The organism is Marinobacter adhaerens HP15 (assembly GCF_000166295.1).
Classification (GTDB): Bacteria; Pseudomonadota; Gammaproteobacteria; order Pseudomonadales; family Oleiphilaceae; genus Marinobacter; species Marinobacter adhaerens.
The window spans coordinates 169,545-282,708 of sequence record NC_017506.1; the positions used below are offsets into that span (position 1 = coordinate 169,545).

Genomic DNA, 113,164 nt, shown 5'->3' on the forward strand with positions numbered 1-113,164 from the left:
GCCGGTACCAATGGCAATGAGCGTAAACATGTTCAAGTTACGGCTAACCACGGATTTCCAACCCCGGACGAAGAAGGGCCAACCGCACCAGAGCACCACAGGCGTTGCCAACACCAGTTGAATCCAATTAGACATTTGCGGGGCAATGATGTGATCAAGCCCGGTAAGGTGCCCACCCATTTCCAGCACCAGCACCGGCAGAGCCAACACCAGGCCGATCCAGAATCGGCGGGTCATGTCTTTGAGTTCTTCCGAAGGCCCGTCGTCCAGGCTTACCTGCTCGGGCTCCAGGGCCATGCCGCAAATGGGGCAATCTCCGGGGCCTTGCTGGCGAATTTCCGGATGCATCGGACAGGTGTACATTGTGCCCGGAGCCACGGTTTCTTCCGGCTTCTGTTCTCCACTGAGGTAGTGTTCCGGATCCTCGTCAAACCTTGACTGGCAGCGTGAAGAGCAGAAGTACCAGGTTTTGCCGCCATGCTGGCTGCGGTGTTCCGCGGTATGCGGATCCACTGCCATGCCGCAAACTGGATCCTTGGCGGTGTGCTCGCCAGGTTCTTTATCGGTGTGGTGATCATGGGCGTGATGGTGCTCAGCCATTGCGATCTCCTGTTTTGTCGGAGGGCCAGTCTGCAAATGCGATGAAGTAGAGTAGAACAAGGTTGACGATGGGGATGAGTATCAACCCGCCCAACCACCCCGGGTAACCTGTTCGCTGGCAGATACGCCAAGCCGGAATCACCACCACAATGGCGATCACCAGCATCCACAACCAGTGCCCGGCCCACATGGTGTTTCCAAACATGTCATTGTTCATCATGGTAGTGCTCTCCCTGTCGAATTCTGGTATTCAGTGATGATGAGCATGAGATTCCTCCTGCCCTAGCTGCCCAGCATTGGCGGCCCTTTTAAGAAAAACCTGTTCAGCCACGGCAATCACAGCCATGGTGACAACCGCTACGCCGATCACAAACGGGTCAGTATTCAGTTTGACCCAAACGAAGCCACCAAGAGCGAGCAAATCCAGAACAATTGCCATCGTAGGCACCCACACACTGGCCTTCACATCCTTCCGCAAATAGCGCAGAACGCCCCAATGGATAGCAATGTCCATGATCAGGTAAAAAATGATGCCCAGCGCTGCAATTCGGGATAGGTCGAAGAAGGCCGTGAGGATAAGACCAAGCACCACGGTATAAACCAGCGTGTGCTTCTGGATGCTTCCCGGCATGCCGAAATGGCTGTGGGGGACCAGCTTCATTTCAGTCAGCATGGCCAACATGCGTGAGACGGCGAAAATACTGGCCAGAATGCCTCCGGCGGTGGCCATCATCGCAATGGCAACGGTAAACCAGACGCCATACTCGCCCAATGCGGGGCGCGCAGCGGCCGCGAGGGAGTAGTCCTGCGTCTTGATGATTTCCGCCAGGGACAGATTGCTGGCAACGGCAAAACCGACCAGGGTGTAGATCACCACGCAGGCTGCGATGGAAATAATGATAGCTCGCCCTACATTCCGCTTGGGGTCGATGACTTCCGAGCCGCTGTTCGTAATGGTGGTAAAGCCCTTGAACGCCAAGATGCCCAGTGCGGTCGCACCGAGAAAATTACCAATCGTTCCTGTTTCTCCCGGATCGGAAAAATCAACCGAGATCGAGTCAGCAATCCAGACCCCGACCAAACCGAAAATCAATATGCCGCCGATTTTCAGGATCCCTATAAAGGAAGCCACCCCCTGAATCATCCGATTGCCCAGCAGGTTGATCAGAAAGGCCGCCAGAATGAGCCCCACGCCGAGAATAGGCACCATGCGGCCACTGTCATCCCCGCCGAAAAGTTGCATGGTGTAGGAACCGAAGGTGCGCGCAAGAAAGCTCTGGGCGATCACCATCGAAAAATACATCAGCAAAGCATTAAACGCGGTCGGTAGCCGGTTGCCATAAGCTTTGTGCAGGTACATGCCAATGCCCCCGGCTGATGGGTAGGCATTGGAGATTTTGATGTACGAGTAAGCGCTGAAGCCGACGATCACCGCGGCAGCGAGAAACGCCAATGGGAAAAGAACTCCGGTCATCTGCGCCATCTGCCCGGTCAAAGCGAAGATACCGGCGCCAATCATGACGCCGGTACCCAGCATAACGGTTCCCGGGAGAGTAAGACTGCCTTCCTGGTAACGAGTGGTTCGGTCTTGTTCCCGACTCATTCAACCTCCTGTCATTTTTTCATGGGTGGAATTTTCGAGCAGCAGAATGGCTCATGCTTGGCATTAGCTCGGACGTTGTCGTCGGTAAACCGGTACCAGGCCAGTTTGTGCCGGGACCACCACCCCATTTTCAATCGGCCACCGTAAGCCTTGATTAGTTCCAATAATTCATCGACGGACCAGTGGGTTCCATCGTAATTGACGTGTAATTTGCCATTCGGCTTACGCTCGGCGATATCAACGCAGGGGTGGTGATTAAGATCGTATATGAGACCGTCCCATTGATCTTCTCCAAGCCCCTCGACAGCCATTCTCCGGCGCAACAAAAACTGCTCCTGATTGGTTGCTTTGTGTGCTTTGGTCATGGGGTGACACCTCTCTTCCTGATGACTTCTCCCTGTATCAAAACACTTCAACCTGAACTGCTACTGAAAACGAATACAGGTTTAAGGTGGATTTGAGCTACATCAATTCATAGAAGAAAAAGGGCCATGGGTTTCCCCATGGCCCTTCAGCATCAGAATGCGATTCGAGCGCCGATTACGGCAAACCAATCTTCTGTGCCACCGCCGCCCGCCTCGGCCAGGTCGGCGCTATCGCCATACTTACGTTCGTGCACCACACCCACGTAGGGTGAGAACGCACGGTCAATCAGGTCGTAGCTGAGCCGGAGGCCGGTTTCGGTGGAAACCAATCCCTTGCCTACGCCTATCTCTTCATCCTCACTGAACGCTACTGAGGCATCCAGCGTTGCCGCCAGAATCCAGTAGTTGGTGAACAGCAATTCGTACTCAGCGTCCAGTTCGGCTGACGTATCGCCATCCTTACTGACATACAGATTTGCGTCGATCTCGAACCATTGAGGTGCCAGCCCCGCGACGCCGAGAACAGCGTATGTGCGGTCCGGCCCCTCCGGAGTATCGAAACGCACGCCCGCTTTGGCGTCGAAGAACTTGGAGATGGGGATCTGGCCGACCAACTGGTTTTCCAGTGTTTCGTAGGCCTGCTCCTGTATTTCGTATTCACCGGTTGTGAGCAGCCGGATTTTAAAATCATCGGTGCCATAGAAGGCATCCGCATTCCAGACGCCCAGCTCCTCGTCATCGTCGCTGTAGCGGTATTCAAACTCTTCAAATTGAACACCCCAGGTTGTGAGTGGCTGTTTACGAGCGGTCGTGTCGGAGATCATTTCCTGAGCGGTCACCGCCGTCGAGAATCCGATAGAGGCAAGGAAACTGACCGCAACAAGTGATCGAATACAACTCATGCCTCACCTCCTTCTTCAGCCGCCACGTCTGTTTTGGCCTGCGTTGACTCTGGCCCACCTTCAACAATCACCTTGCGGAACATGCCAGCGGCCGCGTGATAAGAAAGGTGGCAGTGGAACGCCCACTGGCCAGGCTCGTCGACTTCGGTTTCCATATAAACGGTGGTGCCGGGCTGCACACTGACCGTGTGCTTGATCGGATTCCACTGGCCTGCGCCAACATCAAGAATTGACCACATACCGTGCAGATGCATGGGGTGAGTCATCATGGTTTCGTTAACAAACTTGAAACGGACCCGCTCACCGTATTTGAGGCGAATCGGATCGGCGTCTTCGTACTTAACGCCATTTATGCTCCAGGTATACCGCTCCATGTTGCCGGTCAAACGAAGCTCAATTTCCCGGGTCGGCTCGCGAACTTCATACAGCGGATCCTGAGCCTTCAGGTCAGCGTAGGACAGGAACTTACCGCCATTGGCTGCCGTGGGTACGAGGCCACTACCCTTGGCATAGAAGGGATCACTTGGACCTTCTTTTTTACCCATCGCCATGGAACCGTGATCCATGCCTTCCATGTTAGAATGATCCATTCCTTTCATATTTGAGTGGTCCATTCCTTTCATCGAAGAATGATCCATTCCGCCCATCCCTTCTGAGCTGCTCATATCCATGTCGCCATGATCCATACCGGCCATGCTGCCATGGTCCATGCCATGCATACCGCTCATGTCGGCCATAGTCAGGCGGGCCGGTTCACGCAGTTGCGGTACAGCCGCTTCCATACCCTCTTCTGGGGCCAGTGTTGCTCTGGCATAGCCCGAACGCCCCATGGATTCGGCGAATATGGTGTAGGCCTGCTCATCTTTCGGACGCACGATTACATCGTAGGTTTCCGCCACACCAATCCGGAATTCGTCTACATTAACCGGCTGAACATTGTTGCCATCAGCCTGGACAACCGTCATATCCAAACCCGGAATCCGGATGTCAAAGTAGGTCATCGCGGAAGAGTTGATGAATCGCAGCCGAATGCGTTCGCCCGGCTCAAAGAGTCCCGTCCAGTTCTGGTCCGGACCTTTGCCGTTGATCAGGCCCGTAAAGCCCTGCACGTCTTCAACGTCTGCCTTCATCATCCGCATGCCACCCCAGGCCATACGGTCACTGACGGTGTTCATCAGGCCATTTTTTGACACGTCCGAGAAAAACTCGCCGACGGTTTGCTGCTCGCGGTTGTAGTAATCCGGCATCATTTTCAGGTTGCGCATGATGCGGTCACCGGAATGGGGGTGCTTATCAGTCAACTGCACCACGTATTCACGATCGTAGCGGAATGGCTCACGGCCCTCGGGCTCGATGACAATGGCACCATAGGCGCCGTCCGGCTCCTGGAATCCAGAGTGGCTGTGGAACCAGTAAGTGCCCGCTTGCTGGATAGGAAATTCATAGGTGAAGGTTTCACCCGGCTTGATGCCCGGGAAGCTGATACCGGGCACACCGTCCTGGTTAAAAGGAAGGATCAGGCCGTGCCAGTGAATAGACGTCATCTCATCCAGGTTATTGGTCACATTGATCTTGACGTTTTCGCCTTCCTTGAAGCGCATAACCGGCCCCGGGGATGCGCCGTTGTATCCGATGCCTTCCTTCACAAAATCGCCGGTATCAATTTTTACCCGGTCGACCGTAAGGTCGTACTCACCGGCCATAACCAAGGCTGGCATCAGCAGGCTCAAAAGCCCTGTCAAAAAGCGTGTTTTCATCTGTTTTACTCCAAACTACACGTCATTGAAGCCGGGCCAAGAAACGTGTCTCAGCCCCGCTGATCGCGGACTTCCGCCAAGCGATTTACTCGAAATTGACCTCACCGTACATACCGGCCTGATAGTGGCCTGGCACGTTGCAGGCGAATTCGATATTGCTTTTATCAGAAAACTTCCAAATTATTTCTTTGCTTTGGCCGGGTTCCAGCAACACGCTGTTCGGGTCGTCATGCTTCATGGAATGGCCATTGCCCATATCCATATTCATCATGTCGTGGTTCAGCTTGCCGCCCTGGATCACGCCATGCTCAACCATCATCATCATTTCCTCTTGGTGAGCGTCGTGCATGTCGGGAGTGCCCACATTGAATTCATGCACGAGGTTTCCTTTGTTCTCCACCACGAAGCGAACGGTTTCGCCAGGCTTTACACTGATTTCTTCGGGCTCGTAGTAGTTGTCGTACATTTCCACTGTGATAGTGCGAGAGGCCTCCGAGGCTTTACCCGGTTCGCCGCTGCTGGCGCCATGACCACCGCCATGAGCACCGGCGGCGAGGGTCACTGCGGACATCGACATGGCCGCGGCTGCAACAATCAACTTGGATGCATTCATCTTGTCTTCTCCATTGATAAAGTGGCCGGAAATCCCGGCGTCGGTTGGCTCTGAACAAAGAGCGATGCCAGAATACGATTCACACCATCGCGCATTAACCTGAATTCTTGCTGAAAATATTGAACTAATTTGCCATTCAGGCTGAATTCAGGTTGATCAGCGACACTCCAAAGCTATTACTTGGCTCAGAGAAGGAATGTCCGATGCGATTACTGCTCGTTGAAGATGACCGTTTGCTGGCTGACGGATTAAGTGGTCAGCTTGAAAAGGCAGGGTTCAGCGTTGATACGACCTACACCGCCAAAGAGGCTGCGATTCTGGGCGAGCAGGAGGACTATCGAGCCGTTATTCTTGATCTTGGCCTACCCGATGGCAACGGGTTAGACGTTTTGAGGAAATGGAGAACCCATCAGATAGGCTGCCCGGTTCTTATTCTGACCGCCAGAGGCGACTGGCACGACAAGGTGGAAGGCCTTAAAGCTGGAGCGGATGACTACCTTGCAAAACCCTTTCAGACCGAAGAACTCATCGCCCGGCTCAACGCCATTGTGCGTCGAAGCGAAGGCCGTATTCATTCAATGGTAAAAGCCGGACGCTTCGAATTAGATGAAAATCGTCAAAGCCTGAAATCGGAAGATGGCACGGAGCACAGCCTCACCGGCACGGAATTTCGCCTACTGCGCTGCCTGATGAGCCGTCCCGGCCATGTGTTCTCGAAAGAGCAGCTAATGGAGCAGTTGTACAACCTGAACGATACCCCTAACGAAAACGTGATTGAAGCTTACATTCGCCGATTGCGGAAACTGGTCGGCAACGACACCATTGCAACTCGTCGCGGTCAGGGATATCTCTTCAATGACGCTGTTTAGCAAGCCCAAATCCGTCAAAGGCACCTTACTTTTATTGCTACTGCCAGCCGGCATTGCGTTAATGGGGCTTGCATGGCTGGTTCACGGCCTCTTACTGGACCGGATGTCCCGGGAATTCGTCGAGACACGTCTGAAAGATGAGGTCGCATTTCTGGAACACCAGATTCTTGATTCTGGCGGTCAATTGGACAGCCTCCAGACCGGTGACTACTTTCAGGAAGTCTTTCACCACGCCTTCGCCATACATTCTCCGTCCAGAACGATCATTTCCCCGGATTCCTGGGCACCGGTGTTAACGTCGTTGATTGAATCAGCAAAGGATGGAACCGTTCGTGTTCGGGATGCGGATACAGTCGAGGGCCCAAAGAACATTCTTGCGTATCGAAAGTCGTTCCAGATCGGCGATACGCCGATTGTTGTGATCGTGTCCGAGGATCTTGGCGCACTGAAACGCAGCCAGGCAGAGCTGCACGCGTGGACAGCCATCGTCTCTATTTTACTGATTCTGCTGTTGGTCGTTGTGATCTGGTTCGGTATCAATCTGTCCATGCGCCCTGTCGTCGAGCTGAAGGCCACGCTTAAGCGACTTCAGGATGGCAAGGTTTCCCGGATTCACGTCCAGGCACCTGAGGAATTTCGACCGCTGGTTCAACAGCTCAACCAATTACTCGACTCGCTGGATCAACGCCTGGAACGATCAAGGGATGCGCTGGCGAATCTGTCTCACAGCGTCAAGACCCCCATTGCGGCGGTCCGGCAGATACTTGAAGACACTAGTCGTCCGCTTTCCAACGATCTCCGCCTTCAGATGACCGCGAGACTCAATGACATCGACAAACAGCTTGAAGCCGAGATGCGCCGAAGTCGCTTTGCAGGACCACAGGTTGGGAAAAGCGCTTACCCGCTGAAACAGGCGCGGGATCTACTCTGGATGCTGGGGCGGCTCTACCCGGAAAAGTCCTTTGAACTGTCGAGTTCTCTGCCGGAGGACGCCCGCTGGCCGATCGAGGAACACGACCTAAATGAAATTATGGGCAATCTCCTGGACAACGCCGGCAAATGGTCAGATCACTGTGTGGAACTGTCACTCGTTCAACGCTCCGGAACACTGCAAATGGGTGTCATAGACGATGGCCCCGGCGTCGCAGACGCTGAAATCAGCAAGCTGGGTCAACGGGGATTGCGGCTAGACGAGCAGACGCCGGGCCATGGCCTTGGGCTGGCAATTGTTCGGGAAATTGTCGAGCGTTATGGTGGAACACTGCGTTTTCCCACGATCCCGGAGCGCGGCTTTTCGGTGGTGGTCAACCTCCCAAAGTCAGCATCAGTGATCAGTCATTGAACCGCCCATTTGGGATGCAAGCTATCAGAGAGCTGGGCAAAGTTTTGCGCTCATGTATTCGATGTTCGCGATCATTTACCATGTTTAATGCCTATCACCCTTGGGAGGGGTGGTATTCTCTGTCCTCAATGAAATCCAACCACAGACTCTTCCCATTAGATTTATGATTTCAGCCATCCACCAGAGAAAACTGCTTCCGACACTCGTCATGCTGTTTGCATTGGCGGGCCTATCAATGTCGGTGATTGGCGAGTCTTTCTCTCACGGTGTGGCTGAGCTGGCAGGCGATTGGGAATCGCAGTCTGACGGCCAAACGGACAGTCATGGTGCGCATGGACACACCCACGATTTTGACGAAGAGCCAGAGACATCATCAGTGCATCATGATGCTGGCAATCATACCCACGAGACCATGGACCACCTCAGGGTTCCGTTTGTTTCCCAAAGCCTGACCGTTCTCCGGCAGCCCGTACCCTTTGCCGGAGGTTCGCCCCGCAGTTTGCGCTATCGGCTTGAACGCCCTCCAAAAGTTCTCCTTTCCTCTTGATTCTTGCCGCTTAGGCGGCCCGAGAAAACACATTCGATTGGAGTCTTTATGTTGTCAAACTTGCCTGGCCGATGCCGTGGTGTGTCCTCAACGGGCACAGGCAATCGTCTACTCTGGATATTTCTAACTTTGGGCTTGCTGGGTCTGAGTACCGATGTACTCGCTCATGCCGTCGCCCAGGGCGACAAGGGGTACATCCAGGAAATTACCGGGATAAACCTTATTTCGTTCATCTATCTGGGGGCCAAACACATGGTCACCGGATATGACCACCTGCTGTTCCTGCTGGGTGTCATTTTCTTCCTCTACCAGATGAAGCACATCGCGATCTACGTGAGCCTGTTTGCCTTGGGGCATTCCACCACGATGCTGCTGGGGGTTTACTTCAACGTGGGCATCAATAGTTACATCATTGATGCGATTATCGGTCTGTCCATCGTCTACAAGGCACTGGACAACATCGGTGCCTATCAGCGGTGGTTTGGTTTCCAGCCCAACACCAAAGCCGCCACGTTGATTTTCGGGTTCTTCCATGGCTTTGGTCTGTCCACCAAGATCATCGAATACGACATCTCACAGGACGGCCTGATTCCGAACCTCCTCGCCTTCAATGTGGGCGTGGAAATCGGACAATTGATCGCCCTGGCCATGATCCTGATTGTCATCAGCTTCTGGCGAAAAACCGACGGATTTTTCCGCCATGCCTACACCGCCAACGTGGCCATGATGAGTGCAGGTTTTCTGCTCTTTGGCTATCAGCTCACCGGTTACTTCGTCGCCTGATTCTGGAGATTTTTTATGTACAACACCGATATTCCCAACCGTGAAGAACTGCCCAGCACTGCCAAGCTGGTTCGATCAACCATCATTGCGGCAATTGTGGCGTTGGTTCTGCTTGTAACCGTGGTCATGCCCGCCGAATACGCCCTGGACCCAACCGGCGCAGGTCGCCTTTTGGGCCTGACTGAAATGGGTGAGATCAAGGAGCAGCTCGCCGAAGAGGCTGCTGCTGACGAAGCTGCTCAGATGGTTGCTGTTCAATCCTCAACTGAGCGAGAGGCCCCGGAAGTCAAAGAACCTGTCGTGGCTGAAGCCGTTAAGGAACCAGCTCCCTCGCCTGAAGCAGAAGTTGCACCTGCCGAGCCAGAACCTGCGCCTGCACCAGAAGTTGTGGAACCGCAGTGGCAGGATGAAGTGCGCGTGGTTCTCACACCGGGAGAAGGCACAGAGTTCAAACTTACTATGGAGGAAGGCGCTACAGCCCGATTCTCCTGGGTATCAGAGGGTGGCCCGATCAACTTCGATACCCATGGTGATGGAAGTGGTCAGTCAATTTCCTACGAAAAAGGCCGGGGCGTGCTTGAAGACGAGGGCGAGTTGGAAGCAGCCTTTACCGGCAATCACGGCTGGTTTTTCAGAAACCGGAACGACAACGACATCACTCTGGTACTACGTACTGGGGGAGACTACGGACAGTTAAAGAAGATGTTGTGATTAACATTAGACAAATGTAACGACTTCCGGTCCCGTGTACTCACGGGGCCGGATCCTTTTGAGCAGCTAAATAGTGCTTGCCGGCTCATCTTTCGGTGTAACTTTCAAGCTTGTACCGAGCGACATGCGAGACTCAGAACCTGGTCGCAATAAAGTGCGCCTGAATGTTCGCTTCGCGACCCTCCACCACCTCGATTTCCTAAACAAAAGCAGACCTTCGGTGGGCGGCAAAGACGCCGTCTAGTTTTTCGCTTCGATAATGTAGCCCCAAAGGGAGAGGAAACGATACGGCATTGGGAATTGGGAGAAGGTCACAGAAGTGAACCCTGCTTTTTGAAGTGCCTCTTCAAGTTCTTGCTTGCTATAAAGGTTTGCTTGCCACCATCGGCCGATAAGCGGACGTGTGAGCCAGTTCCTGCGGGTGATAAAGAGAACGAATTTTCCATCTGGCTTTAGTCGTAAACGAAGCGCTCGAAATCCTTCGCTCAAACGTTCTGTTGGAAGGTACTCGAACATCGATGCCGCAACGATTAGATCGTAATTGCCCCATTCAGCCGGCAAGCCCTGAGAGTCGAGCACATCTGCCTGTGCAATGTCGACGTTGTGGATAGCACGCTTTTGAAGCTTGGAACGAAAGCGATCAAGCATCGCCGGCGTCAGATCGAAGGCCTGAAGCGAACCAGGCACTATGCCCTTGCTAAGCAACGCGTCTCTAAGAGCGAGCGTTGCGATTCCAGAACCGCACCCGGCATCAAGCACACGAAGGCCTGACCGAAGGTGTGGCGAGCGACGGAAGTACGCGCGGATACCCTGGGGGTAGCACACAAGATTCACAAACCTAGCGTAAGTACTCACGCGACTGGTATACAAGCGAACGGGGTCCATAAAACAAAGGGTACCTTCACAAATGACTCTCGCATAGATGGTCTGTTTATGTGTATCGGGATAAGTCCACAAGAGGTTGATTGGTTCTGAAGCTAACCCTTTTGGCCTCTTGTCCCAATACCTCCCTCATGTAACGAAGCAATGAGCGGGCACGCGATGCTGTCCGGCTGTGCGTGGCATTGACTGACCATATCGCTCAGAGCCATCTCAATTTTGACCAGCCTTTCGATCTTTTCACGCACATCCTTCAGCTTGTGCTCGGCGAGCGCACTGGCTTCCTCACAGTGGGTGCCATCTTCCAGCCGTAGGAGGTCGCTTATCTCATCGAGACTGAAACCCAGGTGCTGCGCCGTTTTCACAAAGGTCAACCGATCAATATCGGCGAAACCGTAGCGTCGAATGCCACCCGGAGGCCGCTTGGGTTCCGATAACAGACCACGTCGCTGGTAATAGCGGATCGTCTCTACATTTACGTTGGCCGCCCTGGCCAAGCCGCCAATAGTCAGTGAATTAGCTTTATCCAACATGATGCTTGACTCCGTACTTGACTACGGAAGTAACCTTATCTCATCAAGTCCATGGGCAACAGGTGTAAACGTCATGTCGAAATTCAAATCTAAATCCGGAGGTGCTTCTCTCGCTGTCGGGGGGATGGCTGGAATTCTCGCCTCGGCTTGCTGTCTCGGGCCATTGGTACTTATCACTCTGGGCGTTTCCGGTGCCTGGATCGGCAATCTGACAGCTTTGGAGCCCTATCGACCGCTGTTCATTGGCGCGGCCATCGTCGCCATGTACCTCGCCTGGCGACGAATCTATCGCCCTGTAGAGCAATGCTCACCCGGTGAAACGTGTGCGATCCCTCAAGTCCGAAAGACCTATAAGATGATCTTTTGGGTAGTTACGGCTCTGGTACTGGTCGCTTTAGTGTTCCCTTACATTTTGCCCCTATTCTACTAAACGGAGATTTTCCTCATGCGTAAACAGCTTGTACTTGCCATGTTCCTCACTTTGCTCAGCATGTCCACCTGGGCTGCGTCTCAAACAGTGACGCTCTCGGTGCCTGACATGACCTGTTCCGCCTGTCCGATCACCGTCAAGCTGGCCTTAAGTAAGGTGGAAGGGGTGTCGCAAGTTTCCGTGAGCTACCCTGATCGAGAAGCCGTCGTCACCTTTGACGATGCGCTCACTTCCATAGAGGCGCTCACCGAGGCCACGAGCGACGCTGGTTACCCCTCCACTCCCACGGCCTCAGAGGCGACCCCGGAGGGGCAATGAAGAATCCGAAGAACCTGCTCAGAGTTGGCATAGTAGGCACTATTCTGGTTGCACTATGCTGCTTCACACCGATTCTGGTCATTCTTATGTCCACCGTGGGACTGGCCGCCCTGACGGGCTATCTCGACTATGTGCTTCTTCCGGCACTGGCGGTATTCATCGGCCTTACGGTCTATGCGTTCTGGCGGAAAAAACACTATGACGCCAGCTACGAGAGCAATTCCAAAGCTCCAAGGAGTTTCCCGAGTGAAAAATGACCAAAAACTGCATATTGCTGTAATCGGCAGTGGCGGAGCCGCCATGGCGGCTGCCTTGAAGGCAACAGAGCGCGGTGCCCGCGTCACCCTGATTGAACGTGGGACCGTCGGCGGCACCTGCGTAAATGTTGGCTGCGTGCCCTCGAAGATTATGATTCGTGCAGCACATATCGCGCATCTTCGAAAAGAAAGCCCTTTTGACGCGGGCATCAGTGCTGCGGCTCCTGAGGTAGACCGAGCGAAACTGCTTCAGCAACAGCTTGCACGAGTGGAGGAGCTGCGTGACACCAAGTACGAAAAGATACTTCGAGAACACAAGGACATCACAGTCCTGAACGGTGAGGCCCGGTTTCTCGACACCAATAGCCTGTTAGTCACGTTGGCTGAGGGTGGTGAAAAACCGGTTCATTTTGATCGCGCCTTTATTGGAACCGGAGCCAGACCGGCAGAACCGCCAATAACGGGGCTGGCAGACACTCCTTACCTGACATCAACCAGTGCCTTGACGCTGGATACCGGCCCCAAACGGCTGATCGTAATTGGTGCCGGTTTCGTTGCCTTGGAATTGGCTCAGGCGTTCGCCAGACTCGGTAGCAAGGTTACCGTTTTGGCCCGGAGCCGTGTGTTGTCCAGTGAAGATCCCGCGATCGGAGAGGCCATAGCGGGAGCGTTTAATCGGGAAGGTATTGAGGTGCTTAGCCAGACCCTGCCCAGCAACGTGGACTATAGCGACAACGAGTTCATCGTCGAGACGCCTGCCGGCACCTTACGAGCCGATCAGCTGCTGGTGGCGACCGGTCGAACTCCCAATACCGAGGCCCTGAACCTGGCGAGCATTGGCGTGGAAACCTCACGCGACGCAATTCAGGTGGATGAGCATCTGCAAACCACGGTCCCCGGAATATACGCTGCCGGAGACTGCACCAATCAACCGCAGTTTGTCTATGTCGCCGCTGCCGGAGGCAGTCGGGCCGCCATCAACATGACGGAAGGCGAGGCCAAACTCGACTTCAGTGCCATGCCTGGGGTCATGTTTACCGATCCTCAAGTCGCCACCGTTGGCCTCTCTGAAGCCGAAGCAGTTGCTCGGGGTTATAGCGTGGACACCAGGCTGCTCGACTTGGAAAACGTGCCGCGTGCGCTAGTAAACTTTGACACCCAAGGATTTATTAAGATGGTGGCAGAGCGCAACTCAGGCCGTTTGCTTGGGGTGCAGATTGTCGCAGCGGAAGGCGGTGAAATTATCCAAACGGCAGTGATGGCGTTACGAGCAGGTTTGACCGTTCAGGAAATCGGCGATGACTTGTTCCCTTATCTGACCATGGTTGAAGGATTCAAGCTCTGTGCGCAAACGTTCACCAAGGACGTAAAACAGTTGTCCTGCTGTGCCGGTTAATCGCTCCGGCTCTGGTCAACGCTAGCATTGTCCATAATTTGAACGTTCGCTTTGCGAGCCAGGCTAGCGAGCGGAAAATCCTTTTCTGAATCATAATTAAAGGCCTGGCAAGCCCCGATACCATAAACGCCCGATAGCATTACACGGAATTACGCGGGAAACTACAGAGAAAAAATCTATCCCGGTTTTCGGATATCGGTCATGATCACTCTGCCTATGACTGTTTACTGATTTGAACAATCAGGGCAGATTGGAAGCAATCAAGCATCACATAACGCGCAGGAAGCAAGTGAGATGGCTAAAGGCAATGGAACCAGAAAATATTCAGCACTGGCCTTGAGCGCGTTGATGTTATCCGGATGCATGGATGGTCACAACAGTCGCTACAGCGTCGACAACTGGCCAGCCAGTTTCAGCAGCGAAGGGGAACGCCTCTATTTCACTGGCGTTTCCAGCTCCGGTGAGAGGATCCGCCCGGTTGGCGGAAACCATCATATGCAGATGCACGGGGGCGGTTGTGCCACCTGCCATGGTTCTGAAAAGGAAGGCGGCGCCATCATGTGGCCGCGTTTCTGGGTGATGGCTCCGGCTTTAACCGACGCGGCGCTGCAGAGCGAACACGATGACGGCCACAACCATGCCTCTTATGACGAGTCATCGCTAAAAAAGGCCATCGTGAACGGTATTGGCCCCGATGGTGAGCCATTGCACGCTACGATGCCACGATGGAAAATTTCGGAGGAAAGCTTGAACGCGCTGGTTCACTATCTGATGGGTGAGCATTCGCATTGAAGCGTGGTTTGAGCGTGCTCAGTTTTTTATTTGCCCCCCTCGCCAAGCATGACACTTCCGGGCCTCAAACGGAGCCCTTTTTCATTGCCTTCGTCGGCCATTTTGAATGTTCGCTTTGCGACCGAAGCGAATATTCACGCTGAGTCCTGCCGGTCCTGACCCCACCTAAGGAGAAAGCTGTCTGGCTAAAGGCGAGCAGGTCAGAATGACAAATACTGTCAGAGGCGGTTGTAGCTCTTAGAGCCATATTTCCAGCCATGAATTGCTCCCACGGACGAGTGGTCTCGTTCGGCAATTTCTGTGTCCAGTAAGCAAAATGACGCGTTCAGGGCAAAGGTCAGAATTTTTGCGCTCAGAAAAATACCCGCAAAAGTCTGGACACACCGTGGACACAGTTTGGACACAGACCCAATTTCATGTGCCAAACAGGACAATTTCATAAGCAGTGCAGGGGTCGTTGCCTGATTCGACGCTTGAGCGTCTGCAGTTTCAGTATACGAGGATGAAAAGGAAGATTGCGCGGTGTAACTTGTTGAATTGCCATTGAAATGGCCCGCCCGTCAGGATTCGAACCTGAGACCTTCGCCTCCGGAGGGCGACGCTCTATCCAGCTGAGCTACGGGCGGATTTCAACAAGTTTGGCATGTTTGACCGTTGCCTTCGGTTCCGGATTTTTCTCTGACCCTTGCCTCCGGAGGGCAACGCTCTATCCAGCTGAGCTACGGGCGCTTCGAGCTCGACGATGACTCGCCGATTTCGAGTGCGCAATCTTACGTGCGTAGCGGGTGTCTGTCCAGCCCCCGGCGGCAAGTCCTGACCTCAGTTCTGGGGTAGTCGCTGCTCGGGGGTAATCGATACCAGATTGTTGTCATTGCTGAAGGTGACCTCGCCATCCTGGATGGTCACCTGGAAGCTCATGGACCGGTCCGCGAGCGCTGCCAGGGCCTCAGTGCTGTCGCCGGGTAGGTGAACAATGGTGAGGTTGTCGAAACGTTCCAGCTTGCCGTGATGTTTGTCCCACCAGACTGGGAATGCGCGATCGCCATAGGTGTAGAGGATCACTTTCCCGGCGCGGTTGCAGGCCTTCCTTATTCGGTCTTCTTCTGGCAGGCCAAGCTCGATCCATAATTCAATTTCGCCGGTCAGGTCTTTCTGCCACAGCTCTGGCTCATCATCGGTGCTCAGGCCTTTGGTAAATTCGAGGGTGTCGCTGGCGTTCAGGGCAAAGGCAAGCAGCCGGATCATCACGCGCAGGTCCGTTTCCGACGGATGCTGGGCGATGGTCAATTGATGATCCGAGTAGTAGTGACGGTCCATGTCGGCGATGTTGAGCGTCGCCTTGAGGATGGTTGCTTTGAGCGCCATGGGCTTCCTGCATTGGTATCGGGATAGGGGTTTGGGCTAGTGTAATGCAATTCTTTCCCGGGTGAGTGTAAGCGCATGCCGATGTTGCGTGGTTTTCTGGTTCTGGTGCTGTTTTTTATTCTTGGCGAGTCTGTGCGCCTGCTGCTGGCGTTGCCGGTGAGTGGCGGCGTGCTGGGGATGGTGGTCATTACCTTCACGCTGATGCTTAAAGGCAACGTGAGTGATGATCTTGCTCGGGCCAGCCAGGGGCTTATATCGGTGCTGGTGCTCTTGATCATGCCGGGGGTGGTGGGTGTGTTTTTCACGGCGAACCAGTTCTCCGGGCAGTGGCTGGCGGTTGCGGCGGCATTGCTGGTGGGCACCTTTCTCAGTGTGCTGACTACCTTGTTGTTGATGAAGGCGGTGACGAAAAGAGGCGTTAGCGATGGTGAGTGAGCTCCTTGCGCGCTTCCAGGCCCTGCCGGAGTCGCTTGCCGCCACCCCGATTCTTGCGATCGGTTTGACCCTCGGTGCCTTTTTTGCCGGCAACTGGCTGTTCTCCCGCATTGGCCGGCCTATCTGGCTGCCGCCGGTTGTTTTGTCTGCGTGTCTTTTATCTGGCTTCATCGCGTTGGCGGTGGATTACCAGGATTACCAACAGGGCGCGCGCTGGCTGACGGTGTTGCTGGGGCCTGCCACCGTCGCACTCGGGATTCCCTTGTACCAGCAGATGCACCATATCCGTGCCATGTGGCGCCCGATTGTGGTCACGCTGCCGATTGCCGCCACCATGGCGGCGGTTTACGCCGTGGTGATTGGCTGGGCTCTGGGGGCCACACCGGAGGTCCTGGCATCGCTGGCGCCCAAGTCGGTTACTGCGCCTATCGCCATCGGTATTACCGAGCAGTTGGGCGGTTCGGTGCCCCTGATGATGGGCGGGCTCCTGATCACGGGCGTGGTGGCAACCCTCTTCGTTGACCTGCTCGCGCGGCTTTTGCCTGTTGAGGACGAACGGATTCTGGGCTTTGCCCTGGGGCTGAATGGCCATGCCATCGGAACCGCGAGGGCGTTTGAAATCAGCCATAGCGCCGGCGCGTTTGCGTCTCTGGGAATGGGACTTACCGGTGTGTTTACTGCCCTGATCCTGCCTCTGGTTTTCCGGCTGTAAGTCTGCGCCAAATCAGGTCATTCACCTGGCGTATAGCCCCATGTCGCAATTTCGATTGCCCTAAGTGTTTTCCGAGACTAGCTTGTTGGCCAGGCATTCGGCGCCGTTCTGCGCCGATGTTCCGTGAAAATTCCTAAAACAGCGACGGAAAACGCGATGAAAAAACTGATTGCAGCATTTGTCGGTTCCATGGCCCTGGCGGCGGCGCCGGTAGCCCTGTCTGCCGAGGCGACCAAGGAACTGAAGATGGCGTACGACGCCGACCCCGTGACCCTCGACATTCATGAGCAGCTGTCTGGTGGCATTCTCCAGCTGTCCCATATGACCTTTGATCCGCTGTTGCGCTGGACCAAGGATCTTGGTTTCGAGCCGCGCCTGGCAGAGAGCTGGACCCGGGTTGATGAAAACACCATGCGCTTCAAACTCCGTGAGGGCGTGAAGTTCCATTCCGGCAACGAGCTGACGACCGCGGATGTGAAGTTCACTTTCGACCGCCTGAAGCAGAGCCAGGATTTCAAGGCCATCTTCAAGCCCTTCAGCGGCATCAACATCATCGATGATTACACCTTCGAGCTGGTCACCAGTGAGCCCTATCCGCTGCTGCTGAACACCGCCACCTATATCTTCCCGTTCGACAGCGAGTTCTACAGCGGCCAGACCGAAGACGGCAAAGACAAGAGCGCCATCCTCAAACATGGCAACTCCTTCGCATCCGAGAATCTGTCGGGCACCGGCCCTTACACCGTGACCGAACGCAAGCAGGGTGTCCGGGTCGAGTTCGAGCGCTTCGACGACTACTGGGATACCGAGTCCCCGGGTAACGTCGGCAAGATCGTGCTGACTCCGATCAAAGAGAACAACACCCGGGTTTCTGCGCTGCTGTCCGGTGGTGTCGACTTTATCGCCCCGGTTCCGCCCAATGATCTGGAGCGGATCCGCAACGACAAGAGCGCCAACCTGGTCACCATGAGTGGCACCCGCATCATCCTGTTCCACATGAACCAGAAGCGAGTGGAAGCCTTCAAGAACCCGAAGGTTCGCCAGGCGATTGCCTACGCCATCAACCAGGAAGGCATTGCCGCCAAGATCATGAAAGGCTTCGCCACCCCTGCCGCCCAGATGTCGCCTGAAGGCTACCAGGGCTATAACGAGTCCCTGACACCGCGCTTCGATGTGGCCAAGGCCCAGGAGCTGATGAAGGAGGCCGGTTACGAGGACGGCTTCACCATCACCATGATGGCGCCGAACAACCGCTACGTGAACGACGACAAGATCGCTCAGGCAGTGGCTGCCATGCTGGCACGCATCAACATCAAGGTGGATCTGAAAACCCTGCCAAAGGCCCAGTACTGGCCGGAGTATGACAACCGCGCCGCGGACATGATGATGATCGGCTGGCACGCGGATACCGAAGACTCCGCCAACTTCTACGAGTTCCTGACCTTCTGCCCGGATGCCGACACTGGCGCTGGCCAGTACAACGCCGGTAACTACTGCAACCCGGAAATCGACGCCCTGGTTCAGAAGGCCAACGTCGAAACTGACCTGGACAAGCGTGCCGCCATGCTGCAGGAAGTGGAACAGCGTCTGTACGACGATGCCGCCTTTGTTCCGCTGCACTGGCAGGATCTGGCCTGGGCCTCCAAGAAGAACGTGAACATTGAGCCGGTGCTCAATGTCATGAACTTCCCGTACCTGGGTGATCTGGTTGTTGAGTAACTGCCTTTGATGGCCGGCCGGCGCTGGAGTGATCCGGCGCCGGCCTTTTGTTTGCAAGCCTTATCCGGAAGCTTTCCATGTTAGCGTTTTTGGTTCAGCGGATTTCCCAGGCGTTTCTGGTCATGTTTGTGATCAGCGTGATTGCCTTTGCCATTCAGGATGGCCTCGGGGACCCGCTTCAGGAAATGGTGGGGATGTCCGTCTCCGAAGAGGAGAGGGAAGCCATTCGAGAGGAGCTTGGCCTGAACGACCCGATGGTGGTGCAGTACCTGCGGTTTGCAGGCAATGCGCTCCAGGGCGACCTGGGCAACTCCTATTTCTACAGCAAGCCGACCCTGGAAGTGATCGCCGAACACCTGCCGGCGACTCTGGAGCTGGTCATCGGTGCCAGTCTGATTATTGTGTTTCTTTCCGTGCCGATTGGTGTCTATGCCGCTATCCGGCCCCAGGCATGGTTATCCAAATTCTTTATGGGCGTCAGTACCGTGGGTATTTCCATACCGGTGTTCCTGACGGCCATTGTGCTGATTCAGCTGTTCTCCATTGGTGTGACGGTGAACTGGTTCCCGTCGGATACCGGCTGGGGTCAGTGGCTCAACGATTTCTTCAGCACCGAAGGCGGGCTGCCTTCCTACGGCCGTGGTGATGAGCTGACTCACCTTTTCGGCACCTGGGAGTCCGGTTTCTTCACCGGTACCGGGCTGATGCATCTGGTCCTGCCGTCCGTGTCGCTGGCCTCGATCATGCTGCCTTTGTTCATCCGACTGATCCGGGCCGAGATGATGGAAGTGCTGCAGAGCGACTATGTGCGTTACGCCCGGGCCAAGGGCCTGAGCGCCGGCCGCATTAACTTCCTGCACGCGCTCAAGAACACCATGCTTCCGGTGATCACCGTGGGTGGCGTGCAGATCGGCATTATGGTGGCGTACACCATCCTCACGGAAACCGTGTTCCAGTGGCCGGGCGTGGGCCTGATGTTCCTGGAGGCGATTACCCGCAGTGACATTCCGCTTATCGTGGCCTACCTGATGGTGGTGGGCCTGATTTTCGTGGTTACCAATACCCTGGTGGATCTGATCTACGGTCTGGTGAATCCCACCGTCAAACTGACAGGAAAGAAAGCATGACAACGGCAACGGTTTCCCGCTGGGACCGCTTCCGCGAGTCCTTCTTCTGGTACAGCTTCAAGCGCGACAAGGTGGCGATTGTCAGCTTTGCCGTGCTGCTGCTGATGGTGCTGGCGGCGGTGTTCGCGCCCCTCCTGGCGCCCGCCGATCCCTACGATCTGGCGCAGATCAACATTATGAATTCCGAGCTGCCCCCGGTGGGCATGAGCGGGGCTGATCCGGCATTCCCCCTGGGCACCGACGCCCAGGGCCGGGATCTGCTGTCCACCATTCTTTACGGTACCCGGGTGTCCCTGATGATCGGTTTCGGGGCGGTGGTCCTGCAGGCGTTTCTGGGCATTCTGTTCGGTCTCCTCGCCGGCTACCTGGGTGGCAAGGTGGATGCGGTGCTGATGCGCATTGCCGATGTTCAGCTATCGTTCTCCACCCTGATGGTTGCCATCATCGTGGGCGCAGTGTTCAAGGCCAGCTTCGGTAACCTGATGTTTGGCGAGATCGCCATTTACATGCTGATCTTCATCATCGGTGTCGCCGAGTGGCCCCAGATTGCCCGGACGGTTCGTGCTTCGGTGCTGGCGGAGAAAAAGAAGGAATACGTCGACGCCGCCAAAGTGATGGGCTTCGGGACCCGACGGATCATGTTCCGGCATATCTTGCCCAACACCCTGTCGCCGATTTTCGTTATCGCCACGGTCCAGATTGCCAACGCCATTATTTCCGAGGCGGCGCTGTCGTTCCTGGGGCTCGGTATGCCGGAGACCCAGCCGTCGCTGGGGTCGCTGATCAAATCCGGCTTTGACTACATCCAGAGCGGTTCCTGGTGGATCACCCTGATCCCGGGCCTGGTGCTGGTGGTGCTCGTGCTGGTCATCAACCTGTTGGGTGACTGGTTGCGGGATGTGATGAACCCACGGCTGTACAAGGGGTAACACCATGGCACTGTTGGAAGTAAAAGATCTTGATGTACGTTTTGCCGTGCGTGGTGGCGACCTGACAGCGCTGCGCGGCATCAGCTTCAGCCTGGACAAGGGCGAGCGCCTGGGCCTGGTGGGGGAGTCCGGTGCCGGCAAGTCGGTGGCTGCCTTTTCCATCCTGAACCTGATTGCCAAGCCGGGCTACATCGCCGGCGGACAGATCCTGTTCGAGGGCAGGGACCTCGCCGCCATGAGCGAGCGGGAGCTGCGCCGAATCCGTGGTAACCGTATCGCCATGATCTTCCAGGATCCGATGATGACCCTGAACCCGGTCCTCACCATCGGAACCCAGATGGTGGAGGCTATCCTTGCCCATCGGAAAATCAGTAAAAAAGAAGCCCGTGCCATTGCTCTGGACCGGCTGCAGAAGGTGCAGATTCCTTCTCCGGAGAAGCGTCTCGATCAATACCCCCATGAGCTGTCCGGGGGCATGCGCCAGCGGGTGATCATTGCCATCGCCCTGCTGCTGGACCCGGAAATCATCATCGCGGATGAGCCCACGACGGCTCTGGATGTCACTATTCAGGCGGAAATCATGGATCTGCTGCTGAACCTGTGCGAACAGGAGAACGTGGCGTTGATGCTGATTACCCACGATCTGGGCGTGGTTTCCCAGGTGACCCAGCGAATGCTGGTCATGTACTCCGGCCGGATTATCGAGCAGGGGCCGACCCGGGAAATTATCAACGATGCCCAGCACCCCTACACCCAGGGGCTGATCAATGCGCTGCCCCAGATGGGCGAGCCCGGCGAGCGGCTGTTCCAGATTCCTGGCTCCATGCCATCGTTGAAAAACGTGCCCTCGGGCTGTCCGTTCCATCCCCGCTGCAACTTCGCCACCGAGCAGTGCAAGCAGGCCATGCCGGAGTATGTGCGCTCGGGCAATGTGAATGTGGCCTGTTACGAAGTTGCCAACCTGATTGAACAGGAGAAACGCATGCAGGAGGCCGAATCATGACCTCCCCTCTGGTAAGTATCCGCGGTCTCGAGAAACGTTTTGACCTGTCCGGCAGCCTGCTGGAGCAGATCACCTTCGAAGGGGGGCGTTTCCGCCGCAAACAGGAGGCAGTCCATGCCATCAACGGCGTGGACCTGGAAGTGCAGAAGGGCGAGGCCCTGTGCGTGGTGGGCGAATCCGGCTGTGGCAAGTCGACCGTGGCCCGAACCGTGATGGGGTTGCTGTCGCCCAGCGCCGGCGAGATCCACTACGACGGCCAGCGCATCGACAATCTGGAGCGCAAGGATTCGCTGCCGTACCGGCGCAAGATGCAGATGATCTTCCAGAACCCCTATGCGTCCCTGAACCCGCGCATGACCATCCAGCAGACCCTGGAGGAGCCGATCCGGTTCCATCATCCGGACTGGTCCCCGGTGCAGGTGCGGGACAAGATCCATGAGGTGATGCATTCGGTCGGCATCGATCAGGACTGGGGCAACCGTTTCGGCCACGAATTCTCCGGTGGCCAGCGCCAGCGGATCGCCATTGCCCGGGCCCTGGCAGTCGATCCGGAGTTCATCGTGGCCGACGAGCCGATCTCGGCCCTGGACGTGTCGATCCAGGCCCAGGTGCTGAATCTGCTGATGGACGCCCAGGAAAGCCGGGGCTTGACCTACCTGTTTATTACCCACGATCTGGCGGTGGTGGAGCATTTCGGCACCCGGGTTGCCGTCATGTACCTTGGGCGGGTTTGTGAGCTGGCGGATACAAAAACGCTGTTTTCCGCGCCCCGCCATCCCTACACCCAGGCGCTGTTGTCGGCTATTCCGAAACTGGAGGACGACCGCCCCAACCACATCCGCCTGAAAGGAGAGGTGCCCACGCCGGTGAACCTGCCGTCGGGCTGCGTATTCCATGGGCGGTGCCCTTATGCCAACGAGCGATGCCGGCAGGAATTGCCCCAGCTGATCACCACGGATGGCGGAACCCAGGTTGCGTGCCACGCGGTGGAAGAGGGCAGGTTGTAACGGCGCCGCTGCGATAGGCTATGATGCCAGCAGCAGAACTCGCATCGATACAACGACATACCCTCAGGGGACTCCATGGAAGTACGCTGGTTGGAAGATTTTCTGGCGCTGGCCCGAACGCGCCATTTCTCACGTGCTGCCGAGTTGCAGCACGTGAGCCAGCCCACGTTCAGCCGCCGGATCAAATTATTGGAAGAAGCCATGGGCAGCACGCTGGTCAACCGCCAGACGCTGCCGCTCTCGCTGACGCCCGCTGGCGAGATATTCCGGGAGCTGTGCGAGCGGATCACCCGGGATGTCCGGGATACCCGTGATCGAATCAGCGCCCTTGAAGCCGAGGTGTCTGCCAGGATCAGTGTGGGTTCCACGCAGGGTCTGTTTTCGCATTTTTACCAGGGCTGGGCGAAAGACGCGGGCATTGCCGAGCGTTTGCAGCTCAATCTGAATGCCACCAGTTGGGTGGGGGAGCAGTTTCTGGAGGCGCTGGACAGTGGCGAGTGTGATCTGGTGCTGTGCTATTGGCATCCCGATCTGCCCTGGGGCGGGAGGCTGACTGCCGATAGTTACGACTGGCTGGTGCTGGCTCGCGAATCCCTGGTTCCGGTCAGTGTTGCTGACGATCAGGGGCATCCGCGGTTTGCCTTGCCCGGCAGCCCGGAACAGCCGGTTCCGCTGATCGCTTATCACAGTCGTGGTTTCCTGCAATCGGCGATTGAAGGCCACCTTGCCCGCAACAGGTTGACGGCCAATCTTTTACCCCTGAATGAGAATACCCAGTCCGCCAGCATCAAGGCGCTGGTGAAGCAGGGGTTCGGCATGGGGTGGTTGCCCCGGCGCATGACAGAAAAAAGCGAACAGTTCGGCAGTCTGGTGCGAGCCGGTGACGAAGGCTGGGATGTCCCCCTGGAAATTCGCCTGATCCGTCTCCGTGACACCCGGTCGGACGATCTTTTAACGCTCTGGAAAACACTGGAAGATGGCCATGCCTGATGATGCGCTGTTGTCGCTGCAGACCGATCACCTGAAAGAACTGCAGGCCCGATACGAATCGGCCCTGGCAGAGCATGGCTACGACAGCCTGCTCATTGCTTCCGGCGCCGCGCCTTACCGTTATGGAGATGACCAGGCCTGGCATTTCCAGGGTTATGGTCCGTTTCTGCACTGGACCGGGCTGGCCGGTCGCGAACACTGCTGGCTCTGGATCCGGGCCGGGCACAAGCCCGTGCTCTGGCTGTTCGAACCGGTCGACTTCTGGCACGCCAATTCGCCACTGGCGGAAGAGCCCTGGCGGCAATTCATCGAGGTTCGCAGCAGTGCCTCACCCGAGGCCCCGTTGCTCGATGATCCGGAAAGCCTTGCGGTGATCGGGGATCCTGCCCTGATATCGAATATTCCGGGTGAGAAAAACCCGGAGGCTCTTTTGAGGGATCTGGACGAGACCCGCGTGTGCAAAACGCCCTACGAAATCGAGTGTCTCGCACAGGCCAACAGACTGGCTCTGGCAGGCCATGCGGCGGCCCGGGAGGCGTTCCTGGTCGGTGAGAGCGAGTTTGGCATCAACCTGGCCTACCAGCAGGCAACTGGTCAGCGGGAAGCCGAAGCGCCTTATCACAGCATTATTGGTCTGAACGAGCACGCCGGGACGTTGCACTACCAGTATTACGATACGCAGCCGCCGGGGCAGACCCGCAGCCTGCTGATCGATGCCGGGGTCCGTTTTCGGGGCTACTGCTCCGATATCACCCGTACCACGGCAGGTCCAGAAGAGTCGCACTTCGCAGCGCTGATCCACGGTCTCGACCGGCTTCAGGTCAGGCTCTGCGACATGGTCGCGCCCGGGGTGGACTACATCGACATCCATCGCAAGGCCCATCAGGGGCTTGCCGCCCTGCTGTCGGCCACCGGTCTGGTTACCGGCCTGGATGACGAGGGCATCGTCGAAAAGGGCATCACCCGTGTGTTCTTCCCCCATGGCATCGGTCACTTCCTGGGCGTCCAGGTTCACGACGTGGCTGGAAAACCAACGCCGCCTCCGGACGACGCGCCGTTTCTCCGTCTCACCCGCCGGCTTGAACCCGGTATGGTGGTAACCATTGAGCCGGGTCTCTATTTCATTCCGTCGCTGCTGGATCCACTGCTGGAAGGCGAGCTGGGACAATATTTAAACCGGGAGCTGATAGGCCGGCTGAGAGGCTGCGGCGGAATCCGTATCGAGGACAACGTGGTGGTTACCGACGCAGGTTCGCGGAATCTGACCGGGGGTTGTGAGTCTCGCAACACAAAAGTTGCACAAATTTAAGCCAGAAGGCTTGCATTTCGAGATGCCAATGACAATAATTATCACTAACTTTTATTGTCATGGGTGAGTCATTGCTATGTACGTTTGCCTTTGCCACGGCGTAACCGACCGGGAAATTCGCGAAGCTGCCGATAACGGCGTGTCATCCATGCGCCAGCTTGGCAAAGAGCTGGGTGTGGGCACCCAGTGTGGACGCTGTGCCTGCACCGCCCGCGAAATCCTGCGCGAGAGCCGCACGCCCGATTACCTGGCCATGGCCAACATGCTCGCCCAGCCTGCCTGACCGGCACGATTGGCCGGTTCTGTTTTTCTCCTGCGCCATAAGGGGCTATCCTAAGACACTGATTCATTCGGCCATCAGGGAGCCCGACCATGAAAGGCGATAAAAAGGTCATCCAGCACTTGAACAAGGTCCTCGGCAACGAGCTGACCGCGATCAACCAGTACTTTCTCCATTCCCGCATGTACAAGGATTGGGGTATTACCAAGCTGGCCGCCAAGGAATACGAAGAATCCATCGACGAGATGAAGCATGCAGACCAGCTTATCGAGCGGATCCTGTTCCTCGAAGGGCTGCCCAATCTCCAGGATCTGAACAAATTGCTGATCGGCGAAAACGTCGAGGAAATGATCTCGTGCGATCTCAAACTGGAAGAAATTGCCCACACCGACCTGAAAGAAGCGATCCTCTACTGCGAGGAAGTGCAGGATTTCACCAGCCGTGAACTGTTCCGCAGCATTCTCGATAGTGAAGAAGAGCACATCGACTGGCTGGAAACCCAGCTGGAAATGATTTCCCAGATGGGCATCCAGAACTACATCCAGCTTCAGTCATCCGCCGCGGAGTAATTTCAGACAATGGACTTGTCCTGTTTTAAAGCCTACGACCTGCGAGGCCGGGTGCCGGATCAACTGAATCCGGTCCTGGCCGAAAAAATCGGGCGCGCCTACGTGGAAATTACCGGCGCGAAAAAAGTCATCGTGGGCTACGACATCCGGCTGTCCAGTCCCGACATTGCCGAGGCACTCAGCTCCGGTCTCATGGCCGCCGGCGCGGATGTGTTTGATATCGGCCTGTGCGGCACCGAGCAGGTGTATTTTGCCACCAGCCATTACAAAATGGACGGCGGCATTATGGTGACTGCCAGCCACAATCCCAAAGATCACAACGGCATGAAAATGGTCGGTCCTGAGTCCCGGCCTATCAGCTCCGACAACGGTCTGAACGAGATCCGCGACCGGGTGCTGGAGCCATTCGGTGATGCGCCTCAGCAGGGTCGCTACGAACCGCTTGAGGTGATGAGCGCCTACGTGGACCATCTCCTGGGGTATATCGATGCCGGTTCGCTCAGCCCGCTGACCATTGTCTGCAACGCCGGTAACGGCGGCGCCGGCCTGGTGATCGATGAACTCGAACAGCACCTGCCCTTTGAATTCGTGAAAGTGCACCACCAGCCAGACGGCCATTTTCCCAACGGCGTACCGAACCCGATCCTCCCGGAAAACCGGGCGGCGACGGCCGACGCCGTTATCGCGGAAGGCGCTGCCATGGGCATCGCCTGGGATGGCGACTACGACCGCTGCTTCTTCTTCGACGAAAACGGTCGTTTCATCGAGGGGTACTACATTGTTGGTTTGCTCGCCGACCAGTTCCTGCGCAAAACCGGCGGCGGCAAAGTCATCCACGACCCCCGTCTGACCTGGAACACCATGGACCTGGTGAAAGCCGCCGGTGGCGAAGCTATCGAGAGCAAGACCGGCCACGCCTTCATCAAACAGAGAATGCGTGACGAAGATGCCGTGTACGGTGGCGAAATGAGCGCCCACCACTACTTCCGCGACTTCGCCTATTGCGACAGCGGCATGATCCCCTGGCTGCTGGTTGCCGAACGCCTCTGCCAGTCCGGCCAGACCCTGTCGTCGCTCATCGATGCCCGAATCGAAGCCTACCCCGCCAGCGGCGAAATCAACCGCACCATCGATGATCCCCCCAAGGTCATCGCTGCGATTGAAGCCAAATACAGCGTTGGCGCCAAAAGCGTCAGCCACGTGGACGGCGTAAGCATCGAATTCGACGACTGGCGCTTCAACCTACGAATGTCCAACACCGAGCCGGTTGTACGGTTGAACGTAGAATCGCGGGCGGATATTCCGTTGATGGAAGAGAAGACGGAAGAATTGCTGGCAGAAATGCAGAGATTGAACGAGGAGAGGTAACTCCTTTTTTTGGGGCCGAGTGGGACGCTTGTCCTCATGAAACTGTGCGGAGCCAGGGATGGCGGAGCCCAAGCGTCACAGGGATGTGCCGCTAGGAGCGTGTTTCAGGAGGACAAGCGTTCCAGTCGGTCTTGCACCTGAAATCAGAGCCAGTCGTTCAGCATAATCCCGATACCGAACCGCTGAATCCGGTGGTTATAGTCGATCAGACTCTCCCCATATCCGTTGTAGTACTGGAAGAACCCCTTAACTGTATCCCCCATTGGGAAACTGTACCCGAACTCCACCGACGTTTTGTTATCATCCGACCGCAGGTTATTCATCAGCCGCAACGAAAACGTCCGATCCTCGGTCAGCTTGTATACCGCATGGTAATTGGCATACCCCAGGTAGCGCTGGATGTCCACATTATCATCGTCATTGTTCTCCGGAATCCGATACCAGGGCTGGACCATAAAGAGCCAGCGATCATAACTGTACGCGGCTGAGCCCATGATGCGATTCCAGCTCCGGGACCTCGGTTCTGACTGCCCGTTGGACTGGTGATTAAATCCGAGGGTTACGCCATTGAGTCGGCCCGGTCCGATATCCCAGTCGGTCTGGTATCGGGCGAATATCTCCGGCTCGTAGTTGGTTTCCCGGAAAGGCGCGGAGTCGTCCTGGTTGTACACCTGCCAGAACGAGGTCTGGGTATAGCCAAACCAGAGTGTTGTGCGGTCATCCAGAATTCCCGTCAGCAGTGGCACCTTGAAGCTGATCTGGTACTTGGCTTCTTCCCGTTCCAGGTCGTAGTCATAACCGATAGACCCGAGCCGGGGGCTCGATGGGGATTCGTTCGGGTCTTTTACCCAGCTCACCGGCAGGATGTAGGTGGGCCGGTGCCCCACAAAACTGCCGGAGAAGGAAAACACGGCTTTCTCGGCGGCCACATAGCGGTCCACCAAGGCAGACATAACGCCTGCGTCGGAATCGCCTTCCAGGGCACTGCCGGCAACGGCATCGAGATCTTTACCATTGGGCGCCAGTTGCTCCGCGCTCTTCTCGGCCTGTTCCTTGGCGCTTTCCGATGCCTGGGCCTGGCTCTCTGTGGGTTTGTAGAGGCTGTCAAAACAGGCCAGTCGCTTGATGCCATCGTCAATCAGGGCGCACTGTTCGGGTGAATCAATGGAGGGCGCTTCCTCAGTCTGTGCCGACACGTTTACAGGCACCGACAGCATCAACGAGAGGGTAGTGATGGCCGTGGGCGGCGCCAACAGGTGTGGGGATGTCATCAGATGCTCTCCTAGCTGGCGGTCAGACTGAACCAGGTGTTGGCAATGCCATAGATCCAGACGCCGATCAGGGTGACGGCCAGAAGTGAGAAAATAACCTTGTGCTTGAACCGGTTGCCACTTTCCGCCGAGGCTACCCAGCGCAGGTACATGAGGCCGATAAAACTGATGAAGACCCCGAGGCTGGCGAAGGCTGGAATCAGCAGCCAGCCAGCGCTGATGGTCTGACCGTCGCTGGTCTGGCTGGAAAACCACCCCATGGAAGCCAGCAAAACGGCAAGCGCTGTAAATTCGGCAATCAGCAGCGGTTTGCGCAACGGGTGGGGTGAAGTCGGTTCCGAATTGGTCATGGAAACAGGTCCTGAATGATGAAACGTCGGCGAACACCATGGTAACCGGATTGTTCGCGAAACACCCTCTGACTTACGAAATCGCAATTAAAATGGTTGAAATCAATTTATGATTTTGCTGTTTGGTTTTTTTGCCAGGTTTCAGTCGCTATAATGCGGCGACCGAAGATTATAACGCTCAAATGCGAGGTGCATTGTGAAGATGAAGAGAGTCCTGGCTGCTGTATTGGTCGTTGCAGGCCTGACAGCTAGCGCCGTAATGGCAAGCGTCGAAGATGAAATCCGTGCACGTATCCAGCCGGTTGGCGAAGTGTGCCTGCAGGGTGACGAATGTGGCAGTGCCGCCGCTCCGACCGAGACCGCCAGCTCTGGCCCTCGTTCAGGCAGTGAGGTTTATGACGCCGTGTGTATGGCATGCCACACCACGGGCGCTGCTGGCGCACCCAAGATTGGCGATACCGCTGCCTGGGCTCCCCGTATCGACAAGGGTCTCGAGACGCTGGTCAGCCATGCGATCAATGGCTTTAACGCCATGCCTGCCAAAGGCGGCTGCGCAAACTGCCCGGATGAAGAGATCCAGGCCGGCGTTGAGTATCTTGTAGAGCAAAGCCAGTAAGCCGAAGGTTTTGCTTGGTGAAAAAAGCCCCACAATGGGGCTTTTTTTGTAGCTGCACGATCAGCTAAAGGCCAAGGTCTCCTAGCAGGGCGCTGAGCGTGGCCTTTCCTTTCTTCTGATTGGCTTCCACATCCAGGTCGCCAGTCCCTTCCCATTTCAGGTCTTCCTCGGGCAGCTCATCCAGGAAACGGCTGGGGATGGTTTCGAGTTTCTCGCCGTACTGTTTTCGGGTGGCCGCATAGGTCAGGGTCAGCGTTTCCCGGGCGCGGGTAATACCCACGTACATCAGTCGCCGTTCTTCCTCGATATTACCTTCTTCAATACTGCTGCGGTGGGGCAGGATTTCTTCCTCAAGCCCCATGATGAACACGTGGGGAAACTCCAGGCCCTTCGACGCGTGCAGGGTGAGCAGCTGAACCTTGTCGCTGTCGTCGTCCTCCTCCCTCTGTTCCATCATGTCCCGAAGGATCAGTTTGGTGATGGCATCCTCGATGCCGAGCTCATCGGCCGTGCCCTTGCCATCGTCGAGCATGCGCTGGATGGACTCCACCAGGTACCAGATGTTCTCCATCCGCCGCTCGGCCTGTTTGGGGGTGCCGGAGTGCTGGTGCAGCCACTCCTCGTATTCGATGTCCGTGAACAGCTGTTTGATCACGGGTATCGGGTTCTCGCTGTGCAACCGCTCGCAGGTGGCATCCACCCAGTGGGCAAAACGCCGCAGGCGATCCAGCCCCTTCTCGGTCACGTGGGTCTCTGCGCCCATGTCACCCAGGGCCTTGAACAGGCTGACGTTGCGGGACCGGGCGTAGTGACTGAGCTGCTCCAGCGTGCGCGGACCGATCTCCCGGCGTGGCACATTGACCACCCGCAGAAACGCGGCGTCGTCGTCCGGATTGATCAACAGCCGCAGGTAGGACATGGCGTCCTTGATCTCGTTCTTCGAGAAAAACGACTGGCCGCCCGAGATGCGGTAGGGAATCTGGTAGGCCTGCAGTTTCATTTCCAGCAGTCGTGCCTGGTGGTTACCCCGATACAGCACGGCAAAGTCCCGGAAATCGAGCCCTTTTTTAAGCTTCTGGTCGAGGATCTCGGTGGCAACGCGGTCGGTTTCCGCGTCTTCGTTGCGGCATCGGACAATCCGGATTTCCTCGCCGATGGTGTGATCACTCCACAGCGCCTTCTCGAACACGTGGGGATTATTGGCAATCACTGTGTTGGCACTGCGCAGGATCCGGGCAGTGGACCGGTAATTCTGTTCAAGCTTGACGATTTTCAGGCTAGGGAAGTCTTCCTTTAGCTGGGCCAGGTTTTCGGGCCGGGCACCGCGCCAGGCATAGATGGACTGGTCGTCGTCTCCAACCACGGTAAACGCAGCCCGTTCGGCCACCAGCTGCTTGACCAGTTCGTACTGGCACACGTTGGTGTCCTGGTATTCATCCACCAGCATGTAGCGAATCTTCCGCCGCCATTTCGCGAGCACGTCCGGATTCGAGCGGAAGAGCATCACGGGCAGCAGGATCAAATCATCAAAATCGACTGCGTTGTAGGCTTTCAGATACTCGTTGTATTTCTTGTAGATGATGGCAATGCGCTGTTCGCGCTCATCGGCAGCCTTGCTCAGGGCCTCGGCCGGCCCCCGCATGGCGTTTTTCCAGGAGGAGATGGTCATCTGGATGTCGTTGAGTTCGTCCCCGGCCTCGGCGCTGGCTTCCCGGAGCATCAGATCCTGTAACAGGGCCTTGGCATCCTCGGCATCAAAGATCGAGAAGCCGGGGTGGTAGCCAAGATGCGTGTGCTCCTCACGGATCATATTGAGGCCAAGATTGTGAAAAGTAGATACAATCAGGCCCCGGGTCAGCTTCCGGTCAACGATCCTGCCAACCCGCTCCTTCATTTCACGGGCAGCCTTGTTGGTGAAGGTGACTGCGGCAATATGACGCCCCGGTATTCCGAGTTGCTCGATCAGGTAGGCAATCTTGCGGGTAATCACGCTGGTCTTGCCACTGCCTGCCCCGGCAAGCACCAGCATCGGGCCATCGGCATAGCGGACTGCTTCGCTTTGTCTCGGGTTGAGCTTGTTCACAAATAAATAGCCAGAATGGAACGAAATGGGGATAACGGACGTGGGCTTATTCTACACCAGACAGAGTTACTGTACCTTGGGGATCTATAGACTATGATTAACAGAACGGACTCGGTTGTTCACGCATAAATGGATCCTGCTTGATGACACTGCCACTGGAAACCATGAGGCCCGGACAGTTGCGCCTTTTGGTTCTTACACCAGACTACGCTGATTTTCTCTGGCTGAATGCTCTTCTGGCGGGTGACGTCGACATCAGTGCGGACGCGACCTGGTGCCCGGATCTGGTGGATTGTGATGATCTGATCCGTAACGCCAGTTTTGATGTCATCGTCTGGGACTGCGTGTTCCATGGTGGCTCAGAGGCGTCTTTCCTGCAATATCTGGCGGTCGCCAGCAATGAAAAACCCGTTCTGGCCCTCAGTGCCGAGCCGCCGATGGAGCGCGCGCCAGAGTTGCTGGCTGCCGGAGCTGCCGATTACCTTTGTCGTCAAACCCTGGACCACTGGACGTTCCGTCGGGCCGTGAAGTGCCTGTGGTATCGGGACCAGTTGTCCGAGTCCGCCCATGGTCAGCTGGGCCGCGAAGTCGCCACCGGTTTTATCAACCGTGACCTTTTCTTCGATCGTCTCCAGCAGGCCTTGCTGCGGGCTGAGCGTGCAGGCCATCGGCTGGCCTTGTTGCACCTTAATATCGATGACTTCCGCAGCATTAATGAATCTTTCGGTTACCAGAAAAGCGACCAGTTGATGATGAAGCTGGCAGAGCGTCTTCGTCATTCTCTTCGTCGCGTCGATTCGCTGATGCGTATCGGGGGTGACGAACTGGCCATTATTGTTGAAAAGGTCGAGGACTCCCTCGATATCACCCAGATTATCCGCAAGGTGGTCAACGCCCTTGATGAGCCGGTTACGATCGATGGCCAGACGGTCGTGGTCAGTGCCAGTCTCGGTGTCGCAACCTACCCGGAAGCCGGAGACAGTGCCGAGAATCTGTTGCGCCGGGCCAACCGCGCCATGTTCGAAGCAAAACGGGATCCGGGCACCAGCTACCGTTTCTACGACCGCCAGCTGCACATTTCCGCCGGTTACCAGCTTCGTCTGGAGGCAGACCTCCGCAACGCTCTTCGAGGCAAGGAACTGGAGCTTTACTATCAGCCCCGGATTGATCTGGCCACGGAAGAGGTACGGGGTGTCGAATGCCTGTTGCGCTGGAATCACCCGGAGCGCGGGCTGGTGGGGCCGGACGAATTCATTCCGGTTGCCGAGCGCAGCGGGTTGATCGTGCCTATTGGTTACTGGGTCATCGAGCAGGCCTGCAAACGCCTGCAGGAATCCGCCGAGCTCGGTTTCCCCGGGCTGGTGTTCGCGGTCAACCTGTCGTTCAGGCAGTTTCACGATCGCAAGATGACTGAAACCATTTTCCGCATCATCTTTAACGCCAACGTGGATACCAGTCTGCTGGAGCTGGAGCTGACCGAGAGTGCCATGATGCACGACCCGGAGTATGCCCAGCGCTGCCTGCGGGAATTGAACCAGCTGGGTATCAGTTTTGCCCTGGACGATTTCGGCACCGGCTTTTCATCGTTGAGCAATCTCCAGCATCTGCCCATCTCGCTGGTGAAGATCGACAAGTCGTTTGTGCAGGAGTTGGGTAATTCGGCAGACGCCGAACACATTATCCGGGCCATAATCAGTCTGGCCCACAGCCTGCAGATCAGCGTCGTCGCCGAAGGCGTGGAAACCGAAGGGCAACTGGAGTTTCTGCGCCAGCAGCATTGCGATGAAATCCAGGGCTATTACTACGCCCGGCCCATGCCCTGGGCGGATCTTGTGCAATTCCTGAACAAGCGGGGCCAGGCCGCTTGCCTGCAGCAGTAAGCCGCTGTACCTTTGCTGGTTTATTGGCAAAGCATCAGACAGAGGTTGCATGAACAGTATCTCCAGGCGTATCGCCGAGGAACTCGGTGTCCGCGAGCAACAGGTTAATGCCACCGTCGAACTGCTCGACGAAGGCGCGACCGTTCCGTTTATCGCCCGCTACCGGAAAGAGATCACAGGCTCACTGGATGACAGCCAGCTGAGGAACCTGGAAGAACGTCTGCGCTATTTGCGGGAACTGGAAGACCGTCGTGCCACTATCCTCAAGAGCATTGAGGAGCAGGGCAAGCTGACCGACGAGCTCAAGGCCACCATCCAGGACGCCGACACCAAGAACCGTCTGGAAGATCTTTACCTGCCCTACAAGCCCAAGCGCCGGACCAAGGCCCAGATTGCCCGCGAGGCGGGTCTGGAACCGCTGGCTGACGCCCTCTATGATGATCCGACTCTCGATCCTGAAATCACTGCCCAGGGCTACCTGAACAAAGAAGCCGGCGTGGAAGATACCAAGGCTGCCCTTGATGGCGCCCGCTACATTCTGATGGAGCGTTTTGCCGAGGATGCCGAGCTGCTGGGCAGCCTGCGGGACTTTATCTGGCAGGAAGGCCAGCTGAAAGTCACCGTGGTGGAAGGCAAGGAGAACGAGGGGGCCAAATTCCGGGATTATTTCGACCACGTCGAGCCCCTGAAGAAAGTTCCGTCCCACCGTGCCCTGGCCATCCTGCGGGGCAGGAACGAGGGCGTTCTTGGCTACACGATAGTTGTTGGTGATGCCGAGGATGACCGCCGTGCGCCCCACCCGGCCGAGCAGCGCATCGCCGCTCGCTGGAATATCCGGGACAATGGTCGTGCCGCCGACAAATGGCTCTCGGAGGTGGTTCGCTGGACCTGGCGGGTGAAACTCTCCACCCAGATTGAAACCGATCTCATGGCACAGGTCCGCGAAGCGGCAGAAACCGAAGCCATCAACGTGTTCGCCGCCAACCTCAAGGACCTTCTGCTGCTTGCGCCGGCCGGTCCACGTCCGACCCTGGGCCTGGATCCAGGGCTACGCACCGGGGTGAAAGTGGCTGTTATCGATGGCACTGGCCAGGTGGCCGGCCACGGTGCCATCTTCCCCCATGCGCCGCAAAACCAATGGGACCGTTCCATCGAGCAGCTGGCGGCCTGGTGTCGGGAGTACAAGATTGAACTGGTGGCCATCGGCAATGGCACCGCTTCCCGGGAAACGGAGAAGCTGGTCGGCGACCTCAGCAAGCGTTACCCCGAATTGAAGCTGGCCCGGATCGTGGTCAGTGAGTCCGGTGCTTCGGTCTATTCAGCCTCCGAGTTCGCCTCGAAAGAACTGCCCGATCTGGATGTCACCATTCGCGGCGCGGTGTCCATTGCCCGCCGGTTGCAGGATCCGCTGGCCGAACTGGTGAAAATCGAGCCGAAATCCATCGGGGTAGGACAGTACCAGCACGACGTTTCCCAGGTGCAACTGTCACGAAGCCTCGATGCCGTGGTGGAAGACTGCGTAAACGGCGTGGGTGTGGATCTGAACACAGCGTCAGCGCCACTGCTGGCAAGGGTCTCGGGCCTGAACCAGACCATCGCCCAGAACATCATTGAGTTCCGCAACCAGAACGGCATGTTCCGCAACCGGAAACAGCTGCTCAAGGTCACCCGTCTCGGGGACCGCACGTTCGAGCAGGCGGCGGGTTTTCTGCGTATTGCCGGCGGCGAGAACCCCCTGGACCGGTCCTCCGTGCACCCGGAAGCCTATGGCGTGGTCGAGGCCATCGCCCGGAAAAATAATCGCGAAGTGGGCGATATCATCGGCGATTCCTCGTTCCTGCGTGGTCTGAATCCCCAGGATTACGTAACAGAACAGTTCGGTTTGCCGACTATCAAGGACATCATCTCGGAACTGGAGAAACCGGGGCGGGATCCGCGACCGGAATTCAGGTTCGCAAGTTTTGAGGAAGGGGTCGAAACCCTGAGCGATCTCAAACCCGGCATGGTGCTGGAAGGGTCGGTGACCAACGTGACCAACTTTGGCGCGTTTGTGGATATTGGTGTGCATCAGGATGGCCTGGTGCACATTTCCGCGCTGTCCCACACCTTCGTCAAGGATCCCCGAGAAGTGGTCAAAGCCGGGGATATCGTCAAGGTCAAGGTGATGGACGTGGATATCCCGCGCAAGCGAATTGCCCTGACCATGCGTATGGACGATCAGCCTGGCGAGAAAAACGAAGGCAAGCCAATGGCTGCGAACCGCTCCGGAGCCAGCCGGAAGGGCGGAAACCGGAATGCCGGTAATGGCGGTTCCGGTCAGAAATCCCCACAGGGCGCCATGGCTGGTGCGCTGGCCCAGGCACTTGCCTCGGCGCGCAAGGACAGCTGACGGGTTTACAATCTTTTCACCGGCCGGTTATGCAAAAGAGCAAGCCGGCCGCAGCAGGAGTCGACCATGGCTGAATCCCGCCATTCCGTATTTCGTCAGTTCGCTGCAAGCGACTGGGATGGTTTCCTCAAGGGTGTCGAAAAAGAAGGGCTGCGGGTGGATCGCAACGGCTTCATCGCCCAGACTCCGCACCCCGAAGCCCTGGGGTCGGCGCTGACCCATCCGAGGATTACCACCGACTATTCAGAGGCCTTGCTGGAGCTGATCACGCCGGTGTTCGACAGCACGGAAGGCATGCTGAAATCGCTGCGGGATATCCACACGTTTGTGCAGCAGAACCTGGGTGACGAAGTGTTCTGGGCGACAAGCATGCCCTGTGAGCTGGATGGTGACCCGAGTATCCCCATCGCCGAGTATGGCAGCTCCAATATTGGCCAACTCAAGCATGTTTACCGGCAGGGACTGGCCGTGCGCTACGGCCGTATGATGCAGAGCATCGCGGGCGCCCACTACAATCTGTCCCTGCCCGACAGTTTCTGGCACAAGTGGCAGGAATTGCTGGGCAACGAGCAAAGCCTGAAAGACTTCAAGTCGGACCAGTATTTCTGGCTGATTCGCAATTTCCGCCGCCGCAGCTGGCTGCTGATGTTGTTGTTCGGTGCTTCGCCCGCCCTGGATGCCAGCTTTGTAGCCGGCGTGAACCATGATCTCTCGCGATTTGATGAACGCACCTGGTTCGGTGAGTACGCAACCTCGTTGCGGATGGGCGATCTTGGGTACCACAACAACGCACAGGCATCCCTGAACATCTGTTTCAACGAGCTGAGCACCTACACCCAGACTCTGGATCGGGCCATTCACACCACCTGGCCGGCATATGAGTCGATCGGCACCCGCCGGGGCGACAAGTTTATCCAGATCAACACCAGCGTACTGCAGATCGAGAACGAGTATTACAGCGCGGTGCGCCCCAAACGCACGACGCAGCGTGAGGAAAAGCCCATCCAGGCCCTCGAAGCCCGGGGTGTGGAGTACATTGAGGTGCGATGTCTGGATCTTGATCCCTTCTCGCCGGTTGGTGTGAACGAGGCCCAGATCGATTTTCTGGATCTGTTCCTGCTGGACTGCCTGTTAGCAGACTCTCCCCGAATTGGCGATGCCGAGTGTGAACGCCTGGATGACAACTACAAGGATGTGGTCGCCAATGGGCGTTATCGAGAGTTGGCGCTTTGCCGTGGTGGGCATCGCACCCCGGTATCCGACGCTGCGAACGACATTCTGTCGCAGCTGGAGCCCCTTGCGGAACTGCTCGATAGCTGGCGGGGTGATGACACCTACCGCAACGCCCTTGCCGCCCAGCGCGAAGTGTTGACCGGTGAATGGACCGTGCCGTCTGCCCGGGTTCTCGATGCCATGCGCTCCTCTGGCCTGGGTCACCGGGAGTGGGGCATGGAAATGGCGCGGCAGCATCAGCAGAGCCTGCGGCAGGAAGGTCTTGGTGATGATGTGCGCCGCGCTTTTGAGGCTATGACGTCAGAATCCCTGACCGAGCAGACCGACATGGAAAGCGCTGATACCCTGTCGTTCAGCGAGTTTCTGGAACAGTACCTGCGCTCTTGAGCGTTGGGTTCGGGAGGCGTCGCAGGAGTCTGCGGACCTGACGCACAGAAACCGAACAAAGATTTGTCTCCCTCCGGTCCGGCTGTTAATTTTTGTAACATCAGGATCGGGAGGGGATTGCGATGGCAAGGGATATCAAACTCGGCTGGGACGTGGAAGCCCTGAACAAGGCTTACCGTCAGGGCTATATGGCGGCCAACATGGGCATGGACAAATCCCGCTGCCCCTATCGTGGTGACGTCGTTATTGCGGCCTGGGAAGCTGGTTGGGATGATGCCGATCAGGTGGCCCGTGATGACCGCGACCAGTCAGATGATCTGTTCTCGCGGATCGCCTGAACCACTGGCCGGTTCCAGCTTCACTTCTGCACGACAAACTCCGTAAACAGCACGCCGGCTATGCTTTCGCCGGTCTGCTGCTCTTCCAGAACCGCATTGATTCGCTGTTTGGCTTCTTCGCGCAGCGCCTCCTGGCCTTCCATTGAGGTGAGGCGATCGGTATCCGTTTGCTCACCAAACAGCATGACCAGTTCGTGTCGCAATCGGGGCATGTGGGCATCCACGGCAGGCCGTGCGCTCGCGCTGTTTGCCCGCAGACTGACCGCGGCTTTCAGATAGGTTGGCTTGTTGCCGGGCGTACCCACGTGGGTCACGAACGGTGGATCCATGCTGATGTAGTCGGTAAAGCTGTTTTCTTCTTCGGCCACCTCCTCTTCGGCATTTTCCTCTTCCTGGGAAACGGCCGGCAAAGAGATCGTTGCAAACAATAGAAAAAGAAGCGTCAGAACAGATTTTGGCTGGCGTGTCATAGGCTTGAAGTTGATCGTGGTTTAGGGTTAAGTGACGAGAATAGCAGGCCCTGTGGCCGCTTGCAGTTTCAATTCACGATTCGAGGTGTTCTTTTGACCAGCAGATGGGTTTTCGGGCTTATTTTCCTTGTATGTGCCGCACTCCTAGGTGTGGCCTTTTATATGGAGCATGTGATGGGGCTTGAGCCCTGCCCGCTTTGCTGGTTACAGCGCTTCGGTTTCATGGGTGCCGGTCTGGTCAGTTTCCTGGCCTTTCTCCATGGCCCTACCGGATTCGGCGTTCGGATCTATGGGTTCCTGCTGGTGCTGACCGCCGGAGCAGGGCTGGGTGTCGCCGGGCGGCAGTTGTGGCTGCAGAGCCTGCCGGCGGACCAGGTGCCGGCATGCGGGCCTTCGGTGGACTACATGCTGGACGTTCTGCCGTGGTTCGAGGTTCTGTCTACCGCGCTCCAGGGCACCGGGGACTGCGCTGAAGTGGTCTGGCGATTCCTGGGTTTGAGCATTCCAGGCTGGACTGCTGTCTTTTCTCGCTGCTTGTCATCACCGGTCTGGTTTTGATGTTTCGCCGGCAAAAACCCCGGGAATGGATTCGAGGCTGAAACGGTTGCGGGGAACCGCAGCCATGGGGTAACTTGATCCAAACCTAATAAAAATCAAAACCGAAACAGAAGTAGTCAAGACAAGCGGAGAACAGGCGTCATGTTGGAAAATTGCCGAAATGCCAGGGAGCGCTGGGGCGGCGTCAGCGAGCTGATTGATCGCTGGCTCAAGGAGCGTCAGGAGCTTCTGGTGCATTACTGCGACCTGTCCGGAGAAAGCGACTTCTCGCAGACCGAAGCATTGAGAGAAAAATTCGTACGCCTGTGTGAAGTTCTGGTGGATTACGTGTCTACCGGTCATTTCGAGATCTACGAGCAGTTGGTGCGAGAGGCCCGGGAATTTAACGATGGCGGGCTGGAGCTGGCTGCCAAGGTTTATCCCCGTATTGAGCAAACCACCGAGGTTGCCCTTAACTTCAATGACCGGCTGGATGGCCGGGATTTGTCCGAAGAGGATGTCAAAGAACTGTTCGGTGAATTGTCGAAGCTGGGTGAAACTCTGGAGACCCGGTTCGAGATGGAGGATTTCCTGATCGAGCATCTGCACAATGCCCATGCCGGCAAAGTAGCCTCTGCCTGAGAAATCCCTGAATCAAAAAAAGCCCCAGTCCGGCATCGCCGGCTGGGGCTTTTTCGTGTGGCAGCCTCAGAACTGACAGCTGCCTGTTCTGGCGCTTAGTCTCCGGAGCCAGGGTTGATCTCGAGTAGCTCGACATCAAACACGAGGGTCTCGTTGGGGCCGATCGCCCTGTTGCCGCCGGGGCCGTAGGCCAGATCGGACGGAATGTAGAGCTTGTAACGGGCACCCTCGCTCATCAGCTGCAGGCCCTCGGTCCAGCCGGGAATCACCTGGTTCAGGGCGAAGGTAACCGGCTCACCGCGCTCGCGGGAGCTGTCAAATACTTCACCGGACAGCAGTTCACCGGTGTAATGCACCTGAACGGTGTCTGTTGCTGCCGGCTTTTCGCCGTCACCCTGCTCAAGTACTTCGTATTGCAGGCCGGATTCAGTGGTTTCCACACCTTCACGCTCTGCGTTCTCGGCAAGGAAGGCTTCGCCGGCATCCAGGTTCTTCTGGGCCAATTCTTCCATCTGCTTGCCCTGCTCTTCCTGCAGCTGCTGCTGGTAGGTCATCAGAGCCTGCTGGATTTCCTCGCGGCTCATGCGCTTGGCTTCTTCATCGCCGGCGTGGCCGTGCTGGATGCCCTGGAGGAACTGGTCCATCTGCAGATTCGGCAGGTCGTTACCCATGCGCTCACCGAGAACCAGGCCCATGCCATAGCTCACTTTCTGATCGGTGGAATCCAGTTTCGGTTGTTCCGGGGCTTCGGGGGGTGTGGAACAGCCGGCCACGAGGCCGGTCACTGCCAGTGCAAGGAGCGTTTTCTTCATTGCATTATCCTTTAACGTCGGTGCTTGGGGCAGGGCCCCGCGTTGTGTTTGTCAGAACGCAGATGGTAACGGGTTCCGGCATCAGATGCCACTGAACATGTGTTAAGAAACCGGACGTGTCAGCTCAGCTGCCGTTGGTACCGGCAGCGGAGGGACCCAGGGAGAAAGGTGCGCTGTAGGGAGATTGCCAGTCTGTTTCCGGCTCCTGCGGCTGAATCCGGGGGAAGGCCTTGTCACGCCGCTCGATAGCGAGAGTATTCCAGCGGCCCTGTTCGGGCGGCTGGTCAGCGTAGTGCCAGTTGCCGTCGGTATCCTGCCATTTGAACACGATTTCGGGGCCCTCGGTGGGGATCGGGGACGGAACCAGTCCTTCAAACGCGGGAATCTCGGGCTGCTCGTGCTCTGCCACAGGTTCGGAGACCTGCTCCGGGTCGTTCAGACCGAAGAAAATCAGCAACAGCAATAACCCGAGAGCCGGGAACGAGAGCCGTATGAGCCATTTCATCATCATGGCTGATGGTCTCCGTTGGGAAAGTGGGCCAGAGTATCGGCCAGTGTATTCAGCAAGGGCCTTGCATCGTCCTCAACGGGTAAGGTCGGTGCTGCCGCAAACAGATTGTTGATGATCAGTGCGTCGCGTCCCTGCATGTCTGCGTGTTCCGGGTTAATGGTCATTAGCGTTCGCCAGCTCAGGGCCAGTTCAATCTGTTCGGCTTCAAGCTCCAGGCCGGCGATGCCGGTGCGAAGCTTCTGACAGTTGTCGGCGCTGCCGGGCAGCGATTTCCGCGCGCTCCGGAGGGCAACGGTTACACGGTCGCGCCACTCTGTTACCGTAGCGTCCTCGACCCCGGCGAAGACCCTGCCAGAGAGTGCAAGCCAGGCCGCACCGAGAATCCGCGTTACGCTCCAGCCCTGATTCTGAAGCGCCAGGCAGCTGTTCTGGACATCCGGACGTTTCCAGAACGCCAGGGCAAAACGCCAGAGCGGGTTGTCCGGTTCCAGATCTGCCGGAAGTTCCAGCGGCGGTGTCGAAAAATCCGGGGTGGTCGCCGAGCGGACCGACATAGGCGCTGTGCCTTCCCTGAACACTTTACGTTGATAAAATGAAAGCATGTTAACGATAACCGATCTCAGTTTACAACGGGGCGGCGTCTGGTTGCTAGAATCCGTCAGCCTGACGGTGCAACCCGGCCAGCGTGTCGCGATCGTCGGTGCCAATGGTGCCGGCAAATCCAGTCTTTTCCAGCTCTTGCTGGGCCAGTTGGCACCAGAGCAGGGCGCGGTCTCTCTGCCGGGTGGTTGCCGAATTGCCCACATGGCGCAGGAGGTCGAAGCCACCGAGCGCAGCGCGAGGGATTTTGTTCTTGATGGCGACCTGGATTTGCGCCGCCTGGAAGGTGAGCTTGCCAGGGCCGAGGCCGCAGGTGACGATCATGCCATTGCCCGCATACACGGCGAGCTGGATGTGCACGAGGCGTGGTCTGCCGGCCGCAGGGCCGAGGCCTTGCTGCGCGGGCTGGGATTCTCGGACGAGGACGCGAACCGGCCGGTATCGGCGTTTTCCGGTGGTTGGCGAATCCGCCTGAACCTGGCCCAGGCCCTGATGCGACCGTCCGATCTGCTGCTTCTGGACGAGCCCACCAACCACCTGGATCTGGATGCCTGTCTGTGGCTTGAGAATTGGCTGCGGCGCTATCCCGGGACCCTGCTGTTTATCTCCCACGACCGCGATTTCATGGATCGGGTCGCTACCCATGTCGTGCATTTCGATCGCCGTAACCTGGAACTGTATACGGGTAATTACTCAGCCTTTGAGGGCCAGCGCAGTGAGCGTCTGGCCCAGCAGCAGGCCGGTTTTGAACGCCAGCAGGCCAGGATCGCCGAAATCCAGCGGTTCATCGATCGGTTCAAGGCCAAGGCCACGAAGGCCCGTCAGGCCCAGAGCCGCGTCAAGGCTCTGGAGCGGATGGAGCGCATTGCCCCGGCCCATATTGATTCGCCGTTCAGCTTCGAGTTTCCGGTGGCCGAGAAGGTTTCCAATCCGCTGTTGTCGATACGCAATGGCAAGGCCGGGCACGGCAGTACTGCAATCCTGAACGGCATTAACCTGACCCTGTTGCCGGGCAGCAGGGTCGGGCTGCTGGGTCCCAATGGTGCGGGCAAGTCCACCCTGATGGATGCACTCCGGGGTGAGGGCACGTTGATGTCTGGTGATCGTACCTGTGGCGAGCATCTGGCCATCGGCTACTTTGCCCAGCATCAGCTGGAATCCCTGGATCTGGATGCCAGCCCTTTCCTGCATCTTCAGCGGCTTTCCCCGAAGGCGTCAGAGCAGAGTATACGGAATTTCCTTGGTGGCTTTGATTTTCATGGCGATGAAGCCCTGAGTGCCATCCGGTCGTTTTCCGGTGGCGAAAAGGCCCGCGTGGCGCTGGCCGTGATCGCATGGCAGAGACCTAATCTGCTCCTGCTGGACGAGCCCACGAACCACCTGGATCTGGAAATGCGCCAGGCTCTGACCATGGCGCTGCAGAACTTTGACGGCGCTATCGTGGTGGTTTCTCACGACCGGCACTTGCTCAGGAACACCGTGGACGAGTTCTGGCTGGTCAATGATGGTCGGGTAACGGAGTACCAGGGCGATCTGGAAGACTACGAGCGTTGGCTGGCGGACCGCCGGAAAGACGAAACCGAGGCACCTAGAAGAGTGCCGGTCGGCCAGGAGGGGGCGCCCGAGGCCGCTGAGGCGGTGGGCGAGAGTGCCGAAGATCGGAAGGCGCGCAAGCGGGCAGAGGCGGCTCTTCGCCAGAAACTCAGCCCCTACCGTAAAAAACAGAGTGCGCTGGAAAAGGAAATGGACCAGCTTCAGCAGAAGCTGTCAGCTCTGGAAGAGCAGCTATCCGACCCTGACCTCTACGACGACAGCGGCAAGACCCGTCTGAAAGAGTTGTTGGCGGAGCAGGCCACCGCAACCGCCCGCCTGGAAGAGGTGGAGGCGCAGTGGCTTGAAGTTAGCGAAGAGGTGGAGTCCCTGGAGGCCGAGTTGGCTGGCTGAGTGCTCTCAGCCGCCGTTCAGTTCCAGAACAAAGTCCTGTTTGGCGAGATAGTCCCGTTCGTTTTCCAGGTCAGCCAGGGTCAGTGGCCTGTCATCCAGCCAACCTGACGGAAACTCCAGCACCAGCTTGTCCTTGTGTGCCGTCAGGGTGAAGGCCGGAGGCGGCTCCATGTTGCGTGGGTGTTGAATCAGAACCGCCAGGCGCACCAGCACGCAGAGGTAACGCAGCCTGGCAATGTCTTCCGGGTCCAGGCCCTCGAAGATTGCCGAGGCGAATTTTCTCCGGTGGCCGCGCACCAGGGTGGCCAGGTCGCGCTGGAACTGCTGGGTGAAGCCGGGCAGATCCGAGTAGCGCAACAGGTAGGCGCCGTGTTTATGGTACTGGCTATGGGAAATGGTCAGGCCGATCTCATGCAGTCGGCAGGCCCAGCGCAGTACTTCTTCATCTGCCGGGGTGTTCAGGGCCCAGGCGTCGGCAACCTGACGCCATGCTGCCACGGCAGTCTCCTCAACGGCAGCGCCATGTTCCTGGTCAACGTGGTAACGTTCCTGAAGTGCAGAAATGGTTCGCTCGCGGACATCCTCGTGCTGGATTCGTCCGACGATGTCGTAAAGCAGACCTTCCCGCAGAGCACCATCGGCGAACGCCATGTCCTTGATACCAAGGGACTGGAATGCCCCCATCAGGATGGCAAATCCGGCCGGGAAGATGCTCTGGCGGTCCGAACGTACGCCCAGATCTCCCAGTTTTTCTGTTTTACCCATGTCCACCAGCCGCTTGCGAAGCTCCTGCATGGCGGCGAGGGTAATGGTGCCGTCGGTGATCTTCAGGGTTGCCAATACGCTGGCGATGGCTTTGATCGAGCCGGATGAGCCCACCGCACTTTGCCATCCCACGGAGCGGTAATGCTGGCGGATGTTGAGCAGTTCCTGTTCTGCGTGGGTCACTGCCTTGTCCATCTGCCGCCTGGTTATCTTGCCGTCCGGGAAATACCGGTTGCGGAACGACACGCAGCCCATGTGGAGGCTTTCAAGCTCCTGGGGTTCAAACCGCTGGCCGATGATGAATTCGGTGCTGCCACCGCCAATATCAATAACCAGTCGACGCCCGATATCGTCGGAGAGGGTATGGGAAACCCCCAGATAGATCAGGCGTGCTTCCTCGCGGCCGGCAATAATCTCTACCGGATAGCCCAGCGCTTCTTCGGCCCGGGCCATGAACTGATGGGCATTGCGGGCCACGCGAAGCGCGTTGGTGCCGACAATCTGCACCGCCTCTGGCGGCATGCCCTTGAGCCGTTGAGCGAAGCGTCCCAGGCAGGCGAGGGCCCGCTCCTGGGCGTCTTCAGTGAGCCGGTTGTATTGGTCCAGCCCGGCGCCGAGCTGAACCTTTTCTCCCATCTTCTCGAGGGTCCGGATTTCCCCATGCACTAGTCGGGCAACCACCATGTGGAAGCTGTTCGAGCCCATGTCGATGGCTGCGAGTACCTCGGATGAGGCGGCAGCGTTTTCGGCGGTGGATGCGGCCGTCACGTGGTCGGAATCCTTTTGAGATGAACGTGCGGGGTACTATAAGCGAAATCCCTCAGGCCTGTCAGTAACCGGAAAATCGCGCATTTGACGAGGGTCAGGCCTGGATCGGTTCTTACCGCTTCACATCCGGCTGATCAATCGCGTAAAGTATGTCTTACCGTGATTTGGGTGAAAGGTTGTCCGTATAACCCGGACAGCCTTCAGCGACAGTCAACCGCACCTGTGCCCGGCAGGTTATTCCCTTAAAGGGACATGCCGATGTGCAGCAGTAGTGCATGAATCAGGAAAAGGTAATGAGCGGAAATATCGTAAATGTAACCGACGCTTCTTTTGAGCAGGATGTACTGCAGTCCGACGTCCCCGTTCTGGTGGACTACTGGGCAGAGTGGTGCGGCCCCTGCAAGATGATTGCCCCGGTGCTTGAAGAGATTGCCGACGAATACGACGGCAAACTGAAAGTCTGCAAGCTCAACATTGACGAGAACGAGCAGACCCCGCCGAAGTTCAACATCCGCGGTATCCCCACCCTGATGCTGTTCAAGAACGGCAACGTGGACGCCACGAAAGTCGGCGCACTCTCCAAATCCCAGCTGGCAGCCTTCCTGGACAGCAATCTCTGATTGCAGGCAGGTCACCAGAAACCGCCCCTGAGCCCAGGCTCACGGGCGGTTTTTTTATGGCCAGTTACTTCCAGTCCTCGGAGCGCGCCCGATCGGATTCTTTCTGTTCCACCCAGTGCTCCCCGTCTGAGGTGATTTCCTTTTTCCAGAACGGAGCGGATGTCTTCAAGGCGTCCATGATGAACTCGCAGGCCGCGAACGCGTCCCCACGGTGGGCGCTGCACACCCCGACGAAGACAATCTGGTCGCACAGCGCCAGCCTGCCCACCCGGTGAATCACCCGGGCCTTGCGCACATCCCAGCGCTTCGAGGCGTCATCAATGAGCCCCTGGATCACCTGTTCGGTCATTCCGGGGTAGTGTTCCAGGTAAAGCCCGGTAACGCCCTGCAAGTCACCGCTGTCCCGCACCAGGCCGGTAAACGTTGCAATGGCGCCGGTGCCGGCGCCACTGTCACGCAGCGCCGCGTACTCAGCGGCCACATCAAAATCGTCAGACTGGACCGAAATCATCTCAACCTCCGGTGACCGGCGGGAAAAAGGCAAGCTCGTCGCCGGCTTTCACCTCAGAGCCCGGTTTCGCCATGGCCTGGTTGATCGCAATCATAACCGGCTGGTCGCCCTGCAACTGATCCCAGGGGCCGCCCTGGCTGGCTAGCTCCGCAAGTACATCGCCCGCTGTGAGGCCAGGCCTGGCGTCGATAGCCAGCTGATCGGTTTTCAGGTCTTCGCGCAGACGGGCGAAGAAGCGCACTGTAATCGTGTTATCACTCATGGTCAGCTCAACAGTTCCGCAAACGAGTAGTAGGTTAGCAGGTCGCCGGGGCTGACGGTGCTGTTTTCAGGCACCACGGCCAGGCCTTCGGCCCAACAGGTAGAGCTCAGGATGCCGGAGCTCTGGTTGGGATATGCGGCCACCACCGGCCCGGATCCCCGGGATTCCTTGCGGGCCCGGACGAACTCCCGGCGTATCGACGGCGAGTCAATGGTAAAGTCTGCCGGTATCCGCTCGCCCGAGAGAGGTTTCGGGTTGCGCCCCTGGCGTTTCCGGATATAGGGCACGCCCACCATCAGGAAAGTGACCAGCACAGACCCCGGGTTGCCGGGCAGTCCCAGCACCGGGGTCCCCCCGATGGCACCAAAAGCCACCGGTTTCCCGGGCTTGATGGCCATCTTCCAGAGCGACAGACTGCCTGACTCCTCCAGCACTGCACGCACGTGGTCCTCTTCGCCCACGGATACGCCACCGCTGGTGATAACCAGGTCAGCGGCCTCGGCCGCACGCCGCAGTGTTTCGCGGGTCGCCTCGCGCTTGTCCCTGAGTGTTTCGCACAGAACGACCTCGCAACCGGCTTCGGTGAGCAACCCCATCAGGGTGAAGCGGTTGCTGTTGTAGATCTGGCCCGGGCCGAGCGGCAAGCCAGGGTCCACCAGCTCATCTCCCGTTGACAGGATCGCGACTTTCAACCGCGCCAGGACGGCGACCCTGGCAACGCCCATGGAGGCCAGCAGTCCCATTTCATTAGGACGTACCTGTGTACCTTTTGCCAGAGCAAGATCGCCCCGGGTGAGATCCTGCCCCCGGCGGCGAATGTTCTGCCCTTCGTCTACTTCAGCCTGTACAAGAATGCCGGATTCCGTCACCTCAATCCGCTCCTGCATGACCACCGAGTCGGCGCCCTCGGGAATCTCTGAGCCGGTAAAGATGCGCGCAGCGGTGCCGGGTTCCAGGGGCTTCGGCGCTTCACCGGCCGGAATCCGGGCCGAGACCGGTATTGGCCGGTCTCCATGCAGATCCTGTTTGCGCAGGGCGTATCCGTCCACCGCACTGTTGTCAGCCGGCGGCACGTCGGCCGGCACATAGTGGTTTTCGGCAAGTACCCGGCCCAGGGAGTCGGCCAGTGCGACGGTTTCAATCTGCGCAACCACCGGTGCTTCCGACAACAAGTGGTCCAGGGCATCTTCCAGGGGCGTGAGGTTTGGCTTGGCCATCAAGTCTTAACTCCGATCGGGATGTCTTCTGCCTCAGCGCTTGGCGCGCTGTCCAATGACTTCGTTGAGCCGCGACATTGGCTTCTCGGGTTTGCGCAAGACCAGCCCCGCGAAATTGCATGGTGTGTGACGGCTGTCCAGCTGACTGAGGAGAATGCCTTCCCAGCCGGTGCGGCAGGCGCCGGTCGAGCCGGGCAGGCAGAAGATCACCGTGTGGTTTGCCATTCCCGCCATCGCCCGTGACTGCACGGTTGATGATCCGATTTCGGCGGCTGACAGGCGGCGGAATTCCTCACCAAAGCCTTCGATGGTTTTGTCGAGCAAAGGCCTTACCGCCTCCGGTGTGCTATCTCGTTCAAGCAGGCCGGTGCCACCGGTAATGATCACTGCGTGCACCTGTGAATCGGCAATCCAGCCGGACAACAAGGCCCGCACCAGATAGACGTCGTCCGGCAGGATCCGGCGGGCGACCAGGTTGTGGCCGGCTTCGACCACGCTGTCCTCCAGAAATTGCCCGGACGTGTCCTGTTCAGGCCCACGGGTATCGGAGACGGTCAGCAGGGCAACGTTCAGGGGTTTCATTTCGGTACTGGGTACACTGCTCATGGATGGGCTCCATAATCGTTGAAAAGTTGTTATACGCCAGTATCGCCATCACGGGCTTTTAATGGAAGGGAGTAACCCATCAGGGGGAGGCGCCAGCGGCCGGTTGTGGCCGGTTTGGCGTGAAATTGCTGTTAATTTGTGCAGTGCACTTGACATTCGCCAGTCAGGTGGCCGATGATCGCTCTTGCCCGGCGAACGGTTGTTCCCACTCTCTGGCTTCAGTACCTTAAATCCGGACTCCATCTACACCGGTTGCTCCAACTGGCCAGCACCAAGTTCAGCGTTTTTTTACGATCAATACGTTCAGGGGCACCCCTGTCATTCCAATACTCGTTTACTTCCATTCCTGAAAATCCAACAAACTATGAATCTTACTGAACTCAAGCAGAAATCCGTGCCCGAATTGCTCGATATTGCGCAAGAGATGGGCCTCGATAACCTGGCTCGTTCGCGCAAACAGGATGTGATCTTCACAATCCTGAAGAAGCACGCAAAAAGCGGCGAAGACATCTACGGCGACGGCGTACTGGAAATTCTGCAGGACGGCTTCGGCTTCCTCCGTTCCGCTGACGCCTCCTACCTGGCAGGGCCTGACGACATCTATGTCTCTCCGAGTCAGATCCGCCGGTTTAACCTGCGCACGGGCGACACGGTCGCAGGCAAGATTCGCCCGCCCAAAGATGGTGAGCGCTACTTTGCCTTGTTGAAGGTCAGCGAGATCAATTTCGACAAGCCGGATAACGCCCGAAACAAGATTCTCTTCGAGAACCTCACGCCGCTGTTCCCGGACGAGCGCCTGATGCTCGAGGCCGGTAACGGCAGTACCGAGGATCTCTCCTCCCGGGTCCTGGACTTGGTTGCGCCCATCGGTAAAGGCCAGCGCGGGCTTATCGTTTCCCCGCCCAAGGCCGGTAAGACACTGCTGATGCAGAGCATCGCCCAGTCCATCACCCGCAACAATCCAGAGTGCCATGTCATGGTACTGCTGATTGACGAGCGGCCAGAGGAAGTGACCGAGATGCAGCGCACCGTGCGCGGCGAGGTCATCGCCTCCACGTTTGACGAGCCGCCGGCCCGCCACGTGCAGGTTGCTGAAATGGTGATCGAAAAGGCCAAGCGTCTGGTCGAGCACAAGAAGGACGTGGTTATCCTGCTGGATTCCATCACCCGTCTGGCTCGCGCCTACAACACGGTGATTCCGTCCTCCGGCAAGGTCCTGACCGGTGGTGTTGATGCCCATGCCCTGGAAAAACCCAAGCGCTTCTTCGGCGCAGCCCGTAACGTGGAAGAAGGTGGAAGCCTGACCATCCTTGCCACGGCGCTGGTCAACACCGGTTCCAAGATGGACGAGGTTATCTACGAGGAGTTCAAGGGCACCGGCAACATGGAAATCCACCTGGATCGCAAGATTGCCGAGAAGCGTACATACCCGGCCATCAACATCCGCAGCTCCGGTACGCGCCGCGAAGATCTGCTGATGAGCGAGGCGGATATCCAGCGGGTCTGGATCCTGCGCAAGCTCCTGCACTCCATGGACGACGATACCGCCGCCATCGAGTTCCTGCTGGACAAGCTCAAGGACACCAAGACCAACGACGAGTTCTTCCAGTCCATGAAGCGTCGTTGATCTCTTCCTAGCTAGGACTAGCGCCTCTGGTTTTGGGGCGGGCAGAGCCGGGGAGAACCTCCCCGGACACGCCGTGAACCCATCCCTGGGGGCTCGGCATTGCCATCCCTGGCAATGCACGGTCCGGGGAGGTTCTCCCGGGATCCGCCGTTCATGCCACGTGCGCGCAGCTTGTTCCAACTGCTTTAAAGCAGTCCAGCGACCACCGATCTCCGTAGTACTGGCATATCTGAACGGAGTAACCGATGAAATACAACGACCTGCGAGACTTCATTGACCAGCTGGAGAAGCTGGGTGAGCTGAAACGCATCAGCGTTGAAGTCGACCCTCATCTGGAAATGACCGAAATCTGCGACCGTACATTGCGGGCAGGTGGTCCTGCGTTGTTGTTTGAAAACCCCAAGGGCTATGACATGCCAGTGCTGGCCAACCTGTTCGGGACACCGAAGCGGGTAGCGTTGGGCATGGGGCAGGATAACGTCACGGCGCTTCGGGACATCGGTAAGCTTCTCGCGTTTCTCAAGGAACCGGATCCCCCCAAGGGTTTCCGCGATGCCATCGAAAAACTGCCGCTGTTCCGGCAGGTGATGCGCATGAGCCCCAAGGTACTGCGTTCCGCGCCCTGCCAGGATGTCGTGATCGAAAAGGATCAGGTGGACCTGTATCAGATTCCGGTGCAGCATTGCTGGCCTGGCGATGCCGGGCCGCTGGTGACCTGGCCACTGGTGATTACCCGTGGGCCCCATAAAGAACGCCAGAACCTGGGCATCTACCGGCAGCAGGTCATCGGTCGCAACCGTCTGATCATGCGCTGGCTGAGTCATCGCGGTGGTGCCCTGGATTTCCAGGAGTTCCAGAAGAGCAATCCCGGCCAACCCTATCCGGTGGCTGTGGCCCTCGGTGCCGATCCGGCGACCATTCTGGGGGCGGTGACGCCGGTGCCGGATACGCTGTCGGAATACGCCTTTGCCGGGCTGCTTCGCGGCAGCCGGACCGAGCTGGTCAAGGCGGGGCTGAGCGATCTGCAGGTGCCGGCAAGCGCCGAAATCGTGCTGGAAGGTTTCATCTACCCGGATGACATGGCGCCGGAAGGACCGTTCGGTGATCACACCGGTTACTACAACGAAGTGGACCACTTCCCGGTATTCACCGTAGAACGGGTCACTCATCGCCGGGATCCGATCTATCACAGTACCTATACCGGTCGCCCGCCTGATGAGCCGGCGATTCTCGGGGTGGCCCTGAACGAGGTCTTTATTCCGATTCTGCAGAAGCAGTTCCCGGAGATCGTGGATTTTTACCTGCCACCGGAAGGCTGTTCCTATCGCCTTGCAGTGGTGACCATGAAGAAACAGTACCCCGGCCATGCCAAACGGGTGATGATGGGGGTATGGTCGTTTCTTCGGCAGTTCATGTACACCAAGTTTGTGATTGTCACGGATGACGACGTGAATGCCCGTAACTGGGAAGACGTGATCTGGGCGATCACTACCCGGATGGATCCAACCCGGGATACCACGCTGGTGGAGAATACGCCCATCGATTACCTGGACTTCGCCTCGCCGGTATCCGGCCTGGGTTCCAAAATGGGGATGGATGCCACCAACAAGTGGCCGGGCGAGACTACCCGGGAGTGGGGTGAGCCGATCGCCATGACCGAAGAGGTGAAAAAACGCGTCGACGAGCTGTGGGATGCCCTGGGCATTGAAAGTCCGGCATCGCGCCCCGACTGATATGGGCAGTGAACATCGGGCGGTGCGGCTTTGGCCCTCTGGTATCGCCTTCAATGCGGCGTCGCAGGCAGACTTGCTAGGCGCTGCTGCGCGGGCTGGCGTAGCGGTACCGGCAGCCTGCCGCAACGGGGTATGTGAAATCTGCGAGGCCCGGTTACTGAAGGGCGCCGCGCTTAATACCCGAAACCAACAGACTATAAAGATCGGTGAGCGCTTGATGATGTGCCGAAGCATCGCGCTCACGGATCTGGAACTGGAGATATCCGCCGTTATGGCAGCTGGAAACAATCAGCCTGGCAAGTTTCAGGCAAAGGTCGTGGACGTAAGGTCGATCAGTCACGATGTCTATCGCGTTGAGCTGCAGCTTCCGCGGCGTCGGGAGCTGTCGTTTCATGCCGGGCAATATCTGTCGGTCAATCTGCCTGATGCTGACCCCTGTTACTTTTCCATCGCCAGCAGTCCATCGGACCAGAATATCGAGCTGCATATCCAGGCGACCCCCGAGTGGGTGTCAGCGCAGAAGGTGATTGATGCCCTGACGTCCGGTGGCGACGTAACCGTGGAGCTGCCCCATGGCAAGGCCTGCCTGGCGTCAGTGCCGACCAGGCCGCTGTTGCTGGTGGCTGCCGGTACCGGCTTTGCCCAGATGAAGAGCCTGGTGGATTACCTCCGGGAAACGTCCTACGACCAACCGGTCAAGCTGTACTGGGGAGTTCGTCGGCACGAGGACATGTATCTTCGCGCCCTGGCACAGCAATGGCAGGACGAGTGGCCCCGCTTCACGTTCCTGTCGGTGGTGGGAGATGACGAGGATAATGACTGGGCTGGCCATCACGACCAGCTAGTTCGCGCGGTTCTGGCATCCGGTATGGACTGGAAGAATGTGGAGGTCCATGCCAGCGGTTCGCCCACCATGGTGTACACACTAATGGATGCTCTGGTAGATGCGGGCCTGCCCGAAGAGGCGTTCTTTTCTGACGTGCTGGAGTACGCCCCCCGTTCGTGAAGCAGCCTGTGTAGTCGAATAAAAAAAGGGCCAGATGAGACGTTCATCTGGCCCTTTTTCATTACACCCTGGCGCTAAGCCCTCGGCATTGGCAGTTCCGGCAGCCCGTTATCCTTGGCCAGCCCCTGCATCAGCAATTTGACGCTGGCTTCTTCCTCGCCCATGTGGGCATTCAGGCGGCTTAGCTCCGCCAGTGCCTCCCGGCTCCGCTTCAGCCGCAGGCTGGTCTCGAAATATTCACGTGCCTTGCCCCAGAGTTCGTTGCGAAGGCTCAGCCGTCCCAGGGCCAGCAGAAGCTCGGGGTTGTTGGGCCGGTCTTTCAGCCATTGTTCGGCCAGCAACAACTGTTCATCCGGTTTCTGGCCCTTCACCCGCCCGTACAGATTGATCAGCTCATCGCTCCAGTGGTTGCGCAGCACCTTGCGCAACAGGGTTTCGGTCTGTACCTCGTCGCCAAGGCTGGCAAGCAGGCGGGCGTAGTCCCTTATGGTGTATTCGTCGCGACGCAGGAAGCCCGGCAATTCGTCCCAGAGCCTGGTCAGCGGTTCCAGGGATGCCTCGGGATCCTGTTTCTGCTGGCGCCGGCAATCTTCCGCGGCACGCTCCAGCAGGTTATGCCAGACCTGGCGTTCCAGATCATTGAGTTCCGCTTCCGAGAGCACGCTGCGTTTGCGAAGTTCAGGCAATAACCTGGACAGTTCGCGCCAGTCTTCCAGGCGCAGATAGGTGTTTTTGAGCAATTTCAGCACAAAGGGGTGATGGGGCGACTGTTTGCGAAGGCGAACCAGCGTGGCCAGGGCCTGTTCAAGGCGGTTGCCTGCCAGTTGCAGCTGGGCCTGGGTAATACCGACGGCCATGTCAGAGCCGGGGGTGCTGTCGAAGGCCTTGCGAAGCAGATCATCCACGGCCTCGTGATCACCGGTCTCGAACGATGCCTGGGCGGCGGCAAGATAATTGATCAGGGGCGTGTCGGCATGGCTTGCGGAGGATGTCAGCAGTTTGCGGGCCCTGGGCCAGTTGCCTTCGGCCAGCGCCAGCAAACCCTGGGTGGTCCGGCGTCGGGCCCGGCGTTCATTTCCGCGGGCAATCCAGCCCGCCACCAGGCCGGTGCTGGTTCTGAGTCGGCGGATAAGGTTGATGGTCAGGACGGTCAGCACGATCAGGGCCACGATCAGGCCCAGCCCCACCCAGAAGTTGGTTTCGATCAGGTAATGGCCAAGGCTGATCCGGATGTAGCCCAGATCATATTGCAATCCGAGGGACAGGCCGGTGCCAATCAGCAGCGCCAGCAGAACGATCAGTAACAGGCGAATCATGAATCACCGCCTCCATTACCATCGTCGGCGTTGTCCTCGCCATTACCGTTGTTGGCATTGAGGCGTCCGGCCAGCCGCTCCTTGAGCAGGTCCAGGGACTGACTGATATCCGGCAGCTCCGGGTCCACGTTCTTGCCGGCCAGCTCAGCCAGGGTTTCACTCAGGGCGGTGACCCGGGGATTGCTTGCGTTGTACCAGTCGTCAATGGTGGTTCGGGCCTTGGTAAGGGCGCGCTCATACAGCGGCTGGTTGCCCCGCAATACCGCCATCTCTGCCTCTTCCAGCATCAGCTGTAGGTTCAGTCGGGCATAGGCGCTCTGGTCGGGAGAGAGCAGTGGCTTGACCGGCTCGTCCATGCGGCGCACAACCACCACCTGCATCAGTGTTGCTTTCACCTTGTTCCAGGCTTGTACCACGGCGCCGGGTTCTTCGCCGGTTCCAGCGCTTTCCCCTTCTGCAGCGCTGACGACAAAGCCGGGCGCGTTCTCACTGATCAGGGCCTGGTCGGTAAGCTGGTGAATGCTGTCGATGGCCGCTTCCAGTGTCAGGTAGAGTCCGGTGCGATCAACGCCGGTCAGGCCCTTGAGTGCGAGGATTTCGCGAGCCAGTTGCTGGCGAACCGGGTAGACACCGATGTCGTCGGATTCAGTCAGCACTTCGTCGGCCGCTTCCAGGGCCGACATGGCTCCGCGGATGTCTTTTTCGATCATCAACCGCTGATTGGCAATGCGCAGAAGGTATTCCGCCTCGGCCAGCAGCCAGTCCGTGCGTGTGCGGTTTCCGGCTTCCAACAGTTCACGGGCATTGTGGTCGATCTGGCGCTGCTGGGTGGCAATCAGGTCTCGCTGGCTTGCCAGTTTCTCTTCGAGGGACTGCAGGCGCTGGCTTTGCTGGCTGCCGCGGTCGCCATAGAGATCTTCAAGCTGGGCGGTGTCCTGCTTCAGGCTCTCGATTGTCTGCATGACAGCCTGGTGGTTGTTCCACTGTTGCCAGCTCCAGAGCGCCAGGGCGATTGCGATGATCAGGGCGAGAATGGCAATCAGCCATACCGGCCAGAGTTTCTGGCGAGCAGGCGGTTCCTTGGAAACGGTTGCGGGCAGTTGATTCGTTGTCTCTGTCACGGGCGTCCTTACTTGGCTTTTCCGGAGCCACCGTCCCGGCCGGCAAGTTGCGCTGCAACCGTGGCCACGATGTCGTTATCGGCAAGGCTTCCTGGTATACACGGATTTAGGAATCCCGCTGCCCGGGCCTGTTCGGCAACCCGATCTGCGGGAACAATCAATAACCTATCGTATAGATTATGGCCGCTATTCGCACATAGTGCGATGAGATTGTTCAAGGTTTCGCCCGACAGGGCGACGATGGCCTCCGGAGCAAAGGTATCGAGGGTGGCCCGGATCCGCTCCGGCGCGTGGTCAGGGCGAAAGCGGCGGTACAGGGGCAGCAGGGTCACGCGGGCGCCCCTGGCTTCAAGGGTTTCGCGGATCAGTTCGCGTCCGGTTTCCCCGCGAGCGAGCAGAACCCGCTCATGCTGGAGGTTTTGCAGTGACGGCAATGCCAGTAGTGCCTCGCTGGTCCAGCCCTCGGGCGGCCGCCGCGGGCTGAGACCGTGTTCCGCAAGCACGGCTGCGGTGCCGGCACCAACGCCATACCAGCGGATGCCCATGGGCACCTGGGGCCACCAGGTGTCCACCTCTTCCAGCAGCAGCCGGGCGGCAAACGGGCTGACTGCGATCACATGGGAAAATTCATCCAGGCTCAGAATGAGTGTGCGGCGCTCGGGCGTTTCCGGCAGAGGTTCCCGGTCAATCAGTGGCAGGATATGTACATCGGCACCGGCTGCACGAAACCGGCTGGCCAGGCGCGAAGCCTCGGGCTCGGGCCGGCAGATCAGAATCCGCCGGCCGTTCAGGTCGGGCTCAGGTTGGTGTGTGGCCATAGATTTCAGCCAGCACCTTGTCGGCTCCGAGAGCCAGCAGATCCTCGGCCAGTTCCCGGCCCAGACGTTCGCCTTCGGCCCGTGGCGCGCGGCCTTCGACCCGGAAAATCTGGGTGCCATCAACAGCGCCCACCAGGCCCCGCAGCCAGATTGTATCGTCGTCTTCAAGAAGCGCGTACGCCGCGATTGGCACCTGACAACCACCTTCCAGCCGACGGTTCAGAGCCCGTTCGGCGGTGACGCGATCCCAGGTGTCTTTGTGCTTCAGGGGTTCGAGCATGGCCAGCAGATCCTGGTCATCGACCCGGCATTCAATGCCCAGGGCGCCTTGGCCGACCGCCGGCAGCGACAACGTGTCGGGCAGGCAGTAGCGGATGCGCTCGTGAAAGCCCAGACGCTTAAGCCCGGAGCTGGCCAGTACAATCGCTTCGTATTCGCCGGCATCAAGCTTGGCCAGCCGGGTGTTGACGTTGCCCCGCAGTACGCGAATCTCCAGGTCCGGGCGGTAGGCCCGCAGCTGGGCCTCCCGGCGCAGGCTCGCAGTGCCAACCACGGCGCCGTGGGGCAGGGCGTCAACGTTGTCATAGTGGTTGCTGACGAAGGCATCGGTCGGGTCTTCCCGTTCGCAGATCGCCACCAGCCCCAGTCCTTCCGGGAATTCCATGGGCACGTCTTTCATGGAGTGGACGGCCAGGTCTGCGCGGCCGTCCAGCATGGCTTCTTCCAGTTCCTTGACGAACAGGCCCTTGCCGCCGATTTTGGCCAGAGGCACGTCCAGGATCTTGTCGCCCTGGGTCTTTATCTTGACCAGTTCCACGGTGATGTTGTCGTGCAGCCTTTCCAGCTCGGCCTTAATGAATTCCGCCTGCCACAGCGCAAGGGCGCTGCTGCGGGTTGCAATGCGAAGGGTACGTTTGGACATGACACTCACTGTCGGTTCGGAAAAATGTCCGCCAAGGTTACCTTGTAGCGGCAGAAAAGTCCCGCAGCTCCCGCCTCAGGCGCGCTGCTGATTCAGCCCGGCTGATGTTCCTGAAGCCACTGGCGGACATTGCTGGCATGGCGGCGACTGACCGGCAGTTCGCCCCGGCCTTCCCTCAGGGCGACCAGGTTGTGGCCATCCGGCGTCCGTCTCAGTGCCTGGATAAAGCGAACCCCCACCAGGGTGTTCCGGTGGATCCTGAGCAGGGTGCTCGGGTAGCTGTTTTCCAGTTCCTTCAGCGTGTAGTCACACACGGTTTCGCCCCGGGCGTGATGGATGGTGACGTATTTTTGATCTGCCTCGCAGTAGAGGATTTCCGACAGATCGATCAGCTCGGTGCCGCGGTGAGTGCGCACCGCCAACTGTTCCTGGCTGTGGGCAGCCTGGCCGTTGAGTGCCTGCAACTGTACCCGGTTGACCCTGCCGGCCCGGGCCAGGGCCTCCGCCAAGGCCTCTTTGCGAACCGGTTTGAGCAGGTAGGCGATGGCCTGCACGTCGAATGCCTGGATAGCGTAGTGGTCGTAGGCCGTGCAGAAGATCAGCGCCGGTGGATTGGCCAGCTGGCTAAGTCTGCTGGCGGCCTCCATGCCGTCCATGCCCGGCATCCGGATATCCAGCAACAGTATGTCTGGCTCCAGTTCCGCCACCTGTTTCAAGCAACTGTCGCCGTCTGCAGCTTCGCCACAGACCCGATACCCCGGAACCGCCTCCACCAACCGGCGGATGCGTTCCCGTGCCAGGGGTTCGTCATCGGCGATCAGGACGCTGCGGGTATCAGTCATGTCTTGTCTCGGTTCCGTTGGTCAGGGGTTTATTGTTTTCGGGCGCTCTGCTCGCCGGCCTTCCGTCGCGGCAGTCGCAGGGTAACCGTGTACACATCGTGCTGGTGGCTGTGTTTGAGCACCGCCGGCTCACCGAAAAGCGCCCGTAGCCGTGACTGAATGTTGGCCAGCGCCATTCGGTTGCCGTCATGTTGCTGGTTATTCTGGTCCGGCTTTGGATTCTGTACCAGCAGGTAGACAAATTCGCCTTTGGCCTGGGCTTCAATCCTGACGGTGCCACCGTCCGGGCGCGGCTGGATACCATGGTAGATGGCGTTTTCCACCAGGGGCTGCAGTGTGAGCGGGGGAATGGCCTGGTGCTCCAGGCCTTCTTCAATCTGCCATTCCAGTTTCAGGCGGTCGCCCAGGCGCAGTGCTTCGATGGCCAGGTAACGCTGGCACAACGCCAGTTCCCTGGATAGCGGGATCAGCTGGTCGCCGGTGCGAAGGCTGGCGCGAAACAGTTCCGAAAGATCCAGAACGGCTTCTTCGGCCCGCTCCGGATTGATGGCAATCAGGCTGGCAATGGTGTTCATGCTGTTGAACAGGAAGTGCGGCTGAATGCGGGCCTGGAGTGATGCCAGATGCGCCTGCATCTCCGCTTCCCGCTGCTGTTGCCACTGGTGCTGCAGGTAAAAATAACGCAGCACCATGAGGACGATCAGCAGTGCCAGCAACATTTTCTTGGCCACGCCCTGCCAGACAGCCACGCCGTCCTGGGGGTGGAGGACGCTGTCTGCAAACAGGCTGAAGGCGAGCACATCCAGCAGCACAATGGCGACGATGGTGGTTGTCGCACCGGAGACGGACATCCGTGCAAGCCGGGAGCGCAAAAGGCAGATCAGGGCGGCACTGGTGAGGGTGGTCCACTGCACGAACAGCGACAACAGCCCGAAGTAATTCCAGTCGATCCAGCCCCGCTCCGCCTGCACGATGGCGAGCACCAGAACCAGCAGTTCACTGGTGACCAGCAACAGGAACACGGCCCGTACCCGGCACAGGTCCGGAACGAAGAACTCGCTCTCTGTCACACCTTTGTCCCCGTTACGGGGTGTCTCCTTTACCCGGGTCAGAATGGTATACTCCCGCCACGTTCAATGTACCCAGCTCCCGCCAGATGATGCCGGGCTGTCAGCAGGAAAGATAGACCATGACGGATCAGAAAAAGTCTGACCAGACCACAAGCTCTGAAAAACCCTGGGGCGGGCGCTTCAGTGAACCCACCGATGCCTTTGTTGAAAAATTTACTGCATCTGTGGGATTTGACCAGCGCCTGTACCATCACGACATCACCGGTTCCATTGCCCATGCCACCATGCTGGCCGAGGTTGGCGTGCTTACCACCGACGAGCGGGACCAGATCATTGAGGGCCTGAAAGGCGTCAAGGCAGACATCGAGGCCGGCAACTTCCAGTGGTCGGTCAGCCTTGAAGACGTTCACATGAACATTGAAGCACGCCTCACCGACCGTATCGGTATTACGGGCAAGAAGCTGCACACCGGCCGAAGCCGCAACGATCAGGTGGCAACGGATATCCGTCTGTACCTGCGGGACGAAATCGACGTGATTGCCGAAGAACTGAAACGCCTGCAAACGGGTCTGCTGGACCTGGCCGAGCGTGAGGCGGATACCATCATGCCCGGTTTTACCCATCTGCAGACTGCCCAGCCGGTCACCTTCGGGCACCACTTGCTGGCCTGGTACGAAATGCTGGTCCGCGACGCTGAACGTCTGCAGGATTGCCGCAAGCGGGTGAACGTGATGCCCCTGGGCGCGGCTGCGCTGGCCGGCACTACCTATCCCATTGATCGGGCAATGACCGCCCGACTGCTGGGCTTCGACCGGCCCACCGAGAACAGCCTGGACTCTGTCAGCGACCGGGACTTTGCCATCGAGTTCTGCAGCTTTGCGGCACTGCTGATGACGCATCTTTCCAGGTTCAGCGAGGAGCTTGTGCTCTGGACCTCCGCCCAGTTCGACTTCATTGATCTGCCGGACCGGTTCTGCACCGGCTCGTCCATCATGCCCCAGAAAAAGAATCCGGATGTGCCAGAACTGGTCCGGGGCAAGACCGGTCGTGTCAATGGCCACCTGATCAGCCTGCTGACCCTGATGAAAAGCCAGCCGCTGGCCTACAACAAGGACAACCAGGAAGACAAGGAACCACTGTTCGACACGGTTGATACCATCAAGGGCTGTCTGAAGGCCTATGCCGACATGATTCCGGCCATTCGCTCCAAAGCGGACAACATGAGAGTGGCAGCCAAGCGCGGTTTCTCAACCGCTACCGATCTGGCGGATTACCTGGTCAAGAAAGGCGTGCCTTTCCGGGACGCCCACGAGATCGTGGGCAAGTCCGTGGCGTTCGGTGTGGCTGAAGGTCGTGACCTGTCTGATATGACCCTCGAAGAGCTGCAGCAGTTCTCCGATCATATCGGCGCCGATGTTTTCCATGTGCTGACCCTGGAAGGTTCGGTCCAGGCCCGTGATCATCTCGGCGGCACGGCGCCGGATCAGGTGCGTGCGGCGGTCGGTCGGGCCCGCAACCAGCTGGGCTGAGCCGGCGCGCTCAGCGGGGCGAAACGGTTAACCGCCAATTCGCCCCGTAGCGAGGTCTACCGCCGCCGGCGTGAGTTCGTCCAGTGGCTCAGGTCTGCATAGCCGGTAGCCCTGTCCGTAGTGAATGCCCAGAGTCCGGACCTTGCGAAGGGCATCGTCGCTTTCGATAAACGTGGCCACCGTCACTTTGCCGGCGGCCTCGGCAATCCGGTGCAGTGCTTCCAGCATCACCTGCTGCACCGGGTCCTCCTCCAGCTGCTGAACCATTCTCCGGTCCAGTTTGATGATATCCACGGGTAATCTCGCCGCCAGGCTGTAGCTTTCCACCGATGCGCCGGCACCGTCCAGGGCGACGCGGAAGCCTGCCCGATGCAGGGCATCGCACAGCACGGCCACGTCGTCGGGATACTGGGTGGCGTGGGCCTCACGGATTTCCAGGCAGAAACAGTCCGGGGCAAACGGGGATTGGTTCAGGGCATCGGCCATGAAGTCGGAGAAGGTGTCATCCAGCACAGTTGCCAGTGACAGGTTAAATCCACAGTACTTCAATCGGGGTTCCAGCAAGGGCTGGTTACCGAGCCATTCCAGGGTTTGCCGGATCACCTGGCGATCCAGGCGCTTTGCCAGGTCAAACCGTTCCGCAATGGGGAGGAAATCGTCGGGCAGGAGTATCGCCTCATCATCCGACGTTGTTGGAATCCGGCAGAGGATTTCGATGTGATCGCCCCAGGTGGGGCTGGCCACCGGCCTCATGGCCTGGTATTCGAGAATCAGCGACTGTTTGTCCAGCGCTTCGCGGATCTGCTCGACCCGTTTGCTGGCGACTGAATCGTCCGTCTGGTTGGCAACGGCCTTGGCTGCGTGAACCCGGTTGCGTCCGGAGGTTTTGGCGGTGTGGCACAGGTCCGCAGCCTGGCCCAGAAGCTGCTCCGGATCCGCGGGGACGTCGTTGTCCAGAATCAACAGGCCGCCCGATGCGGTGGTCTGGAGGCTGTGACCCTGCCAGTCGAAGACAAAGTCGCCGATCAGATCAAGGGTTTCCTGGGCAATCTTGCGGGCCCGCGCTTCCGGGCAGTTCTCGATCAGAAGGGCGAAGGTGTCGCCAGCGAGGCGGGCGAGGGCGTCACGCTGCCGGACGCGCACGCCGAGGTTGCCGGCCAGCTCCCTGAGGTAGCGATCACAGGTGCCGCTGCCAGCAAGATCGTTAAAGCGTTCGAATTCATCCAGATCCAGGTAGAGCAGGCTGTCGCAGGATTCCCGACGGGTTTTCTGCTCCAGGGTTCTTAATACCCGAGCGATGAATGCCTTTCTGTTCATCAGGCCGGTAACTGGATCGTGACGTATCCGGTATTCCTCACTGGAGGCGTGATTCAGCCTGGGCTCAATGCGACGGGCGACGTGCACCGCGCCGGTGATTTCGCCCTGGTCGTTGGTCAGGCGCTGGTAATGGAATTCATGCACTGGTAGCTGGCGCGACTGCTGGGCCATGGGCATCTCGACCACGAAGTTGTCACGTTCGAAGGCCCGGTGCCAGAGCCGTTCCATCAGCCTGCGTTCGTTCGGGAACTCCTGAAGCAGGTCGCTCAGGTTGTCGCCTGCCTCCGGGCGCCCGCCAAAGGTTTCGGCAAACTGTCTGGCCCAGGCGTCATTGAAGTGGAGCAGGTTGAACGAGAGATCGACTGCCACAACCAGATCGGAGGTGGCGCTGGTGACCGCTGCGAGCATGGTGTTTGCGTGCTGGCGAGCCCTGTCGAGTTTCATATCGGCGGTCCGGTCTACCAGGGTGCCGCCGAGTCCGGTAATCCGGCCGCCCTGTTTCAGAGCCCGACAACTGAGGGTCACCCGCCGATGGTTCTGTTGCGAGGTAACAATATCGAGATTGAGGGAAAATGCGTCTCCGGTTCGGAGGCAGCGGCGGAACATGGCCCGAACCCTGGCCTGGCCGGTCTGGCAGTAGAAAAGCGCCTGTTCGGGCGTGATTTCGGCGCCCGGTCTCAGCTCGAGAAGCTGGAACATTCCCTCGGTCCAGGTCATTTCATTCGTGCGGGTGTCCAGTTCCCAGATCCCGAAACCGGCACTGCTCTCCGCTGCTCGCAACAGACGGGAATCCCTGCTTGAGCTGTCGCACAGGGCAATCGTGGCACTCGCCGCCTTGTCGGAATCCCGAACGTCGAGTCGCAGGCTCAGGCAGGCGGTGTAGAAGAAACCTTCCTTGTGCCGGAAGGTCACCAGGACGTTCTGGCCACGCTCGATCCGGTGGCGGTTTGCCGGTACAAAGGGATCATCCTGGCGAGATGCCAGGATCCGGTGCACCGGTTGGCCTTCCAGTTCGCTGCTCTCATAACCGAGCACCGTCTCGGCCTGGTGGTCAGCGAACAGTACTTTTCCTTCATCGTCGATGCGTAAAACGGTCTGGCGCCCGGAGGTCGCGGACTGGTCCGAACGGTAGCGGCGAATGATGAATTCTTTCACAGCGGGTAAGCCTCGCGTGTCCTGCAGCTTTTATTTTTTAAAGGTTTTGCCACGATGCCGACATCATACTCATACTGATGCTGAAAAGAACCTCTCTGCGGAGCCGCCTTGACCGCCCACGTTGCCCCGATTTCCCTCGACTTTGAGGAGGGAATAGATCGCAAGACCCTCCGTCGCCTGAGGGACCGGTTTCTGCTGGTCAATCAGCAGCGCTGGAATCGTGCCCACTCGGCCCTGTCCTATCGCCAGCAAATGGTGCTGGAGATTCTGCCCCTGGTTTTCCATCTCAACCATCCGGCCCTGCCCGGTTACCTGGACAGCGATTGCCCCTATGGCCTGAGCAACTATCAGCCGTCACCGGCCACGATCAATGCCGCTCGTCGACTGGCCCGGACTTTTTCGCTGAAGGATGAAGGCAAGCGCAAACCGGATCTGGACGCCATGTTCCTGATGGGCAGCCCGGGAACCCTTGGCCATTCCGTGGCCAGTGACCTCGACGTCTGGCTCTGTCACCGCAGTGACCTGCCCGAGCGGGGTATCCGCTGTCTTGAGCGCAAAGCCGCGAAGCTGGCCCGCTGGGCGGAATCTTTCGGTGTCGAACTGCACGTATTCGTCTTCTGTGCTTCGGATTGGCGGGCCGGTCGGCAACGGGTAGAGGTGACCGGCGAGAACTGTGGCAGCGCCCAGCATTTCCTGCTGCTGGACGAGTTCTACCGGACCAGCATCCATCTGGCCGGTGCCTGGCCCATGTGGTGGCTGATTCCTGCGGAGCGGGAGGAAACCTACGATGACTGCATGCGCAAGCTGGTGGATTACCGGTTTGTGCGCGCCGATGACTATATCGACTTTGGCCCGGTGCCGGCGATTCCGGAGGAAGAATTCCTTGGTGCTGGCGTCTGGCAGTTGTACAAGGGGATTGATGCGCCCTGGAAGTCGATTCTGAAACTGCTTCTGATCGAATGTTATGCGCGGACCACCGGTGAGGCTCTGTTGTCCAGCCAGTTCAAGCGGGCTGTTTTCCGCGGCGAAACCGATGCCGACCGTCTGGACCCCTACGTCATGCTCTACAATCGGCTGGAGGGCTGGCTGACCGGGCCGGAAGTGGCGTCGAGGCTGGACCTGATTCGCCGGAGCCTGTATCTGAAAGCCGGATTGCCACTGACGCGGTCCGAGGTCTCCGGTGAGCAGTGGCGTGCCCGCCTGCTGCGCCAGCTGGTGACAGGTTGGGGCTGGAGTGAAAACACGCTGGCGGAGCTGGATGATCGTCAACGCTGGCGGGCAGAGGATGTCACCACCCTGCGTCGCACCATCGTCAACGAATTGACCCACGGTTACCGCCTGCTGTCGAAAATGGCCAGGGAGCATGGCCAACGCGCCGCCATCAGCGCCAACGATATCAATCTCCTCGGCCGCAAGCTTTATGCCGCGTTTCAGCGCAAGGCGGGCAAGATCGAGCAGATCAATCCCGGGCTGGCCCCGTCGCTGGCGGAGGAAAACCTGGCGTTTCATCATCAGTCCGAGCAGGGCGGCGACGCCGACGGCTGGCTGCTTTACCGGGACCTCGAAGACCCGGCAGACGCTTTCTGGCAGCCGGTTATCCGTCGCTCCGGAAATCTGGCGGAACTGATGGTCTGGTGCTATTGCAACGGTCTGCTGACCCGCTCGACTCGGCTGAATGTGCGGTCGGGCACCAGTATTGCCTCCGTCAGCGAGTTGCGTGAAATGCTTGATGCCCTGTCTGCGTTCTTGCCATTTCCGATTGCCCCGGCGGAACGGGAAGCGTTGTCCCGGGGCGTCCGGCCATTGAGGAATCTGCTGTTGGTGAACGTCGGCATTGACCCTCAGGCCCACCTCACGGAAAAGGGCCTTCACAAGCTCAGTTCCCGGCACGATTCTCTGGGCTTTAGCGGCGGGCGGGAGAATCTGGTCATCAGCATCGACCAGATTACTTTCAATAGCTGGCATGAAGTCAGTCTCCAGCATTACGCAGCGGGCGATACACTGATCCAGTGCCTGAAGAATGTTCTCGCCTCGGTGGCAGCCAATCCCGACGAATTGCCGGCCGTTCAGGTTCACTGCCACAACCGTGGTCATGGCTCTGCCATTGCCCGCCGGGTTCAGGAGCTGTTTGCCGATGTCCTCCGGCCCTTTTTTGCCGGAGGTACCGGCCCGCATCCGCTGCGCTATGTGATTGAAATGGATCGTCGCTACTTCCTGCTCCAGTTCAACGGCCTGGAACCGGGGTTTGTGGCACTCGACAGCTTTGAGGCGCTGATGGAGCATCTGGCGCTGCCCCAGGAGCGGTACCTGCCGGTGGTGTTCGATCGTTACGCGTTGCAGGACGAGCCGGCCTTGCGGGCGGTTTGCCTGGCCAGCGAACCGGACAACATCCAGGTGTTTTATCGTATTCTCGGCGATCAGGCCCGGCTCTGGGTCGTTGACGAACTGGGTTCTGTGTTCAGCTGGGAACAGGCGGTGACCAGTCGACGGCATTTGCTGGTGCCGGTACTGCGTTTCCTGGATAACCTGATCGAGCGGCGATTGCTGCGCCATACCGATTCCGCCGGCGTTGTGGCCGGCGTCCAGTGCTACGAGATTGTCCGGCGGGACGGGGCCTGGCGGGCCGAGTACCGGCCGGAGTCGGATTCGGGAGTGCCTCTGCCCGGATTTGAGGTGCAGGCCGTGGGCATCCACGAGGGCGACAGTCGCCTGCGCTTTGACATTTTCTGTGGTGATCAGGAATTCAGCGTCCAGGAGTACGGCGACCAGTTGATTCCGGCAGTGGCCCACTACATCCGCTCCCTCCGACATAGCGATGAGGTCTACCCGGTGTACCTGACCGATATCCACCTGCCCCACGACCTCGACCCCCGGGTGTATCAGCAGGATATCCAGACCAGCCAATACCTGTATTACCGGTCTGTGCTGGAAGATTCCCTGAACCGCCATCTCGCGAGGACTCGCTGACCTCGCGGCCCGGGGCGGGTGTCAGGTATACTGCGCCCATAGTGAACTCAGGGGTAGGTAGCCGATATGCGAGCGTGGACTCTGTCGATCATGACGTTGATGCTGGCTCTGGTTGTGAGCGGTTGCGGTCAGAAAGGTCCGTTGTACCGTGACAGTCAGGCCGCTTCGATAACGTCCGGGCCGGATTCGGCCCAGGAGCAGCCCGATCGCGAAGAAACCCGCGACTAGCGCCATGGCCTCCCGGCCCCGTTAAACGAATCAGGAAACTCATGGATCATTTCAACTACCGCGACGGCGAGCTGTACGCCGAGGATATCCCTGTCTCTGCCATTGCCGATCGTTTTGGCACACCGGCCTACGTGTATTCGCGCGCCACGCTTGAGCGACATTACCGGGCCTATGATGACGCCCTTCGGGATCACCCGCACCTGGTGTGCTACGCCGTTAAAGCCAATAGCAATCTGGCGGTGCTGAACGTTCTCGCGCGGCTCGGTGCCGGCTTTGATATCGTGTCGGCCGGTGAGCTGGAGCGGGTACTGCGGGCCGGTGGTGATCCGTCGCGGGTGGTCTTCTCCGGCGTTGGCAAGCAGGAATGGGAAATGAAGCGGGCCCTTGAAGTGGGCGTGCGCTGCTTCAACGTCGAATCCGATACCGAACTGGACAGGCTCAATGCGGTGGCGGGAGAACTCGGCGTAAAGGCGCCGATCTCTCTGCGGGTGAACCCGGATGTTGATGCCGGTACCCATCCCTATATTTCCACGGGTCTGAAAGAGAACAAGTTCGGGATTGATATTGCCGAAGCGTCGCAGGTCTATGCCCGTGCGGCAGGTATGCCGAATCTCGACGTGAAGGGTGTGGATTGTCACATCGGCTCACAGCTGACGAGCGTGTCACCGTTCCTCGACGCACTGGACCGAGTGCTGGCCCTGATTGATTCCCTGGCGGACCAGGGCATCCACATTCATCACCTGGATATGGGCGGTGGCCTGGGCGTCACCTACAACCAGGAGCAGCCACCACAGCCGTCGGATTACGTGAAAGCGCTGGCCGAGCGCCTGGGTGACCGCAAACTGGAGCTGATTCTGGAGCCCGGCCGATCCATTGCCGCCAACGCTGGCATCCTGGTTACCAGAGTCGAATTCCTGAAGTGCACCGAGCACCGGAATTTTGCCATCATTGATGCCGCCATGAATGATCTGATCCGGCCGGCCCTGTACAGCGCCTGGCAGGCGATTATCCCGGTCAAGCCACACCAGGATGGTGAGGAAAAGGCCTGGGATCTGGTTGGTCCGGTCTGTGAAACCGGCGATTTCCTGGGCAAGGACCGTCACCTGCGCCTGCAGGCCGGGGATCTGCTGGCGGTTCGCTCTGCGGGAGCCTATGGCTTTGTCATGAGCTCAAACTACAACACGCGGAACCGGCCGCCGGAACTCATGGTCGATGGCGACCAGGTGCATGTGGTCCGCCGCCGTGAAACTCTCGAAGACCAGCTCGCACCCGAGAGCTGCCTTCCGGAATGAGCGGGAGCGAGGAGATGACACAGCAACGCCGGACCCAGGGCCCCATGCTTCGATTCACCAAGATGCATGGGCTGGGTAATGATTTTATGGTGGTGGATGCCATCAGCCAGCCTTTTCGTCTGCGCCCCGAGATGATCCGCGAACTGGCCAACAGGAATTTCGGAATTGGCTTCGATCAGTTGCTGGTGGTGGAGCCGCCCGGGCTGCCGGATGTCGATTTCCGCTACCGCATTTTCAATGCGGACGGGTCCGAGGTGGAGCAGTGCGGCAACGGTGCCCGCTGCTTCGCCCGGTTTGTCCGGGACCAGCGACTGACCAACAAAAAGGTCATCCGCGTCCAGACCGCCAAGGGCGTGATCGAGCTCCGTGTCGGCCGGGAAGGCATGGTGATGGTCAATATGGGCGTGCCCGAGTTCAATCCGCCGGCCATTCCGTTCGCCGCCGACCGTCGAAAGGATGTCTACACCGTGGATGTGGACGGCCAGACAGTGGAACTGAGCGCCTTGTCCATGGGTAACCCCCATGGTGTGCTGCTGGTTGAGGATGTAGACCAGGCGCCGGTGGAAACGCTGGGGCCCAAGCTCGAGCGGCATCCCCGCTTCCCGGCACGGGCCAACATCGGGTTTCTCCAGATTCTGGATCGTACCCATGTCCGCCTGCGGGTGTTTGAGCGTGGCTCGGGCGAGACCCTCGCCTGCGGTAGTGGTGCCTGTGCCGCCGTGGTGGCCGGCTGCCTGCGAGGCCTGCTGGATGCCCGCGTGGAAGTGGAATTGCGGGGTGGCCCTCTGGTCATTGAATGGCAGGGTGAAGGGACCCCTGTTATGATGGAAGGGCCTGCAACCAGCGTATTTGAGGGGCAGTTGAGGCTGCCGGGTGATTCTGGTGGTCGTCGACGCAGGAGCGCTCGCCCCCATAAACAACGATCCTGACAGCCAGGAGTACTCCATGACAGAACAAACGGCCCGCCAGAAGGCCGGTGAGCTCACCCGGGAAGAGGTGGCGGATTACCTGCGCGCCAACCCCGATTTCTTCATCGACCAGGACGAGCTGCTGCGCAGCCTGACCCTGCCCCACGACAGTGGCCGGGCCATTTCGCTGGTCGAACGCCAGGTGCATCTGTTCCGGGAGCAGCGGGACACCCTGCGCAGGGAGTTGGTAGAGCTTGTATCCATCGCCCGCCATAACGACCGGTTGTTCGAGAAGAGCAAGCGTTTGCTGATGCAGGTGATTGAAGCGCGGACGCTCAACGATATGGCTGCTGCCATTGATGACAGTATCCGTGGTGATTTCGGTCTCGACGCCGCTTCCGTGTTGTTGTTTACCGATGTTGAGCTGCCTGAGGCCTCTCAAGGCGCCCTGCATGTGGTCAGTCCTTCTGCGGCCCGTGAGCGCCTGGGCAGCCTGCTGGAAGGCGAGAGGGCTGTGTGCGGTCAGTTCCGTGAAAGCGAACGGGAGTTCCTGTTTCCGGACCGTGAAGAACCCATTGCCTCGGTCGCCCTGGTGCCGCTGAGGCATGACGAGCTGGTGGGCGTGTTTGCGGTCGGTAGCTGCCAGCCGGGGTACTTTGACCAGAGCATGGGTTCCCTGTTCCTGAGCTACATCAGCGACACACTCAGCCGCCTGCTGCCGCCCATGGTGCAGCGCCACACAGCGGCTGCTCCGGTCACCGACATGGCGACGGAGTCCCGCTAACGTGTCAGAAGCCCCGGAGAGTCCGGCAGTGCCCAATGAGCTGACCGGGCCGCTGGCGGAATTTATCCGGCACCTGGCTTCTGAAAAACGCCATTCTCCAAGAACCTGCGACAGCTACCACCGCGACCTGCTGCGTCTGGCGGACTGGCTGGGCCGCAGTGGATTCGTTGCCTGGCAACGGGTGACCAACCACGACCTGCGCCGCTACGTCGCGACGCTCAGCCGGGAGGGGTTGTCAGGCCGGAGCATTGCCAGACATCTCTCGGCGACCCGCCGTTTCTACCAGTTCCTGCTCAGGGAGAAGCTGGCATCGGATAATCCGGCGCTGGATATCCGGGCCCCCAAGAGTGGCCGCCGTCTGCCTCGCGTTGCAGATGTGGATCAACTGAATCATCTACTGGACGGACAGCCGGACGATCCCCTGGAAGTGCGGGATCTATGTATGTTCGAACTGATGTATTCTTCCGGGTTGCGGCTGGCGGAGCTGGCAAGCCTGGATCTGGATACCGTCGATGTGCGCAGTGGTGAGGTTCGCGTGATGGGTAAGGGTGGCAAGGAACGCCTACTGCCCGTCGGACGAAAAGCCATTGCAGCCATACAGGCCTGGGTACCGTACAGAGCGGCGTTGGCCAATGACGGTGAGGCTGCCCTGTTCGTCAGCCAGCGGGGCGAACGACTCAGCCACCGAAGTATCCAGGCCCGCCTGAGCCGCTGGGGAATCAGCCGCGGTGCCGACCAGAAGCTCCATCCGCACCTGCTGCGACACTCGTTTGCCAGCCACATGCTTGAATCCAGTGGTGACCTTCGTGCCGTACAGGAACTTCTGGGCCATGCCGACATTGCCACGACCCAGGTCTATACTCATCTTGATTTTCAACATTTGGCCCGGGTTTATGACCAGAGTCACCCCAGAGCACGACGCGATCGGTATCATGGTAAAACCAGTGACGAGAGTTCCTGAGACCAGCACGGGTCATCTAGGGGTTTTTCACACATCAACAGTACAGCAAGGATAGGCGGGAGCGCTCCATGGCATCGGATCAGTCCTGGAAGGAAAAATACCTTCAGGAACTCGAGTCTGCAGACAATCGGGAAAAGCAGTGGAAGGCGGAGCGGAATACCCTTGAACGCATGCTGGTGCGCACCAGTCTCGCCTCCGAAGGCCAGACCCCGGAGCTGGATCGGTTGCTGGCTCGCATCCGGAAGGACCTGCGGAAGAACCGGGTAGATGTGGACGCCTGGAAGGACTTGCAGGATCAGATTGATCGCCAGGTCGCCCTGCTCGATGAGCGCCAGTCGGCCAACGACAGGAAGCCTTCCTTTTTCTCCCGTCTGGCGCGAGAGCCAGAGCAAGAGTCCCAGCAACAGCAGCAACAGGTCAGCGCGGAACCTTTACCGGAAAGCAGCGAGCAGCCTGAGTCCCTCCCGGGCAATGAACAGGATATCGAGGACAACGTCCAGCGGTTGCGCATTGCCCGCCGTGTGGGCCAGCTGTTGGGTCAGATGCTTACCCAGGTCTCCCTTGAGCCCGCCGCCGAGGCCCGGGCACGGGCGCTGCAGCAATCTCTGCTTGCCAGTAACGACTGGAACGAATTGCGCGAAGGCCTGAACCACGTGGCTGAGCTGGTCATCGCTGCAGTTACCCGGAGCAAGCGAGAATTCGAAGCCTTTCTCAAACGCCTTGATGAACGTCTGGAGCTGTTGAAGGAACACTTCTCGGCCCAGTCCTCGGCCCAGTGCGGCCGGCTGGATGCCTCAGAGCACCTTGATCGCGAGATCCGCGAGGAAATTGAGCGGGTCGGGCAACGTTTGCAGGAGAGCGATGACCTTCAGGATCTCAAACAGTCGGTCAGTCGTCATCTTGAGTCCATTGGTCAGGCGGTAGGCCGTTTCCGTACCCAGGAATCCGAGCGCGAGCGTGCGCTCTCCGAGCAGCTTGAGGCCATGCAGGAGAAAGTGGCGGCCATGGAGGCCCACTCCGAGCAGATGCAGGAACAGGTCCGTAAGGAGAGGCTCCGGGCCATGACCGACCTGCTTACCGAGTTGCCCAACCGTGAAGCCTGGCAGGAGCGACTGTCATTCGAGTACAACCGCTGGCAACGCTACAGCCATCCGTTGACCATCGGTGTACTGGATATCGATCTTTTCAAACGGATCAACGACTCCTATGGTCACAAGGCCGGCGACAGGGTGTTGCAGCTGGTTGCGAGAGAGTTCAGGGATCGCTTGCGCACCACGGACTTTGTGGCTCGTTTTGGCGGCGAGGAATTCGTGGTGTTGTTCCCGGAAACCGAACCTTCGGACGCGCGAGCAGTGGTGGACAAGTTGCGGGAACATGTCGGCAAGCTGCCGTTCCACTTCCGCGGCGAGCCGGTCACTGTGACCTTCTCAGCCGGCCTCGCGGGATTCATTGCGGGCGACACCGAGGAGTCGGTGTTCGACCGGGCCGACCGGGCCCTCTATCAGGCCAAGGACGCCGGCCGGGACCAGGTGATGATCAGCGACAGTGCCGATGTTCAGTGACGCATCATTGCGTCCAGCTCGTCGATCACCTCCGCCCAGTCGCTGTCTTCCTCCAGGCCTTCTTCCAGGAAGTGAGACTGGCTTTCGGACCAGATGGGAGCATCCTGGATCGCAACTTCGCTCGGCAGGGGCGAGTACCTGGCGACAAAATCCTCAATGCTTTTGGCGTCGGACGCCAGGCCTAGCTGCTCGAACAGAGTACTGAGGGTGTGTTTGCTGGTGTCCATGGACATTCGTCTCCCGTTGGCCGTTTGCCTGAATGAAATCAATGGCGTTTGCAGGTATTGTTCCCTGAAATGTAGCGGAACCCTTAAGGATATCCAGTGAAGGTTACCCTTGCCTTTCTACTATGCTGCCTGTTGGCGCTGTTTCAATCCCCCCTGCGGGCGGAACCGCCGCAAGCATCGCCGGCCCCCGTGCTAGGCAAAGAGGAGCTGACCTGGCTGGAAGGGCAGGACCGGTTTCGTATCGGTCTTCGCAGCGATCAGGTGCCGCTGGTTTTCGATACCGGCAATGGCGTGCTTGCGGGCACCTACATTGACTACCTTGCCCGGCTCTCCGACAAACTGGGCGTCGCCATGGAACCCATCGTCCTGGAAACCGGGCAGGATAGCGGCCCGGTCAGGAGTGAGCTGGCAACCGACGCGGTTCTGACCACCAGAATGCCGGGGATGCCGGTGGTGCCCGGCAAGCGTTTCACCGATCCCCTGATGTCTCTTACCTATGGCGTGTTCGTCAGCGCCGGCGATGCGGCCATCCGGACCCTTGCCGATCTTGAGGGCAGCCGGATTGCGGTTATTGCCGGTGACCCCAACCAATATCCCATGCTGGACCCCGTCGAGGAGTTTACGCCGGTGCCGGTCAGCAACGTCAGCGAAGCCGTCGGCCAGATCCTTTCGGGGCAGGCCGATGCGTTTCTGGCGCCGGTGCCCGTGGTGTCCGATTACCTCCAGTCGGCGATGGTGAATGGGATCGGTCTGTCGGTACTGCTCGATAACAGCCCGGTAGATGTGGTGTTGCGGGTGGATACCGATCGGGACCTGCTTTACCAGGTGCTGAACAAGGCCATTGCCGCAATCGGCCATAACGAGCACCGCACCATCCGCCAGTCATGGCTGCAGGCCGATCAGCCGTCCCTCGAACGAAGTGGCCTGGAGTTGTCCGGGTCGGATATGGAGTGGCTCAAACAGCATCCGGATCTGAAAGTCGCGTTTCGCGCGGACTGGCCGCCGTTTGAATACACCCAGGACGGCCGGCCCACCGGCCTGGTTCCGGATTTGCTGACCCGGCTGGAAACCGAGCTGAACGTGCGGTTTACGCGCACTGTCGCTGGAAGCCGCATGGATGCTGAAGAGAAGCTGCGTTCGGGCGAGGTGGATATTCTTCCCGGCTTATCCCGGACGCCGCGCACTGAAGAGGCATTTCTGTTTACCCGGGCCTATCTGACCGTGCCCATCGCCCTTGCCATCCGGGACGACGGTCGCTTTATCGGCGATCTCCGGGAACTCCGCACGGAACGGGTGGGTGTGGTGAACCGGCATGCGGCCCACGATTACCTGTTGATCAATCATCCGAACCTGGATCTTTACCCGATGGATACGGTGGAGGAGGGGCTTCTGGCGCTATCCAACGGCGACCTGGATGTCATGGTTACCCATATTCCGGCGGTCAGCTACACAGTCGCCCGGCTGGGACTGTCGAACCTAAGGATTACCAGCATCACTCCCTACCAGTACGACCTGCGACTGGCCGTACGCAAGGACAACCCTGAGCTGCACCGGGTGCTGAACAAGGCGCTGGGCAGTCTCGAAGCCAGCGAGACAGAATCCATCTACAACAGGTGGATTCATCTGGATATCGAGCAGGAGACCGATTACACCGTGGTGCGGCGGGTGGTGCTGATCGCCATCCTGGTCGTGCTGATCTTCCTGTACTGGAACCGCAAGTTGTCGCGGGAGGTGGATGAGCGTATCCGTTCGGAGAATGCCCTGCGCCGGAGCGAAGACGAGTTGCGGGCCGCCAAGCTCGAAGCCGAGAGGTTGGCCCGGGAGGCGGAGGCCGCCAGCCTGGCCAAGAGTGAGTTCCTGGCCAATATGTCCCACGAAATACGAACGCCGATGAACGCGGTGATCGGCTATAGCGATCTGCTCAGCAACAGTGTTACCGACCCGCAGCAGCGCAATTACCTGGACGCCATCCGGGCGGGAAGTCGAAGTCTGCTGATGCTGATCAACGACATTCTGGACCTGTCCCGAATCGAGGCGGGGAAAATGCGGTTGGACTATTCCGCCGTATCGGTCCGTCGTCTCCTGGATGATGTTCGCCACATTTTCGATCTGCGGGCCCGGGAGCAGGGCATAACCCTGGAAGTGAGTGTCGACTCGCGAATGCCCGGCGCCATGATGCTGGATGAAACCCGTCTTCGGCAGGTCCTGTTCAACCTGGTCGGCAACGCCATCAAGTTCACCCACGACGGTGGCGTCACAGTTCGGGCAACTGCAAAGCCGCTCAAGAAGCGGTCGGCAGAAGCGGAACAGAACCCGGAAGCGCCAGAGCGCCAGTATTACAAGTTGATCGTCACGGTCAGCGATAGCGGTATCGGCATCCCGCCGGATCAGGTAGAGCGTATTTTCGATGCCTTTGAGCAGCAGGAGGGGCAGAACACGCGGCGCTATGGTGGAACCGGTCTCGGGTTGGCCATCAGCCGGAAGCTGGCCCGTATGATGGGCGGTGAGCTGGAAGTTGAGAGTGAGCAAGGTTCCGGTTCGGTCTTTACGGTGACCTTGCCCCGGGTTGAGGCGACGGTGGAACAGGCGGAAGACGAGGGCGTTCCCAAGGAATCCGACCGGCTGCTGGCCCAGACTCTCAGTATGCAGGAGCGGGGCTGGCTCAGGGAACAGCTCGCGGCGGATTTTGGTGACGAGTGGGAAGCTGTGAGAGAGAGTGGCGATCCGGAGCAGATGAAAGACTTTGCACGCCGGGTGCTGGCCTGGGGCCAGCGATTCCGCTCACGCTCCGTTACCCGTTACGGGGAGAAGCTGCTTGCGGATGTCGAGGCATTCAACCTGGACGCGGTCAACAGTGCTCTTGAGGCCTTCCCGAAGCTGCTCGGCCGCGAAGAGTAAGAGCCGGGTGGGTTACAGACAATCGAACTGCGAGCGACGGTCGAAAGCGACCGAGACCATGTCGTAACCGGAATCCGAGAGTTGGCGGATCAGGTCGCGGTCTTTCAGCAGAGTCATGCAGACCTTGTGCACGCTGGCCTGAAGCTGTTCAGAGGCCATGTCGTTAGAAGCCAGGCGGAAATCCACAATCAGGTATTTGCGCTCGACCGCCGCGCTGGCGGGGATATCCTGTCGTTCAACGCTCTCGTACCCGATATAGGTCGCCTGGGCTTCCGGAAACACCTGGCTCATGAGTACATCAAGATTTTCGGCATGAACAAGCGGTGCCGACAGCAAAAGGGCTGTGGCAGCGAGGCGAAGTGAGCGTGTGATAGTCATTGGAGGCCACTCCCTGGTGACATTCCGGTTAATTTGTAACCAAGTGTAAAGTTTGGTTACCGTTGATTATTGCAGAGTCTGTCGCATTTTGCGTGATATGTGACATTAATTTTTCAATTGTTTGCAGTCTCGATACAGTGACGACCGGGCTTTCGGGCTCCCGGTCCGATGCACGATCAACTATGATGTGGGTAAGACGGACTTAGAGAGGAAAACGCATGTTTCAGCTTGTCTTTAAAGGGGAATGCGTTCCCGGAACGGATCTGGAAACGGCGCGCAACAATGCCAGAACCCTGTTCAAGGCTTCTCTTGATCAGGTTGATCGCATGTTCAGTGGTCAGCCGGTGGTTATTCGCAACAAGCTGGAAGAGGTTCAGGCTGAAAAATACCGGGCCGTATTGAAAAAGCACGGCATGGTAGCTTATGTCCAGCCGATGGCTGACGCCCGGCCTGCTGCCAGTGCGGCACCACAGCCAGCCCCGTCGGCTCCCGCAAGTCAGCCCCGTCCGCAGCCGACGCCCTCTGCGCCGCCGGCGGATGAGCAGCGCCGTGGGGTTCCTGCAACCGAGCCTGGCGATCGTCTGCCGGTGGCGGGCGAGAAGGTGGATACGATACTTTCCGGCTCCGGTCTGAGTCTGGATCCGGTCGGGGTCAACCTGACAGAGAAGACCGAAGTGGAGCCACCAATGTTCCAGCATCTGGACGAGTGGAGCCTGGCTCCGGCTGGCAGTGATCTGGGTGTCGAGCGTGACCTGCCGCCGCCGATGATACCTGACGTATCCCACCTGTCACTGGCGGACGACGACTCCTCCGAGCGGAAATAACCCAATTGTGAGCCAGTGCAACCCCTGGGGCCGGAATGCCCCTCGACTGATCGCCGTCATCATGATTCTTCTGGCACCACTGGCTTCGGCTGAGGAGCGTCCCAAGGTAGGGCTGGTTCTGAGTGGCGGCGGGGCCAAGGGTATGGCCCATGTTGGCGTGCTGCGGGTTCTGGAGGAAATGCGGGTTCCTGTTGATCTGGTGGTGGGCACCAGCGCGGGTTCCGCAGTCGGTGCCCTGTATGCCAGTGGTATGCCGGTCAGTGACATCGAGCAGCGCTTTATCGAGATGGACTGGCTTTCCAGCTTTCGCGACGATCCCGGCCGGGTCTACAAGCCGGTTCGGCGCAAGCAGGATGACTGGCGGTTTCCGGTGGTCCCGGGCATCGGTGTTCGCGCCGATGGCCTGCGTGTCGGCGGCGGGCTGATTGCCGGGCAGAATCTTGGTTTTATCCTCAACGAGCTGACCCACAACGCCGCCCTGGTTGAAGACTTCGACCGGCTCCCCATTCCCTTCCGGGCGGTTGCCACCGATCTCGAGACCGGTGAGCAGGTGGTCATCGGTGACGGTAACCTGTCCGAGGCCATCCGTGCCAGCATGAGTATTCCCGGGGTATACGCGCCGGTGGAACGTGATGGCCAGTTGCTGGTGGATGGGGGCGTCGCCAACAACCTGCCCATCAGCGTTGCCAGGGATTTGGGCGCCGACATCATCATCGCAGTGGATATTACCGACAGTCTGATGGAAACCGACGAGCTGCGGGGCGCGTTTTCCGTTGTCGGTCAACTCACAACCATCATGACCCGTCGGAACACCGACCAGCAGCTGGATCTGCTCGCCGAAGACGATGTTCTGATCCGCCCCGACCTCGAAGGCTACACCTCCGCTGATTTTTACGATGCGCCGGTTCTGTTTGAGCTGGGCGCCAGCTCGGCCCGGGAACACGGCGTCGAACTGCGTCCGTTGGCATTATCCCGCAAGGCCTGGGCCGATTGGCGCGACAGCGTGTCAGCGCAGGACGCGGGTGCGCGTATCGTGTCACGCATCGAGATCAAAGACAGTCGTCGGTTGGCCCGGGACTTCCTCAAGGAACGAATCCGGCAGAGAATCGGAGAGCCACTGGACACCGCCCGCCTGGAAGCCGACCTCAAACGGATCTACGGGCTTGGCTATTACGAGATTGTGTCCTATTCGACCTCGTCTTTGCCCGAGGGAACCGTTCTGACCATCCGCGTCCAGGAGAAGAGCTGGGGGCCGAACTACCTGTCTTTCGGTTTGAGTTATGAGGATAACTTTGACGGGGAAACCCGGTTCAATCTTGCCTCTTCCCTTCGAATGACCGAGCTCAATGCCCTGGGCGGGGAGTGGCAGACCGGTGTTCAGCTGGGCACCGAGCCCTGGGTTCGCAGCCAGTGGTATCAGCCGCTGGATTACGGCTATGAGCGTTTTCTGGTGCTCGGTGGCGAGTACTCCCGGGATACCTTCAGCCTGTTTGATGCCGCCGGAACCCGCGTTACGGAGGTGGATGTGACCTTCCGGAAAGCGGATCTGGCACTGGGCATGGAAATCGGCGGCAATGCCGAAGTTCGCCTGATCTATGCGCGGGGCTATGCCACGGTTGACGAGCAGATCGGGCAACCGGTAGCGCCGGAGGGGTCGGTGCATCAGGGTGGGCTGGCCGTGCAACTGGTACACGACTCTCTGGACGATACTTTCTATCCTCGCGACGGTGGCTTTGCCGGCCTCCGTGGACGTTTTGAACGGGAGGGCCTGGGATCCGACCGGGAGTTCGATTCGGTAACCGGCCTGGCGCTGGGAACCGGAAGCTGGAAAGGCCTGACCCTGACCGGACTGGTCTTCGGCCATGCGGTAACCCGGGGCACTCCCGGAATTGAAAATGCCGTCCGCCTGGGTGGATTCCGCCGGCTATCGGCATACGCGCCGGGTGAGATTACCGGAGACAACGCGTTAATGGTTTCAGCCTATGCCAGCCAGACCTTTGGCGGCCCGCTGCTGCCCTGGTTCGTTGGCGCCGGATTCGAGGCGGGTAATGCCTGGCCCTCTCTGGATGAGGCGAGCTGGGACAGTTCGGTGAAATCGTCCAGCGTATTCGCCGGCGTGGATACCTTCCTCGGCCCCGTTCAGGTGGCCGCGGCGTACAACAACGAAGACAACTGGACGGCCTACCTGAACATTGGTTTCTCGTTCACCCAGCTCTTTTACTGAGTGCCGTCAGGCCGTTCTGCTGCCGGTCTTTTCAATGGCAGTGAGAACTTGCTGGCATTGTTGCAGGGCATAGCGGTGCAGGATGTCTGCCAGGCGATCCTCATCCCGATCCTTGATGGCACTGATTGACTGTTCCATGTGGGACAGGTTGTCCTCAATGACACGATTGCCTCCTTCCTGGAAGGCGACGAAGGCACAGCGCTTTGCCGAAGGCCAGAGGTCATCAATGGCAGAGACAATGAAGTAGTTGTCGGCATAGGCCAGCGATGCCTTGGTGTACTCAATACCCAGCTCCAGAAACGCCATCAGATCGTTTTTCCTGTAGCAGGCCTGCATCTGCTCATACAGGCTCTCCAGCCGGGCCATATCCTCGGGCTGCCAGTGACGCACCAGCTTGCGACCGGTGTGGGTGAGGTAGAGCTCCAGGGTCTCGTACAGGCTGCGCACGAAGTATTCATCCAGCGGGGTCACGAACGCGCCTTTGCGGGGTACGTTGCGGACCAGATGCCGCTTCTCCAGCAGCAGCAAGCCTTCCCGTATGGATCCATGACTGACGTCCATCTGTTTCGCCATGGCGCCCTCGTAGATCCGTTCACCGGAGCGCAGCTGGCCAAAGGCAATCAGGTTTTCGATGTGGCGTGCGACCTGTTCGGTCAGTGTTTCTCTGGGCTTGAAGGCATTCATGGTGATCTGTCGCTACTGCATACTGGCTGAATCGTCCTGGCATAGTCGCACATCGGCTATTCCGGAGCCAGTGGACGGATGGCCTATAGCAGTGGCGCCAGCAGGCGGACGGCCCGGCAACACAGACGGAACAGGATCGACCGATCCTTGTAGTCGCTCTCGATCATCAGGCGGGAATTGTCCAGATCGTGTTCCAGCATGGATTCCACACTCCGGATGAAATGCCTTGCGGTGGTTATGGCGGTGATCTCGAAATTCAATCGCATCGAGCGGTTGTCCATGTTGGCGGTTCCCACCGCCGCGTATCGATCATCCACCAGGATCACTTTCTGATGCATGAAGCCAGGCTGGTAGCGATAGATGCCGATGCCGGTCTTGCAGGCCTGGACGAGGTAAGAGTAAGCCGCCAGGCCAATCAGGCGGCTGTCCGATTTCTCCGGAATCAGGATTCGTACGTCCACGCCCCGAAGCGCCGCCAACTGAAGGGCGTTCATGATCTGGAAATCCGGAACAAAATAGGGCGAGGCGATCCAGAGCCGGGTGCGGGCATTATTGATGCAATTGAGGAAAAACAGTGTGCAGGTTTCCCAGCTGTCCGCGGGTCCTGTTGGCAGCATCAGCACCTCGTCGTCGCCGGGCTGGTTGTCGACCGGCGCCCAGTCGAGGCTGGGAAAATCGTTGCTGGCCCAGTTCCAGTCTTCCAGCCATGCCAGCTGCAGGCCGGTGACGGCCGGACCCTCAATCCGGCAGTGGGTATCGCGCCAGGGTTCCTGGTCCATGGCAGTGCCCAGGTATTCGTCCCCCAGGTTGATGCCACCCACAAAGCCGATCTTGCCGTCGCAGACCAGCAGTTTCCGGTGGTTCCGGAAATTGATCTGGAACCGCCTCCGGCGGATGTTGCCGTTACCGAACGAGGCCACGCGGGCGCCGGCGGCGGCGAGCTGGTTCAGGTACTTGCGCGGCAGCCAGACGCTGCCAATGTCGTCATACAGAAACCAGACTTCCACACCCTGGGCCAGTTTGCGCTCGAGAATTGACTTGATCCGGCGGCCAACCCGGTCTGACCGCACGATGTAGAACTCCAGGAGGATATAGTGCTCGGCGTCTTCCATGGCTTCGAACAGGGCCTCGAACGTGGCCTCACCGTCCCTGAGCAGGGTACATCGGTTACCATCGGTGAACGGCTGCCGGCCAAGTCGGCAGAGCACCTGAAGTTCGTCGGTGAACCGTTCGCTGGCGGGGATGGGTATGGAGGTTGTTTGCTGCTCGAACCGGTTCAGCAGATTGGTCAGGGATTCGTCGCCAAGCCGTCGGGCTTTCACGTAGCCGCCAAACCGATGCCGCCCGAACAGCACGAACATGGGCACGGCCAGGTAGGGCAGGCCGATCAGGGCAATGACCCAGGCAATGGCGCCCTGTGTCGTCCGATAGGTCAGAAGAATACGGTAAATACAGGCAAATGCGCCCAGGTAAACGGCCCCGACCACCAGTGCAACGAGAGACAGCTCGTCCATCAATGCGCTCCCTCATCTGCCCGGTGGCCGTAGGGCCCCGATGTGCCCAGATGCCGTGCCCGGTACTCTGCCGGTGAGGTGCCGGTCCAGCGCTTGAACGCCCGGCTGAAGGCGCTGAGCTCTGAAAAACCCAGCAGAAAAGCAATCTCACCCAGAGCGTACTGGTCGGCCGCAACATACCTGAGCGCCTTGTCCTGGCGAACCTGCTCAACCAGGCCATGGAAGCTCAGGCCTTCCTTCTTGAGCTTGCGGTAGAGCGTCTGGCGGCTCATATGGCATTGCCGGGCAAGGCTGTCAGCATCGATTCTTTCGGTCGCCATCTGCTTCGAGATCAGTCGACGAATCCTGCGGCCGAACGAGCGGCGGCTCTGAAGCCTCGCCAGCAGCGTATTGACCTGCTTCAGAACTGCCGAATACACGTAGGGATTGCGGCGTGGTATCGGGTGCCCCAGATGCCGGCTGTTGAACGCCAGCCGGGTGATACCGCAGTCAAACCGCACCGGACCACCGAGCAGCTTTTCGTATTCCGCGGCGTACACCGGCGCCGGGTGGGCGATCTCCACCCATTCCGCCCGGATGCCCGGATGAATGAAGTGGCGGGTGCGGGTGATGGCCGCAGCGAGGGTCCGGTCCATATCCTGCCGGCAGTAATGTTCGGCCATGTCCGGTTGCCAGCAGAGAATGGCCTGGTCGGCGGTCTGTTCGAAGCTCAGAAATACCGACTCGTTGATCAGCCGATGCAGGCGCACGTATTGGGTAACGGCTTCACCCAGGGTGTCACAGTTGAAAAACACATGCCCGACCAGTCCCATCCGCTCGGGATCCACCACTTTTCCGGCGTGCAGCCCGACAGCGGGATCTCCCGTTACCAGCTCGGCGTGTTCCCACAGCCGGTAATGGGCATCGGCGGGCACGCGCCGGTCCGGGTCGGTGAGCTCCGACATGGCCAGCCCGGTCAGCTGTTCCACCCGTGGCGCATTGAGAACACCCTGGCGTTCCAGATAGTGAACCAGCGCCAGCGTGCTGGAGGCAGCGACCAGGGGTGCGCTGGTGGAGTCTGATTGGGCAGATGTCACGTTGATAGTTAACGACCTGTCATGATGACTGATACAAAATGTCAAGTGGGTGCAACCGCCTGTCAAGGGTTACCCGTGGCTTTAACGATAGCATCAGGGTATCAGGTTGAAGCAATGGAAAAGCAATCAGGAGGTGTTTTATGGAACAGGAAATCTTCGTACCTCATACCGAGCTTGAGCGTAAAAACGTGATTGAGCTTGCCGAGTATCTGAACAGCATCTTCTACTGCTGATCCTTCAGACGTCACGTCTATGACCTTCAAGCCGGGCTTTGCCCGGCTTTTTTTCGTCCGCGGAAAATGACCGCTAATACCGGCACTTGCTCGCAAGACTGGCAGTGGTAATGTATCCGGTCTGAGAACGCAGACCAATCCGGAGAATGACTGCCCATGACTGTTGCGCTGAACCACCGTATTACCGGCGAAGGCCCGCCTCTGATATTGCTGCACGGGCTGTTCGGCTCCCTGGACAACCTGGGGGGTATCGCCCGCCGTCTGGAAGACCAGTGGCAGATTCACGCACTGGACGAGCGCAACCACGGGAGTTCGCCCCACACGGATACCATGGACTATCCGGCCATGGCCGCCGACGTCATCGCCTACATGGACGCCCAGGCCCTGGACAAGGTGAGCCTGCTGGGTCATTCCATGGGTGGCAAGGTGGCGATGCAGGTTGCCCTCCAGGCGCCGGAGCGTGTGGAAAAACTGATCGTGGCCGACATTGCCCCGGTAAACTACAAACCCCGGCACGATGCTATTCTGGAAGGGTTGACCAGCATGGATCTGACCGGTGTGCGTTCCCGTCAGGACGCAGACAGGCTGATGGCAGATTTTGTCGAAGAGCCGGGTGTTCGCCAGTTCCTGCTGAAAAACCTGGAACGGATTCCCCGCGAAGACCAGCAGGAGGGCGGGCCAATGTTCCGGTGGCGGCTCAACCTGCCGGTTATCGATGCCTGCTATGAGCATCTGGCCAGGGCGCCGGAGGGTGATGGCCCGTTTGATGGTCCTGTGCTGTTTCTGAAGGGCGCGGATTCGGCCTACATCCAGGAAAAACACCGGGATGATATCCAGCGACTGTTCCCGCAGGCACAGCTGCGTATTATCCAGGGGACCGGCCACTGGCTGCACGCTGAGAAAGCCGACTCCTTTGCTGCCCTGTGCCGTCGTTTCCTCAGCGCCGATGAATGATGGTGCCCTGCGTAGGGCATTTTCCTGCTCACCGGCCCGTCTGCTAAGGTGGGCCAATCGCTGACACACGGAATGGACATAACAACAGGCGGGCAGATTGTATGAAATGGCTGATGGTGGGTTTGCTGGTTGTCTTCCTGCTGCTTGGCAGTTTCCTGCTGACTCCGTCGCCCGTCGACAGCAAAGCCTGGAACCCGCCATCGCCACCTCCGCTGACCGGTGAGGTTGCGCCAAATGAGCGCCTGAGGCTTGCGGACCTGATCGCCAGGGGCCAGGTATACGGCCCCGAGGACACAGCCGTGAGCGAGGATGGTGTGCTTTATACCGGCACCCAGGATGGCTTCATCGTGCGGGTGTTCCCGGATGGCCGGGTTGAAAACTGGTTGTCCACCGATGGTCGGCCCCTGGGCATGGTTTTTGACAGCCAGGGCAATCTCATCGTTGCAGATTCCTGGCGGGGGCTGCTGTCTATCAGTCCTGAGGGCGAGATCACCGTACTGGCCCGCGAGGCGGAGGGAACGCTGTTCCGCTTCACCGATGACGTCGACATTGCCGATGACGGGCGCATTTACTTCACCGACGCCAGCTCCAAGTTCCATCAGCCGGAATATATGCTGGATCTTCTGGAAATGCGTCCCCATGGCCGCCTGCTCCGCTACTCTCCAAAAACCGGCAAGGCCGAGGTTCTCCTGGCCAACCTGCATTTTGCCAATGGTGTTGCGGTATCTCCGGAGGGCGACTATGTGCTGGTTAACGAAACCTGGAAATACCGCATCCTTCGATACTGGATTCAAGGGCCCAAAGCCGGCCAGGCGGAAGTCTTTGCCGACAATCTGCCCGGTTTTCCCGACAACCTCGCGGTGGATGATCAGGGGCGCTACTGGGTGGCGTTTCCTACCCTCAGAGATTCGAGGATGGACGCCATGCACCCCCGGCCCTGGCTCAAGGATCTGGTGGCTAAACTCCCGAGCAGCCTGAAACCTGCACCACAAGAATATGGTCTTGTGATCGCGTTCGACCGGGACGGTGAGGTTATTACCAGTCTCCACGACACTCGCGGGACCCATCTGCAGGAAATCACCTCGGTGAATCCTCACGATGGCAACCTGTACTTTGGTTCACTTCACAATGATCGTATTGGTCGGCTACCGTTGCAGGCCATTCCGGGTCTGGGGGACAGCAACTGATGCAGCAACACGATATTGACTGGGATTTGCCGGCGCCTTTCACGATCGAGATAGCGGTGCGGCCCGAGGATACCGATCGGCTTGGGCACGCCAACAACGTTGTTTACGTACGGTGGCTGGAAGACGTCAGCTGGGCCCACATAGAAAGCCTGGGTATGACCTGGGAGCTGCACGAGAAAACCGGCAAGGCGATGGCCATTACCCGCACGGAAATCGATTACCTGGCCTCGGCGAACGCCGGCGATCAACTGGTTCTGGGGACCTGGCTCACCGATTATGATGGTCGGTTCCGGTCTGCACGGCAGTTCCAGCTCGTTCGTCCCTCGGATGGCAAGACGCTGGTCAGGGCCGTTTCCACTCACGCCTGTGTTGATCTGAAAACCCAGCGGCCTGCCCGTGCGCCCAAAGAGTTCGCCGAGATTCTCGGTTCCGCTGTGGTAGCCGGAGGCAAAGGGCTGTAGGTCACCCGAGGTCTTTTGTGCTTTACTTCAGCTAATCTTGTTCAAAGCCAATCCCGTTTAACCTGTTGTCCGGAGATCTTCATGGAAAATACTGCCGATCAGAACGCTGAAGCCACGATGCGCCATGTGATCTACGATCGCTTTGGTGAGCGTGACGTCCTGCAAGTGGTTTCGGCCGATGTGCCAGTCCCCGGAGACGATCAGGTGCTCGTCAGAGTGCACGGTGCCGGACTTAATCCGATCGACTGGAAAACCCGGAAGGGGCTTGGTTTCGCGGCGCGGCAGATCGAGAATTCGTTGCCATGGACGCCTGGTTACGATGTCGCCGGAGAGGTTGTCGGAGTGGGTGCTAACGTGACCACCCTTGCCCCCGGTGACCGTGTCATGGGCATGGTCGGATTCCCGGCCGGCGGTGGCGGTTATGCGCAGTATGCCCTGGCCGCGGCCGATGAACTGGCCATCGTGCCGGAAGAACTGGACCTGGTGTCTGCAGGTGCCTTGCCCCTGGCGGCACTGACCGCATGGCAGGCTCTGTTCGAGATGGCGAAACTGGAGTCGGGGCAGAAAATCCTGATCCACGCCGGCGCCGGTGGCGTGGGCCATTTTGCGGTGCAGTTTGCATTGGAGCGCGGTGCCCATGTCATTGCAACGGCCTCGGCCAGTAAACGGGATTTCCTGGCGGAACTCGGGGTCCACGAGGTGATTGACTACCGCAACACGGATATCGCCGAAGAGTGCTATGGTCTGGACGTGGTACTGGACCTTGTTGGCGGTGATACCGGCAAACGCTCCCTGCACACGCTCGGCGAACATGGAGTCCTCGTGACCATCCCGACGGTTACCGCCGACGAGATCATCAGTGCTGCCGAGGAAATGGGTTTACGCGCCCATGGCATGACTGTGCGTCCCGACGTATTTCACCTGGATGAGATTGCCGAGCTGATTGAGGACGGTGACGTCAAGGTGCACATCGAAAAAGCGTTCGCGCTGGACGATGTCGCGCAGGCCCACGAACTGCTGGAAGGCGGGCACGTGCGCGGCAAGCTGGTGCTAGATTGTCGATGAGGGTTCCTGATCGGCCGGTTGATCCTGGCTGGCCGATGGTTCTCCTCCCTCTTTCTCCTTGCGCTCCTTGCGGGCCTGGGGCGGTACCAGGCTGATAAGGATCCAGTCGTTTTCCGGTTTCAGGTCTTTCATGCTGCAAACCGGGGCGACGTGTTCCTTACTGTCGAACGTGAACAGCACCAGGGCCTGGTTCTGGTATTTGTTCAGGAACTCCTCGTAACCGAATTCCTCGCTCAACTGGGTGGTCTTTACGGTGTAGCCCTGGCTCACCAGACTGGCCAGCTTGGCGTAGCTGACGCCATCGAACAGGCCCCGGGTCATCTGTATTTTTTCAGCCGTCTGATGCCGGGCCTTCTGGTCCTGATCACCTTCGGCCAGGCTGAACACGCACTTGTTCCCGAACCAGTCCAGGAAGTGGTACGTGGCCAGTGAGTTCATGTGCTTGTACGGGGAGATCACCAGCAGCTTGCCGATGCCTGTCAGGTCCAGATGGGTCGAGGCATGCTCGGAAACCGGGTTGCCGAAGTACACCTGCAGGTTCTCCATGCGGGCCTGACGGACGTTTTCCCAGTTGGTGTCCGCCAGGGTCACGGGCACCTCATACTTTTTCAGGGCCATGCCAATCATTCGGGCCACCGGATTGGCGCCCAGGATCAGGAAGCCGTATTCCGCTGGTTCCGCGACCTTCAACAGGCGGGCCACCGGCCGTGCGGTGAGGCTCTGCAGAGTAACGGTGGCGATAATCAGCATAAACACCAGGGGTACCAGGGCGCCGGCACTCTCATAACCCAGCTTCTGCAGCTGGAAAGCGAACAGCGCTGACACCGCGGCGGCGACGATGCCCCGGGGGGCGATCCAGCTCAGAAATAGCTTTTCCCGCAAGTTCAGGTTGGTGCCGATGGCCGACAGGAAAATACTCAGGGGGCGGGCTACCAGCATCAGCAGGGCCAGCACAGCCACCAGGCCCCGACCCAATTCGGCAATTGCCGCAAACTCAACTCGCGCCGCCAGAATAATGAACAGGGCGGATATCAGCAGAACGCTCAGGGATTCCTTGAACTCGAGGATGCTCTCTATGGGCACCTGCTTCATGTTGGCCATCCAGATGCCCATGATGGTCACGGTCAGCAGGCCAGACTCATGGGCCAGTTCGTTCGAAATGGCATAGACGCCGAGCATGAAAGTGAGTGTGCCAGCGTTATGCAGGTACTGCGGAATCCAGTGCTTGCGCAATACGATGCCGTTGAGATACCCGGCCACGGCACCGATCACAAAACCCACAGCCAGGGTTTTTCCAAAGATATACAACGAGTGGCCAAACACGTTGCCCTGGCCCCAGGAGACAATCCCCTCGAATACCAGAACCGCCAGCAGAGCGCCAACGGGGTCAATGATGATGCCTTCCCAGCGCAGTATGTTGGCCAGTTTCGAATCGGGTCGCACGGAGCGCAGCAGCGGCGCGATAACCGTCGGGCCGGTGACAATCGAGATGGCGCCAAACAGCAGGGCGACTGCCCAGGAGACATCCAGAAGCCAGCGGGCAGCCAGGGTGCCGATGATGCAGGTGACGATAGAACCGACCGGAATGAGGTTGCGGACCATTTTGCCATGGCCCCGTATCTCCTCGTAGCGCAGGGTCAGGCTGCCCTCAAACAGGATGATGGCAACGGCCAGGGAAATAACCGGAAACAGCAGATCGCCGAACACCACTTCCGGTGCCAGAAAACCCAGAACAGGCCCGGCCGCAATGCCACCCGCCAACAGGAAAAGGATGGCGGGCATACGCACGCGCCAGGCAAGCCACTGGCAGAACAATGATAAAACGCCAATGCTGGCAAGAAGCAGGACAGTGCTGACTGGCATAATGGTTTCAGTTCCGTTGATCTATTGGTTGGCGCGCCGGGCAATCCGGTTCAGGAGTCGGGAAGCCGCAAATAAACCGAAGCTGGCGGTCACCGGGCTGGCGGCGCCAAAGCCGGAGGCGCAATCCAGGCGCACCGGACCGTCGGTGGCCGGTTTCTGCAGGCACACTTCCCCGTCTCCGGCAGGATACGTCAGCTGCTCGAGGGAGTATACGGCCTCAATGCCAAAGCGCCGCTTTGGATTCCGGGAAAAGCCATATTCCCGCCGCAGAAGGTTTCGAACCTTGGCCAGCAGTGGGTCCTGGGTTGTTTTGCTGAGGTCTGCCACCTGGATCTGAGTGGGGTCGATCTGTCCGCCTGCGCCGCCTGCACAGACCAGAGGAATTTTCCGGCGCTGGCAGTGGGCAATCAGGGCGGCCTTGGCTTTGACGCTGTCGATGGCGTCGATCACCCCGGTCATGTCTTCGGTGATCAGCTCGCTGACGTTCTTCGTGGTCAGGAAGCCGAAATGCACCCGAATGTCGGCTTCCGGGTTGATCGCCCGCAACCGGTCTGCCATGGCGTCGGTTTTGGTACGGCCGTACTGGCCTTCCAGGGCGTGGAGCTGGCGGTTGGTGTTGGACACACAGACATCGTCCATGTCGATCAGGGTGATGGTACCAACGCCACTTCGGGCCAGGGCTTCAGCGGCCCAGGATCCGACCCCGCCAAGACCGACCACAGCAATATTGGCGTGACGAAAGGCTTCCAGGGCCCGGCGCCCGTAGAGTCGTTCGATGCCACCAAAGCGGAAAGCGTAATCGTCGGCGTTCATGGTGTCCCCGTGCAGGTCCGGTCGCAGACCGGACAGAATCAAAGATCGCAATTGTAACCCAGTGACCGCACAGACAAAAAAGGACCATAAAAAAAGCCACGCAGGGCGTGGCTTTCAAAGTGCCCAGTCCGACGGGGAGCTGGGCGGGACTAGTTCAGAGACACTAATCAACGTGACCATTATCAATGGCCAGTGCATTCACCTGAAGGTCACAAGCTGTCATTGATCGGTCATTTCCGGCCAGGCCTTGGGAGCACTGGCCGGATAGCGGATCACGCTGCCCAGTGGTCGTCCGAGAACGCCATCAGGCTGTCCTTGCCACTCTGAATGTCACCCAGCAGCCAGTCGACTTCCGGAAGCAGCTTTTCAAAGTAAAAGCGGGCAGAGACAACCTTGCTCTCGAGCAGGGGCTTGTTGCCTTCGCCGGCGGCAAGCTGTTCGTTGGCAACGTTGGCCATCCTGGACCAGAGGTAACCGATGACCGTCAGCGCCATCAGGCGCAGATACGGTGTCGCGGCGGCGCCCGCCTGCTCCGGATCTTTCGGTGCGTTGCTGGCCAGCCACATGGTGGCTGTCTCAAGCGCCTTCATGGCGTTTTTCAGCTCTTCACGGTGCGGCGCTTCCGGATTGTCCTTCAGATATCCGCTCAGGGTGCCAAAGAGGGTGCGCACCAACTGCCCGCCTTTAAGGCTCAGCTTGCGGCCCACGAGGTCCATGGCCTGAATGCCGTTGGTGCCCTCGTAGATCCGGGCGATCCGGCCGTCACGAACCAGCTGCTCCAGCGGCCAGTCGGTGGTGAAGCCCGAGCCACCCAGTACCTGCAGCCCGGTGTTGGCGTTGTTGAAGCCTTCGTCTGTCAGGAACGACTTCACCACCGGGGTAAGCAGTTGAACCAGATCGTCCGCGGATTCCCGGACGGTCTCGTCTGGATGGGCGACAGAGAGATCCAGTTGGTGGCCAGCAAACAGGGCCAGAGCACGCATGCCCTCGTTCAGAACTTTCTGGCGCATCAGCATTCGGCGTACATCCGGATGCACGATGATCGGGTCAGCGGGACCATCGGGGTTCTTCGGGCCGCTCAACGAACGGCTCTGCAGGCGCTCACGGGCAAAGCCGAGGCTTTCCTGGTAGGCCATTTCGGCCAGGCCCAGGCCCTGCATGCCAACCATCAGGCGCGCCTCGTTCATCATGGTGAACATGGCCCGCATGCCATCGTTCGGCTCGCCGACAAGCCAGCCTTTGGCGCCCTCGAAGTTCATGACGCAGGTGGCAGAACCCTTGATGCCCATTTTGTGCTCAAGGCCGCCACAGAAGGCCGGGTTTCGCTCCCCGGATTCCGGCAGGAACTTGGGTACCACAAACAGGGAAATGCCCTTGGTGGTATCCGGCGCGCCGGGCAGCTTGGCCAGAACCAGATGCACGATGTTGTCCACCAGATCGTGCTCGCCACCGGTAATCCAGATCTTGGTGCCTTCGAGGGCGTAGCTGCCGTCGTCGTTCGGTGTTGCGCGGGTGCGAATCAGGCCCAGGTCGGTGCCGCACTGGGGCTCGGTCAGGCACATGGTGCCGGTCCACTCACCGGAAATCAGCTTTTCCAGGTAGGTCTTTTTCAGTTCCTCGGATCCGTGGGCATAAAGTGCGCTAATGGCACCGTGAGTCAGGCCGGGGTACATGCCCAGAGACAGGTTGGTGGAGCAGACCATTTCATCCACCACAAACTTCAGGGTGTGTGGCAGGCCCTGGCCGCCGTATTCAAGGGGTGCGTCCAGCGCGGTCCAGCCGCCCTGGACAAACTTCTTGTAGGCGTCCTTGAAACACTCGGGTGTTTTCACAGAGTGGGTTTCAGGATCGTAGGTGCAGCCCTCGCGGTCGCCGGCCTGGTTGGTGGGCTGGATAACCTCAGCAGCCAGTTTGCCAGCCTCATCGATGACCGCGGAAATCAGATCCGGGGTGGCATCGGCGTATTTTTCCAGCTCATGCAGCCGGTCTGCGCCCAATACATCAAACAACAGAAAGCGAAGGTCATTCGCCGGAGCCTGGTATTGCATGGATACTCTCCTAGGTGCGCCGTTTTAACGGGAGCGCTGCAGCATTCGGCAGCGACCCGAAGGTAATTTGAACACTGGTTTCATACGCCCGTTTTAATGCGCTGGTTCACCGTTTTGGCAGTCTGGACGATAGAATTTTCGTATGTCCTCCTGAACCAAGGAGGTATCAAATGAAACAAGTGGTGATAGCCGGGGTTTCCGGCGCAATCGGTGGCGCTTTGGCAAGCCGGTTGCTTGAGCGTGATTCCCAAACCAGGGTGATCGGGTTGTGCCGTGATCCGGAGAACGCGCCGGACGCTTTGCGCAGCGATCAGCGCATCACTTTGCTGCCCTGGGATGCCGAAAGCAGTGCCGCGCCCGGTGCGATTGCCGAGGCACTGGAATCGCTGCTGAACAGGGAGGAGGGGATTGATAGCTTTATTTATGCCGCGGGGCTGCTTCACGGGCCGGATATGTTCCCGGAGAAGCGCCTTGAAGACCTCGATCCGCAGAGTATGGCGCGTGCGTTTGCTGTCAACGCAACCGGTTTCGGATTGCTGACCCAGGCGCTATTGCCATGGCTGCGACATCGGGCATTCAAACGGGTGGTGGCTATTTCCGCCAAGGTTGGTTCGATAACCGACAACGGGTTTGGCGGCTGGTATGCCTATCGTAGTTCAAAAGCGGCGCTGAATATGCTCGTTCGCAACCTGTCCATTGAGTTGCCGCGCCGGTGCAAACCGCTAGCCTGCGTATCCCTGCATCCTGGCACGACCGAATCGGCGTTGAGCGAACCGTTCAGCCAATCTCTCGCCAAGCTCAACGTGCATACTCCAGAGGAGACGGCTACCAACCTTCTGGAGGTGCTCGATGGACTGGGGGAGGACGATAACGGAAAGTTCCTGAGCTGGGATGGTACAGAGCTGCCCTGGTAGTTCGGGCAACCCTGGTGTCGGCTACAAAAAAGGGGCGATTTTCATCGCCCCTTTTTCGTGCCCATCATTCGGCGGAAGGTTACCGAATAAAGGGATTTAGCATCCGCGTAAAGGTACCCGTGAGCTTCACCGGAGCACTCAACACGGAGAGTGTTATACAGTCCTCGCAACCAACCGCTACGGGCTTGTGTTCGTCCTCATCGTTCAGGACCACGAAATCCCACTGGTTAAACACTCCTTTCTGGTCTGCAAACGCACCCTGGAGGACGATGGTCGTTTCCTCCCCGCGATGCGTGTGGGCAGGCGCTTTGCCGCCGGCAGCGAGTTTCTGGAGCACAACCTGTTCTTTCTGACCGGGGAACCGGTCGGTGATGTCCAGGACGCTCACATCACCCAGCTGGCGCTTCCACGGCAAGCTGTTGAGATCTTCACCCAGTAGCTTCTGCAGGGCGCTGACCCTCGGGACAGCCGCTGCCGCAGGCTCAGCTGCCGGCTCGCTATCGATCTTTGAAAGAATGCTGTCGAACATGCTTTCAGAGACAGTCACCTTTGGCTGCTGCTCCATCATCACAGCCCCAAGGCTATCAAGCGTGTCCACACGGCTGCGGCAGTGGGAACACTTGTCCAGGTGGAGCTTGATGCACAGGGCATGGGGCTCGCTCAGGTTACCTGCGCTGTACTCCATCAGGCTCAGGCTGTCGGGATGGTGCCGTGTCATACGTTCTGGTCCTGCAAAATCACTTTCAGTTTATTCAATGCCAGGCGAACCCGGCTTTTCACGGTGCCAAGAGGAATGTCCAACTCGTCCGCAACCATCTGGTGCGACTTGTTTTCCATGTACACCTTGGCAATGACCGTAATCTGTTCTTCCGGCAGATGACTCAGGGATTCCCTGATTCGCCGTTCGGACATGAGGCGGTGTAAAGAAGTGACCGGCTCGTTTTCGTTTTCACCCGGAATCTGCCAAAGGTCTTCTGTCTCTACTGGCATTTCAGCACTGGTACGCTGCATCTTTCTCAGCATATCAATTCGCTGGTTCCGCGCGATGGTGAAAATCCAGGTTGATGCCGCCGCCTTGCGCCAGTCGTAGAGGCATGAGCGTCTCCAGATCGACACGAATACTTCCTGCACGAGCTCTTCCGCATGACTCGCCAGACCATTCGCCATGGCGTAGTACTTGATTTGCGGGCCAAAATGCTCGAACAGCGCGTGGTATGCTTCGCGGTCCTGGTTCTTGCCCACTTTCTGCAGCATTTGGCTCCATTGGTCCTTGCGGCCCTCGGAACTTGCTGGCTTTTGATCCAGTGTGGTCACCGGACGCTCCTTGACAGTCGCATGATTTGAGCTTGTTCTGGTCATCATTCTATGCACTCGTCCCGGGTTTGTCAGTGTCTAGGTTTACGGATCGGTGAATCAGGTGGATCAGCCTGTGTGGAAAAAAACACAGAAAGCTGGCACCAGCGACGGTTTTTGATCGTCTCGCAGGTGATTGCCGGAATCGGCAGAGCGGTCTAGTCTGAGCAATAAATCGACTCCGGACGACAAACACCTCCATGAATGCTCCCGGCTTTACCGGAAACCTGCCCGTTATCCGGGCGCACTATGCGGATATCCTCTGCCAGTTGGCGGAGGACCGTGGCCTGCAGCGGTCCCGGCTATTGTCGGCTTCCGGTATTCGCCCATCCATGCTTGGTCATCCGGACAATTTCATTACTGTCGAGCAGTTCAGTGCCCTGTGTCGCGAAACGCTTGTCCAGAGTGGTGATCCAGCCCTCGGACTTGAGTTTGGAAAGCGGCTGAAGTTTACGACCCACGGCTCGCTGGCCCAGGCAGCCATTAGTTGCGATACCCTTGAGCAGGCGCTTACGGTACTGATCAAATATTTCCAGATCCGCTTTGTCTACATGAGCCTTTCGTTCTTCGTGGAGGAACATGAGGCCGTGATCCAGCTGGACCTGGCGCACAGCATTGAGGACCTGTACCGGTTCAATGTTGATGTGGTGATGGCGTCACTGATGGATGTGAATCTCCTGCTTTTTGGCCATCGGCTGCTGGATGGCGGGCGATGCCTGCTGGATTTTCCTGAGCCTGAGGATCTCTCGGCCTATAGACAGCTGTTTGGAAGCCAGATTGCGTTTGGCAGTGGCGTGAACCAGCTGCGGTTCAAACGGGTTTTTCTCGACTCCCCCATGTCACTGTCGAATCCGGTGACCCGTCGGATTGCCGAAGCCCAGTGTCAGGAGGAAATGCGATTCATCGAGGGTTCCACGTCGGTTTCGGACCGGGTGGTGCGCCTGCTCGAGACGGGGCGAAGCCAGCGGTTACCGGCCCTGGAGGATGTGGCGGAACACCTGAAAATGTCCACCAGGACGCTGCGCAGGCAGTTGGCCTCCGAAGGGGTGCGATTCCAGCAACTGCAGGATTCCATTCGCCACCGCCGAGCCCTTGAACTGCTGCGCCGCAATGAGCTGAGCATTGATGAGATAGCCGACGCTCTGGGCTACAGTGACCCCTCCAACTTTGGCCGTGCCTTCCGCAAGTGGGAAGGCGTTTCTCCCAGTGCCTGGCGTCGGGAGCATCAGAAACTCTGACGAGAACTATTCCTCGAGGTAGGTATAACCATCCAGGCCGGCGGCCAGCTCTGCCATAAGCGCGGCCTGGGTTTCCGCTGCCAGGGCGGAGGCGGCAAACTTGCCCCTGTAGGCCTCCATCAGGGCCTCGGGTTCAAAGTTCACATAGCGCAACACCTTGGCGACGGTGTCCCCGGTGATGGGGGCGCTGATCTCGTAACCGCCTTCTGGCGTCAGGCGGACATCCACGGAATGGGTGTCGCCGAACAGGTTGTGCATATCGCCCAGAATTTCCTGATACGCGCCGGTCATGAAAAAGCCCATCAGCAAAGGCTCGCCCGACCGTTCTTCGGGTAAGGGCAGGGTTGTCTCGGTGCCCTGGCCATCGACGTAGCGGTCGATACGCCCGTCCGAATCGCAGGTAATGTCCTGGATAACTGCCCGCCGGTTCAGGGGGCGATCCAGGCCGTTGATCGGCATAACCGGGAAGATCTGATCAATGCCCCAGACATCGGGCAGTGACTGGAACAGGGAAAAATTAACGAAGAGTTTTTCCGCCAGTTTCTCATTGAGTTCGTCGATAATTTCCCGGTGAGCCCGGTTGCTGCTGTCCAGCTGATCCCGGAGCAGTCGGCAGCAGCGGGTGTACAGGGTTTCAGCATCCGCCCGCTCCTGGAGCGACAGAACGCCGTGGGCGAACTGGGCGTGAACATCGGCCATGGCGTGGAGTACGTCATGGTAGATCTCAGCCAGTGAGCGGGGGGTGTTTGTGTCCTGCAGGCTTTCAAGGTCGCGCCAGAGATCGTGCAGCGGCGCAGAGGCGGTGGCCCCCGGTTGTTGCGGTGTCCGGTTTTCCGGTGCTTCGTGGTCGATCACGTTGGTCACAAGCACGGAGTGATGCGCGGTCAGGGCTCTGCCGGATTCGCTGATCAGATCCGGGTGAGGCGTACCGTGGCGATCACACTCTGCCTGCAAAACATGCACGACATTGTAGGCATATTCGTAAACGCTGTAGTTCATGGAGCAGCTACTGCGTGAGCGAGTGCCCTCGTAATCCACGCCCAGGCCACCGCCGATGTCCACCGTGCCAATTGGGGCCCCCATCTGGCGCAACTCGCTGTAGAAGCGTGCACATTCCCGGAGACCGGTCTGGATGTCACGGATGTTGGCAATCTGGGAGCCAAGATGGAAGTGCAAAAGTTGCAGGGTGTCCAGGGCGCCCGCCTCGCGCAGGGTGTCGACGACATCCAGGACCTGGCTGGCAGACAGTCCGAATTTCGACTTTTCACCGCCTGTGTTCTGCCAGTTGCCTTTGCCGATGGTGGCCAGCCGGGCCCGAACTCCGATCAGCGGTGAAACGCCCAGGCTTTTTGCCTCTTCCAGGATGAGTGGCAGTTCCGATTTCTTCTCGACCACGATGAACACCCGGTGGCCGAGAGTCTGCCCAATCAGGGCAAGACGGATGTACTCCCGGTCCTTGTAACCATTGCAGACAATCACCGATCCGGGTTGCTGGGACATTGCCAGCACCGCCATCAGCTCTGGCTTGCTGCCTGCTTCAAGCCCGATCTGGCCGTTGGAGGCGGCGGGCTCGGCAGCCAGCAGCTCTTCGACTACGCGGCGCTGCTGGTTGACCTTGATGGGGTAAACCGCCGTGTAGCCGCCCTGGTAGGCGTGCTCCTCTGCAACCTTGTTGAAGGCATTGCAGAGTTTGTTAACGCGGTCGTGCAGGATGTCAACGAAGCGCACAAGTACCGGCAACTGGACCCCGGACTCGGTCAGCGTCCGGGTCAGTTCTGGCAGGTTGATGCGGGCCGGGCTGTGGCCACGATCCGGGCGGATGAGCACCTGGCCCTGATCATTGACACCGATGTAGCCATCGCTCCAGTGGGCAATGTTGTAAACCTTGTGGGCCGGGGTGGCGCTGGCTTCGCTCATGCTTGCTATCCTGTCAGGAAACACTGGCCGCCATTGTATGGATTCCCATCCCCGGCTAAAAGCATCGGCTGCGGAAAATACATGGTGTTTCACCGCGATTATCGCTTTAGCTCACGGTGGGGCATCCCTACAATACGCCCTTTCAATTCAGCCCATGGCCCACAGCGGGAGGCAAGACATGACAGCACTCAATGACGGCTGGTTTACCGAGGTATTCCAGGATCAGGGAACCGCGTTCTCCCTGCAGGTGAAAAAGAAGCTCCATGAGGAACAGACGCCGTTCCAGAAACTGGAAATCTACGAGACCGAGACCTTTGGCAACCTGATGGTTCTGGATGGCTGCGTGATGCTGACCACCCGCGATAACTTCCTGTACCACGAGATGATGACGCACCCGGCCCTGTTTACCCACCGCGATCCGAAAAAGGTGGTGATTGTTGGCGGCGGAGACTGTGGCACCCTGAAAGAGGTGCTCAAGCATCCGGGCATCGAGGAAGCCTGGCAGGTGGAAATTGATGAACGGGTAACCCGCGTGTCTGAAGAGTATTTTCCGGAATTGTGCGAGGCCAACAGCGACCCGCGCGCCAATTTCTTCTTTGGCGACGGGATCCAGTGGATGCGGGATATTGAGCCGAACAGCGTTGACCTCATCATTATCGACAGCACCGATCCGGTAGGCCCCGCTGAAGGCCTGTTTGCCCTGGATTTTTATCGGGATGCCATGCTGGCGCTGCGCGAGGGCGGGATTATTGTTCAGCAGAGCGAATCACCGCTGCTCCACACCCATAGCATTATCAAAGGTATTCACGAGGATATGCGCCAGGCGGGGTTTGAGCATGTACAGACCTTGCCATTTCCGCAGCCGGTTTATCCGACGGGCTGGTGGAGTTGCACCATGGCGAGCAAGGAGAATCCGATCAAGTATTTCCGAGAGGAAGATGCCAACAATCGCCCGTTCGTAACCCGCTACTACAATGCCGGTGTTCATCGGGGTGCGCTGGCAATGCCTCAGTTCATGGTCGACGCGCTTGAGGATGAGGTGAGACCGACAGAAGGCTAGGCAAGATCGGACATACAAAAAAAGGGGCGCCAACTGGCGCCCCTTTTTACTTGCACTGTCAGCGATTACTGCTTGCCGCTGACGAACTCCGGATAGGCTTCCATACCACACTCGGACAGATCCACACCTTCGTACTCTTCTTCTTCCGAGACCCTGATGCCCATGACGGCTTTCAGGATGCCCCAGACGATCAGGCTGGTGACGAATACCCAGATGAAGATGGTGAGCATGCCGACCAGCTGGCCCATGAAGGTAGCGTCTGCGTCGGACAGGAGGACCGCAAAGATACCCCAGATACCGACCACACCGTGAACAGAGATGGCACCGACCGGGTCGTCAATGCGCAGCTTGTCCATGGTTACGATGGAGAACACAACCAGGGTGCCACCGATGGCACCGATGATGGTGGCCAGCAGGGGAGACGGATCCGCCGGTTCTGCAGTGATCGCAACCAGGCCAGCCAGAGCGCCGTTCAGGGCCATGGTCAGGTCAGCCTTGCCGAACATCAGGCGTGCCACGATCAGGGCAGCGATCAGACCGCCGGCTGCAGCCGCGTTGGTGTTCAGGAACACGTTGGCCACTTCGTTGGCGACACCGATGCCACCCAGCTTCAGGGTTGAGCCACCGTTAAAGCCGAACCAGCCCATCCACAGGATGAAGGTACCAAGCGTTGCCAGGGGCAGGTTGGCACCCGGGAAGGCGCGGATTTCACCTTTGGCGCCGTATTTACCCTTACGGGCACCGAGCAGGATCACACCCGCCAGGGCTGCTGCTGCACCGGCCATGTGAACGATACCGGAACCGGCGTAGTCGCTGTAGCTCAGCTCGTACATGCCGAATACCGCGTCGCCGTTCCAGGTCCAGGAACCCTGCATCGGGTAGATGAAACCACACATAACAACGGCGAAGCCCAGGAAGGCCCAGAGTTTCATACGCTCAGCCACAGCACCGGAGACGATGGACATGGCGGTTGCAACGAAGACAACCTGGAAGAAGAAGTCAGAAGCGCCGCTGTATTCGCCCATGTCGCCGAAGCCGGCTTCAGTGGAGGCTGCAATAACGCCCGCAATCGCTGCGTCGTCCATCTCGGCAACAGTTGTTACACCGCTCAGGAAGATACCGCCGTCGTACATGATGTCGTAGCCGACAATCAGGTACATGGTACAGGCGACCGCAAACAGGGCCACGTTCTTGGTCAGGATTTCGGTGGTGTTCTTGGCACGCACCAGGCCGGCTTCCAGCATGGCAAAGCCAGCGGCCATCCACATGACCAGAGCACCGCAAATCAGGAAGTAAAAGGTATCCAGCGCATACTGGAGTTCAAAAATGTGATTAAGATTGCTTTCCATATGAAGCCCTCCGCACGAGGCTTTTCAGGTTATAAAATTTTTTTGCGTTGGCTGATCGAAAAATCAGAGCTGGTTCAGACCGCTTCTTCGCCGGTTTCGCCAGTCCGGATCCGGATGGCTTGAGCCAGTTCAGTCACGAAGATCTTGCCGTCACCGATTTTGCCGGTGTTGGCCGCCTTGGTGATGGACTCGATAACCTGGTCCAGAAGGTTGTCGCCGATAGCAACTTCCACCTTCACCTTGGGCAGGAAATCCACCACGTATTCCGCGCCACGATAGAGTTCTGTGTGGCCTTTTTGCCGACCGAAGCCTTTGACTTCAGTGACGGTTACGCCTTGTACGCCAATCTCGGATAGTGCCTCACGGACATCATCCAATTTGAAAGGCTTGATGATCGCTGTCACAAGTTTCATTGCTTTCTCCTTGGTAAAGCCGTCTCAACAGTGAGGGCCCGTCGGCCGGTTGTTGAGTTCGGGATGCTGCCACCTCGCACACCAATTGTGCGGATTGCGTACGAGAGCTTTAGCATCGTGTATGCCAACGCAAAAAAATATTTAAAAAACAAAAGGCTACGATATCCGCGTACCAGAATGGCGCAAACTTGTGCACCAAAATAGAGCGGGTAGCCGGCCAGTGAGCCAATTTGGAGCGGGCTCCCTGGCCCTTCGCCACTTATTATAGGGTCGACCACCTACAGTATGGCAGGGGCTGCGGTGTGATACACTCCCGCTAACCGGCAACCGGCCCTGTCTTTTAGTCGAAGCCGGATATTTCAGGAATTTGTGAGGTGACGTGTGAAAGGTCCACAGGATATTTTTTCCCAGCTGCAGGGCCAGTTCGGCCAGTTTGTTCCCGACATGGCCCGCGCTGCACGGGAAGATTTTGAAACCCAGGCCCGGGCCACCGTGATGGCTGTTCTGTCTCGCCTGGAGTTGGTAACCCGGGAGGAGTTTGACGCCCAGCAGGCAGTCCTGCTGAAGACCCGTGAAAAGGTCGACGCGCTTGAGAAGCGGGTGGCCGAGCTGGAAAATTCCCTGCAGAAACAATAAATCCCGGACGCGCCCGGCAGGATGCCGGGCAAGCAGTTCCGGTTATTACCATGGATGGTTGTCATGCTTGCTATTGTTCATTCCCGCGCCGCCATTGGCGTGTCTGCGCCTGCCGTTACCGTTGAAGTCCATCTCTCGGGTGGCTTGCCCGCGCTCTCGATCGTGGGGTTGCCGGAAACCGGTGTAAGGGAGAGCAAGGAGCGCGTCCGAAGCGCGCTTCTTAACGCCGGTTTCGAATTTCCCGCCCGAAGAATTACCATCAATCTCGCCCCCGCTGATCTGCCAAAAGAGGGTGGCCGGTTCGATCTGCCCATCGCTCTGGGCATTCTGGCGGCGTCTGGTCAGATCCCTGTCGACAGCCTTTCCGACTGCGAATTCGTTGGCGAATTGTCCCTTGATGGTGCACTGCGCCCTCTGAAAGGTGTTCTGCCGGCCGTGTTGGCCGCCCGGGAGGATGGTCGGGCCTTGCTGGTCCCCCATGCCAACTCCGAGGAAGCGGCACTGGCAAGCCAGGGTGACCTTCTGGCCGCCGGCCACCTGCTGACCGTGTGCGAATATCTGAGTGGTCGTGCCCGTCTTGTGCCGGTGCCCAGCTCTCCCCTGGACGAAGCCCCGGGCGGCAACCGTGAGGTGCCCGATCTGTCGGATGTCCGCGGCCAGCAGGTCCCGCGACGCACGCTGGAGGTGGCGGCAGCGGGTGGGCACAATCTTCTGTTTTTCGGCCCCCCGGGAACCGGCAAGAGCATGCTTGCCAGTCGCTTGCCCGGAATCCTGCCCGGGCTGGATGATGCTGCGGCTATGGAAGTGGCGAGCGTGCATTCGGTGGCGGGTTTGCCGGTTCGGGCCGGGGGCTGGCGTCAGCCGCCTTTCAGATCGCCTCATCATACCGCCTCAGCGGTTGCGCTGGTCGGTGGTGGCAGCAGCCCGAGGCCGGGGGAAATCTCCCTGGCGCACCGGGGCGTACTGTTTCTCGACGAGTTGCCAGAGTTTGAGCGCCGGGTGCTGGAAGTGCTCCGGGAGCCGATGGAAACCGGGGAGATTTCGATCAGCCGGGCGGCGCGTCAGGTCAATTTTCCCGCGCGCTTTCAGGTTGTTGGCGCGATGAACCCGTGCCCCTGCGGTTACAGCGGTCATCCTAGCATCGAGTGTCAGTGTACGCCGCAACAGGTTACCCGCTACCGGTCGAAGATCTCCGGGCCTTTGCTCGACAGGTTTGATCTGCACGTTGAGGTGCCGGTACAGGGCGGCGACGTGCTGATGCGCCAGGGTGGGGACGGCGAGGACAGTGCCACAGTCCGGGAGCGTGTTCGGGCTGCCAGAGCCCGACAGTCAGAGCGGGGTTGCCTGAACGCCGCGCTGTCCGGTCGGGAATTACAGGCTGCATGCCGACTGGACGCACAGGGTGAGCAGCTGCTTACCGGGGCCATGGAGAAGCTGGGGCTTTCGGCCCGGGCGTTGCATCGCATCCTTCGGGTGGCCCGGACGCTGGCGGATCTGCAAGGCTGCGAGGAACTGCGGCAAAGCCATCTGGTTGAAGCGCTGGGCTACCGGCAGCTGGACCGACAGCAGGGCCGTAACTCAGTGGTCTCCGCCTGAGCCGGGACACTCTGGTAAACTAGTGGCAAATCCCGTTAAACATGACCCGCTGCCTGCGGTTAAGGATTGCAGATGACAGACCAGAAAGAACCGCAAGATCCCAAAGAGGCCGCCGATTCGCCGGTCACCACCCGTCGCGGTGTGCGCAGCTTTGTTTTGCGCCAGGGCCGGATGACGGAAGGCCAGAAAAAGGCGTTCGAGCGGAGCTGGCCGAAGTACGGGCTGACCCGTGAGGACGGAATGATTGATCCCAGGGAAGTGTTCGGCCGCGACAACATGCTGAACCTGGAAATCGGTTTTGGTATGGGGCGGTCCCTGGCCGACATGGCTGAGGCCGCTCCCGAACAGGATTTTATCGGGGTTGAAGTTCATCAGCCCGGTGTTGGCGCGTTGCTCAAGGAGATCGAGGACCGTGGCCTGGAAAACGTCCGGATTTACAGTATTGATGCCAACGATGTGATTGATCTCTGCCTTCCGGATGCGTGCCTGGATCGCGTGATGGTGTTCTTCCCCGATCCCTGGCACAAGAAAAAGCACCACAAGCGCCGGCTGATCCAGCACGAGTTTGTCCAGCGGGTTCGTCACAAGTTGAGGGTAGGCGGCATTCTGCACCTGGCGACCGACTGGGAGAATTATGCCGAGCATATGCTCGAGGTGATGAGCGAGTCCGAGGGCTTTGCCAACACCCAGGAGACCGGTGGCTATTCACCGCGCCCTGACGACCGTCCAATCACCAAGTTTGAGAAGCGGGGCGAAACTCTCGGTCACGGTGTCTGGGACCTGTTGTTCTATCGCACCAATTAAGAGGCATGGATCGGGGGTCAGTGATGCGCGAGCGGGTGGCGCCGTGACGCCCGGATGATGACCAGCCCGGCGATGCCGAGCGTGAGCGCCGTAAATTTGATGAGTGCGCATAGGGTTGCGGACAGGCTCATCTCATCGGTGGGCGGGTTGAAATTGTTCAGCAACAGAATGTTCTCTGCACCGTCGCTCAGGCCGGCAGTTGCGAACAGCGCCCGTACCCAACGGGCTCCCACCCGCTCGCGAATGCCGGGGCGATCACGGGTAAAGTGCCGGGTAAGATGAATCAGGGCCAGCATGTAGGCAGGAATGAACAGGAAGTCCAGCCACAGCGAAATCTTCGCCCAGGCAACCCCTTCGCTTCCCCAGCTGCGAAAAATGGCGTGGGCCTGATCGGCAGTCCCGGCCAGCTGATAGCTCACGATACCCTGGGGTGCTGATGCCGTCTGCAGAGGCTGGTTGACCATAAGCAGAGCGAACAGCAGCACGGCAGCCACGACCAGGCTGGCTTTCAGGCTTTTGGGAAATGCTGCCACTCCGTGTGCAGGGTCCATTACAGAAAACGCTCCAACAGGCTGTTAAGGTATCTCTGGCCCAGGTCGGTTGCCTGGAGTCGATCGCTTACCAGCAGCTTTTCATTCCGCAGTCGTTCAAGTTTTACTCCAACTGTTGTCAGGGGTAAACCCGTTCGTTCAGAAAAAAGGCTTTCATCCACTCCTTCTTTCAGTCTGAGGGCGTTCATCAGGAATTCCAGCGGCAGATCGTCCACGGCAATCGCATCAGAACCGGCCGTTCGGCTGCCGATCCGGTTCAGGTAAGCGTCCGGCTGCCGGGTCTTCCAGTATCGCCTGATACTCCCGTCCACCAGGCTGATCTTGCCATGGGCCCCGGCCCCGAGGGCCAGGTAGTCCCCGAACGTCCAGTAGTTCAGATTGTGACGGGAGGCCCTTCCCTGGAGGCTCCAGGCCGAGACTTCGTAATCCTCGTAGCCGTGTTGATGCAGGTAATCGGAACCCCGACGATAGATGTCCCAGAGATGATCGTCGTCGGGCAGTTCTGGCGGACGGCTGTAAAACTCGGTATTGGGCTCGAGGGTCAGCTGGTACCAGGAGAGATGCGGTGGTTTGTAGTCCAGGGCAGTCTGGATGTCCTCAATTGCCTGCCCGGGCGTCTGGCCCGGCAGACCGTGCATCAGATCGATATTGAAGTTATCGAACCCGGCGCGGCGAGCGGCGCGTATGGCCCGGTGGGCGGCATCGGCATCGTGAATGCGCCCCAGCGTTTTGAGATGGTCGGGATTGAAACTCTGGACCCCGATGGACAGACGGTTGATGCCCGCTGCCCGGAACGCGTCGAACCGGCCGGCTTCGAGCGTGCCGGGGTTGGCTTCCAGGGTAATTTCGGCATTTGTGGCGAAGGCAAGGCGTGCCCGCAGTTCCCTGAACAGGCGATCGTAGAAGTCGCCGCTCATCAGGGACGGAGTGCCGCCTCCGATGAACACGGTCTCTATTGGTCGATCGGTGGCAAAGGCCAGGTCCTGGTCGAGATCTTCGAGCAGAGCCTGCAGATAGGCGGATTCCGGGATTGTCCCGGTGAAAGCGTGGGAGTTGAAGTCACAGTAGGGGCACTTCCGCACGCACCAGGGTACGTGAATATAGAGGCTCAACGGCGGCCTAACCGCCGCTGGCTGCTGATCGTCCCCGGGGCTGGTATTACTCAACTGTTTCAGGCCTCGGCCTTCAGCTGATCCAGCAGAATCTTCAGGGCGCGTCCGCGGTGGCTGATGCTGCCCTTTTCGGCGCGGGACAGTTCCGCCGCACTGCAGCCATGCTCTGGTGCCAGGAACACCGGGTCATAACCGAAGCCGCCATCGCCCTGAGGGGATCTGAGGATCGAGCCCGGCCAGCGGCCATGGCAGATGATCGGGGTCGGATCTTCGGCATGGCGCAGGTATACCAGCACACAGTGAAACTGGGCGCCCCGTTGCCCGTCCGGCACGCCCGCCATGGCGTCCAGCAGGGCGTCCACATTGTCCTGATCGGTTGCATCATCGCCGGCAAAGCGGGCAGAGCGCACGCCCGGGCGGCCTTCAAGCGCGTCCACCGCCAGACCACTGTCGTCAGCGAGTGCTGGCAGCCCGGTTTCCCGTGCCGCGTGGCGCGCCTTGAGAATCGCGTTTTCTACAAAGGTGACCGCCGGCTCCTCGGCTTCACCGACGCCCAGATCGCCCTGGGCAATCGGCGTCATGCCAAGAGGTGCCAGGAGCTCGGTCAACTCGGCGATTTTGCCCCTGTTATTGCTGGCGATGACAAGTCGGTTGGTCATAGAGGCTTAATCGCTGAACAGTGTGTGAGCAAACCGTACCGCCAGGTCCTGCTGGTGTCCGGTAGGGCGTGCGGTAATATTGAAAGTCATCAGTTCGCCGGAGGAATACTGATACTCGGCAATAAAGTACACGGAGTCGCCCTCCTGGATGCGGCGGAACGCCAGGAAGCGCACCTGCTGGACATCGTTGGTTACCTTGCCTTCCACCTGGCCGCTCACCGGGGACATTGAGCCATCGTCGTTTTCCTCCATGATGGAGATATTGACGATGCCTATGCCCTTGCTCCGCTGAAGATTATTGGCCTGGGCGACTTCCGGAGCCAGGAAGGTGCTGGGCAGGACACTCCAGAGTACCTTGTAGTCTCCGAAATCCTTCGAGCCGGCCTGTGCCTGCAGGCTGAACAGGCCAATCAGCGTAATTGCCAGCAGCGTACGGAATGTGGAAAAGGTTTTTGCGATCATTGCTAGGTCTCCCGTGTGATTCGGTAAATGGCAATTTCGCCCAACAAGTTCGGCCAGAGACGAGCCAGCCAGCTGTTCTGGTGCTGGCCGTCAACCACCCGGCGGCTTTTGATCCTGATGCCTTTCTGACGGCACAGTGCCTCAAAATCCTTGAAGGTGCACAACCTTATGTTGGGCGTGTTATACCATTTATACGGCAGTGCCTCGGATTCGGGCATACGACCGCTCAAAGTCAGTCCCCAGCGCAATCGCCAATGAGCAAAGTTGGGGAAGGTCACGATGCCTTCGCTGCCAACCCGCAGCATTTCATCCAGTACCCTGTCAGGGCGCCGGACCGCCTGAAGCGCCTGGGTCATCAGAACAATATCGAAACTGCCATCTTCAAAGTTCCCCAGCCCCTGGGTGTCCAGGTTCTGTTCGATAACCGCCACTCCACGGCCCATGCAGGCGGTGATGTGGTCCGGGTTTATCTCCAGGCCGAAGCCACTGGCACCCCGTTCCCGCTGGAGGAAATCAAGAAGAGTGCCATCGCCACAGCCCAGGTCCAGAACATGGTGGCCGGGCTGAACCCACTGCTGGATGATTTCGAGATCCGGTCTCATGCGCCGACCTCCCGTGCTACCCGGTCCATATAGGCGTTAAAGATGTCAGTGTACCTCGGGGTCGGAATCAGAAACGCGTCGTGTCCCCAGGGTGCGTCCACCTCGGCGTAGCTGACCTTCCTGCGCGCGCCAATCATGGCATTGACCATTTCTTCCGAGCGGGCCGGCGTGAAGCGCCAGTCGGTGCTGAATGACAACACCAGGTATTCACAACTGGCCGCTGCCAGTGCTTTCGAGAGGTCGCCGCCAAACTCGTAGGCCGGATCAAAGTAGTCCAGGGCTCGGGTCATCAGCAGGTAGGTGTTGGCGTCAAACGATTCGGAAAAGCGCTCGCCCTGATAGCGGAGGTAGCTTTCGACCTGGAACTCCGCGTCATAACCAAACTTGTATGCCTGGTCACGGAGTTCGCGGCCAAATTTCTCGCCCATGGAAGCATCAGACAGATACGTGATATGGCCAACCATCCGCGCCAGCATAAGGCCACGCCTGGGAACCGTATCAAAGTCGTAATAGCGCCCGTCGTGAAACTCCCGATCAGAGGTTATTGCCTGGCGTGCCACTTCATTGAAGGCAATATTCTGGGCGGTCAATCGCGGAGTGGACGCAATCACCACCGCATGCCGCAGGCGATCGGGGTAGTCCAGGCTCCACTGCAGGGCTTGCATGCCGCCGAGGGAGCCGCCAACAACGGCCGCCCAGCATTGAATGCCGAGCCGATCTGCCAGCAGCGCCTGACTCTTGACCCAGTCGCCCACGGTGATAACCGGAAACTCCGGGCCAAACGGCTTTCCGGTTTCGGGATTGATGCTGTTGGGGCCGGTGCTGCCGTGACAGCCGCCCAGATTGTTCAGGCTGACAACAAAAAAACGATCGGTATCGATGGGCTTTCCGGGGCCGATACAGCTGTCCCACCAGCCGGGTTTGCGGTCCTCGGCAGAGTGGTAGCCGGCCGCGTGGTGATGGCCGCTCAAGGCGTGGCAGATAAGAACGGCATTGCTGGCGTCGGCATTCAGGGTGCCGTAGGTTTCCACCACCAGGTCATAGTTTTCCAGGGACTGGCCGCAGGCCAGATCGATGGGAGCGTCGAAATGATAGGTCTGCGGGGAGACAATCCCGACAGAATCCGCAGGCAGGGTATCAGGCATCGGCGCGAATGGTTCCTGGTTCGATCCGTAAGTGTCTGGAAAAGCAATGACAAAGTCATCGACAGCCCAGCAGTTTAAAGCCGGGGCGTGATGGCTGCAACCGCCTGAGTGGTCGCGCTTGCGGGGCTCAGACGGCCCCGGAGATGTTCACCACTTTTTGCTGGATCAGGGTAGGGGCCGGTTTGCGGATCTGGCGCTGCATCGCGTCGGCCAGTTCCAGTTGCCTGCGCAGGTCGGCAATGGTGTTGGTCAGGCGCAGGCGCTCGGTGCGGCTGTCCTTGTCGTTGCGAACCATATCGCGAAGGCGCCGGATCTGGTGCTCCAGAAGCTGCTTCTGCTCCATGGAATACTGCATGATCGGTAGCAGGGCTTCTGATGGCCAGCGCTCAACGTCCTGGCGTACACGGGCATGCAGTGTGCGGGCTTCGCCCACCATGACATTGAAAAACCGGCGAACCAGAACCGATTGCTCGGTGAGCAGATTCTTCGGACTGATGCGGAAGCGTCTCGCTTTTTTGCGCAACTCGCGGATGGCAATGACATGGCGCCCGGCCCGCAGCGGGATGGGCTCAAGGTGACGTGCCCGGTTGTCTTCGTTATAGCGACGGTAAATCGCGCCAACCATTTTTTCGGCCAGGTGCCCTTCGCTCAGAAGGTTGGTCAAGTCGCTTTCAAGCAGTTCGAAAAACTGATCCATGGCGCGGTTCATCCCGGCAGTGGTCCAGCTCTTCGACATACTGGTACGTACATGTTCCGCATGGGCTTCGAAGCGGTCTTCGCTCACCAGTTTCTTCAGCAGGTCGCCCTGGGAGTCCATGAGGCGACGGCTGGAGCGCAGGGTGATCAGCTTCTTGTAGTAAAAGTCGTAGTCTTTCTGGGCGCGTTCTGCGAGGCGGCCCAGCGCTGCCTTGTCCATGGTAACGCCCGCGCACGCCTGGAGTTCTTCCTCCAGGGATTCAAGGCGGTACTGCATGGCTGCCTGGCTGTTCTGGAGCATGCCCAGCAGGTCGTTGATCAGACTCTGGGTGATCAGCTGTTCCTTGTGCATGAGGATGCGCTGGATAATCAGCTGCTCAAGCTGATTGATATTGGAACGGTCAAACAGGTCGTTGTCTTTCTTTACCCTTGCGACCAGCCCTTGCTTGGCAGAAACCGGGATAACATCGTGCTGGCGCATGCCCAGGTGGTCGGCCGTGTAACCGCGCACCCGCTCAATCGCCTCGTTGGTGTGGCGCTCGCCCTGGAGGTCATCCCAGAGCACGTCGATCTTGTTCAGCACGGCAAAGCGGCCGGCGCGATGGTCGGCGTGCTGGGTGTCGATGTGCTCTTTCCAGATGGTCATGTCGCTGGCGGTCACACCGGTGTCGGCACTCAGCACGAAGATCACGGCATGGGCGCGGGGCAGCATGCTGATCGTCAGCTCCGGCTCGGAACCAAGGGCATTCAGGCCCGGCGTATCGAGGATCCGCAGGCCGCGCTCGAACAGGGGGTGGCGGATGCTGATCTGTGCGTTCCGCCAGGCAGGTACAAGTACATTGCCCGGGTTGTTGCGATCATTCTCGAGCATGCCCTCGTCGAAGCCGAGTGCGCGAGCCTCCTCAGGTGGCACACTCTTGACGCGGGCAACCTCGGCAAGCACCTCCCGCATGATTTCAGGGTCGCGCTCATCTAGCTCATGTTTGACCCAGCGTTCCGGCTGCTTGCGCAACTGCTGCAGGGACAGTTCGCCGTTTCGGGTCTCGATGGGAAGCAGGAGCAGGTAGTTTTCATTGGCGCTGCGATCGAAGAAAAGCTCCGTGGGGCACATGGTCGTGCGCCCCGCCTGGGACGGCAGCATGCGCTGGCCATACTCGGAGAAGAACAGGGCGTTGATCAGTTCGGTTTTACCGCGGGAGTATTCGCCGACAAACGCAATGGTCAGTTCATCCTCAATCAGCAGCTCCAGCCCGTGGCGTATGCGGGTGCTGACATCGTCGGAGAACAGATTGTTATCCTGCAGCCACAGCCGGTACCTGCCGATCTGGCGGATCAGCTCTTTTTTCCAGTTGTGATAAGCCTCTACCTGCTGCGACAGAGTTCCCTGTTGGTTCATCGGATATTCCTTCTGCGCGACTTCCTGGTATCCCGGTCAGAACGGGGTGCTCACGGGTGACGGATTAATTACCGGTAATACTATCCTGTTATTTATAAGTTTGTGGCTGGGCTGGAATGGAGGAAATGGCCAAACTTGCCGGAAATTCAATAAAAAAGCTGCAAAATCAGTCACATGACTTTGCAGCTCGGGAATGATGGATTTCGTGGCTAAGTGTTACAAAGTGTATATTTGAGACGGGGTTTACATACCTAGCCCGATGGAGCCGAGGCCTGCGGCCATTTTCATGTGTTCAATCACCACTGAGATCACGTTCAGAATCAGGAAAACGATGATGGGTGACAGGTCCAGGCCGCCCATGGAGGGCATGATGTTTCGCACCGGGCGCATGACCGGCTCGGTGATCTGGGCGACCAGCTGGATGGCCGGGTGGCCACTGCCCGGCGCGATCCAACTGACGACCACCACTGCAATCACCGACCAGAAATAGATCTTCACGATCAGGTCCAGTACGTTCAGTACCGCCCACACCAGCAGCGTAATCGGATTTATGGCCGGAATGCCTCCGTTCAGCGCCACCAGGATCAGGAAGAAGGTGATGCCCTGAATGATGACTGCAAGAACCAGCGAAGCTCCATCGAAACCGCCCAGGCCAGGAATAACCCGCTGTAGCGGGCGTAGCGGTGGATTGGTGGCCTTGACCACAAATTGAGTGATGGGATTGTAGAAGTCGGCCCTGGCCAGTTGAAGCAGGAACCGAAGCAGCACAATCGTCAGGTAAAAGGTGGATGCGATGAGCAGGATGGTAATCAGAATATCTGCCAGCATGAAGCCGTGTCTCCGTTATCGGTTACTGTTTGCCTGCCAGTTCTTTGGCCATTTCTTCCGAACGCTTGAAGGCGGCCTTGTACGCTTTGGCTACCAGATCGCGCATACCACCTTCCTCGAACGTGTTGATGGCCTGTTCGGTGGTTCCGCCAGGAGACATCACATTACGCTTGAGCTGGCCGGGATCGTGCTCGCTTCGACCGGCCATTTCCGCGGCTCCCGCCATGGTCTGGATGGCCAGTTCCCTCGCGGTTCCGGCGGCAATGCCAGCCTCAGTGGCCGCTTCCTCAAGCGCCTCAAGCATCAGGAAGAAATAGGCGGGGCCGCTGCCGGAGAGAGCGGTAACCGCGTGCAGCAGGTTTTCGTCCTCAACCCAGAGCGCTGACCCGATGCTTTCGAACACCGATTCCACCATCTTCTTCTGTTTATCTTTCACTTCTTTGTTGGCAAACAGGCCTGCAGCCCCTTTGCCGACCAGGGACGGTGTATTGGGCATTACCCGGACCATCGGCAGGCCGCCACCAAGCCAACCATCGAGGGTATCCGCTGTCAGGCCGGCGGCGATGGATACCATCAGTGGGCGAGTGTTCTGGACCACTGGTGCAATGTCGCGACAGACGTCGGCCATGACCTGGGGTTTCACCGCCAGAACTACCATGTCAGCCTGCTGGGCGCAGTACCGGTTGTCTGTGGTGACGCTTACGCCAAAGCGCTTGCGGATTGTCTGTAGGTGCGCGTCATCCGGCGCGCTGACCCAGATATTGCCGGCCTTATAGCCGTTATCCAGCATACCGCCAATGATGGCGCTGGCCATGTTGCCGGCGCCAATAAAAGAAATGGTTGGTGATGTGCTCAAGGTTAACTCCCCGGTTGATCGGTTAAACGTCCGGCCCTGATCATAGCAGGAACCGGCCGGTTCAGCTCTTTACTGGGCGTTTGCCGAATAGGGCAGTGCCGACCCGTACCCAGGTGGCGCCTTCCGCAATCGCGACTTCCAGGTCGCCGGACATGCCTATCGACAGTGTGTCGAGTGGGCCGGCGTCGGGATGGTCTGACCGCAGCTGTTTCAGGGTATTGGCAAGTTTCCGGAAACTGGCTCTCAATCCTGCTTCAGGCTGATCCGGATCCGGAATGGCCATCAGGCCTCGCAAGCTGATGTTCGGCAATTCGCCAATTTCGGCCACCAGATCCGGCAGCTCATCCAGAGTGCAGCCGGATTTGCTCTCTTCCTCATTAATATTGACCTGAAGACAGATATTCAATGGCGGCAGCGCAGGATCGCGCTGTTCGCTCAGGCGACGGGCAATCTTAAGGCGGTCGACGCTGTGTACCCAGGAAAAGGCGGAGGCCATCTGTCGCGTCTTGTTGGACTGGATCGGCCCGATGAAATGCCAGTCGACGCCCTCGAGATCTGCAAGAGCCTCCATCTTCTCGAGGGCCTCCTGGAGGTAGTTCTCACCGAAGGCCCGCTGCCCGGCAGCGAAGGCTTCCCGCAGGTCTTCCGGTGGTCGGGTTTTGCTGACGGCGAGCAAATGCACAGACCCGGGCGCACGGCCTGCCTGCAATGTTGCTTTTTGTATGCGTCGGGTTACGCTCCCGATGTTGTCTGCTATGCTGCTCATAGTGTGAGAATGCCACGCTCGGTCTGTCACTTGTACGGTGACACGTTACCCGCAGGTCACTGAAATGCCAAGTGAACCGCGCCGGGGCCCCGCCGGGCGGAAACTACCGGGATAAAAGAAAAAGCCTTCCGAGGATTCCTATGGATATTACTGAACTGCTTGCCTTTTCGGCGAAACAGGGTGCGTCTGACTTGCACCTCTCTGCCGGTTTGCCCCCGATGATTCGTGTTGATGGTGATGTACGCCGCATCAACCTGCCGCCCATGGAGCACAAAGAAGTCCACGGGCTCATCTACGACATCATGAATGACAAGCAGCGTAAGGACTACGAGGAATTCCTGGAAACCGACTTCTCCTTCGAAGTTCCGGGCGTCGCCCGTTTCCGTGTTAACGCTTTTAACCAGAACCGTGGCGCAGGCGCCGTGTTCCGGACCATCCCTTCCAAAGTACTGACCATGGAAGATCTGGGTATGGGGCAGGTGTTCAAGGACGTGTCTTCAGTGCCTCGTGGTCTGGTACTGGTGACCGGCCCGACGGGCTCGGGTAAGTCCACCACGCTGGCGGCGATGATCGATTACATCAACGACACCCGCTACGAACACGTTCTCACGATTGAAGACCCCATCGAATTCGTACACGACTCCAAAAAATGCCTGGTGAACCAGCGGGAAGTGCACCGGGATACTTTGGGCTTCAACGAAGCACTGCGGTCAGCCCTGCGGGAAGACCCCGACATCATCCTGGTTGGTGAGCTCCGGGATCTGGAAACCATCCGCCTGGCACTGACAGCGGCTGAGACCGGCCACCTTGTATTCGGCACCCTGCACACCACCTCCGCGGCCAAAACCATTGACCGTGTGGTCGACGTTTTCCCGGCAGAGGAAAAGTCCATGGTGCGGTCGATGCTGTCTGAATCCCTGCAGGCGGTTATTTCCCAGACCCTGATGAAGAAAATGGGTGGCGGCCGTATTGCCGCGCACGAGATCATGATCGGTACGTCTGCGATCCGGAACCTGATTCGGGAAGACAAGATTGCCCAGATGTACTCGTCGATTCAGACCGGTGGCTCTCTGGGCATGCAGACGCTGGATCAGTGCCTTGAGCGGCTGCTGCAGAAAGGACTGATTTCCCGCGAAGCTGCGCGGGCTAAGGCGAAGATGCCGGATAACTTCTGACACGGTGCGTTCGGCGCCGAACAATGAAAATTGGGTAGAAAAATGGAATTCGAAAAACTGTTACGGCTGATGGTGGAGAAGGGCGGTTCGGACCTGTTTATTACAGCGGGTGTGCCGCCAAGCATGAAGGTGAACGGGAAAGTTTTGCCGGTCACCAAGAACGCGTTGACGCCGGAGCAGACCAGGGAGTTCGTTTACGGCGCCATGAACGACAAGCAGCGCGCCGAATTCGAGGAAACCCATGAGTGTAACTTCGCTATCAGTGCCCGTGGCATTGGCCGTTTCCGTGTTTCTGCCTTTTTCCAGCGCAACCTGTGCGGGATGGTGCTGCGTCGGATCGAGGTAAAGATTCCGCAGATCGATGATCTGTCGTTGCCGGAGGTAATCAAAGAACTGGCCATGACCAAGCGTGGCCTGATCATGTTCGTGGGCGCTACCGGTACCGGTAAGTCTACGTCCCTGGCGGCCATGCTCGGGCATCGTAACCGCAACAGCCGTGGCCACATCATTTCCATCGAAGACCCAATCGAATTCGTGCACCAGCATCAGGGTTGTATCGTTACCCAGCGCGAGGTGGGCATCGATACCGAGAGCTTCGAAGTAGCGCTGAAGAACACCCTGCGCCAGGCACCAGACGTTATTCTGATCGGTGAGGTTCGTACCCGGCAGACCATGGAATATTCCGTGCAATTCGCCGAGACCGGTCACCTGTGTCTGGCGACCCTGCACGCCAACAACGCCAACCAGGCGCTGGACCGGATCATCCAGTTCTTCCCGCCGGAACAGCACAACCAGATCTGGATGGACCTGTCCCTGAACCTCAAGGCGATCGTGGCTCAGCAGCTGGTGCCAACGCCAGATGGCAAGGGCCGTAAGGCGGTTATCGAGGTGCTGATCAATACCCCGCTGGTATCGGACCTGATCCGGAAGGGCGAGGTGCATCGGCTGAAAGAGCTGATGTCCAAATCCAACGAATCCGGTATGCAGACCTTTGATCAGGCGCTTTATCACCTGTATGCGGAGGGTTCGATTACCTACGAGGATGCCCTGGCCCACGCAGACTCTGCCAACGACCTGCGCCTGATGATCAAGCTGGGTGCCGACGCCCAGGGAGCCGACAAGCTCTCGTCTTCCGTCGACAAGCTTTCTATTCAAGATGACTGAGTACCGGCTCAGCATAAGACGTTGGTCGTAGAAAGTTAGGGCCCCGAACCGTTAGGGATGGCATTTGAGGCCAGTAAGGGGTGGTGCGTATACTCCGCGCGATTCAATAAGGAGATACCATGCACCACCGTTCCTCAACGCTTGCACGAGCTGTACGTCTTACCACCCTCGCGGCGCTCGCCGCACCTGCCTCTACCCTGGCAGGCGGCTTTTCCCTAAATGAGCAGAGCGCCAGTGCGATGGGCACCGCTAACGCCGGTGCCGCCGCCAACCCCGAAAATGCGACCACGGTTCTTTTTAACCCCGCCGGTATGAGCCAGTTGTCGGGCACAAATATTTCGTTTGGTGCTGCGGTTCTGGATATTGATGCGGAGGCCAAGGAAAGTAGTATCCGGACCTCCAGAAACAATCCCTCGGTGCCTGTAACCCCGGCCAGTAGCGGAGGGGATATTGCAGACCCTGCGGTGCTGCCGAATTTTTATCTAAGTCACGAAATCAACGAGTCGATAGACGTCGGTTTTGGAATCCATGCGCCCTATGGTT

At 58.7% G+C, this 113,164-nt stretch carries 109 protein-coding genes, 1 tRNA gene and 1 pseudogene (2 of these 111 only partly in view); 58 read left to right on the forward strand and 53 right to left on the reverse strand.

The genetic code is table 11. From position 1 onward, the window contains the following. The 7 genes from HP15_RS00855 to HP15_RS00885 all read right to left on the reverse strand — a co-directional run. Positions 1-600: the 5' end (the start) of a heavy metal translocating P-type ATPase gene (locus HP15_RS00855; protein ID WP_041644886.1), read on the reverse strand. 1,755 nt of this gene lie to the left of the window's left edge; the window shows 600 of its 2,355 coding nt (coding positions 1-600); the start codon lies at positions 598-600; its stop codon lies beyond the left edge, outside the window. Further along, the gene (locus HP15_RS00860; protein WP_004578676.1) at positions 593-820 is read right to left on the reverse strand and encodes a hypothetical protein; all 228 of its coding nucleotides are present in this window, start codon (positions 818-820) and stop codon (positions 593-595) included. Before HP15_RS00860 ends, HP15_RS00855 begins: the two co-directional genes overlap by 8 nt. A 30-nt stretch (positions 821-850) precedes the next feature. After that, entirely contained in the window at positions 851-2,203 is a 1,353-nt protein-coding gene (locus tag HP15_RS00865) for an APC family permease (protein ID WP_014575800.1), read from the reverse strand. 11 nt (positions 2,204-2,214) lie between these two features. Next, positions 2,215-2,568: a hypothetical protein gene (locus HP15_RS00870; protein WP_014575801.1), complete on the reverse strand. Its 354-nt coding sequence runs from the start codon at positions 2,566-2,568 to the stop codon at positions 2,215-2,217. A 152-nt stretch (positions 2,569-2,720) separates the two neighbouring features. Next, positions 2,721-3,470: a copper resistance protein B gene (locus HP15_RS00875; protein WP_014575802.1), complete on the reverse strand. Its 750-nt coding sequence runs from the start codon at positions 3,468-3,470 to the stop codon at positions 2,721-2,723. Continuing rightward, positions 3,467-5,227, reverse strand: a complete 1,761-nt coding sequence (locus HP15_RS00880) for a copper resistance system multicopper oxidase (RefSeq protein ID WP_014575803.1) — start codon at positions 5,225-5,227, stop codon at positions 3,467-3,469. The genes HP15_RS00875 and HP15_RS00880 overlap by 4 nt, the downstream gene beginning before the upstream one ends. An 85-nt stretch (positions 5,228-5,312) precedes the next feature. After that, positions 5,313-5,840 (reverse strand): cupredoxin domain-containing protein, encoded by a 528-nt coding sequence (locus HP15_RS00885; protein WP_004578671.1) that lies wholly within the window; start codon positions 5,838-5,840, stop codon positions 5,313-5,315. Between the two features lie 203 nt (positions 5,841-6,043). Between HP15_RS00885 and HP15_RS00890 the strand changes: the two genes are divergently transcribed. The 5 genes from HP15_RS00890 to HP15_RS00910 all read left to right on the forward strand — a co-directional run bounded on the left by HP15_RS00890 (position 6,044) and on the right by HP15_RS00910 (position 10,092). Beyond that, the gene (locus HP15_RS00890) at positions 6,044-6,709 is read left to right on the forward strand and encodes a response regulator transcription factor (RefSeq protein ID WP_004578670.1); all 666 of its coding nucleotides are present in this window, start codon (positions 6,044-6,046) and stop codon (positions 6,707-6,709) included. After that, positions 6,696-8,051, forward strand: a complete 1,356-nt coding sequence (locus tag HP15_RS00895; RefSeq protein WP_004578669.1) for an ATP-binding protein — start codon at positions 6,696-6,698, stop codon at positions 8,049-8,051. The genes HP15_RS00890 and HP15_RS00895 overlap by 14 nt, the downstream gene beginning before the upstream one ends. Positions 8,052-8,259: 208 nt before the next feature. Beyond that, on the forward strand, positions 8,260-8,598 hold the full coding sequence (locus tag HP15_RS00900; RefSeq protein WP_227499681.1) for a hypothetical protein: 339 nt from the start codon (positions 8,260-8,262) through the stop codon (positions 8,596-8,598). 48 nt (positions 8,599-8,646) lie between these two features. Next, a complete protein-coding gene (locus HP15_RS00905) occupies positions 8,647-9,381 on the forward strand; it encodes a HupE/UreJ family protein (RefSeq protein ID WP_169702125.1) in 735 nt (244 codons plus the stop codon). A 15-nt stretch (positions 9,382-9,396) separates the two neighbouring features. Then, positions 9,397-10,092: a hypothetical protein gene (locus HP15_RS00910; RefSeq protein ID WP_014575806.1), complete on the forward strand. Its 696-nt coding sequence runs from the start codon at positions 9,397-9,399 to the stop codon at positions 10,090-10,092. Between the two features lie 240 nt (positions 10,093-10,332). Here the strand turns inward: HP15_RS00910 and HP15_RS00915 are convergent, their stop codons facing one another. After that, complete coding sequence (locus HP15_RS00915; protein WP_081449806.1) at positions 10,333-10,977, reverse strand: class I SAM-dependent methyltransferase; 645 nt, start codon at positions 10,975-10,977, stop codon at positions 10,333-10,335. Positions 10,978-11,069: 92 nt separating this feature from the next. After that, the gene (gene merR, locus HP15_RS00920; protein WP_014575808.1) at positions 11,070-11,504 is read right to left on the reverse strand and encodes an Hg(II)-responsive transcriptional regulator; all 435 of its coding nucleotides are present in this window, start codon (positions 11,502-11,504) and stop codon (positions 11,070-11,072) included. A gap of 73 nt (positions 11,505-11,577) precedes the next feature. Between merR and merT the strand changes: the two genes are divergently transcribed. The 5 genes from merT to HP15_RS00945 all read left to right on the forward strand — a co-directional run bounded on the left by merT (position 11,578) and on the right by HP15_RS00945 (position 14,697). Continuing rightward, complete coding sequence (gene merT / locus HP15_RS00925; protein WP_041644887.1) at positions 11,578-11,934, forward strand: mercuric ion transporter MerT; 357 nt, start codon at positions 11,578-11,580, stop codon at positions 11,932-11,934. Between the two features lie 15 nt (positions 11,935-11,949). Beyond that, positions 11,950-12,252 (forward strand): mercury resistance system periplasmic binding protein MerP, encoded by a 303-nt coding sequence (merP, locus tag HP15_RS00930; RefSeq protein ID WP_014575809.1) that lies wholly within the window; start codon positions 11,950-11,952, stop codon positions 12,250-12,252. Continuing rightward, positions 12,249-12,509, forward strand: a complete 261-nt coding sequence (gene merF, locus HP15_RS00935; protein ID WP_014575810.1) for a mercury resistance system transport protein MerF — start codon at positions 12,249-12,251, stop codon at positions 12,507-12,509. The genes merP and merF overlap by 4 nt, the downstream gene beginning before the upstream one ends. Continuing rightward, on the forward strand, positions 12,451-13,905 hold the full coding sequence (merA, locus tag HP15_RS00940; RefSeq protein WP_227499682.1) for a mercury(II) reductase: 1,455 nt from the start codon (positions 12,451-12,453) through the stop codon (positions 13,903-13,905). The genes merF and merA overlap by 59 nt, the downstream gene beginning before the upstream one ends. 294 nt (positions 13,906-14,199) lie before the next feature. Further along, entirely contained in the window at positions 14,200-14,697 is a 498-nt protein-coding gene (locus HP15_RS00945) for a c-type cytochrome (RefSeq protein WP_004578660.1), read from the forward strand. Between the two features lie 549 nt (positions 14,698-15,246). Here HP15_RS00945 and HP15_RS00950 read toward each other — a convergent pair. Further along, positions 15,247-15,323, reverse strand: a tRNA-Arg gene (locus HP15_RS00950). 193 nt (positions 15,324-15,516) lie between these two features. After that, positions 15,517-16,062: a YaeQ family protein gene (locus HP15_RS00955; RefSeq protein ID WP_014575814.1), complete on the reverse strand. Its 546-nt coding sequence runs from the start codon at positions 16,060-16,062 to the stop codon at positions 15,517-15,519. Positions 16,063-16,137: 75 nt separating this feature from the next. Here HP15_RS00955 and HP15_RS00960 point away from each other — a divergent pair, with 75 nt between their 5' ends. From HP15_RS00960 to HP15_RS01015, 12 genes are all read left to right on the forward strand, one after another. Next, a complete protein-coding gene (locus HP15_RS00960) occupies positions 16,138-16,497 on the forward strand; it encodes a CidA/LrgA family protein (RefSeq protein WP_008169943.1) in 360 nt (119 codons plus the stop codon). Then, a complete protein-coding gene (locus HP15_RS00965; RefSeq protein WP_014575815.1) occupies positions 16,487-17,209 on the forward strand; it encodes an LrgB family protein in 723 nt (240 codons plus the stop codon). Before HP15_RS00960 ends, HP15_RS00965 begins: the two co-directional genes overlap by 11 nt. Before the next feature lie 156 nt (positions 17,210-17,365). Further along, on the forward strand, positions 17,366-18,928 hold the full coding sequence (locus HP15_RS00970; protein WP_041644889.1) for an ABC transporter substrate-binding protein: 1,563 nt from the start codon (positions 17,366-17,368) through the stop codon (positions 18,926-18,928). A 77-nt stretch (positions 18,929-19,005) separates the two neighbouring features. Continuing rightward, positions 19,006-20,055 (forward strand): ABC transporter permease, encoded by a 1,050-nt coding sequence (locus HP15_RS00975; RefSeq protein ID WP_041644890.1) that lies wholly within the window; start codon positions 19,006-19,008, stop codon positions 20,053-20,055. Beyond that, positions 20,052-20,984 carry an ABC transporter permease gene (locus tag HP15_RS00980; RefSeq protein ID WP_014575818.1) on the forward strand — a complete coding sequence of 311 codons (933 nt, stop codon included), beginning with the start codon at positions 20,052-20,054 and terminating at the stop codon, positions 20,982-20,984. Before HP15_RS00975 ends, HP15_RS00980 begins: the two co-directional genes overlap by 4 nt. Positions 20,985-20,988: 4 nt before the next feature. Further along, entirely contained in the window at positions 20,989-21,987 is a 999-nt protein-coding gene (locus tag HP15_RS00985; RefSeq protein WP_014575819.1) for an ABC transporter ATP-binding protein, read from the forward strand. After that, on the forward strand, positions 21,984-22,994 hold the full coding sequence (locus HP15_RS00990) for an ABC transporter ATP-binding protein (protein WP_014575820.1): 1,011 nt from the start codon (positions 21,984-21,986) through the stop codon (positions 22,992-22,994). The genes HP15_RS00985 and HP15_RS00990 overlap by 4 nt, the downstream gene beginning before the upstream one ends. Positions 22,995-23,069: 75 nt before the next feature. Next, positions 23,070-23,984, forward strand: a complete 915-nt coding sequence (locus HP15_RS00995) for a LysR family transcriptional regulator (RefSeq protein ID WP_014575821.1) — start codon at positions 23,070-23,072, stop codon at positions 23,982-23,984. After that, positions 23,977-25,293 carry a Xaa-Pro dipeptidase gene (pepQ, locus tag HP15_RS01000; protein WP_041646065.1) on the forward strand — a complete coding sequence of 439 codons (1,317 nt, stop codon included), beginning with the start codon at positions 23,977-23,979 and terminating at the stop codon, positions 25,291-25,293. The genes HP15_RS00995 and pepQ overlap by 8 nt, the downstream gene beginning before the upstream one ends. Before the next feature lie 76 nt (positions 25,294-25,369). Next, positions 25,370-25,576, forward strand: a complete 207-nt coding sequence (locus HP15_RS01005; RefSeq protein WP_012139146.1) for a bacterioferritin-associated ferredoxin — start codon at positions 25,370-25,372, stop codon at positions 25,574-25,576. Between the two features lie 89 nt (positions 25,577-25,665). After that, entirely contained in the window at positions 25,666-26,142 is a 477-nt protein-coding gene (bfr, locus tag HP15_RS01010) for a bacterioferritin (RefSeq protein ID WP_014575823.1), read from the forward strand. A 9-nt stretch (positions 26,143-26,151) separates the two neighbouring features. Further along, entirely contained in the window at positions 26,152-27,510 is a 1,359-nt protein-coding gene (locus HP15_RS01015) for a phosphohexomutase domain-containing protein (protein WP_014575824.1), read from the forward strand. 143 nt (positions 27,511-27,653) lie between these two features. Here the strand turns inward: HP15_RS01015 and HP15_RS01020 are convergent, their stop codons facing one another. Both HP15_RS01020 and HP15_RS01025 read right to left on the reverse strand, forming a co-directional pair. Beyond that, positions 27,654-28,781, reverse strand: coding sequence for a phospholipase A (locus tag HP15_RS01020; RefSeq protein WP_014575825.1), 1,128 nt, complete (start codon positions 28,779-28,781; stop codon positions 27,654-27,656). A gap of 11 nt (positions 28,782-28,792) precedes the next feature. Next, positions 28,793-29,131, reverse strand: a complete 339-nt coding sequence (locus HP15_RS01025; protein WP_014575826.1) for a hypothetical protein — start codon at positions 29,129-29,131, stop codon at positions 28,793-28,795. A gap of 202 nt (positions 29,132-29,333) precedes the next feature. Here HP15_RS01025 and HP15_RS01030 point away from each other — a divergent pair, with 202 nt between their 5' ends. Further along, positions 29,334-29,747, forward strand: coding sequence for a c-type cytochrome (locus HP15_RS01030; RefSeq protein WP_041644893.1), 414 nt, complete (start codon positions 29,334-29,336; stop codon positions 29,745-29,747). Positions 29,748-29,811: 64 nt separating this feature from the next. Here HP15_RS01030 and rep read toward each other — a convergent pair whose 3' ends face one another. Continuing rightward, complete coding sequence (gene rep / locus HP15_RS01035) at positions 29,812-31,830, reverse strand: DNA helicase Rep (RefSeq protein WP_014575829.1); 2,019 nt, start codon at positions 31,828-31,830, stop codon at positions 29,812-29,814. Between the two features lie 143 nt (positions 31,831-31,973). On the opposite strand from rep, the gene HP15_RS01040 reads away from it, so the two are divergent. The 4 genes from HP15_RS01040 to rmf all read left to right on the forward strand — a co-directional run bounded on the left by HP15_RS01040 (position 31,974) and on the right by rmf (position 38,057). After that, complete coding sequence (locus tag HP15_RS01040) at positions 31,974-33,710, forward strand: putative bifunctional diguanylate cyclase/phosphodiesterase (RefSeq protein ID WP_014575830.1); 1,737 nt, start codon at positions 31,974-31,976, stop codon at positions 33,708-33,710. 49 nt (positions 33,711-33,759) lie between these two features. Further along, positions 33,760-36,099 carry a Tex family protein gene (locus HP15_RS01045; RefSeq protein WP_014575831.1) on the forward strand — a complete coding sequence of 780 codons (2,340 nt, stop codon included), beginning with the start codon at positions 33,760-33,762 and terminating at the stop codon, positions 36,097-36,099. Between the two features lie 66 nt (positions 36,100-36,165). Continuing rightward, complete coding sequence (gshA, locus tag HP15_RS01050; protein WP_014575832.1) at positions 36,166-37,719, forward strand: glutamate--cysteine ligase; 1,554 nt, start codon at positions 36,166-36,168, stop codon at positions 37,717-37,719. Between the two features lie 122 nt (positions 37,720-37,841). Beyond that, positions 37,842-38,057, forward strand: coding sequence for a ribosome modulation factor (rmf, locus tag HP15_RS01055; RefSeq protein WP_008169923.1), 216 nt, complete (start codon positions 37,842-37,844; stop codon positions 38,055-38,057). Between the two features lie 20 nt (positions 38,058-38,077). Here the strand turns inward: rmf and HP15_RS01060 are convergent, their stop codons facing one another. Beyond that, positions 38,078-38,527 carry a flagellar basal body-associated FliL family protein gene (locus tag HP15_RS01060; RefSeq protein ID WP_008169920.1) on the reverse strand — a complete coding sequence of 150 codons (450 nt, stop codon included), beginning with the start codon at positions 38,525-38,527 and terminating at the stop codon, positions 38,078-38,080. A gap of 93 nt (positions 38,528-38,620) precedes the next feature. On the opposite strand from HP15_RS01060, the pseudogene HP15_RS01065 reads away from it, so the two are divergent. Both HP15_RS01065 and HP15_RS01070 read left to right on the forward strand, forming a co-directional pair. Then, positions 38,621-39,126 (forward strand): annotated as a pseudogene (locus HP15_RS01065) (disulfide bond formation protein B). 100 nt (positions 39,127-39,226) lie between these two features. Further along, positions 39,227-39,706, forward strand: a complete 480-nt coding sequence (locus tag HP15_RS01070; protein WP_008169916.1) for an Rsd/AlgQ family anti-sigma factor — start codon at positions 39,227-39,229, stop codon at positions 39,704-39,706. 95 nt (positions 39,707-39,801) lie between these two features. On the opposite strand, the gene HP15_RS01075 is transcribed toward HP15_RS01070, so the two are convergent. The 3 genes from HP15_RS01075 to HP15_RS01085 form a co-directional block, all read right to left on the reverse strand. Continuing rightward, positions 39,802-40,518 carry an FKBP-type peptidyl-prolyl cis-trans isomerase gene (locus tag HP15_RS01075; protein WP_008169914.1) on the reverse strand — a complete coding sequence of 239 codons (717 nt, stop codon included), beginning with the start codon at positions 40,516-40,518 and terminating at the stop codon, positions 39,802-39,804. Between the two features lie 124 nt (positions 40,519-40,642). Further along, positions 40,643-41,029 (reverse strand): DUF4124 domain-containing protein, encoded by a 387-nt coding sequence (locus tag HP15_RS01080; RefSeq protein WP_014575835.1) that lies wholly within the window; start codon positions 41,027-41,029, stop codon positions 40,643-40,645. Next, entirely contained in the window at positions 41,026-41,583 is a 558-nt protein-coding gene (locus HP15_RS01085) for a TIGR02444 family protein (RefSeq protein WP_014575836.1), read from the reverse strand. Before HP15_RS01085 ends, HP15_RS01080 begins: the two co-directional genes overlap by 4 nt. 46 nt (positions 41,584-41,629) lie before the next feature. Between HP15_RS01085 and HP15_RS01090 the strand changes: the two genes are divergently transcribed. Then, positions 41,630-43,573, forward strand: coding sequence for an ATP-binding cassette domain-containing protein (locus HP15_RS01090; protein ID WP_014575837.1), 1,944 nt, complete (start codon positions 41,630-41,632; stop codon positions 43,571-43,573). Positions 43,574-43,579: 6 nt separating this feature from the next. Here the strand turns inward: HP15_RS01090 and ppx are convergent, their stop codons facing one another. Next, complete coding sequence (gene ppx, locus HP15_RS01095; protein WP_008169902.1) at positions 43,580-45,106, reverse strand: exopolyphosphatase; 1,527 nt, start codon at positions 45,104-45,106, stop codon at positions 43,580-43,582. Positions 45,107-45,399: 293 nt separating this feature from the next. Between ppx and trxA the strand changes: the two genes are divergently transcribed. Further along, entirely contained in the window at positions 45,400-45,726 is a 327-nt protein-coding gene (gene trxA / locus HP15_RS01100) for a thioredoxin TrxA (RefSeq protein ID WP_008169901.1), read from the forward strand. Between the two features lie 64 nt (positions 45,727-45,790). On the opposite strand, the gene HP15_RS01105 is transcribed toward trxA, so the two are convergent. From HP15_RS01105 to moaB, 4 genes are read right to left on the reverse strand one after another with little or no spacing between them, the layout of a single operon-like run. Continuing rightward, positions 45,791-46,237 carry a molybdenum cofactor biosynthesis protein MoaE gene (locus HP15_RS01105; protein WP_014575841.1) on the reverse strand — a complete coding sequence of 149 codons (447 nt, stop codon included), beginning with the start codon at positions 46,235-46,237 and terminating at the stop codon, positions 45,791-45,793. A 1-nt stretch (position 46,238) separates the two neighbouring features. Continuing rightward, positions 46,239-46,499, reverse strand: coding sequence for a MoaD/ThiS family protein (locus HP15_RS01110; protein ID WP_041644897.1), 261 nt, complete (start codon positions 46,497-46,499; stop codon positions 46,239-46,241). Positions 46,500-46,501: 2 nt separating this feature from the next. Further along, positions 46,502-47,716 (reverse strand): molybdopterin molybdotransferase MoeA, encoded by a 1,215-nt coding sequence (locus HP15_RS01115; RefSeq protein ID WP_014575843.1) that lies wholly within the window; start codon positions 47,714-47,716, stop codon positions 46,502-46,504. A 33-nt stretch (positions 47,717-47,749) separates the two neighbouring features. After that, positions 47,750-48,322, reverse strand: coding sequence for a molybdenum cofactor biosynthesis protein B (moaB, locus tag HP15_RS01120; RefSeq protein ID WP_014575844.1), 573 nt, complete (start codon positions 48,320-48,322; stop codon positions 47,750-47,752). A gap of 364 nt (positions 48,323-48,686) precedes the next feature. Between moaB and rho the strand changes: the two genes are divergently transcribed. The 3 genes from rho (at position 48,687) to HP15_RS01135 (ending at position 52,688) form a co-directional block, all read left to right on the forward strand. After that, positions 48,687-49,949: a transcription termination factor Rho gene (rho, locus tag HP15_RS01125; RefSeq protein WP_008169890.1), complete on the forward strand. Its 1,263-nt coding sequence runs from the start codon at positions 48,687-48,689 to the stop codon at positions 49,947-49,949. Between the two features lie 245 nt (positions 49,950-50,194). Next, a complete protein-coding gene (gene ubiD / locus HP15_RS01130; RefSeq protein ID WP_014575846.1) occupies positions 50,195-51,682 on the forward strand; it encodes a 4-hydroxy-3-polyprenylbenzoate decarboxylase in 1,488 nt (495 codons plus the stop codon). A 1-nt stretch (position 51,683) separates the two neighbouring features. Continuing rightward, positions 51,684-52,688 (forward strand): 2Fe-2S iron-sulfur cluster-binding protein, encoded by a 1,005-nt coding sequence (locus tag HP15_RS01135; RefSeq protein WP_041644898.1) that lies wholly within the window; start codon positions 51,684-51,686, stop codon positions 52,686-52,688. A 74-nt stretch (positions 52,689-52,762) separates the two neighbouring features. Here HP15_RS01135 and HP15_RS01140 read toward each other — a convergent pair whose 3' ends face one another. From HP15_RS01140 to HP15_RS01165, 6 genes are all read right to left on the reverse strand, one after another. Further along, positions 52,763-54,004, reverse strand: a complete 1,242-nt coding sequence (locus HP15_RS01140) for a heme biosynthesis HemY N-terminal domain-containing protein (RefSeq protein ID WP_014575848.1) — start codon at positions 54,002-54,004, stop codon at positions 52,763-52,765. Continuing rightward, positions 54,001-55,125 carry a uroporphyrinogen-III C-methyltransferase gene (locus HP15_RS01145; protein WP_014575849.1) on the reverse strand — a complete coding sequence of 375 codons (1,125 nt, stop codon included), beginning with the start codon at positions 55,123-55,125 and terminating at the stop codon, positions 54,001-54,003. Before HP15_RS01145 ends, HP15_RS01140 begins: the two co-directional genes overlap by 4 nt. A gap of 8 nt (positions 55,126-55,133) precedes the next feature. Beyond that, a complete protein-coding gene (locus HP15_RS01150; protein ID WP_014575850.1) occupies positions 55,134-55,943 on the reverse strand; it encodes a uroporphyrinogen-III synthase in 810 nt (269 codons plus the stop codon). Beyond that, complete coding sequence (gene hemC / locus HP15_RS01155) at positions 55,924-56,865, reverse strand: hydroxymethylbilane synthase (RefSeq protein WP_014575851.1); 942 nt, start codon at positions 56,863-56,865, stop codon at positions 55,924-55,926. The genes HP15_RS01150 and hemC overlap by 20 nt, the downstream gene beginning before the upstream one ends. 92 nt (positions 56,866-56,957) lie before the next feature. Next, positions 56,958-57,707, reverse strand: coding sequence for a LytR/AlgR family response regulator transcription factor (locus HP15_RS01160; protein ID WP_014575852.1), 750 nt, complete (start codon positions 57,705-57,707; stop codon positions 56,958-56,960). Positions 57,708-57,736: 29 nt separating this feature from the next. After that, a complete protein-coding gene (locus tag HP15_RS01165; protein WP_014575853.1) occupies positions 57,737-58,777 on the reverse strand; it encodes a sensor histidine kinase in 1,041 nt (346 codons plus the stop codon). A 119-nt stretch (positions 58,778-58,896) separates the two neighbouring features. Between HP15_RS01165 and argH the strand changes: the two genes are divergently transcribed. Next, positions 58,897-60,306, forward strand: coding sequence for an argininosuccinate lyase (gene argH, locus HP15_RS01170; protein ID WP_014575854.1), 1,410 nt, complete (start codon positions 58,897-58,899; stop codon positions 60,304-60,306). Between the two features lie 27 nt (positions 60,307-60,333). On the opposite strand, the gene HP15_RS01175 is transcribed toward argH, so the two are convergent. Beyond that, positions 60,334-62,778: an EAL domain-containing protein gene (locus HP15_RS01175; protein ID WP_014575855.1), complete on the reverse strand. Its 2,445-nt coding sequence runs from the start codon at positions 62,776-62,778 to the stop codon at positions 60,334-60,336. Between the two features lie 108 nt (positions 62,779-62,886). On the opposite strand from HP15_RS01175, the gene HP15_RS01180 reads away from it, so the two are divergent. The 7 genes from HP15_RS01180 to HP15_RS01205 all read left to right on the forward strand — a co-directional run bounded on the left by HP15_RS01180 (position 62,887) and on the right by HP15_RS01205 (position 71,480). Continuing rightward, positions 62,887-65,745, forward strand: a complete 2,859-nt coding sequence (locus HP15_RS01180) for a class I adenylate cyclase (protein WP_014575856.1) — start codon at positions 62,887-62,889, stop codon at positions 65,743-65,745. Between the two features lie 66 nt (positions 65,746-65,811). Beyond that, complete coding sequence (gene lptM, locus HP15_RS21820; protein WP_227497818.1) at positions 65,812-65,973, forward strand: LPS translocon maturation chaperone LptM; 162 nt, start codon at positions 65,812-65,814, stop codon at positions 65,971-65,973. 41 nt (positions 65,974-66,014) lie between these two features. Then, positions 66,015-67,265: a diaminopimelate decarboxylase gene (gene lysA, locus HP15_RS01185; protein WP_014575857.1), complete on the forward strand. Its 1,251-nt coding sequence runs from the start codon at positions 66,015-66,017 to the stop codon at positions 67,263-67,265. Positions 67,266-67,279: 14 nt separating this feature from the next. Beyond that, positions 67,280-68,194 carry a diaminopimelate epimerase gene (gene dapF, locus HP15_RS01190; protein WP_008173211.1) on the forward strand — a complete coding sequence of 305 codons (915 nt, stop codon included), beginning with the start codon at positions 67,280-67,282 and terminating at the stop codon, positions 68,192-68,194. 16 nt (positions 68,195-68,210) lie between these two features. Then, entirely contained in the window at positions 68,211-68,957 is a 747-nt protein-coding gene (locus tag HP15_RS01195; protein WP_008173212.1) for a DUF484 family protein, read from the forward strand. Positions 68,958-68,985: 28 nt separating this feature from the next. Next, the gene (xerC, locus tag HP15_RS01200; protein WP_014575858.1) at positions 68,986-69,918 is read left to right on the forward strand and encodes a tyrosine recombinase XerC; all 933 of its coding nucleotides are present in this window, start codon (positions 68,986-68,988) and stop codon (positions 69,916-69,918) included. A gap of 68 nt (positions 69,919-69,986) precedes the next feature. Next, the gene (locus HP15_RS01205; protein WP_008173222.1) at positions 69,987-71,480 is read left to right on the forward strand and encodes a GGDEF domain-containing protein; all 1,494 of its coding nucleotides are present in this window, start codon (positions 69,987-69,989) and stop codon (positions 71,478-71,480) included. On the opposite strand, the gene HP15_RS01210 is transcribed toward HP15_RS01205, so the two are convergent. After that, positions 71,474-71,707, reverse strand: a complete 234-nt coding sequence (locus tag HP15_RS01210; RefSeq protein ID WP_008173223.1) for a DUF2789 domain-containing protein — start codon at positions 71,705-71,707, stop codon at positions 71,474-71,476. The genes HP15_RS01205 and HP15_RS01210 overlap by 7 nt on opposite strands. 96 nt (positions 71,708-71,803) lie before the next feature. On the opposite strand from HP15_RS01210, the gene HP15_RS01215 reads away from it, so the two are divergent. Next, on the forward strand, positions 71,804-74,605 hold the full coding sequence (locus HP15_RS01215; RefSeq protein WP_008173225.1) for an ATP-binding protein: 2,802 nt from the start codon (positions 71,804-71,806) through the stop codon (positions 74,603-74,605). Positions 74,606-74,617: 12 nt separating this feature from the next. Here HP15_RS01215 and HP15_RS01220 read toward each other — a convergent pair whose 3' ends face one another. After that, the gene (locus HP15_RS01220; RefSeq protein ID WP_008173227.1) at positions 74,618-74,983 is read right to left on the reverse strand and encodes a hypothetical protein; all 366 of its coding nucleotides are present in this window, start codon (positions 74,981-74,983) and stop codon (positions 74,618-74,620) included. A 218-nt stretch (positions 74,984-75,201) separates the two neighbouring features. Here HP15_RS01220 and HP15_RS01225 point away from each other — a divergent pair, with 218 nt between their 5' ends. After that, positions 75,202-75,807, forward strand: a complete 606-nt coding sequence (locus tag HP15_RS01225) for a hypothetical protein (protein WP_014575862.1) — start codon at positions 75,202-75,204, stop codon at positions 75,805-75,807. A gap of 7 nt (positions 75,808-75,814) precedes the next feature. Continuing rightward, a complete protein-coding gene (locus HP15_RS01230; RefSeq protein ID WP_014575863.1) occupies positions 75,815-78,031 on the forward strand; it encodes a patatin-like phospholipase family protein in 2,217 nt (738 codons plus the stop codon). Positions 78,032-78,037: 6 nt separating this feature from the next. Here the strand turns inward: HP15_RS01230 and HP15_RS01235 are convergent, their stop codons facing one another. From HP15_RS01235 to HP15_RS01245, 3 genes are all read right to left on the reverse strand, one after another. Next, positions 78,038-78,715, reverse strand: a complete 678-nt coding sequence (locus tag HP15_RS01235) for a GntR family transcriptional regulator (RefSeq protein ID WP_008173234.1) — start codon at positions 78,713-78,715, stop codon at positions 78,038-78,040. Positions 78,716-78,798: 83 nt separating this feature from the next. Beyond that, entirely contained in the window at positions 78,799-80,229 is a 1,431-nt protein-coding gene (cls, locus tag HP15_RS01240; RefSeq protein ID WP_014575864.1) for a cardiolipin synthase, read from the reverse strand. Next, on the reverse strand, positions 80,229-81,305 hold the full coding sequence (locus HP15_RS01245; RefSeq protein WP_014575865.1) for an AraC family transcriptional regulator: 1,077 nt from the start codon (positions 81,303-81,305) through the stop codon (positions 80,229-80,231). Before HP15_RS01245 ends, cls begins: the two co-directional genes overlap by 1 nt. Positions 81,306-81,694: 389 nt before the next feature. Here HP15_RS01245 and HP15_RS01250 point away from each other — a divergent pair, with 389 nt between their 5' ends. The 4 genes from HP15_RS01250 (at position 81,695) to HP15_RS01265 (ending at position 85,205) form a co-directional block, all read left to right on the forward strand. Then, positions 81,695-82,492, forward strand: coding sequence for an alpha/beta fold hydrolase (locus HP15_RS01250; protein WP_014575867.1), 798 nt, complete (start codon positions 81,695-81,697; stop codon positions 82,490-82,492). 101 nt (positions 82,493-82,593) lie between these two features. Further along, positions 82,594-83,679, forward strand: a complete 1,086-nt coding sequence (locus tag HP15_RS01255; RefSeq protein ID WP_014575868.1) for an SMP-30/gluconolactonase/LRE family protein — start codon at positions 82,594-82,596, stop codon at positions 83,677-83,679. Then, on the forward strand, positions 83,679-84,140 hold the full coding sequence (locus HP15_RS01260; protein ID WP_014575869.1) for an acyl-CoA thioesterase: 462 nt from the start codon (positions 83,679-83,681) through the stop codon (positions 84,138-84,140). Before HP15_RS01255 ends, HP15_RS01260 begins: the two co-directional genes overlap by 1 nt. A gap of 81 nt (positions 84,141-84,221) precedes the next feature. Further along, positions 84,222-85,205, forward strand: a complete 984-nt coding sequence (locus HP15_RS01265) for an NADP-dependent oxidoreductase (RefSeq protein ID WP_014575870.1) — start codon at positions 84,222-84,224, stop codon at positions 85,203-85,205. Here HP15_RS01265 and HP15_RS01270 read toward each other — a convergent pair. The 3 genes from HP15_RS01270 to HP15_RS01280 all read right to left on the reverse strand — a co-directional run bounded on the left by HP15_RS01270 (position 85,191) and on the right by HP15_RS01280 (position 89,929). Then, positions 85,191-87,068, reverse strand: a complete 1,878-nt coding sequence (locus HP15_RS01270; protein ID WP_014575871.1) for a cation:proton antiporter — start codon at positions 87,066-87,068, stop codon at positions 85,191-85,193. The genes HP15_RS01265 and HP15_RS01270 overlap by 15 nt on opposite strands. A 21-nt stretch (positions 87,069-87,089) precedes the next feature. After that, complete coding sequence (gene tcdA, locus HP15_RS01275) at positions 87,090-87,881, reverse strand: tRNA cyclic N6-threonylcarbamoyladenosine(37) synthase TcdA (RefSeq protein WP_169702126.1); 792 nt, start codon at positions 87,879-87,881, stop codon at positions 87,090-87,092. A 272-nt stretch (positions 87,882-88,153) separates the two neighbouring features. Continuing rightward, positions 88,154-89,929: an acyl-CoA dehydrogenase C-terminal domain-containing protein gene (locus tag HP15_RS01280; RefSeq protein ID WP_014575872.1), complete on the reverse strand. Its 1,776-nt coding sequence runs from the start codon at positions 89,927-89,929 to the stop codon at positions 88,154-88,156. Positions 89,930-90,099: 170 nt separating this feature from the next. On the opposite strand from HP15_RS01280, the gene HP15_RS01285 reads away from it, so the two are divergent. Beyond that, positions 90,100-90,843 (forward strand): SDR family oxidoreductase, encoded by a 744-nt coding sequence (locus HP15_RS01285; protein WP_014575873.1) that lies wholly within the window; start codon positions 90,100-90,102, stop codon positions 90,841-90,843. Positions 90,844-90,922: 79 nt separating this feature from the next. On the opposite strand, the gene HP15_RS01290 is transcribed toward HP15_RS01285, so the two are convergent. Together HP15_RS01290 and HP15_RS01295 are read right to left on the reverse strand one after the other, a co-directional pair. Then, positions 90,923-91,561 (reverse strand): ChrR family anti-sigma-E factor, encoded by a 639-nt coding sequence (locus tag HP15_RS01290; protein WP_014575874.1) that lies wholly within the window; start codon positions 91,559-91,561, stop codon positions 90,923-90,925. After that, positions 91,558-92,157, reverse strand: a complete 600-nt coding sequence (locus HP15_RS01295; RefSeq protein WP_039881993.1) for a sigma-70 family RNA polymerase sigma factor — start codon at positions 92,155-92,157, stop codon at positions 91,558-91,560. Before HP15_RS01295 ends, HP15_RS01290 begins: the two co-directional genes overlap by 4 nt. Positions 92,158-92,396: 239 nt before the next feature. Between HP15_RS01295 and HP15_RS01300 the strand changes: the two genes are divergently transcribed. Further along, complete coding sequence (locus tag HP15_RS01300; RefSeq protein WP_014575876.1) at positions 92,397-93,434, forward strand: AraC family transcriptional regulator; 1,038 nt, start codon at positions 92,397-92,399, stop codon at positions 93,432-93,434. Between the two features lie 6 nt (positions 93,435-93,440). Here the strand turns inward: HP15_RS01300 and speA are convergent, their stop codons facing one another. Beyond that, on the reverse strand, positions 93,441-95,351 hold the full coding sequence (speA, locus tag HP15_RS01305) for a biosynthetic arginine decarboxylase (protein ID WP_014575877.1): 1,911 nt from the start codon (positions 95,349-95,351) through the stop codon (positions 93,441-93,443). A gap of 178 nt (positions 95,352-95,529) precedes the next feature. Here speA and speE point away from each other — a divergent pair, with 178 nt between their 5' ends. Beyond that, positions 95,530-96,411 carry a polyamine aminopropyltransferase gene (gene speE / locus HP15_RS01310; RefSeq protein WP_014575878.1) on the forward strand — a complete coding sequence of 294 codons (882 nt, stop codon included), beginning with the start codon at positions 95,530-95,532 and terminating at the stop codon, positions 96,409-96,411. Between the two features lie 65 nt (positions 96,412-96,476). On the opposite strand, the gene HP15_RS01315 is transcribed toward speE, so the two are convergent. Together HP15_RS01315 and glnK are read right to left on the reverse strand one after the other, a co-directional pair. Continuing rightward, positions 96,477-97,760: an ammonium transporter gene (locus HP15_RS01315; protein ID WP_014575879.1), complete on the reverse strand. Its 1,284-nt coding sequence runs from the start codon at positions 97,758-97,760 to the stop codon at positions 96,477-96,479. A gap of 74 nt (positions 97,761-97,834) precedes the next feature. Next, positions 97,835-98,173: a P-II family nitrogen regulator gene (gene glnK, locus HP15_RS01320; RefSeq protein ID WP_008173268.1), complete on the reverse strand. Its 339-nt coding sequence runs from the start codon at positions 98,171-98,173 to the stop codon at positions 97,835-97,837. A gap of 381 nt (positions 98,174-98,554) precedes the next feature. Here glnK and HP15_RS01325 point away from each other — a divergent pair, with 381 nt between their 5' ends. The 3 genes from HP15_RS01325 (at position 98,555) to trmB (ending at position 101,209) form a co-directional block, all read left to right on the forward strand. After that, complete coding sequence (locus tag HP15_RS01325; RefSeq protein WP_014575880.1) at positions 98,555-98,809, forward strand: accessory factor UbiK family protein; 255 nt, start codon at positions 98,555-98,557, stop codon at positions 98,807-98,809. A gap of 63 nt (positions 98,810-98,872) precedes the next feature. Continuing rightward, complete coding sequence (locus HP15_RS01330; RefSeq protein WP_041646072.1) at positions 98,873-100,405, forward strand: YifB family Mg chelatase-like AAA ATPase; 1,533 nt, start codon at positions 98,873-98,875, stop codon at positions 100,403-100,405. A gap of 72 nt (positions 100,406-100,477) precedes the next feature. After that, the gene (gene trmB / locus HP15_RS01335) at positions 100,478-101,209 is read left to right on the forward strand and encodes a tRNA (guanosine(46)-N7)-methyltransferase TrmB (RefSeq protein WP_014575882.1); all 732 of its coding nucleotides are present in this window, start codon (positions 100,478-100,480) and stop codon (positions 101,207-101,209) included. Positions 101,210-101,226: 17 nt separating this feature from the next. Here trmB and HP15_RS01340 read toward each other — a convergent pair whose 3' ends face one another. From HP15_RS01340 to HP15_RS01385, 10 genes are all read right to left on the reverse strand, one after another. Continuing rightward, positions 101,227-101,760, reverse strand: coding sequence for a hypothetical protein (locus HP15_RS01340; protein WP_049784448.1), 534 nt, complete (start codon positions 101,758-101,760; stop codon positions 101,227-101,229). Next, positions 101,760-102,926, reverse strand: a complete 1,167-nt coding sequence (gene hemW, locus HP15_RS01345; protein WP_041644901.1) for a radical SAM family heme chaperone HemW — start codon at positions 102,924-102,926, stop codon at positions 101,760-101,762. Before hemW ends, HP15_RS01340 begins: the two co-directional genes overlap by 1 nt. A gap of 5 nt (positions 102,927-102,931) precedes the next feature. Next, entirely contained in the window at positions 102,932-103,531 is a 600-nt protein-coding gene (gene rdgB / locus HP15_RS01350; protein ID WP_014575885.1) for an RdgB/HAM1 family non-canonical purine NTP pyrophosphatase, read from the reverse strand. A 6-nt stretch (positions 103,532-103,537) separates the two neighbouring features. Then, positions 103,538-103,993, reverse strand: a complete 456-nt coding sequence (locus HP15_RS01355; protein WP_008174175.1) for a DUF4426 domain-containing protein — start codon at positions 103,991-103,993, stop codon at positions 103,538-103,540. A 2-nt stretch (positions 103,994-103,995) separates the two neighbouring features. Beyond that, the gene (gene metW / locus HP15_RS01360) at positions 103,996-104,595 is read right to left on the reverse strand and encodes a methionine biosynthesis protein MetW (protein ID WP_008174176.1); all 600 of its coding nucleotides are present in this window, start codon (positions 104,593-104,595) and stop codon (positions 103,996-103,998) included. After that, positions 104,592-105,740, reverse strand: a complete 1,149-nt coding sequence (metX, locus tag HP15_RS01365; protein WP_008174179.1) for a homoserine O-succinyltransferase MetX — start codon at positions 105,738-105,740, stop codon at positions 104,592-104,594. Before metX ends, metW begins: the two co-directional genes overlap by 4 nt. A 127-nt stretch (positions 105,741-105,867) precedes the next feature. Beyond that, positions 105,868-107,832 (reverse strand): dynamin family protein, encoded by a 1,965-nt coding sequence (locus HP15_RS01370; RefSeq protein ID WP_008174181.1) that lies wholly within the window; start codon positions 107,830-107,832, stop codon positions 105,868-105,870. Positions 107,833-108,075: 243 nt separating this feature from the next. After that, a complete protein-coding gene (locus HP15_RS01375; protein WP_008174183.1) occupies positions 108,076-108,660 on the reverse strand; it encodes a YggT family protein in 585 nt (194 codons plus the stop codon). A 22-nt stretch (positions 108,661-108,682) separates the two neighbouring features. Further along, a complete protein-coding gene (proC, locus tag HP15_RS01380; protein WP_014575886.1) occupies positions 108,683-109,516 on the reverse strand; it encodes a pyrroline-5-carboxylate reductase in 834 nt (277 codons plus the stop codon). A 61-nt stretch (positions 109,517-109,577) separates the two neighbouring features. Beyond that, positions 109,578-110,282 carry a YggS family pyridoxal phosphate-dependent enzyme gene (locus HP15_RS01385; RefSeq protein ID WP_041644903.1) on the reverse strand — a complete coding sequence of 235 codons (705 nt, stop codon included), beginning with the start codon at positions 110,280-110,282 and terminating at the stop codon, positions 109,578-109,580. A gap of 140 nt (positions 110,283-110,422) precedes the next feature. On the opposite strand from HP15_RS01385, the gene HP15_RS01390 reads away from it, so the two are divergent. The 3 genes from HP15_RS01390 to HP15_RS01400 all read left to right on the forward strand — a co-directional run. Further along, positions 110,423-111,457 carry a type IV pilus twitching motility protein PilT gene (locus tag HP15_RS01390; RefSeq protein ID WP_008174189.1) on the forward strand — a complete coding sequence of 345 codons (1,035 nt, stop codon included), beginning with the start codon at positions 110,423-110,425 and terminating at the stop codon, positions 111,455-111,457. A 42-nt stretch (positions 111,458-111,499) separates the two neighbouring features. Then, positions 111,500-112,621, forward strand: coding sequence for a PilT/PilU family type 4a pilus ATPase (locus HP15_RS01395; RefSeq protein WP_014575888.1), 1,122 nt, complete (start codon positions 111,500-111,502; stop codon positions 112,619-112,621). 239 nt (positions 112,622-112,860) lie between these two features. Next, positions 112,861-113,164 carry the start of an OmpP1/FadL family transporter gene (locus HP15_RS01400; protein ID WP_014575889.1) on the forward strand. The gene runs 980 nt beyond the window's last position, so the window shows 304 of its 1,284 coding nt (coding positions 1-304); it begins with the start codon at positions 112,861-112,863; its stop codon lies beyond the right edge, outside the window.

What these genes read in the sequence shown, in the direction of transcription:
- HP15_RS00860 (WP_004578676.1), bottom strand. Translation starts at nt 820, where the DNA reads ATGATGAACAATGACATGTTTGGAAACACCATGTGGGCCGGGCACTGG.
- HP15_RS00865 (WP_014575800.1), bottom strand. Translation starts at nt 2,203, where the DNA reads ATGAGTCGGGAACAAGACCGAACCACTCGTTACCAGGAAGGCAGTCTT.
- HP15_RS00870 (WP_014575801.1), bottom strand. Translation starts at nt 2,568, where the DNA reads ATGACCAAAGCACACAAAGCAACCAATCAGGAGCAGTTTTTGTTGCGC.
- HP15_RS00875 (WP_014575802.1), bottom strand. Translation starts at nt 3,470, where the DNA reads ATGAGTTGTATTCGATCACTTGTTGCGGTCAGTTTCCTTGCCTCTATC.
- HP15_RS00880 (WP_014575803.1), bottom strand. Translation starts at nt 5,227, where the DNA reads ATGAAAACACGCTTTTTGACAGGGCTTTTGAGCCTGCTGATGCCAGCC.
- HP15_RS00885 (WP_004578671.1), bottom strand. Translation starts at nt 5,840, where the DNA reads ATGAATGCATCCAAGTTGATTGTTGCAGCCGCGGCCATGTCGATGTCC.
- HP15_RS00890 (WP_004578670.1), top strand. Translation starts at nt 6,044, where the DNA reads ATGCGATTACTGCTCGTTGAAGATGACCGTTTGCTGGCTGACGGATTA.
- HP15_RS00895 (WP_004578669.1), top strand. Translation starts at nt 6,696, where the DNA reads ATGACGCTGTTTAGCAAGCCCAAATCCGTCAAAGGCACCTTACTTTTA.
- HP15_RS00900 (WP_227499681.1), top strand. Translation starts at nt 8,260, where the DNA reads ATGCTGTTTGCATTGGCGGGCCTATCAATGTCGGTGATTGGCGAGTCT.
- HP15_RS00905 (WP_169702125.1), top strand. Translation starts at nt 8,647, where the DNA reads ATGTTGTCAAACTTGCCTGGCCGATGCCGTGGTGTGTCCTCAACGGGC.
- HP15_RS00910 (WP_014575806.1), top strand. Translation starts at nt 9,397, where the DNA reads ATGTACAACACCGATATTCCCAACCGTGAAGAACTGCCCAGCACTGCC.
- HP15_RS00915 (WP_081449806.1), bottom strand. Translation starts at nt 10,977, where the DNA reads ATGGACCCCGTTCGCTTGTATACCAGTCGCGTGAGTACTTACGCTAGG.
- merR (WP_014575808.1), bottom strand. Translation starts at nt 11,504, where the DNA reads ATGTTGGATAAAGCTAATTCACTGACTATTGGCGGCTTGGCCAGGGCG.
- merT (WP_041644887.1), top strand. Translation starts at nt 11,578, where the DNA reads ATGTCGAAATTCAAATCTAAATCCGGAGGTGCTTCTCTCGCTGTCGGG.
- merP (WP_014575809.1), top strand. Translation starts at nt 11,950, where the DNA reads ATGCGTAAACAGCTTGTACTTGCCATGTTCCTCACTTTGCTCAGCATG.
- merF (WP_014575810.1), top strand. Translation starts at nt 12,249, where the DNA reads ATGAAGAATCCGAAGAACCTGCTCAGAGTTGGCATAGTAGGCACTATT.
- merA (WP_227499682.1), top strand. Translation starts at nt 12,451, where the DNA reads ATGACGCCAGCTACGAGAGCAATTCCAAAGCTCCAAGGAGTTTCCCGA.
- HP15_RS00945 (WP_004578660.1), top strand. Translation starts at nt 14,200, where the DNA reads ATGGCTAAAGGCAATGGAACCAGAAAATATTCAGCACTGGCCTTGAGC.
- HP15_RS00955 (WP_014575814.1), bottom strand. Translation starts at nt 16,062, where the DNA reads ATGGCGCTCAAAGCAACCATCCTCAAGGCGACGCTCAACATCGCCGAC.
- HP15_RS00960 (WP_008169943.1), top strand. Translation starts at nt 16,138, where the DNA reads ATGCCGATGTTGCGTGGTTTTCTGGTTCTGGTGCTGTTTTTTATTCTT.
- HP15_RS00965 (WP_014575815.1), top strand. Translation starts at nt 16,487, where the DNA reads ATGGTGAGTGAGCTCCTTGCGCGCTTCCAGGCCCTGCCGGAGTCGCTT.
- HP15_RS00970 (WP_041644889.1), top strand. Translation starts at nt 17,366, where the DNA reads ATGAAAAAACTGATTGCAGCATTTGTCGGTTCCATGGCCCTGGCGGCG.
- HP15_RS00975 (WP_041644890.1), top strand. Translation starts at nt 19,006, where the DNA reads ATGTTAGCGTTTTTGGTTCAGCGGATTTCCCAGGCGTTTCTGGTCATG.
- HP15_RS00980 (WP_014575818.1), top strand. Translation starts at nt 20,052, where the DNA reads ATGACAACGGCAACGGTTTCCCGCTGGGACCGCTTCCGCGAGTCCTTC.
- HP15_RS00985 (WP_014575819.1), top strand. Translation starts at nt 20,989, where the DNA reads ATGGCACTGTTGGAAGTAAAAGATCTTGATGTACGTTTTGCCGTGCGT.
- HP15_RS00990 (WP_014575820.1), top strand. Translation starts at nt 21,984, where the DNA reads ATGACCTCCCCTCTGGTAAGTATCCGCGGTCTCGAGAAACGTTTTGAC.
- HP15_RS00995 (WP_014575821.1), top strand. Translation starts at nt 23,070, where the DNA reads ATGGAAGTACGCTGGTTGGAAGATTTTCTGGCGCTGGCCCGAACGCGC.
- pepQ (WP_041646065.1), top strand. Translation starts at nt 23,977, where the DNA reads ATGCCTGATGATGCGCTGTTGTCGCTGCAGACCGATCACCTGAAAGAA.
- HP15_RS01005 (WP_012139146.1), top strand. Translation starts at nt 25,370, where the DNA reads ATGTACGTTTGCCTTTGCCACGGCGTAACCGACCGGGAAATTCGCGAA.
- bfr (WP_014575823.1), top strand. Translation starts at nt 25,666, where the DNA reads ATGAAAGGCGATAAAAAGGTCATCCAGCACTTGAACAAGGTCCTCGGC.
- HP15_RS01015 (WP_014575824.1), top strand. Translation starts at nt 26,152, where the DNA reads ATGGACTTGTCCTGTTTTAAAGCCTACGACCTGCGAGGCCGGGTGCCG.
- HP15_RS01020 (WP_014575825.1), bottom strand. Translation starts at nt 28,781, where the DNA reads ATGACATCCCCACACCTGTTGGCGCCGCCCACGGCCATCACTACCCTC.
- HP15_RS01025 (WP_014575826.1), bottom strand. Translation starts at nt 29,131, where the DNA reads ATGACCAATTCGGAACCGACTTCACCCCACCCGTTGCGCAAACCGCTG.
- HP15_RS01030 (WP_041644893.1), top strand. Translation starts at nt 29,334, where the DNA reads ATGAAGAGAGTCCTGGCTGCTGTATTGGTCGTTGCAGGCCTGACAGCT.
- HP15_RS01040 (WP_014575830.1), top strand. Translation starts at nt 31,974, where the DNA reads ATGACACTGCCACTGGAAACCATGAGGCCCGGACAGTTGCGCCTTTTG.
- HP15_RS01045 (WP_014575831.1), top strand. Translation starts at nt 33,760, where the DNA reads ATGAACAGTATCTCCAGGCGTATCGCCGAGGAACTCGGTGTCCGCGAG.
- gshA (WP_014575832.1), top strand. Translation starts at nt 36,166, where the DNA reads ATGGCTGAATCCCGCCATTCCGTATTTCGTCAGTTCGCTGCAAGCGAC.
- rmf (WP_008169923.1), top strand. Translation starts at nt 37,842, where the DNA reads ATGGCAAGGGATATCAAACTCGGCTGGGACGTGGAAGCCCTGAACAAG.
- HP15_RS01060 (WP_008169920.1), bottom strand. Translation starts at nt 38,527, where the DNA reads ATGACACGCCAGCCAAAATCTGTTCTGACGCTTCTTTTTCTATTGTTT.
- HP15_RS01070 (WP_008169916.1), top strand. Translation starts at nt 39,227, where the DNA reads ATGTTGGAAAATTGCCGAAATGCCAGGGAGCGCTGGGGCGGCGTCAGC.
- HP15_RS01075 (WP_008169914.1), bottom strand. Translation starts at nt 40,518, where the DNA reads ATGAAGAAAACGCTCCTTGCACTGGCAGTGACCGGCCTCGTGGCCGGC.
- HP15_RS01080 (WP_014575835.1), bottom strand. Translation starts at nt 41,029, where the DNA reads ATGATGATGAAATGGCTCATACGGCTCTCGTTCCCGGCTCTCGGGTTA.
- HP15_RS01085 (WP_014575836.1), bottom strand. Translation starts at nt 41,583, where the DNA reads ATGTCGGTCCGCTCGGCGACCACCCCGGATTTTTCGACACCGCCGCTG.
- HP15_RS01090 (WP_014575837.1), top strand. Translation starts at nt 41,630, where the DNA reads ATGTTAACGATAACCGATCTCAGTTTACAACGGGGCGGCGTCTGGTTG.
- trxA (WP_008169901.1), top strand. Translation starts at nt 45,400, where the DNA reads ATGAGCGGAAATATCGTAAATGTAACCGACGCTTCTTTTGAGCAGGAT.
- HP15_RS01105 (WP_014575841.1), bottom strand. Translation starts at nt 46,237, where the DNA reads ATGATTTCGGTCCAGTCTGACGATTTTGATGTGGCCGCTGAGTACGCG.
- HP15_RS01110 (WP_041644897.1), bottom strand. Translation starts at nt 46,499, where the DNA reads ATGAGTGATAACACGATTACAGTGCGCTTCTTCGCCCGTCTGCGCGAA.
- HP15_RS01115 (WP_014575843.1), bottom strand. Translation starts at nt 47,716, where the DNA reads ATGGCCAAGCCAAACCTCACGCCCCTGGAAGATGCCCTGGACCACTTG.
- moaB (WP_014575844.1), bottom strand. Translation starts at nt 48,322, where the DNA reads ATGAGCAGTGTACCCAGTACCGAAATGAAACCCCTGAACGTTGCCCTG.
- rho (WP_008169890.1), top strand. Translation starts at nt 48,687, where the DNA reads ATGAATCTTACTGAACTCAAGCAGAAATCCGTGCCCGAATTGCTCGAT.
- ubiD (WP_014575846.1), top strand. Translation starts at nt 50,195, where the DNA reads ATGAAATACAACGACCTGCGAGACTTCATTGACCAGCTGGAGAAGCTG.
- HP15_RS01135 (WP_041644898.1), top strand. Translation starts at nt 51,684, where the DNA reads ATGGGCAGTGAACATCGGGCGGTGCGGCTTTGGCCCTCTGGTATCGCC.
- HP15_RS01140 (WP_014575848.1), bottom strand. Translation starts at nt 54,004, where the DNA reads ATGATTCGCCTGTTACTGATCGTTCTGCTGGCGCTGCTGATTGGCACC.
- HP15_RS01150 (WP_014575850.1), bottom strand. Translation starts at nt 55,943, where the DNA reads ATGGCCACACACCAACCTGAGCCCGACCTGAACGGCCGGCGGATTCTG.
- hemC (WP_014575851.1), bottom strand. Translation starts at nt 56,865, where the DNA reads ATGTCCAAACGTACCCTTCGCATTGCAACCCGCAGCAGCGCCCTTGCG.
- HP15_RS01160 (WP_014575852.1), bottom strand. Translation starts at nt 57,707, where the DNA reads ATGACTGATACCCGCAGCGTCCTGATCGCCGATGACGAACCCCTGGCA.
- argH (WP_014575854.1), top strand. Translation starts at nt 58,897, where the DNA reads ATGACGGATCAGAAAAAGTCTGACCAGACCACAAGCTCTGAAAAACCC.
- lptM (WP_227497818.1), top strand. Translation starts at nt 65,812, where the DNA reads ATGCGAGCGTGGACTCTGTCGATCATGACGTTGATGCTGGCTCTGGTT.
- lysA (WP_014575857.1), top strand. Translation starts at nt 66,015, where the DNA reads ATGGATCATTTCAACTACCGCGACGGCGAGCTGTACGCCGAGGATATC.
- dapF (WP_008173211.1), top strand. Translation starts at nt 67,280, where the DNA reads ATGACACAGCAACGCCGGACCCAGGGCCCCATGCTTCGATTCACCAAG.
- HP15_RS01195 (WP_008173212.1), top strand. Translation starts at nt 68,211, where the DNA reads ATGACAGAACAAACGGCCCGCCAGAAGGCCGGTGAGCTCACCCGGGAA.
- HP15_RS01205 (WP_008173222.1), top strand. Translation starts at nt 69,987, where the DNA reads ATGGCATCGGATCAGTCCTGGAAGGAAAAATACCTTCAGGAACTCGAG.
- HP15_RS01210 (WP_008173223.1), bottom strand. Translation starts at nt 71,707, where the DNA reads ATGGACACCAGCAAACACACCCTCAGTACTCTGTTCGAGCAGCTAGGC.
- HP15_RS01220 (WP_008173227.1), bottom strand. Translation starts at nt 74,983, where the DNA reads ATGACTATCACACGCTCACTTCGCCTCGCTGCCACAGCCCTTTTGCTG.
- HP15_RS01225 (WP_014575862.1), top strand. Translation starts at nt 75,202, where the DNA reads ATGTTTCAGCTTGTCTTTAAAGGGGAATGCGTTCCCGGAACGGATCTG.
- HP15_RS01235 (WP_008173234.1), bottom strand. Translation starts at nt 78,715, where the DNA reads ATGAATGCCTTCAAGCCCAGAGAAACACTGACCGAACAGGTCGCACGC.
- cls (WP_014575864.1), bottom strand. Translation starts at nt 80,229, where the DNA reads ATGGACGAGCTGTCTCTCGTTGCACTGGTGGTCGGGGCCGTTTACCTG.
- HP15_RS01250 (WP_014575867.1), top strand. Translation starts at nt 81,695, where the DNA reads ATGACTGTTGCGCTGAACCACCGTATTACCGGCGAAGGCCCGCCTCTG.
- HP15_RS01255 (WP_014575868.1), top strand. Translation starts at nt 82,594, where the DNA reads ATGAAATGGCTGATGGTGGGTTTGCTGGTTGTCTTCCTGCTGCTTGGC.
- HP15_RS01260 (WP_014575869.1), top strand. Translation starts at nt 83,679, where the DNA reads ATGCAGCAACACGATATTGACTGGGATTTGCCGGCGCCTTTCACGATC.
- HP15_RS01265 (WP_014575870.1), top strand. Translation starts at nt 84,222, where the DNA reads ATGGAAAATACTGCCGATCAGAACGCTGAAGCCACGATGCGCCATGTG.
- HP15_RS01270 (WP_014575871.1), bottom strand. Translation starts at nt 87,068, where the DNA reads ATGCCAGTCAGCACTGTCCTGCTTCTTGCCAGCATTGGCGTTTTATCA.
- tcdA (WP_169702126.1), bottom strand. Translation starts at nt 87,881, where the DNA reads ATGAACGCCGACGATTACGCTTTCCGCTTTGGTGGCATCGAACGACTC.
- HP15_RS01280 (WP_014575872.1), bottom strand. Translation starts at nt 89,929, where the DNA reads ATGCAATACCAGGCTCCGGCGAATGACCTTCGCTTTCTGTTGTTTGAT.
- HP15_RS01285 (WP_014575873.1), top strand. Translation starts at nt 90,100, where the DNA reads ATGAAACAAGTGGTGATAGCCGGGGTTTCCGGCGCAATCGGTGGCGCT.
- HP15_RS01290 (WP_014575874.1), bottom strand. Translation starts at nt 91,561, where the DNA reads ATGACACGGCACCATCCCGACAGCCTGAGCCTGATGGAGTACAGCGCA.
- HP15_RS01300 (WP_014575876.1), top strand. Translation starts at nt 92,397, where the DNA reads ATGAATGCTCCCGGCTTTACCGGAAACCTGCCCGTTATCCGGGCGCAC.
- speA (WP_014575877.1), bottom strand. Translation starts at nt 95,351, where the DNA reads ATGAGCGAAGCCAGCGCCACCCCGGCCCACAAGGTTTACAACATTGCC.
- speE (WP_014575878.1), top strand. Translation starts at nt 95,530, where the DNA reads ATGACAGCACTCAATGACGGCTGGTTTACCGAGGTATTCCAGGATCAG.
- HP15_RS01315 (WP_014575879.1), bottom strand. Translation starts at nt 97,760, where the DNA reads ATGGAAAGCAATCTTAATCACATTTTTGAACTCCAGTATGCGCTGGAT.
- glnK (WP_008173268.1), bottom strand. Translation starts at nt 98,173, where the DNA reads ATGAAACTTGTGACAGCGATCATCAAGCCTTTCAAATTGGATGATGTC.
- HP15_RS01330 (WP_041646072.1), top strand. Translation starts at nt 98,873, where the DNA reads ATGCTTGCTATTGTTCATTCCCGCGCCGCCATTGGCGTGTCTGCGCCT.
- trmB (WP_014575882.1), top strand. Translation starts at nt 100,478, where the DNA reads ATGACAGACCAGAAAGAACCGCAAGATCCCAAAGAGGCCGCCGATTCG.
- HP15_RS01340 (WP_049784448.1), bottom strand. Translation starts at nt 101,760, where the DNA reads ATGGACCCTGCACACGGAGTGGCAGCATTTCCCAAAAGCCTGAAAGCC.
- rdgB (WP_014575885.1), bottom strand. Translation starts at nt 103,531, where the DNA reads ATGACCAACCGACTTGTCATCGCCAGCAATAACAGGGGCAAAATCGCC.
- HP15_RS01355 (WP_008174175.1), bottom strand. Translation starts at nt 103,993, where the DNA reads ATGATCGCAAAAACCTTTTCCACATTCCGTACGCTGCTGGCAATTACG.
- metW (WP_008174176.1), bottom strand. Translation starts at nt 104,595, where the DNA reads ATGAGACCGGATCTCGAAATCATCCAGCAGTGGGTTCAGCCCGGCCAC.
- metX (WP_008174179.1), bottom strand. Translation starts at nt 105,740, where the DNA reads ATGCCTGATACCCTGCCTGCGGATTCTGTCGGGATTGTCTCCCCGCAG.
- HP15_RS01370 (WP_008174181.1), bottom strand. Translation starts at nt 107,832, where the DNA reads ATGAACCAACAGGGAACTCTGTCGCAGCAGGTAGAGGCTTATCACAAC.
- HP15_RS01375 (WP_008174183.1), bottom strand. Translation starts at nt 108,660, where the DNA reads ATGCTGGCAGATATTCTGATTACCATCCTGCTCATCGCATCCACCTTT.
- HP15_RS01385 (WP_041644903.1), bottom strand. Translation starts at nt 110,282, where the DNA reads ATGAGCAGCATAGCAGACAACATCGGGAGCGTAACCCGACGCATACAA.
- HP15_RS01390 (WP_008174189.1), top strand. Translation starts at nt 110,423, where the DNA reads ATGGATATTACTGAACTGCTTGCCTTTTCGGCGAAACAGGGTGCGTCT.
- HP15_RS01395 (WP_014575888.1), top strand. Translation starts at nt 111,500, where the DNA reads ATGGAATTCGAAAAACTGTTACGGCTGATGGTGGAGAAGGGCGGTTCG.